Genomic DNA, 112,277 nt, shown 5'->3' with positions numbered 1-112,277 from the left:
TGACGAACAGGTTGTAGATCGATACATACAGGCTGATGGTCGCCATGATGTAGTTGCGCTCGCCGCCGTGGATGATGGCGCTGGTCTGGAACAGGATGCAAACCGAGGAGAACAGCACGAAACCTGCGCTGATAGCCAGTTGCAGGCCGCTGATCTGGAAGAACATGCTCGCCAGCGTCGCGCCCAGCAGGACGAAGAAACCGGCGGTGATGAAGCCACCGAGGAAGCTCATGTCCTTGCGGGTGATCAGCACGTAAGCCGACAGACCACCGAACACCAGTGCGGTCATCGCGAACGCGGAGCTGACCACTTCAGCGCCGCCCTGCATGCCCAGGTAACGGTTGAGGATCGGGCCGAGCAGGAAACCCATGAAACCGGTCAGGGCAAACGCCGACACCAGGCCCCAGGCGGAATCACGAAGCTTGTTGGTGAGGAAGAACAGCCCGTAGAAACCGATCAGCACCACGAAAATATTCGGGTAGCCGACCCGCATCTGCTGGGCCACGAACGCCATCACACCGCTGAATGCGAGGGTGAGCGCCAGTAGACCGTAAGTGTTGCGCAGGACGCGGCTAACCTCTAGCTGCTCAGCCTGCACGCTGTTGTGAACTGCGTAATCCTGTTCGCGCATGGCGACACTCCTGTTGGTTTGAAACGTTCAGTCGCAAAGATCATAACAGACGCTCTGTAACAAGCCATGCACAGAGTTTGACAGTGTGTTTCATTCAGGTATTATGGCGCCCGCAACGCAACGGAGGTGTGGCCGAGTGGTTTAAGGCAACGGTCTTGAAAACCGTCGACTGTAACAGGTCCATGAGTTCGAATCCCATCGCCTCCGCCATATTTGATACGACAAAGCCCTGATTATTCAGGGCTTTGTCGTTTCTGGCTTTCAGGAGTTTTGCTCTTCTCTTTATAGATCGTTTCCGCATCTTTTCGGCCATTTCCGCAACCCTACTTTTCAGACCGCCCTCCTCCCGTCAATTTCAATTGCCAAATTTAATGCGACAGACGAATTTTGAGTGGAGCAGTAGGCTGCTTTCGGCCAAAAGCGGACGCTAACTGCCATTCCTCATCCAGTGCTCCCAGACAGGAACCTGAACCAGTCATTTCAATGGGTCATAGCTGATCAACGTCTTTGGCTCCAAATACGCGCTCATCCCCCACCTGCCCATTTCGCGCCCAAGGCCTGAATGCTTGAATCCACCGAAGGGGGCACGCGGTTCGTGGGCCAGGGTGTTGATGAGCACGCGTCCCGAATCGATCTGACGGGCGACGTTCATACAACGTTCGGAGCTTTTTCCCAGCACCAGGGCGCTCAGCCCATAGTCCGTATCGTTGGCAATGCTGATCGCATCGGCATCATCCTCGTAGGGGATGATCGTCAGCACGGGGCCGAAAATTTCCTCACGCGCGATGCGCATCCGGTTGGTGGCATCAGTGAAGATCGTGGGCTTCACGAACCATCCGGCATGCAAACCTTCCGGGCGACCTTCGCCACCCGCCAGCAACCTCGCGCCTTCTTCGTGGCCGGTACGGATGTAGCGCTGCACCCGCTCCCATTGTTTCTGGCTCACCATCGGACCGATGTCGGTGTCGGCGTTGCGTGGATCGCCCGATTGAATCTGTGAGACACCCTCCTTCGCAATCCGCTCGAACTCTGCCAGCCGGCTGCGCGGCACGAGGATGCGAGTGCCCGCGATGCAAGCCTGGCCGCTGTTGAGAAATCCGGCTTGCAGCACCAACGGCATGACCGCTTGGAAATCAGCATCGTCAAGCACCACGGTGGGGGACTTGCCGCCCAATTCCAGCGTCACGCGCTTCATGGTGTCGGCACCGGTTCTTACCAGATGCTGACCGACAGCGGACGAACCCGTGAACGAGATCTTGGCAACGTCGGGATGACGGGCGATCTCCTCGCCAACCACATCGCCCCGTCCGTTGACGACATTGAATACACCCGGTGGCAGCCCCGCTTCGTGCAACGCTCTGACCACGACCTGCGTCTGCAACGCGCTCATCTCGCTGGGCTTGATGACAGCGGTGCAACCTGTCGCCAGCGCAGTGGCCAGCTTGTTGCAGATGAAGCCCGCATTGCTGTTCCAGGGCGTGATCAGACCGGTCACGCCCACAGGCGTCAGAATGACCCTGGCCACGCCGACCTGTTCCTCGAAATCGAACGCCTCCAGTGCATCGATTGCTTGCGCAATCACATCGGCCGGATAAGTCGCCATCCAGCGCCCGCGAACCGCAGGCGCGCCGTATTCCACGAGGATGGCTTCCAACAGTTCCTCCTCCCTTGCCGCCATGGCCCGGTGCATGCGTTGCAGTACCGCAATGCGCTCCCCCCGGCTAGTACGAGCCCACGCCGGGAACGCAACCTTGGCGGCTGCGATCGCACGCTGTGCGTCCAATGCATCGCCCAGCCGAACCTGACCGATGACTTCCTCGGTGCTCGGGTTATGAAGGTCGAACCATTCCTGACCGTGCGGAATGACGAACTCGCCGTCGATGTAGATATGTTCAATGAGTTGCATGGCGACTCCTCGCTCAAAAACGACTCGCCTGAATCGAGCCTCTGTGATGAAGTCTAAGAAGGGTTCATTATTCCGATAAGCCACCTTTTGGCTTATGAAGCATCCGCATATTCAGGACAATCCATGCACAGAACAGGAATGACCGAGCTGGAAGTGGTTCTGGCCGTGGCGCGCCGCAGCAGTTTTCGCGGCGCGGCACAGGAATTGGGCATGTCCACCACCGCCGTGAGCAGCGCGGTGGCCGGCCTGGAAGCACGCCTGAAAGTGCGCCTGTTCAATCGCTCCACGCGCAGCGTGGCCCTCACCGACATTGGGCAACGCTATGTGGCACGTATCGCCCCTGCGTTGGCGCAGATCAAAAGTGCCGGCGAAGAAGCCAGCCTCGGCCCTGATGAACCCAGCGGCACATTGCGCATCAATGCACCGCATGGCGCGGCCTACCTGCTGTTGGATCCGCTATTGAAGCAGTACGCTCAGCGCTATCCCGAAGTGCGCATCGACATCGTCAGCGAATCAAGCATGGTCGACATCATCGCCGGTGGCTTCGACGCCGGGATCCGCCTGGCGGAGTCTGTGCCGCAAGACATGATTGCCGTGCCACTGTCAGGTGACATCCGGATGCTCGTGGTAGCAACGCCCGAGTACCTCGAACGCCACGGCGTGCCCGAGCATCCGCGAGATCTGCTTACCCACCAGAGCATCTGCATGCGCATGGCCCACGGTGGCCTCTACCAGTGGGAATTGGAGCGCGATGGCCAAAAGCTGCAGATGGATCTGCCGGTGCGCTTCGCCTCCAACGAGTTGCTGGCCATCAAACAGGCCGTGGTGTTGGGCCTTGGCATTGGTTTCATTTCCGAGTGGTTCATCCAAGAAGAACTGGCGAGCGGCGTCCTGGTGCCGGTGTTGATGCCATGGTGCCCGTCGTTTGGCGGGTTGAGGCTCTACTACTCGGGCCATCGCTTCGTGCCGGCGCGATTGCGCGCACTGATTGAACTGGCGCAAGAGTTGCGGCCCACGGTGGTTTGATAATATTCCGCCGCCTTTTTATCGTCCCCCCTTCGGCCAAAAAAACACCCATCAGAAAGGACCGCTTTCGGCCAAAAGCGGACTCTCACGATAGCTGCTTTTTGGACGCCAGCGCACGACGCGGCGTCTGACCCAAAATGGATCTCAGTCGCGCGCTAGCTGTCGAGAAATTCAAACGACGAGTTTTAGCAGATTTTCCAACAGCTCTTTAAACTCAGCGCGATCTGTATAATTTTCCCGGTGCGTAGACCGGTGGAGGATCTGCTCAGCCGTCATCAGCGGCCAGAGTTTGTCGATCACATCGTCCGCTTTGATGTTCTTATCTCAGAACCCAATCTCAACGACGGCTATTTTCTCCTGCTCTCGCGATTGCTTGACTCGTAGAGTGTTGAAGGAAGAGATTTGCAAAAAAATATTCGTCATTTACATGTACCTTCCAGCAGCAAAGGACGCTTGATGAGAACCCCGCTACTCGCCCTTACCCTCGCAGCTCTATTGAGCGCATGCGCAATCCCTTACGAAACCCCGGAAGCCCGCGCCAATATTGAACGCGATCTGAAGCTCAGCGCAGACGAAATCGTCACTATCACCGAAACCAACTGGTGCTTATCTCCCTATGGTGATTTGCAAGTGTGCAGACCCAAGCAAGGCCTGGGTGTGCTGACCAAGAGCAAGCTAGTGCTGGCCTTCTATAAGGGCGGCATCTACCAGCAAGCTGAAGTCATCAACGCCAGCGATGTGCAGTGTGCCCACCTGCAAAGTGGCAGAGCCGCAGCCGATACCTTCTACCTATTCAGTGAACGTTGGGCCGCCATGCTGGCGCCAATTACCGTGGGAGGTGCTTTGGCCCTCGACAAGAAAGCCCAGTTCCTGAGCGTGCTAGTGCCGCCAAACACTGAGAGCTTCACGGCTGCGCAAGGAAATTTTATTCAGGTCACCGATCGCAAGAATTACTCGGCTGTGGCGGTACCAGGTACCAAAACCTATGTAGGAACCAGCGAGAGTATTCGCCAGATTTTTAATCCGTGTACGCAGGGAAAGAATCGCTCAGCCGCATCCTAAGTCCTGACCTGACCTTTCGAGTGAAACAGTCCCAGCAGCAATTGAAGCGCAAGTAGTTCAATGCAAGCCCGATGCGCCGGGCCTGTCGAGAGCCGACAGTCGGCTGCCGACAGTTACAGACACAACGAAAAAGAAGGGCTGCATTGGGTCGTTTTCTGCCTCTCGCGACGGGCAGAAAACGGCCAATAGCGGCCGTTCTGGAATGGCAGGAAACGACCGATAACTGCCTTCGATACGCGACTTTCGCCCGCCAGCGGCTCGATTGTAAGAATATGGCGGAGAGCTGCAAAACCGCCTACGCTTATAGAATGATTCCTCGAACGCCTTGCCCATCTGGTGGTATAGAGCCGAGAGATCTGACTTCCTTTGACCGTCCGGTTAACACCCACCCGGACCAACCCGCGCCTATCGCCAGCAACTGCCCCCTGAGTCCGGTCCACACGACCAGCAGTACGGCGCAACGGGTAAAAGCCAGACCCAGTCCCTTCACCTGCCGTTCAAAAGCGACCGATGCCGCAGCACCTCTGGAAACGGGGGCGCTGTTAACGTTCTGCCATGAGGTCAATCCGTATGTATCGGCCGAGCACGATTCCTTACCAGCAGCATCGAGGGTTCAGCCGAACCTTCACTCAGGGGCATTTGAGCCTTGGATTATTCTTTCCCATGGAGGCGTTCGACGGGGACACTCCGAGCATGCTCAACCAGGTCACACTGGCTAAAAAAGCCGAGGCGCTGGGCTTCTGCGCGCTCTGGTTTCGCGACGTGCCGCTTCGCGACCCTGGCTTCGGCGATGTCGGCCAAGTCTTCGACCCCTGGGTTTACCTGGGTTATATGGCCGCCCATACCTCGGAGATTGCACTTGGCACCGCCTCCATCGCCATCCCGCTGCACCATCCCCTGCACACGGCCAAGGCGTCAGCCAGCGTCGATCAGTTGAGCACTGGTCGCTTGATTCTGGGGGTTGCTTCGGGAGATCGGCCAGTGGAGTTTTCGGCGTTTGGCGTCGATCCCGAAAGGCGTGGAGAGATCTTTCGAGAACACTACGAAGTGATTCGCCGCGCCCACAGCACCAGTTTTGAGCCCATCCACTGGAGCACTGGTGAAATGCAAGGCGCAGACCTGATTCCGAAACCTACCACCCAATTCATTCCAATGCTCGTGACCGGCAACAGTCGCCAGTCACTGGATTGGATCGCGCGTGAGAGCAACGGATGGATCAACTATCCACGCATTCCGAACATGCAGCGGCTGGTCGTGGAAGATTGGCGACTGGAGGTCACGAAACAATGTGGCTCTGTGTACAAGCCCTTTACTCAGTCGCTGTACATCGATCTCGATGAAAATCCGTCCACGCCCCCCACACGTATCCATTTGGGTTTCAGACTGGGACGTTACCATCTACGGTTTTTGCTGGAGTCGCTTGAGGAAATCGGCGTGGACCACGTCATTCTCAATCTCAAATATGGCAAGCGCCCTGCGGCGGAGGTTATCGAGGAATTGGGTACGCACATCGTTGCGCAGTTCGGAGTGCAGCCGCGTCCGGCAGCGCATTGAACATCGGTCACTGCTACGCCGACGAATGCTCACTTGACGAAACCATAAGGTGTCACGGCGCGGATGACCTCCGGATCTACATCAATGATGGAGATCTTCGCGCCATGAGCGACCGGTGCCCGGCAAGCAATCTACCCTACCCAGCCTAAACCCGTGATGAGCACATTGCCTTGCAGATTCTGTGCGGCTTCCACGCCGTCCATGGACACGATTTGCGCGCGTATCCTTTCAGGGTAGCTTGGCCGCAAGGACGTCAACCTTCTCGATTGATGGCGGTTCGGCAAACAGCTCGGCAGCGTTTGTCATAAGCGCCGCCGCGACCTTGCCCGAAAGATGAGCCTGCCGGCCCGCTTCATCCGGAAATGCGTCAAAGATGCCAAAGGTAGACGGCCCCAAGCGGATTCCAAACCAGGCTGTAGTGGCTGGCTCCTCCTCCACTAAAGGAAGGCCGCTCAAGAGAAAGCGCTCCACCTCTTTCTCTTTCCCAGGTTTTGCTTCCAGACGAACGAACAACGCTACTTTGACCATGACGTGGCTCCTGTTGTTACGATGCGGCTGGTGCTATCTGGTCGCAATAGCTAAAAGGGGCATCCGGCAATTAACTATGGTCGACGACACCAGGATTACAAACCCAAAGAGACCAAGGGTAGCGTCGCATGTCGCTTGGACACTGAGAATGACGTAGTAGGCAGCGCGCAAACCGCAGACCAGCCGCTTGATCACTTTTCCCGAGCTGTGGCCTGATAATCAAGACTCAACGATATCTGAAATTCAGGAGAACATAACAGATCATGGTGACTGTCAAGCCGACCAATATGTACTCGACACGCGGTAGAAATATAACTAACCCACCTAAAGAAAACACGATCAAGGTGTTTTGCAGTATGTATTTCCTTATTCGACTCACAGCTATGAAATAGCCATATTGCTTCCCCAGGAAAAACAAGACCATGCCGGTGATCGACATAATCTGGAAATCGCGCATCGCAATGTCGTTCAGGATCGCATGCCTGATCAAATTTGCCAGAAGTGCCAGCCCCATAAAAAGAAAAAGGTGCGAGTAGATCAAGGCGTGCCCACTCATACTGCTTTGATGTTTGTTCAATAAGTAAAAACTATCAAAATAGATCCACCAGATACTGCAAATCATGATAAATCCGGTGATGGCCGCCATCACATTATAATAACCCCATTGAATGTTAGACAGGCCTCCGGAAAGGCTAATAATTGACTCCCCCAATAAGATTAGGGTGAGTAGACCTATGCGCTCAACCAAGTGTTCCGTGTGTGCTGGCAACGGTTTTAGTTTAGTCCAGAAAAATACAGGAAACAGAATATCAAGAATAATCCCAATATAAGCAACAAGGTAACGCAAGGGCGGGTCAAAAATAACGGATGAAAGGCTAATAACTGCGCTAACTAATAGGGCAAAACCAAGCCTTGAGGAAAGTTCGCCGCGAGAATCGAGTTTACTAATGGATGAAATATACATAACACTGATGATCGCTCGTATTCCAAAATAGCAGGCAATAATAAGCGGGTAGTTCACTTCCAGGTCTTCTCCGATCCGTGCCGATAGCACAATGAGCAGGAGCATTATGAATAATGTTGCCAAACGGTGAAGATTGCTGTCTGTATCGAACCTGTTGGAGTAAATCGTGTGACTGGACCAGATCCACCACAACGGTACAAAAAGCAGTAAGAATGTCCATAATTGCTTGTGTTCAAAGTGGCCGTCATGAACATGTCCGAGAGTGTGCGTAACCTGGCCTATCGTAACAACGAAAGTCAGGTCAAAAAACAACTCCAACCATGTGGCGTGTCGATTTTCTTCATAATACTTCAAAGATTTCATTAGTTGCCGGCTCCGTGTCCACCTCTTTAATGTAAAAGGAAGCTAACGTTGGTTTTTCCTCGGCTCCGATGTGGGTGATGCCAAGCCGATTTGGCTCTCTAGCGATTTCGTCCACGCACTAACAAAAGCTCAATCATCTGACTCATCCCGATGAACTCTGGAACTCCGTCATAGCGAAGCCCGTCAATGTAAAACGCTGGGGTGCCATTCACGCCGCTGCGTACACCGCCGTTGAAATCGGCTTGTATTTTGGGAATGTAAGTATCCTCTTGCATTGCAAGATCGAATTCCTCCTTGGGAAGGCCGTGTTTGAGAACGATGGCGCGATACAGCGGCAGGCCCAATCGATCCTGATTTTCGTACAATTCGTCGTGGGCCTCCCAGAAGAATCCTCGACTCCCGGCATACTCCGCGGTGACCGCTGCACCCAATGCATGGGGGTGAGCGGTGGTCAGAGGGAAGTTACGGAACACAAACAGCAAGTCATCGCGAAAATGCTGTTGCAGATTCTTGACCATCCAATACGCTTCACCGCAATAGGGACATTCATAGTCGCCAAATTCGACCAAGGTGACCTTGGCATGCGCACTTCCCTGGCGATGGTCGTTGGCACTTACCGGGACTTTGAGAGTGGCCATGTAATCACCTGTTAATTTTTGGTTGGCGTGCTTTGTGGCGAATTCACCAGAGCATCCAGCGCATCCAGAATGCCGTCCGCCCCAGGGTTGATTGCCATTGGTGAGACGTAGCTCCAGGCGACCACCCCCTCCTTGTCAATCACGAACAGTGCCCTCTTACAAACTCCGAGCTGGGACTCGTACGCTCCATACTGTCGTGCCACCGCCCCTTTGGGCTCGAAATCGGCCAGCAGGCTGAAGTGGAAATTTCGATCTTTGGCAAAGGCCTGATGACACCAGGCGCTGTCAACCGAGATACCCAATAGCACCGCACCGTATTCTCTGAAGGTGGGTAACAACTGGTTGTACAAGGTCAGTTGGTCACCACACACCGAAGTCCAGTCAGCGGGATAAAACGCCAGTATCACGGGATTTCCCTTTAGCTCACGCAGCGACAACTGTTGATCAGGGGTTGCGTGAAGAGTGAAGTCGGGCGCGACAGTGCCGGCCGGCAGCGGACCCTGAACCAGGTCGCCATTGGTTTTTTGTGCATCATCGAACTCTAAAGTATTCATTGCTTGAACCTTGATAGATGGGTGGTTGGGACGTGCTCAGTGGGATGCGACGTGCCCGACGGGATAACTCCATCCACCATCAAGGGGTTCAAAAAAAGACAACGCTGCCTCGATCTCAGCCTGAGCCTGAGTGATTTCGGCAGCGAAACATTCACGTTCCGCATCAAGGAACACAAGAAGATCCGCCGTGTAATCGCGGAATTGGATTAGGCCAGGTTGGCAGGGGAATGGTCAGATTCGCTCTGGCTCACCAATGACTATAGTCGTTGATGACGCTTGCCGTAGTCGCTGAACGAATTTTCGGTACCCTCAAGTGCCAACAACACTTACGCGCTTATCTTGCTGCCATTTCAGGCGGCGCTTTAACACGATGATTTTGGCAGCTATTTCGCCACTTCAGACAAATCTACATCTGCTTTCTGGACGACAACGGCTGCCCGTTACGACAAGCAGAAACCGACCAGAGGCAGACGACTCGGCCCCTTACCTCCAGCAGCCAGTCAAATCGTAAACATAAGTCTGTAACCAGCAGCTGGCTCGTCATGACCCGAGTCGGGCTGACGGAGTAGGTAAACCAGAGCTATTTATTCACCGGATGAGGGTTGGCCATCGCCAGCGAATATAGGGACTCGAGTCCGTCCCTTTTCGGTTCCACTGAGACAACAGCAGGGACTGCCAGCCAATTCGTCACGGTTTAACGAAATGATGACGGCAGAAAGCTATTATTGTTAAGTTTTCCAACCCCAAGCCGATAATCGCCAGGAGGCACAACTCGTACCCCGGAGTGGAGAAATCCGAATGTTGTCCAGCAGATCCAAGTCGTCAGAAGATTCCCGAGACGAGCGCTTCGACGGCCTGCTCCATATGGTCAGGCGGCAGTTCGGTGTCGTGGCCGTCCTGCTGACAACCGGCGCCCAGGATCTACAACGCTTTTGCGCTGGCGCCGGCCCGATTGTGCGCGACACACTGCCAGACCTCCGCATGCCGCTTCCCTCCGATGCCAATGCCCATACACTTCTGCTTGTACCCGATATCAGCCGCGACGAGCATCTGCGCAATCACCAACTGACAAAAACGTTTCCCTCGCTGCGCTTTCTCGCCGCCTGCCCACTGCAGGCGCCAGGTGGAGGGCAGCTCGGCCTTCTCTGTCTGCTTCACGACCAACCGCGCGAGCTCGATGCCGAGCAACAAAAAGGGTTGCAGGAGTTCGCTCAATTGGCAGTTGGGGCGCTGCTGCTGAAGGATTCGGATCGAGCGGAGTTTGAGCTTCCAAGCGAAAACGATCGACGTAAGGCGCTGGCCATCGCCACTAGCGGCACCGGTGTTTGGGACCGAAACATGCTCACCGGCAAAGTCAACTATTCCGATAGTTGGAAGGCCTTGCTGGGCTACACCAACAACGAGATCGGCAGCGACCCTGCCGAGGCCTACACCCGCATCCATCCTGCCGACTTCGCATACGTGCTGGCCGTCTACCAGGAGGCCATCGACGGGCGCACCGAGGTTTTCGAAGTCGAGCACCGATTACGTTGCCGGGACGGCAGTTACAAGTGGGTCTGCAGTCGCGGCAAGGTGGTCGAATTTGACGGTGCCGGCAAACCCTCGCGCATGGTCGGAACCACCACTGACGTCACTGCAATGTACGCCCTGTCGGAACAGATACAGCTGAACGCCGCTCTGCTGACCGACCTGACCAACGAAATCCCCGGCATGGTTTTCCAGAGTCTGCGGCAGTTGCATGGACAGTACAGCTTTTCCTTCGTCAGCATCGGGGCCCGCGACATTTATGGAGTGACGCCGGAGCAACTGATGCAGGATGCCGACATGCTGCACATGATCATCCATCCGGACGATCTGACTGCCTACCTCGGCTCCCTGGAAGCGTCTGCGACGGATCTCAATCCCTGGAACCTAGAATACCGGGTACTGCTGCCCGGTGGGGGCGCCGCTTGGCGTCATGGTGCTGCGCGTCCCAGGGCACTGGCGGACGGGAGTGTGCTCTGGCACGGCATCATCACCGATGTCACCGAGCGCAAGCTAATCGAAGCAGAACTGCAGGTGCTCGCCAGCACGGATTCCTTGACGCAACTGTCCAATCGTCGCCACTTCATGCAGCACCTCGAAAGCGAGTTGGCGCGTGTGCAGCGCTCTGCCGGCTATCCCGCGGTAATCCTGATGTTCGACCTTGACCACTTCAAAGCCATTAATGATCGCTGGGGACATTCGGTATGTGATCTCGCGCTTCAGCACTTCTCGGCCATTCTCTGCACACAGCTGCGCAGAACCGATGCTGCCGGTCGCATGGGCGGCGACGAGTTCGCAGTGGTGTTGAGCGATGCTTCCGTCGACGAGGCCAAAATCTTCGCCCAACGAGTCCAGGATGAGCTGGCCAGTGCGCCACTAGACCACGGAGACGAACGTCTGACACTGGCGGTCAGCGTAGGTATCGCCGCCCTCCATTCAGCCGATGTCAGGGCTGAGGCCAGCCTGTCGCGCAGCGACAAGGCGCTCTATTGCGCAAAGCGTGCCGGGCGCAACCGCATCGAATGTTATTGAAAGGTCGGGAGGGATTCAGACCTCAAAGCAGCGACATGCCAAGACGCAATGAGCCTCCAACGCCGCCTGAACAGCGACGATGATCATAATTTCAGCATGATTGGAAAAGCATCTAGTCTGTAGCGTTCCAGCGATCGTCTGCTTTTGGACGTGTCCTGCCTGTCACGACTGACCAGGTTGGCTGCGAAAATCCCAATTCAGATGAAAGTCGCTTTTCCATCAAGCGCAACCACTCGATTGCAGCTATGAAATTCAGGGCGATCATGAGCCTACCCAGAACGCCAGATAACCGGACAACTTCGTTTCCGCAAATAAGTATCCACCCCTTGATTTCAGAGGCTTCCAGAGCATTAATCAATACTGCCTAGCGGAAACGAATACAAGTTAAGGCATTGAAATATATGGATTAATCTTCGGACTTGAAAACCGTCGACTGTAACAGGTCCATGAGTTCGAATCCCATCGCCTCCGCCATATTTGATACGACAAAGCCCTGATTATTCAGGGCTTTGTCATTTCTGGCGTTCCAGAAATTCTGATGACATCAGGATGTTTTCCACAAACCGCAACTTTCACTCCCTTCTTCAGCGTTCTGCCGAACATAAAACACTCTTCATGTAATACGGGAATTAATCAAGATGACCCTGGCCGTGATGATGGCACCTCACTGATAGCTATCAGCCGAATGCTGCCTCCTGCGGACGACTGTCCTGGCCGAAACCATTTCATCTCTCACGACTGCCTTTGGACCGTAGCTCCCGCTCAATAATGGATAAGCGCGTCATCAAAGGAACTAGCCCAATATTGAAACGTCTGTTTGAATAACGGCATGATGCCAGCCAGCAAAAAGGCCGATGGCGCAGCTGATAACAACACAAGAATGGAGTGCGCGATGAGCCAAACCGACCAAATTTTTTCCTATTGGTGGAATACATCAGGCCCTTGGGTAGAAGAACCCAACGTACGCAGGAGTGGCACGAGCGGAGTGCAGCGAGTTCTGCATAACGGTGCGACTGTGTACGTTAAGCGTCAGACGGGTCATTTGTTTCGCAGCCTGAGATATCCTCTGGGGCGCCCCACTACCTTGCGCGAAGGCCGCGCGCTCACAAAGTTACTCCACCTTGGGGTCAACGCCCCTCAACCGGTTTACTACGGTGCGCAAAAAATCAAAGGGGTCTGGCACGGCATCTTGGTCACCAAGGACTTGAACGGTTTCCAGGATTTGGAATCCTGGTACAACGAAGGTGCAAAAAACCAATACACGCCCAAGCAACTGGACAATGTGCTCGAAATACTCGCGTCATTGATGGCACGAATGCATCTCGGCCGCTGGCAACATGGCTGCATGCGCTCAAAGCACATTTTTATCAAAGTTCGCAATTCGTCGAGCGATCCCGAGTTCGAGCTTGCGCTGCTCGATCTCGAGAAGTCCCATGGGCGAATTAGCTCATTGCGGGCAGCTCGGCACGACATTTTGCAACTCAGGCGCCATTCCTATTGGAGCGAACCGGAGTGGCAACACTTTCTTCGTCATTATGAAAAGCACCTGGGTCGACCAGTAATCACTCAGGGCCGTTCTTGAAAGCCCAACGAAGGCGGCAGGCGCTCACATCACATGAATGTCTGCATCGATCTGCCAGGTGAACCCAGGCCTCGATTTTCAGCACTGATGGCTACTCCGGTTTGACTGTTGCAGCCGGCGGCCTGGCGTCAGGACCGATTTTGAACCAGATCGAGTACATCGCGGGCAGGAACACCAGCGTCATGATGGTGCCGACGAGCGTGCCGCCAATCAGGGTATAGGCCAGCGTCCCCCAGAACACCGAGTGTGTCAGGGGAATAAACGCCAGGATCGCCGCCAGGGCCGTCAACAGTACCGGTCGCGCACGTTGCACCGTGGCTTCGACGACCGCGTGGAACGGATCCAGCCCTTCTTGCGCGTTGTGATGAATCTGGCCGATCAAAATCAGCGTATTGCGCATCAGGATCCCCGACAGTGCAATCAACCCGACCAGCGCATTGATGCCAAACGGCTGATTGAAGATGAGCAGTGTCGGCACCACGCCAATCAAGCCTAACGGCGAGGTCAGGAACACCATGATCATCGCCGAGATCGAACGGACCTGCACAATGAGGATGACCAGGGTCATGGCGATCATGATCGGCAACAACGGCAGGATCGCCTTGCCGGCCTTGCCGGACTCTTCAATCGCGCCCGCCTGCTCGATCCGGTAACCGGAAGGCAGCTTCTCGATGATCGGCTGCAGTTGCTTCAGCAGCGCACTGGAAACGTCCGGTGGCTGCAAGTCTTCGGCAATGTCGCCGCGCACGGTGATGGTCGGGGTGCGATCACGCCGGCGCAGGATCGGATCCTCCATGCGCACCTCAACCTCGCCGATCTGCGACAACGGGACCCGCTGCCCCGACGCACCGACCAAGGTGAAACCTTCGATTTGCTGTGGATCGAGCCGGACATCGCCCGCTGCCCGCCCCATGACCTGTACTGAACGAATATCCTCGCGCACCGCCGTGATCGGTACTCCGCTGAGCAGGAACTGCAATTGCTGTGCAACCGCAGTCGATGTCAGCCCCACTGCCTGCAGACGATCCTGATCCAGGTTGAAATGCAACGACGGAGTCAGCGGCCCCCAATCGGTATTCACGGTTCTCATCATCGGGCTGTCCTGCATCACACCCCGCACCTGCTCGGCGATCACGCGCAACTTTGCCGGATCAGGCCCCATCACCCGGTAGGCCACCGGAAACGGTGAATAAGGACCAAATACGATTTGCGATGCCCTGAGGCGCGCTTCCGGGGCGAGCCCTTGAGCCACCGCGTCACGAAAACGCAATTTGAGGGTTTCCCGTGCTTCCTGACTGTCGGTCAGTACAACGATCTTGGCGAACGACGGATCGGGCAGTTCCGGTGCCATCGCCAGGAAGAAACGCGGTGCACCCTGGCCGATATAGGCCGTGACGATTTTTGCCTCATCCTGCTGGCGCAGCCAGGCTTCGACCTTGGCGGCCGTGGCGCTGGTCTGCTCGATGGAAGTGCCGTAGGGCATTTGCACTTCGATCATGACTTCAGGACGGTCAGAGGTCGGGAAGAACTGTTTCTTCACCAGGCCCATACCCGCAGCGGCCACAAAGAACAGCACAATGACCATGCCCGCGACCAGCCATTTGCGGGCAATGACCCGGGTCAGAACCCGGCGGAAGCGGTTGTATCGCGGCGTGTTGTAGATCGCCGCATGTCCACCCTCCACCGCCTTGATATCCGGCAACAGTTTCACGCCCAGATAAGGGGTGAACGCCACTGCCACGACCCACGAAGCGATGAGAGCGATGCCCACGATCCAGAACATGTTGCTGGTGTATTCGCCGGCCGTGGACTGAGCGAAACCGTTCGGCAAAAAACCGATCGCCGTCACCAGGGTTCCGGACAGCATCGGCGCCGCCGTATGGCTCCAGGCATAGGCAGAGGCCTTGATGCGATCGTAGCCCTCCTCCATTTTCACCAACATCATTTCAATGGCAATGATCGCGTCATCGACCAGCAGCCCGAGCGCCAGAATCAACGACCCCAGGGTAATACGGTCAAAGTTTTTGCCGGTGGCCGCCATCACCACAAACACGATCGCCAGGGTCAACGGCACCGCAGCGGCGACCACCACGCCAACGCGCCAGCCCATGCTCAGAAAGCAGACGAGCATGACCACCAGCAGCGCGACAAAGAACTTGACCATGAACTCGCCAACGGCGGAGTCGATATTCACCGCCTGGTCGGTGACTTTCGAGAGGGTCATACCCAAGGGCATTTCCTCGTTGATCCTGACGGTCTCGGCATCCAGCGCCTTGCCCAGATCAAGACCGTTCCAGCCCTCACGCATCACCACACCGAGCAACAGCGCCTCTTCGCCGTTATTGCGCACCAGGAAGGTAGCCGGGTCTTCATAACCGCGTGCGACAGTCGCCACATCAGACAGCTTGAGTGTCCGCCCTTGCACGACTACAGGGGTGTCACGGATTTTCTGCAGCTTGTCGAACGCACCATCGAGGCGCAGAAAAACCTGTGGCCCGCTGGTGTCGATTGATCCGGCCGGGGTCAGTGCGTTCTGACTGTTCAGCGCGGCGAAAATGTCCTGCGGTGACAAGCCCAAGGTCGCCAACCGGTCATGCGAGAAAGAAACAAATATCCGTTCGGCTTGTTCGCCGATGATGTTGACCTTCTTCACCCCCGGCACATGCAACAGGCGCTGGCGCATGGACTCCGCATCGCGGACCAGCAGACGCTGCGGCTCGCCCTTGGCTTTCAGGGCGAACAGCGCAAAGGTCACGTCCGAATACTCGTCGTTGACCATCGGCCCGATGACGCCCGCTGGCAACTTGATCGCTTCATCGTCGAGTTTTTTACGCGCCTGATAGAACTCTTCCTGCACTTGCGAGGGCGGCGTGCTATCGAGCAACGAGACCATCGTGAAAGCGAGCCCTGGCCGCGTATAGGTTTCCGAGCGGTCGTACCATTTGAGTTCTTGCAGGCGTTTTTCCAGTGGCTCCGCGACCTGATCCTGCATCTCCTGTGCGGTCGCCCCCGGCCACGCCGTGATGACGGTCAACTGCTTGACCGTAAACGGAGGATCTTCAGCACGCCCCAGCTGGAAGAATGCCAGGGTGCCGGCAACGGCGATCAGGAAAATCAGAAAGACCGTGATCGAACGCTCGCGAACGGCGATGGCAGAAAGGTTGAATCGTCCCTCGCTCATGGACGACTCCCGGCAACGGTCGCCGCATCAGGCACGGGCATTCTTACTGCTTCGCCTTCGCGCAACAGGTGAGCGCCCAGCGCCACAATCTGTTCGCCGACCCGGAGATCGCCAGCCACTCGCGCCAGATCATCGCTCAAACCCAGCACTTTAACTGGACGCCAGGTCACGGTTGGCGGTGTCCCGGCGATGACCCACACGCCAGGACCTCGACCCGCGTCATAAAGCGCGGCGATGGGCACTTGTAACGACGCGCCAGGTGTCGAACCCTCGGCGATTCTGAGGGTGACAGTCGAACCTATCGGCGCATTGGCCAACGCGCCTTCCAGTACGTAGCGGGCCTCGAACGTACGCGTCGTGCGGTCCGCCGAATCCGAAAGCAACCTCAGTTTCGCGGTAACAGCACCCGAGGCGTCGCCATAGAGCGTGGCTTGCGCAGTGGATCCTGCTGCGGGGCGCAACGTCTCGGGCAAGTGCACGATGGCCTCGCGCTGCCCTGCCCGCGCCAGCCGAACCACCGGTTGTCCAGGGCTGACGACTTGTCCGGGTTCGGCGAGTGTTTCCACCACAACGCCGTCGGCATCGGCAACCAGCACCGCATAACCGGAAGCGTTGCGGGCAACGTCCGCCTGCGCTTCAGCGGCGCTGAGTTGCGCCTTGGCGGTATCTGCGGCGGCTTTGATCTGATCGTAGGCCGATGCGGAAATGGCGCCGGCGCTGACCAGAGTGCGATAGCGGGCTTCGTCATCGGCTGTCTGCCTGGCCCGGGCTCGTGCGGCGATGACCGACTCCTGCTGCGCGCGTGCCTGCAACCCCAGGTCGATGGGGTCGAGCCGCATCAGCGGCTGACCGCGTTTGACGCTCTGCCCCGTGTCAACCAGACGCTCGAGCACCTTGCCCGAAACGCGAAACCCCAGGTCGCCCTGAATGCGCGCCGTCACCACCCCCGTAAAAGATCGGGAACCGTCGCCCGCAGCCTGAACGGCGGTGAACCTGACCAGAGGCGCCTGTGTGCGCGGGTCTGCAACGGATGAGGAATCACCGCACGCCGCCAGGGCGAGTGGCAACAGGCATGCGGCAATGGGGGAAATTCGAAGCCGGCGCATAGGTTCACTTACTGAAATAGGATGACCATCATATTCTCATCTTTGTGACCAATATCGTCAACAGTCACATTCCATGAGATATTCGACGCTCCATTTTTTTCATTAATACCGTGATTGCCTTTTCAAGCCTTAATTGACACGTTGTGACCATTACGTAATATGGTCACGAAAATCTCGTTAAGGAACGCCGATGCCTCCCCTGCGCCCGATTGCTCTTTTGGTTACCGCCAGCCTCATGGCAGGTTGTGCGGTGGGTCCGGATTACCATCGTCCGGACGCCCCGCTTTCAGATCATTACCTCGGGCAGTCTGCTGTCGAACCGCGATCAGGATCGACACCGGACAGCCTTGCCGCCTGGTGGGAAAGCTTTAACGATCCGCTACTGAGCAACCTCATCGACCAGGCCTTGCAGCAGAATCTGGACCTTGCACAGGCATCAGCGCGCGTCACCCAGGCCAGGGCCGGCCTGGGCGCCGCCAATGCAGCACTGCTGCCCTCGGCAAATATCAGCGCACAGGCGGCACGCGCTTATCAGTCCGTCGAGACACCACTGGGCCAAGTCTTGAATTCAACACCCGGCTACGACCGTTACGGCAATGCCTACGAGGCCAATCTCGAGGCGGGCTGGGAAGTCGATGTCTTTGGCGGACTGCGCCGCGGGCGTGAGGCGGCACTGGCTGAGTATCAGGCCTCAGCAGCCGGTTTCACGGCGACGAGGCTGGCAATCGCTGCGCAAACAGCCGATATCTACATCACCCTGCGCGGATTACAGGCGCGGCTGGACATCGCCAACCGGCAAGTCGACACCCGGCGCGCATTGCTGGAGAAGGTTCAGTTGCTTTACGGCAAAGGGCTGGCCGCGGAGTATCAGGTGCGCCAGGCCGAGGGTGAGTTGTCGCAAGTCCAGGCGACCGTTCCGGTACTGCAAAGCGGTCTGGAGGCAGCCATGAATGCGATGGACGTGCTGCTCGGCACGCCTCCCGGCACTCACCGCACGCAACTGGCACGTGAGGGCGAGATTCCCGATGTGCCGTCGCTGACTGCGCTGGGTACACCGGCAGATCTGCTGCGGCGCAGACCGGACCTGATCGTCGCCGAACGCCGTCTCGCGGCCTCCAACGCGCGTATCGGTGAAGCGATTGCCGAGTACTACCCGAAATTTTCCCTCAGCGCCTTGCTCGGCAGCGCGACTGCCGTCTCCGGCGGCAATCTTTTCACCAGCGGCGCGAGCCAATCGAGCGCTGTCCTGGGTCTGCGCTGGAGGCTATTCGACTTCGGACGCATCAACGCCCGGATCGATCAGGCCAAAGGCCAGGAATCTGAAGCATTGGCCGCCTATCGCCAGTCGGTACTGCGCGCCACCGAAGATGTAGAGAACGCGCTGTCCTCACTGGTGAATCGGCAAACTCAGACCACCACCCTTACCGGCGGCGAAGCCGCGCTGACTCAAGCTCGCCAGTCCTCGTTCACCGCCTATGAAAAAGGCACCGCCAGCCTGATCGATGTCCTGCACGCCGACGAAACACTGTTGCAGGCCTCCGACGCCAGAGCGCAAGCGCGGACCGAATCGGCCCGTGCGGCGGTGGCGGTATTCAAGTCGCTGGGCGGGGGCTGGCAACCCACTGAATCACAACCTGTAGCGGCACGCTGAGCAGCACCACCAGATCGCTTTCAGGTCAGGGCATCAGGCTACGCAGAATGAGGTTGGAGGTCAGCGTGGGCGCTACCTCGATAAAATCCAGATTGTGCTGCAGCAGCAACGGGTTTACGAAGGGGCGCAAGGCCAGATGAATCGCTTCGACGGTCTCGTCCAGCGGGGTCTTGCGCTCGAACTCTCCGAGCTCTCGCCCTTCACGCACGATGTCGAAGATAAAGCGCTTGATCTGCTCCTCATACACCTGAGCACTTGGCCAACGCTCCGCTGCGGAGAATGCCGCGATGTCGTAAAGCTTGCGATCATTGAAGAACAGGTCCACACCCGTGGCAATCACGGTTTTCACCAGTCGACGGAAACGCTCGGTCGGCGAAATCCCCTCTGCGTTAACAGCCTGTTCGACCGCTGCAACCATTTGCCCCAGACAATTCGAGCAGATCGCTTCGCCGATCGCCTGCTTGGAATCAAAGAACTTATAGATGTACGCCTTGGAAAAACCGATGGCCCTGGCCAGATCGGAAACCGTGGTTTTGCCATAGCCGTTTTGGCTGAAGTGTTCATTGGCTGCCGCGACAATCTGATCACGAATCTCGTGATCGACTGGGCCACGTGGGCCGGGCGAAGATATGGATGGCTGATTCATGGGCGTAGCTTACTCACCCTGTCGAGGTCTTACAAATCGTGACCAATAGACTACATATTCACGAAAAACGGCTGTCTGAAACGGGCTGACGTTCAAGTCATCGAACAGGGTGGATCGGCCCTTCTACGGCGTTTCCACTTCATCGACCGGCAACACCGGCAATGAAGCAAACATTTCGGCGCGGCATACCTCAAGGATTTCATCCGCCAAGGCGGAATCATCCGGACAGGCGCGCGACAGGATGATTGCGCCGACCGCACGCGACAGCAAGTCGATCATTTTCCTTCTTCCCTCACCCTCCGCGGCATCCGGCCCTGTCGGATATTTTTCCCCCAGAGTTTGCAGGGTGCGTTCAATGCCTTCGGCAAACGTGGCTTTCACATCGTCCGACTGACGCGCCGCGTCGCCACACAGTGCGGCCATCGTGCAACCGCTGCCGCGTCCGTCGCGATGTTCTCGATTCACGTAGACGTTGATGAAACCGGGCACGTCGAGCGCCTGGGCGCCGGTCAACGATTTGCCAAGACTGCAGGCCGAGGCTTCGGCCATCAGGTCAGCCTTCGAGCCGAAGTGCTTGTAGAAGCCTCCATGGGTGAACCCGGCAGCCGCCATGAGATCGGCCACACCGACGCCATCAAAGCCACGCTCACGGAACAGCTCTGAGGCCGTCTCAACGATGTGTTCTCGATTGGCCTGCGCCTGGGCCTTGGTCACTCTCACGTGCAATACCTCGTGTTTAGCGGTAATTCCTGCGTCCGATGATACATAGATGTCGGCCATAATCAAAACCGTTGACAGTTTAGATTTCGATCATCATCCTAATTTCACACCCCACCGATCTCCATCAACGGGCACGGAAGATTCATCAGATGACCAAACAGACTCTGTTCACCCCTTACACCCTGGGCAGTCTCACGTTGTCGAACCGCGTTGTTCTCGCACCGCTGACACGCAACCGCGCAGGCCAGGGCTTTGTCCCCAGCGAATTCGCGGCCGCCTATTACAGCCAACGCGCCAGCGCCGGTTTGCTGATCAGCGAAGCGACGCAGATTTCCCGACAGGGCCAGGGTTATCAGGACACCCCCGGGATCTACACCCAGGCACAGATTGACGGTTGGCGCACAGTCACTGATGCCGTCCACGCCAAGGGCGGAAAAATCTTCCTGCAGCTGTGGCATGTCGGCCGCGTCTCACACGTTGACCTGCAAGAAAACGGCGCCGCACCGGTGGCCCCTTCTGCGCTGCGTGCCGCGACCAAAGTGTTCGTCAACAACCGCTTTGAAGACGTCTCCGAACCCCGCGCCCTGGAAACCAGCGAACTGTCGGGGATCGTTTCCGATTTCCGCCAGGCCGCGGCCAACGCGGTCGCTGCCGGGTTCGACGGCGTGGAGATTCACGGTGCAAACGGCTATTTGCTGGATCAATTCCTCAAGGACAACGCCAATCTGCGCACCGACGCTTACGGCGGTTCGATTGAAAACCGTGCGCGTCTGTTGCTCGAAGTGACAGCGGCTGTCATCAAGGAGATCGGCGCGGATCGCACCGGTGTGCGTCTGTCTCCCGTGTCGCCGGCCAACGGCGTGGCCAGCAGCGATCCGCAGGCGCAATTCAATTACGTCGTCGAGCAACTCGACGCCCTCGGCGTGGTTTACCTGCACGTGGTCGAAGGCGCGACCGGCGGCCCGCGTGACGTAGCCCCCTTCGATTTCGGCGCCCTGCGCCAGCGCTTCAAAAACACCTATATCGCCAACAACGGCTATGACCTCGACCTGGCGAACGCGCGGCTCGCCGAAGACCAGGCCGACCTGATCGCCTTCGGTCGCGCGTTCATTGGCAACCCGGATCTGGTGGAGCGCCTCAAGCAGGGCGCGCCGCTGTCCGCGTTCAATCCCGCCACCCTCTACGGCGGCGGCGCGGCGGGCTACATCGACTACCCGACGCTGGCTGAATCGAGCGTCAGCGCAAGCTGAGCGCGTTCTGTTTCTCACCTCCTGAAAGAGAGATACCCCATGAGCACTCGCCCTACTGTTCTCATCACCGGCGCCTCCACCGGCATTGGCGCCGTCTATGCCGAACGCTTCGCCAAACGTGGTCACGATCTGGTACTGGTCGCCCGCGATCAGGCTCGCCTGGACGCACTGGCAGCGCGCCTGCGCAGCGAGCACGACGTCGCCGTCGATGTTATCCCGGCGGACCTGACCCAACTCGCCGATCTGACCACCGTTGAAAGCCGCCTGCGCGACGACGCCCGCATCGGCATTCTCGTCAATAACGCCGGCGCCGCGCTGTCCGGCCACTTCGTCGACCAAAGCACCGACAGCGTCGCGCAACTGGTGGCCCTCAACACCACGGCGCTGGTGCGGCTCGCCAGCGCCATCGCCCCACGCCTGGCCAAGGCCGGCGACGGCGCAATCATCAACATCGGTTCGGTGGTGGGCCTGGCGCCGGAGTTCGGCATGAGCGTCTACGGTGCGACCAAGGCCTTCGTGCTGTTCCTGTCCCAGGGCCTGAGCCTGGAACTCTCGCCTCAGGGCGTCTACGTGCAGGCCGTGTTGCCCGCCGCCACCCGCACGGAAATCTGGGATCGCTCCGGCGTCGACATCAACACCCTGAGCGAAATCATGGAAGTGGGTGATCTGGTGGATGCCGCACTGGTCGGTTTCGATCGTCGCGAACCTGTGACCATCCCGCCGCTGCACGAAGCCGAGCGCTGGGATGACCTGCAGAGCGCACGCCAGGGCCTGCTGGGGCAAATCCGTCAGTCTGCGGTTGCCCAGCGCTATCAGACGCCACAGTGATTTTTTGCTAGCGAGCATTCGCGCCGGATTCGATGCAGGCACATGGCACTGCATCGAATCCTGCTGGCTTGCCGGAGTGACAATGAGTTCAATACAGACAAATTCCCGCTCGGGTTCGCCGACGTCATTCATCGACGCGGCGAACCAGTCGATCACGGTCAACGGCATTCCCTTCGCCTACCGCGACACCGGGCCCGCAACCGGCGTGCCGCTTGTACTGTTCAACCATTGGGGCGCGGTGCTGGACAACTTCGACCCCGCGATCATCGATGGCCTGGCGCAAACCAGACGCGTCATCACCACCGACTATCGCGGCATCGGCAACTCGGGTGGGACCGCGCCACTGGCGGTGGGTGAAATGGCCGACGATGCCATCCAGCTGATCAGGGCGCTTGGGTTGAAAACCGTGGATGTGCTCGGTTTTTCCCTCGGAGGTTTCGTCGCTCAGGACATTGCCCTCAAGGCGCCTGACTTGGTACGCCGGTTGATTCTGACCGGTACTGGACCGGCGGGCGGCACCGGCATCGACAAGGTCGGCACAGTGTCATGGCCATTGATCCTCAAAGGCTTGCTGACCCTGCGCGATCCCAAGTTCTACCTTTTCTTCACCTCGTCGGCCAATGGGCGACGGTCTGCCTCGCAGTATTTACGACGCCTCAAGGCACGCAAGAACAATCGCGACAAGGGCCCGACACCCCGCGCCTTCCTGCGGCAATTGAAAGCCATCACGGCGTGGGGCAAACAACCGCGGCAAGCGCTTGGGCGCTTGCGCACACCGACGCTGGTCGTCAACGGCGACAACGACATCATGGTGCCCAGCGTTAACTCGTTTGAACTGGCCAGGCTTATCCCCGACGCACAGTTGGTGATTTATGAGGATGCCGGGCACGGCGGGATTTTCCAGCATCACGCCGACTTTGTGGCCAAGGCGCAGGCGTTTCTCGATGCTTGATCACGTCACGCAGCAACACGGCAACCCACCGACTACCCTCCGTACAACCAGCAAGAGCCGCACCACGATGAAAGCATTTCTGATTGATGGCTATGGCAAGAACCCCGGACGCATTGGCGAAGCGCCCGCCCCCGCAGTCGGTGCCCACGACGTCTTGATCGAGGTCCATGCGAGCAGTGTCAACGTGCTGGATTCGAAGATCAGCAAAGGTGAGTTCAAGCTGATTCTGCCCTACGCCTTTCCGTTGATATTGGGCAATGACCTGGCGGGTGTCGTGGTTGAAGTCGGCCCGCAGGTGACACGCTTCAAACCGGGAGACGAGGTATACGCTCGCCCGCCCGAAGCGCGGATCGGGACGTTCGCCCAATTGATCGCCGTGAACGAAAACGCGGTCGCCCTGAAACCCGCCAATACCGACATGGCACAAGCCGCATCCCTGCCCTTGGTTGCACTGACCGCCTGGCAAGTACTGGTTGAAACCGCCCGGCTGCAAAAGGGCCAGAAAGTGCTGATTCACGCGGGTTCCGGCGGCGTCGGCACAGTTGCGATTCAGCTTGCCAAACACCTCGGTGCGTTTGTCGCCACAACCACCAGCACCGCCAATGTCGAATGGGTCAAGGCGCTGGGGGCCGATCTGGTGATCGACTATAAACAGCAGAACTTCGAAAATGTGCTGCGTGACTACGACGTGGTGCTGAACAGCCTTGGCGCCGACGTGCTGGAGAAGTCACTCAAGGTCCTGAAGCCCGGCGGTCAACTCATTTCCATCTCGGGCCCACCCACTGTGCAGTTCGCGAGGGAGCAAGGATTGTCCTGGCCATTGCAGCAAGTCATGCGCCTGCTGAGCCTTGGCATTCGTCGCAAAGCGCGCAAGCAGGATGTCAGCTACGCGTTCGTGTTCATGCGGGCCAATGGCGCTCAACTGCAACACATCACCGCGCTCGTGGAGGACGGGATCATCAAACCCGTGGTTGATCGCTCCTTCCCCTTTGAATCAACGGCCGAGGCATTGAAGTACGTCGAGCGGGGACGCGCCAAGGGCAAGGTCGTTGTTGCGCTCAAATGACCACGCCGCCTACTCATGAGTCGACCACAGAAACTGCACAGGTTTTACTGCTTGAGCGGTCATCAGCCGAGGTGATTTCGCCAGAGGAGCAGCAAGCGCTTCAACCGGATGATGTGCAGGTTCAACCACCCGTTATCGTTTGGCGCAGTTTGATGCTTGAGCCATGAGGAAGGTTGCAGGTGATCTCGTCAGGCTGTCGCGCTCGACTCGACAAGATGAATTTGCGTGGCATTGCGTCCGGCCAGCCAGGCCAGCACAGACGCGGCGACCAGGACAGCGGCGCTAAGCTCGAAGGTGGCTTTGTAGCCGCTCAAATCAAAGGCCAGACCGCCAATGATTGCGCCGCCGGCGATCGCCAGTTGGACGATGGCCACCAGCAAGCCGCCTCCCGCTTCAGCATCATCCGGGAGCGTTTGCGCCAGCCATGTCCACCAGCCGACCGGTGCGGCCGTGGCAACCAGCCCCCAGAGTCCGAGCAGCACGGCGGTCAGCACCGGCGATTTGCCGAAGCTGACCAACGCCAGCGCGATCACCGCCATGATCAGCGGAATGGCGGTCAGCGTGCGGTAGAGGCCGCGACCCATAAACCGTTCGATCAGAAAGGTGCCGATAAAGCCTGCCAGCCCCAGACCCAGCAGCATCAAAGACAATGTTGAAACACTGACACCGGTGACCCCTTCGAGAAACGGCCGCAGGTAAGTGAACAGCATGAACTGGCCCATGAAAAAGACGCTGACGGCGACCATGCCCAAGGCCACTGGCAATTGCTTCATCAACCGAAGAACGTTGCCGCTACCGACCTGGCGCTCGGCCTTGAAGGACGGCAGGCTGATCAGCAGCCACACGGCGGCAAGCACCGCGACCGGAACCACACAGAAGAATGCGCCGCGCCAGCCGATCAACGAGCCCAGAAAGCTCCCCGCCGGAGCGGCGATAACCGTGGCCAAGGCGTTGCCGCCATTGACGATGGCCAGCGCACGGGAAACCTGTTCAGGCTTCACCAGGCGCATGGCAGTCGCCGCCGACAGCGACCAGAAACCACCAATCGCAATCCCGATCAACGCACGTCCGAACATGAAGGACGGGTAGCCCGGGGCGAGTGCGACGACCGTTCCGGAGACGATCATCAGCAAGGTCAGGCCCAGCAGAAGCTGCTTGCGTTCGATGCGAGCGGCGACCGAGGCAATCAACAGACTGGTGATCAAGGCAAAGGCACCGGACACGGAAATCCCCTGCCCGGCCTGACCTTCGGTGATGTGCAGGTCCGCCGCAATCGGCGTCAGCAGGCTGACGGGCATGAACTCGGAAGCGACCAGAGCGAATGCGGCCAGCGACATCGCCAGCACGGCGCTCCAGCCGCCCGTTCTTTTAGAAGGTTTTGTAGAAGGTAACGTCATGAAAACTACCTGTGGTGCGAAAAAACGTAGGGGGGTGATGCGCAGGGACAAGCGGTTTGTCGCCCATCCGAGCACCGCCCCTGTAACAGATAGACACATTCTCCCGGTCAGTCCGGTGCTTCCCTAGTGCATTCCTCTTGAATGCTTGCCTGATCCTCTGGCGATGCAGGGTGATGGATAGGAAACGTCGCGCGCGCGCATTAGAGTTCGGTCAAAGGAGCGAGCCCACATGATCCCGACCCCTCAGCCCCAGGAATCACCTTTGGCACGGCACATCGACCCGCGTGTGAACGCACCGGGTGACTTCGCCACTTCGATACCCGGGCTGTCGCTGTTTCGTCGCGACCAGCCGGCGCCCCCCGTTGTGTGCATGATCGAACCCAGCCTGATTCTCGTGGGTCGCGGCGAAAAGCGCTTGTGGGTCGGCGGTGAGGGCTACAGCTATGACCCGTCGCGGTTTCTGGTCACGTCGCTGGACCTGCCCGCCAACTCCGAAGTAATGCTCGCCACTCCCGAATGGCCCTGTGTCGGCCTTGTGCTGAAACTGGATGTCAGCATGCTTGCCGAGGTCATTACCAAGAGCGGCTTGCCCGCGAAACGCCAGCCATCAACGGGTACGGGCGCTGCGATTGGCAGCCTGTCGTCAGCGTTGGAGGACGCGCTCGATCGCCTGCTGGCATTGCTCGATGAACCCGAGGCGATCCCGGTCCTGGCGCCGCTGATTCTGCGAGAAATCCACTATCGGCTGCTCCACACCGACCAAGGCCCGCGACTGCGGCAGATCACTGCCGTCGACGGTCAGGGTTATCGCATCGCCAAGGCCATCGACTGGCTCAAGGTCAACTACACCGATGCCCTGCGCATCGATGATCTGGCCGCGCGGGTGCAGATGAGCGCGCCGACCTTTCACCATCATTTCCGCCAGCTCACCGGCATGAGTCCGCTGCAGTACCAGAAATGGCTGCGGCTCAACGAAGCGCGCCGACTGATGCTGATCGAGCGCCTCGATGTGTCGCGGGCAGCGTTTGCGGTCGGCTATGAAAGCCCTTCGCAGTTCAGCCGCGAATACGGCCGTCTGTTCGGCACCGCGCCGAGTCGTGACATGGCCCTTTTGCGCGGGCAGCCCTTCGAGGCAGAAGCGCTCGGCACAGTCGCGAATTGAACGAAAACCGGTGATGCGCCTCGCCGCGTGTCACCGCTCATAACAATGCACGTCAACCGATGATCAAGCGGGTGAACCATGGAACTGCGAATCAACCAGAAGACCTATCAGGTCGATGCCGACGCCGATACGCCCCTGCTGTGGGTGATCCGCGATGATCTGGGCATGACCGGCACCAAGTACGGCTGCGGACTGGCGCAATGCGGCGCCTGCTCGGTGCTGGTGGACGGCAACGTCGTGCGCTCGTGCGTCACGCCGGTGGCGGGTGTGGTTGGTCGCGAGGTCACCACCATTGAAGCCATCGAAACCGACGACGTGGGCAAACGAGTCGTCTCGACCTGGGTCGATCTGCAGGTCGCCCAGTGCGGCTACTGCCAGTCCGGGCAGGTGATGGCTGCCACCGCGCTGCTCAAGCAGAACCCCAAACCGAGTGATGCGCAGATCGAGGCGGCGATGGTCAATCTGTGCCGCTGCGGTACTTACAACGCCATTCATGCCGCCGTGCATGAACTTGCCGGCAAGGGGGACGCGTGATGAACGTTCGTATCGACCCTTCACAACACGCTTCACTACTGGATCTGCACGAACCGATCAATGTGTCGCGCAGACGCTTCCTGACCGGTACCGCCGTCGGCGCGCTGGTGCTCGGCTTCGGTCTCCCACTCGGTTCGACACGCGTGCAAGCTGCAGCGGCGACGACGGCCGAGCGTGGCACGCAGGTCCCGGCGTTTCTCGAGATCCGTCCGGACAACCGCGTGCGTCTGCTCTGCCCGTTCATGGAAGGCGGACAAGGGACGTTCACCGCCATGGCGCAGATCGTCGGTGAAGAACTGGATGCCGATCCGGCGACCTTCCTGGTCGAAGCCGCCCCGCCCGGCGAGGCCTACGTAGTCATGGAGAACGGCATGCGCATCACCGGCGGCAGTATGTCGGTGCGCATGAGTTACCCGGTCATGCGTCGCCTCGGCGCCCTTGCCCGCGCCATGCTGTTGCAGGCCGGCGCGCAGCAACTGGGCGTGCCGGTAAGTGAATTGACCACCGAGCCTGGCAAAGTCGTGCACGCCAAGTCGGGCCGCTCGCTGGCCTACGGTGAACTGGCCGAGCGCGCGATGGATCTGCCGGTACCCGATCCGGCCTCGGTGAAGCTGCGCGATCCGAATCAGTTCCGCTGGATCGGCAAACCGGTGAAGCGTCTCGACGCTTACGACAAATCCACGGGCAAGGCGCCGTACAGCATCGATCTGAAAGTCGACGACATGCTGCATGCCGCCGTTCAACATGCCCCGCGCCTGGGGATGACCGTGGGCAACTTGCGCAACGAAGACCAGGTCAAGGCGATGAAAGGCGTGCATTCCGTGCACCGTCTGCCGGGTGCCGTGGCGGTGGTTGCCGAGCGCTGGTGGCACGCCAAACGTGCCGTCGAGGCGATCCAGGTGGACTGGCAAGAGCCGACGGCCGACAGCAAAGTACGGCCGATGCCCGCCGACTTTTCCAGCGATGCCTGGTTCAAGCGCCTCGCCGAAGACAAGGGCCCGGCCAAAGATGATGAAAACGAAGGCGACGTGGCTGCGATGCTCAAGGGAAGCAAAACCCTGATCGATGCCACTTACCACAACCAGTATTTGAACCACGGCCAACTGGAGCCTCCGTCGGCATTGGCCCGATTCAATCCGGACGGTTCGCTGGAAGTCTGGCTGCCGAATCAGGCGCCGGACATGTTCCGCACCGATATCGCCAAACGCACCGGGCTCGATCCGTCACGCATCACCTTGCATTCGCCGCTGCTGGGCGGGTTCTTCGGTCGGCATTTCCTCTACGACTCGGCCAGTCCCTACCCTCAGGCCATCGCGCTGGCCAAAGCGGTTGGGCGCCCGGTCAAACTGATCTGGAGTCGCGAAGAAGAGTTCCTGCGTGACGTGCTTCGACCGGTGGCGGCGGTGAATTTCCGCGCCGCGCTGGACAACGAAGGCTGGCCGCTGGCAATCGAAGCGGTCAGTGCCACCGAAGGGCCGACCGAAGCCCTCGCCGGCAAGCAAGGTGAAAAGCTCGATCCGACCGCGCTTGAAGGCTTGTCGGGCAAGTCCTACGCGATCCCCAACAAACGCATCGCACAGATCTACGTCAAAGGCCCGGCGATGCTCGGCTACTGGCGTTCGGTGGGTAATTCGCTCAACGACTTCTTCTACGAGTCGTTCCTCGATGAACTGGCCGACAAGGGCGGCAAGGACCCGTTCGACCTGCGCCTGCATTTGCTGCGCGACAACCAACGGTTGACCACCTTGCTGCAAGCGGTGGGTGAACTGTCGGGCGGCTGGAAGCGCGGCCCGTTTACTGCCGAGGACGGCAGCCGACGTGCGCGAGGGGTGGCCATGGCTTCGCCGTTCGGTACGGAGACGGCAGTGATCGCCGAGGTGTCCATCGAGAACGGCCAGGTCAAGGTGCATGACATCTGGCAAGCGATTGACCCGGGCAGCATCGTCAACCCGGCGATTGTCGAGGCTCAGGTCAATGGCGCCGTGGCGCTGGGACTGTCGCAGACGCTGGTGGAAGAAGCCGTGTGGATTGATGGCAAACCCCGGGCGCGCAACTACGACTTGTATCCGATCCTGCCGCCTGCGCGGATGGCACGGGTCCATGTGCGCGTGGTCGAGAGCGGGGAAAAAATGGGTGGCATCGGTGAGCCGCCGTTGCCTGCCGTCGCGCCTGCTGTCGCCAATGCGGTGGCAGCGCTGACCGGTCAGCGGGTGCGCAGCCTGCCCATGAGCCGACATACTTTCACTTGATCAGCGCCGGAGCGTTCATGAATAACAGCCGATTCGCAAGAACCGCTGGCTGGCTGGCGGTGCCGTGCCTGCTCGCGGCAGGCCTTCTGGCCTGGTACGTCACCCGCGAGCCAGTCTCGCGCCTGGAGAACCATCAGATCGCCGTGGCCGACATCGACCCGGCTTTGGTCGCCCGTGGCGAATACGTCGCCAGGCTCAGCGATTGCGTAGCCTGTCACAGCGTGCCGGGCGGCGCGCCATTCGCCGGTGGGCTGGAAATGGCCACGCCGCTGGGCGCGATCCATGCGACCAATATCACCCCGGACACGGAAACCGGCATCGGCCACTACAGCTTGGCGGACTTCGACCGTGCCGTTCGCCACGGCGTGGCCCCCGACAGTCGCCGTCTGTACCCGGCGATGCCCTACCCGTCCTACGCCAAGCTCAGTGATGAAGACGTACGAGCGCTGTATGCGTTTTTCATGAAAGGCGTAGCGCCGGTCAAACAGGCGAACATCCCCAGTGCGATTCCGTTTCCGCTGAACCTGCGTTGGCCGATTGCGCTGTGGAACGGTGTATTTGTTGACGCCGAACCTTATGTGACCAAACCGACGCAGGATGAACGATGGAACCGCGGTGCTTATCTCGTGCAGGGCGCCGGGCACTGCGGCAGTTGCCACACGCCGCGCAGCCTGGCGTTCAACGAGAAGGCACTGGATGAGTCCGGCAAGCCATACCTCGCCGGCGCCCTGCTCGATGGCTGGTACGCCCCGAGCCTGCGTGATGATCACAACACCGGACTGGGCCGCTGGAGCGAGCAAGAGATCGTGCAGTTCCTCAAGACCGGTCGCAACCAGCACGCGGTGGTCTACGGCTCGATGACCGAGGCGTTCAACAACTCCACGCAGTTCATGAGCGATGACGATCTGACGGCCATTGCCCACTACCTGAAGTCGCTTCCCGGTGATCGCGAACGCGATGGTGCACCTTGGCAGTATCAAGCGGTTTCGGCAGCGCAACGTCTGGACTCGCCCGGTGCGCAGACCTACGTGACGCGCTGTGCGTCGTGCCACGGTCTGGACGGCAAGGGTCAATCGCAATGGATGCCGCCGCTGGCGGGCGCCACCTCGGCATTGGCCAAGGAAAGTGCCTCGGCAATCAACATCACTCTGAATGGTTCGCAACGAGTGGTGGCGGCCGGCGTACCGGATGCCTATCGCATGCCGGCCTTCCGTGAGCAGCTGTCGGATCAGCAGATCGCCGAGGTGCTGACTTTTATGCGCAGCACCTGGGGCAATCACGGCAACGCTGTGGATGCGAACACGGTTGGCAAACTGCGTGAGCACACCGATCCGGCCAGCAGCAGTCCGATCATCCTGCAGATGCGTTAAGACGAAATGGACGCGGTCGGGTTCGAAGCCAAGGGCAGTACGACAGAGACGATCCTCGCCACGCTGAAGCTTATTTGGGCTTACCGGGCAATACCGCCCCCAATACCTGTTTAGCCGTTTGCACGATGACACCCGCTTCGTCCGGGTCGCCCTTGAGCAGGGTAGTGGCGAATTTCTTCGCCTGTTCCAGCTTGATATGCGGAGGCAGCGGCGGCACGTTCGGGTCGGTCTTGAATTCGATGACGACCGGCACCTCCGAGGCGAACGCCTTTTCCCAGGCAGCGGCGACGTCTTCTTCCCGATCGACAAAAATGCCTTTGAGACCGATGGAGATGGCGAACAAGTGGTAAGGCACATCCGGAATACTTTGCGACGCTGTGAATTTCGGGTCGCCCTCCATCACGCGCTGCTCCCAGGTGACCTGATTCAAATCCTCGTTGTTGAACACGGCGCAGATCCACTTCGGGCTGTCCCACTGCCGCCAGTATTTGGCGACCGTTATCAGTTCGGCCATGTTGTTCATCTGCATGGCGCCATCGCCGACCAAGGCGATCACCGGCCGTTGCGGGAAAGCGAACTTCGCCGCGATCGCGTAGGGCACGGCGGCTCCCATCGAGGCCAGGCCACCGGAAAGCGAGCACTTCATGCCCTTGCGGATTTTCAGGTCACGGGCGAACCAGTTGGCGCAAGAACCGGAGTCGCTGGTGATGATGGCCTGCTCGGGTAACCGCGGGGACAACTCGTACACCACCCGTTGTGGGTTAACCGGATCGGCCTTGGCCATGGCGCGCTTCTCAAGGGTTTTATCCCAGCTCGCCCGCCAGCCTTCGATCTTTTTACGCCACTTGCGCAGCGGCTTGTGTTCGAGCAACGGTGCCAGTGCCGCGAGGGTCTCGGCTGCATCGCCAACCAGATTGACTTCCATCGGGTAGCGCAGACTTAGCATGTCGGGCTGCAAATCGATCTGGACCCCGCGCGCCTGCCCCTCCTTCGGCAGGAATTCGGCATAGGGAAACCCCGATCCGATCATCAGCAGGGTGTCGCACTCCGTCATCAGTTTGTAGCTCGGTTCTGTACCGAGCAGACCGATGCAGCCCGTGACCCAGGGCAACTCGTCCGGCAACACCGCTTTACCGAGCAGCGCCTTTGCCACTCCGGCGCCCAGTTTCTCGGCAATCGCAAACACTTGCTCGCTGGCTTGCAGCGCTCCGGCACCCACCAGAATCGCCACCTTCTCCCCTGCATTCAGCACGTCGGCGGCACGTTGCAGATCCGCGTCGTAAGGCAGCACCTTCGGCTTGCTGTAACCGATCCCGGAATGCGCGGAGCCATGGGCCCGCGCGGGGGCCTTGTACTCGATGTCCTGCAAGTCGTTCGGCAATATCAGCGCCGTCACCCGGCGTTCGCCGACCGCCGTGCGTACCGCGCGATCCAGTAGGTGCCGGACCTGCGAAGGTGCCGAAGCCTGCTGCACGAATGCTCCGGCCACGTCCTTGAACATCGAGACCAGATCCAGCTCCTGCTGATAATGGCTGCCCAGTGCCGTGCGCGCCTGCTGCCCGACAATCGCCAGCACCGGCATGTGGTCCAGCCGAGCGTCGTAAAGTCCGGTGATCAGGTGCGAGGCGCCGGGGCCGGATGTCGCGATGCACACACCCAGTTCACCAGTGAATTTGGCATGGGCGGACGCCATGAACGCCGCCATTTCCTCGTGACGCGCCTGGACGAACTCGATCTTGCCACCTGCCCGGCTCAACGCACCGAAGACGCCGTTGATACCGTCGCCGGGATAACCAAAAATTCGTGTCACACCCCATTGGCTCAGGCGCTCGACCAGAAAATCACCCACTGTCACCGTCATGTCCGACCTCATCTTTTCATTGCGTATGACATCCCGGTGCGCCGACATCCACGACACGCTCGGGAGATGTAAAGGTCTGGACAGCCTGGCGGACGGCGAAGTTTCGATTAGTTGCGCCCTTGATCCCTCCCACGCCGATACAGGCTACAGAGCGATACAAAAACTCCGCTGCACGACACATCTCGGGTACATGCCAATGCAAAAGTGTGAGCCATCGGAACCTCCGCTGTCCGACATCCCCCATCACTCAGGCAGGTATTTCCATGATCAATCAACTCGACACCGTGCTGTACACCGGCAAGACCCGCACCACCGGCGGGCGCGATGGCGCATCGCGCAGTTCGGACGGCAACCTGGACATCAAGCTCTCGCCACCCGGTTCAAATGGTAGCGGCACCAATCCGGAACAACTGTTGGCAGCCGGTTGGTCGGCCTGCTTCATCGGCGCCATGGGCAAGGCAGCCGCGGCACAGAAGATCAGGCTTCCGGCGGAGGTGGCGGTCGAAACCGAAATCGATCTGGGCAAGGCCGGCGATGCATTCTTTCTTCAGGCGCGCTTGAGTGTCAGCCTGCCGGGGCTGGAGCCTTCGGTCGCTCAGGCGCTGGTGGACGCTGCGCATCAGACCTGCCCTTACTCAAAGGCCACTCGTGGCAACATCGACGTCACCCTGCGGCTGATCTGAATCAGCCCTGTTTGATCCGAAAAACCGCCCGATGCACGGCTTCGGGCGGTTCTTTTTACAGGGTTGGAGCGATGCCGCTCCTCCGGTTCAAACAACCAGAGGAGCGAAACGGTCATTCAACGATTTACGCAAACGACGTCTCGTGCTCGCTTTCGTGGACGTAAATCCACGAGATTCCCGATGGCGAATCCGGGTCGAGGCGCATCAGCGCCGAGTCGACTTTCTTCTTGGTAATCCCGTTCTTGACCAGGTCGAAAACCGTCAGGAAGCAGTCACCGGGAAGTGGCGTGATCGAGAGATTGATGATGTGTGATTCAGGGCTTCCGGCACGTTTGCCGTGCAGCCCCCAAAGGCGTTCCCAGTAGTTCTCCCGGTCCATGATCTGACCATCCGTGAGCACCACCCGGAAATCATTCGCCAGGGCATCGTACAAAGGCTTGATCGCCTCTTCCGACTGGGAAGCCACGCCGCGCGACCACGGGAAAAAGAGGTTGTACCAGCGGTACACCTCGGCTTGCACCAGCGCTGTTTTATCGGTTGTTTCGGTGACTCGGCTGATTGCCATCTGCGTTCTCCTTAACGAGTTCAAAGGCGCGGGTTTCCGTTACGCATCGCCGGAGCGACGCTCCGCGCCTCATTCAAGATCCATCCTGAAATCAACGTCACGGGGCCAGTTCGAATTCGCTTCAATGACTTCAGAATTTCGCCTGTCATTTGGCTGACCCGGCCACAAAAGTAGACGCCAACCTGCTGGATTGCATAGGAAGCTGACAAACGGCTTTTCGGTTGGCTGTGCTGCAACGTCCGTACTTGAGCGGTTCGGTAATGACTCAAGCCCACCGCCCTCTCCCGTTGCGCAATTTCACATTTTTTTCACGAAGCGCTTTGTTGCGGTAAAAAACCCTGACACAATTATTGGCAATGATTCTCAACTGCTCTTTGTTTGCTATTTAAAATCAGGAAGCCTCAATGTCGCGTCCCATCTCGCAGAGTCGTTTCACCCCGTCACGCAACCTCCTGTCCATGGCCATCTGCATGGCCGTCATGGCCACGGCGCTGGCCGATGAAACCCGCGAGGTGCAAGACGCTGCCCCACCCGCCACCCTCGAACTCGGCGCGACTGCAATCACATCCACCCAACTGGGCAGTACCACCGAAGGCTCGGAGTCGTACACCACCGGCACCATGGCCACCGCCACCAAACTGCCGTTGACCCTGCGCGAAACACCGCAAGCCGTGACCGTCATCACGCGTCAGCGCATGGACGATCAGGCGATGACCAGCATCAACGACGTGGTCAACGCCACGCCTGGGCTGTTCCTCGACTACTCCAACGGCCCAGGCCGACAGGCCTATAAAGCCCGGGGTTTCAACATCGACAACCTGATGTACGACGGCATTCCAAGCGGCTACAACGGCGTGAACGTCGGCTCCCAGCCGAATCTGGCGATGTTCGATCGGGTCGAGGTGGTCCGCGGTGCGACCGGTCTGGTCACCGGTGCCGGCAACCCTTCGGCGGCGATCAACCTGGTGCGCAAACGGCCATTGGCCGAGCAGCGCGTCACCCTGACCGGCGCCGCCGGAACCTGGGACAACTATCGCGGCGAGCTCGATGCTTCCAGCCCGCTCAACGACAGCGGCACCCTGCGCGGCCGGGTGGTCACGTCCTACCACGACGCCAACAGCTTCATCGATGACGTCGACGAGCAACACAACCTGTTCTACGCCGTCACCGAAGCCGATCTGAGCGACGACACCACCCTGACCCTCGGTTTCTCGCACCAAAAGGACAGGACCAACTACTTTTGGGGTTCATCAATGATCGGCCTCGACGGCCATCACCTCGACCTGCCGCGCTCGTATAACCCCGGCACCTCCTGGGAAGACAAGGATCAGGAGATCAACACGGTCTTCGCCGAGATCCGTCAGCAACTGGCCAACGACTGGAAGCTGCAGGTCAACGCCAACTATTCCGAGCAGAACGCGCTGTTCTCCGGCTCGTACCAGTCGCGCTGGGTCAACGACACCCTGGCCCGCACGGTTTACCAGTCCAAGGCCGATGAAAACCAGGCAGGTCTCGACGCCTTCTTCAGCGGCCCGTTCGAAGCCTTCGGACGCAGCCATGAACTGGTGGTCGGCGCCAGCAAACGCATCTACGACCTGACCACCCACAACTACTCGCCGTACGACACCAACTGGCCGATCAACGCCGGCAAGCCGGACTTCGTCCACACCAACAACACACGTGAAGTCACCACTCAGGACGGCGTGTACCTGACCACCCGCCTGAGCCTGGCCGACCCGCTGAAGCTGATCCTCGGCGGGCGTCTGGACTGGTACGACTACGACAACCGCGATGGCGACGGCGATTACAAAGTCACCCGCAACGTCACCCGCTATGCCGGCCTGATCTACGAGCTGGACGACCATCATTCGGTGTACGCCAGCTACAGCGACATCTTCACCCCGCAGAGCAACAAGGGCACCTCCGGTAACCCGGTCAAGCCGATCGTGGGCAAGAACTACGAGGTCGGCATCAAGGGCGAATACCTGGGCGGCGCGCTGAACGCCAGCCTCGCCGTGTTCCGTGTCGATCAGGAAAACCGCGCGGTGCAGGTGTTCGTGCCGAACTGCCCGCAGTCTTCCTGCTATGACGCCTCCGGCGAGATCCGCAGCCAGGGTATCGACCTCGAGCTGCAAGGCGCGCTCACCGACAACTGGCAGATCGGCGGCGGCTACACCTACGCCCGCACGCACACCATCAAAGACGAGGCGAACCCGCAGAACGTCAACAAGCAGTTCGACACCGACACCCCGGAGCACCTGTTCAAGCTCACCACCCGCTATAACTTCCAGGGACCGCTGGAAAAACTGCGTGTGGGCGGCAACATCTCTTGGCAGAGCCGCATGTACAACGACATCGAACTGCTCGATGGCGGCAACTACCGCCTCAAGCAAGGCGCGTACGCCGTGACCGACCTGATGGCCGGCTACCGGGTCAATGACAACCTCGACCTGCAACTCAACGCCAACAACATCTTCGACCGCAAGTACTACTCCACCATCGCCAACTCCGTCAGCTACGGCGGCGACAGTTATGGCACGCCGCGCAACATGATGCTGACGGCCAAGTACACCTTCTAGGTCTTCTGAGCGCAGGGACGCGCCAGAATGTCTTCCAGAAAGTCGATGAACACATTGATACGACTGGAGCCCCGGTGATTGGGCAGATACAACGCATTGATGCAGCAGCTCGCATTACCGGGATTGACTTCATACCCCTCCAGCAGCCGCGTCAAACGACCGGCCTCGACATCGGCGCGCACCAGCCAGTCCGCCAGCAGGGCCACCCCGCGCCCCGCCACCGCCGCTTCGCGCAGGATATCGGCGTTGTTGCTTTGCAGGCGGCCATGGACATTGAGCTGGATGGTTTCCTCGTCGCCCTGGAACGTCCAGTGCTGGTGCGAACCACCGTAGTCGAAGCGCAGGCATTGATGCTCAAGCAAGTCACGTGGATGCGCCGGCACAGCGTGACCGCTCAGGTAATCCGGACTCGCCACCACCCAGCGCTGGAAGCCGCCCACGCGTTTGCTGACGATATCGTCACTGACCACCGACGATCCCAGGCGCACCGAGACATCGATCTGCTCGCTCAGCAGATCGCTGACCTGATCGCTCAACGACACACTGATTTCAAGCCCCGGATGGCGGTCGAGCAATACTCCCAGTTGCGGCGCAATGATCTGTCGGCCGAACTCCACCGGCACGCTGATGCGCAGGCGTCCCTGCGCCTCGCTGCCCCGGTCGGCGACAACCGCGTCGGCCTCATCGATGGCATCGAGAATGGCCACCGCTTTCTCGAAATAGGTTTGGCCGGCGACCGTCACGCTGGTGTTGCGTGTGGTGCGGTTGAGCAGGCTCGCGCCCAACTCGTGTTCCAGCCCCGCCACCTGGCGCGTCACCGAAGAGGTGGAGATGCCGAGTTTGCGCGCCGCCGAGGAGTAACCACCGCAACGTACGGTTTCAACGAACATCTTCAGTGCCAGCAACTTGTCCATAAGTGGAGCCCGATCGAAAGGAAACGGTGATGATTGTGCATCACCATTCGCCAATCGTCTTGTAGGACCGTGCTTCATCGGACTCAGCGGTGCCTGAGGTTCAGGCATCGGCCTTGCGGCTCAGGAACAGCGCCAGAGCCAGGGCCGGCAGCAACGCCACGGTCACGGCGGACAGGTTCCAGCCGAAATGCTCGTAGAGCGGACTGGCGACCAGCGATCCCAGAGCACCGCCGACGAAGATGCTGGTCATGTACACGGCATTCAGGCGGGCCCGGCTGTGCGGATCAATGGCGTACACCTCGCGCTGGCCCAGCACCATGTTCAGCTGCACGGCGAAGTCCAGCAGCACCGCGCAAACCACCAGCCAGATATAGCTGCTGCCCGGCAGCGCGGCGATCAGCAACGAGGCCGGCGCCAGCAACAGTGCCACGAGCGTCCCGCGCCGACCGTGCCCGGCATCGGCCAGCCGCCCGGCAATCGGCGCTGCGACCGCGCCGACGGCGCCGACCAGGGCAAATATCGCCACCTGTGCCTGACTGAAACCGTGGTGCCGCATCAACTCGATCGGTGCGAGGGTCCAGAACAGGCTGAAGCTGGCGAACAGCAAGCCCTGATACAGCGAACGCTGACGCAGAACCGCGTGCCGACGGGCCAGCGCAAACACCGAGCCGATCAGCGCAGCGTACGTCGCCTGATGGCTCGGGACGCGGCGCGGCAAGGCAATTGCCATGATCAGGGCGATGACAGCCATCAGCGCCGCTGCGCTGAAAAACACCCCGCGCCAGCCGAACACTTCCACCAGCAGACTCGACAGTGGCCGCGACAGCAGAATGCCCAGCAACAGGCCACTCATGATGTTGCCTACCACCCGGCCACGTGTTGCCTCGGGCGCCAGATGCGCGGCCAACGGCACCAGGATCTGCACCGCCACCGAAGTCAGGCCGATCAGCAAAGACAGGACAAGGAACATCGACGGCGAATGCGTCAGACCAGCGCACAACAGGGTCACGCTCGCCGCCAGGGTAAAGCCCACCACCAGCCGACGGTTTTCCATCAGGTCGGCCAGCGGCACCAGCAACAGCAGCCCCAGTGCATAACCGAACTGCGTGAGTGAAACGATCAGACTGGCATTGGCACTGGACAGGCCGATCTGCGGCGCGATCAGTTCGACGATCGGCTGAGCGTAATAAAGGTTGGCCACGACCGCGCCGCAGCAGAATGCCAGGAACGCGACCATCAGGCCGGAAAGAGAAGCGGATGGTTCGGCCTTGGCCGCCGCTGCCGGATTGCCCGTAAGCATGATGACACCTCAATGAGTTGGGAAAGTGACGCCAAGGCTAGGGGCTGTGCGGGCGTTCGAGTATCCATCCCTCGGGCAATTGAGTGATGCGCCAAATGCAACGACCCTCGGCGTTGCACTTGGCGCAACGTGCTATTGCGCGGTCCAGCAATACTCGGACGTTTGCACCTTCTCTACCCTTGGGCACCAGGCGCAGGGCTTTGCATCGGCGCCCTTCCCCGGTCGTTCAAGGAGTTGTCGAAGATGCCGAATCCGTCCCTCACGCCCACCGCGTGCCGCTTGGGCCAACGCTCATGAACGGCCAATTCATGAAATCCAGAGCACTGTGGGTCAGCGCGGCAGCCCTCGCGTCGATAGGTGCAATCGCGGCCCTGGCGCTGATGTGGCGGCCGGCAATTGCGCCGGTCGAGCGCCCGCAAACCTTCGATTCCGCACAACTGCAACGCGGCGCGCGCGTCGTCGAGGCGGGCGACTGTGCGGTGTGTCACACGCGGCCCGGCGGCCAATACCTGGCCGGCGGACTGCCTTTGGTGACGCCGTTCGGCACCCTCTACAGCACCAACATCACCCCGGATCCACAGACTGGCATCGGCCACTGGTCGCTGCCGGCCTTCGAGCGGGCGATGCGTGAAGGGATCTCCCGCGACGGCCACTTCCTGTACCCGGCCTTCCCTTATGTTCATTACCGGCGCATGAGCGGAGACGATATCGCCGACGCCTATGCGTACCTGATGAGCGGCCCCGCGGTGGACTCGCCGCCACAACAGAACCGCATGAACTTCCCGATGAACATCCGGCCACTGGTGTCGTTCTGGAACCTGCTGTTCCTGCATGGAAAACCGCTGACGCCGCTGGCGGAGCAATCGCAGACGTGGAATCGCGGACGTTACCTGGTCGAAGGTCCCGGTCACTGCGCGGGCTGTCATTCGCCGTTGAACCTGATCGGCGCCGAGAAATCCGGCGAAAACCTGGCCGGCGGCAGCGTGGATGGCTGGGACGCGCCGTCACTGCTGGGCATGGCGCACCGGGCAAACCCGTGGAGCAGCGAACAACTGGTGAGTTACCTGCGGGCTGAAGTAGTGGACGGACACGGCACGGCGGCGGGCCCGATGCGCCCGGTCAGTCTCGGTCTGTCGCGCTTGCCCGCAGAAGACGCCCAGGCGATTGCCGAATACCTGCTGAGTCTGCCGGCGAAAACCGCGATCAACGAAATTCCGAGCGCCAGCGCTGAACCTGCGGATCGATCCTCTGGCGCGCTGCTGTTCGCCAGTGCCTGCGCCGGCTGCCATGCCCAAGGCGCGCCGATGCGTGAAATCGACGGCCGCCCGGCACTGGATCGCACCTCGGCGCTGCAGTCCGCCAGCCCGCGCAACTTTGTGAAAACCGTACTCGAAGGCATCCCGGCAGAACCCGGCCAGCCGGGGCCGGTGATGCCCTCGTTCGCCGCCAGTCTCGACAACGCTCAACTCAACGCCCTGGCCGTCTACCTGCGCCATCAGGCCAGCCCCGACCAACCGTGGACCGACCTTCCTGCCACCCTCCAAGCGCTACGTCAGGAGACGAAATGACTCAGATCACCCTCAACGTCAACGGATCTTCCCGGGCTCTCGAGCTGGAACCCGACATGCCGCTGCTCTATGCGCTGCGCAATCACCTGGGCCTGAACGGCGCCAAGTACGGGTGTGGTCTGGGCCAATGCGGTGCCTGCACCGTCATCGTCGATGACCAACCGGTGTTTTCCTGCCTGACACCCTGCGCCGGCCTTGAAGGCAAAAAGGTTCGGACGGTCGAGAGTCTGGGAACCGCCGAACGCCCCGGCTCCCTGCAGCAAGCGTTCATCGACAAACAGGCCGCTCAATGCGGTTACTGCATCGCCGGCATGTTGATGCGTGCGCAGGCATTGCTGGAAAGCAATCCGCATCCCGATGAGCAGACCATTCGCGAACACATGTCCGTCAACCTGTGCCGCTGCGGCACGCACTTGCGCATCATCGAGGCGATCAACCTTGTCGCCCGGCAAAACGGGAGTGCGCAATGACAACGATCAATGAGGTCGATCAGAGTCGCCGTGCGTTCCTGCGCGGGGGCGCCCTGCTGGTAGCGTTTGCTTTGGTGCCGGTCTCACGCCGCGCCCTGGCCGACACCGAAGTCGATACCTTGGGCACTGTGGTGCTGGCACCGGACCTGCCCGGCAGCCTGCGCACCAACCCCTGGCTCGATGCCTGGATCCGCGTCGGCCCCGACGGCATCACCGTCTACACCGGAAAGGTCGAACTGGGCACCGGGGTCAAAACCGCGCTGCTGCAAATTGCCGCTGAACGCCTGGAGGTAGATCCGACCGCGATCAACCTGCTCACCGCCGACACCGCACTGACGCCGAACGAAGGCTACACCGCCGGCAGCCACACGATTTTCGACAGCGGCACGGCGCTGTTCAACGCGGCGGCGCAAGTGCGCGAGATGCTGCTGGAGTCGGCCGGGCGCAGCTGGAACGTTGCGCCGGCGCTGCTGACGACTCGCGACGGCAGCATTCTCGGCCCGACCGGGCAACGCATGTCCTACGCCGACGCCGTGCAGCATGTCGATCTGCACCACTATGCAAAATCCGAGTCGCCCTCGATGCCGCCGGCGTCGTTCAAGCTCATCGGCCATTCGCTGCCACGCCTGGATATCCCGGGCAAAGTCAGCGGCGGCGCGGCGTTCGTGCAGGACATTCGCCTGCCGGGCATGCTCCACGCCCGGGTCATCCGCCCGCCGCGTCCCGGCTGCACGCTGGAAGCCATCGATATTGAATCGATCAAGACGCTGTCGGGGGTGGTGCAGGTGATTCGCGACGGCAATTATCTGGCCGTGGTAGCGCGGGATGAATGGCAAGCGATCAAAGCCATGCGCCATGGATACGCCTCGGCGCGCTGGAGCGGCGGACAGGCGATTCCCGAATCGCGCGACATCCACACCTTGCTCAAACGCCTGCCTTCACGGCGTTATCCGATCAGCCATGAAGGCACGCCCCAAGGCAAAACCGACAACGAATATCGCGCCCGGGTGACCAAGCAGTACCTGATGCATGGTTCGATCGGCCCGTCCTGCGCCGTGGCCTGGTTCAAGGACGGCACCCTCACCGTCTGGACCCACACCCAGGGCGTGTATCCGCTGCGCGCCGGAATCGCCGAAATGCTGCGGTTGCCGCCCGAGCGCGTGCGCTGCATCCACACCGAAGGTTCCGGCTGCTACGGCCACAACGGCGCAGACGATGCCGCGGCTGACGCAGCGCTGGTTGCTATGCGCGTACCGGGCTCGCCGGTGCGGGTGCAGTGGATGCGCGAGCAGGAAAACCTTTGGGAGCCGTACAGCTCGGCGATGGTCAGCGAGGTGCAAGCCAACCTTGATGCGCAAGGTCGGCTGCAGGACTGGAACTATGAGCTGTGGACCACGCCGCACAACGAACGCATCGTCAACGCCGGGCGCTTGCTGCCCGCACGCCTGCTGGCCCGGCCGTTCGCTTCGGCACCCTCGGTGCCGATCGCCCAGCCTGAGGGCGATGGCGATCGTAACGCGGTGCCGCTGTACACCGTGGCCTCTTCGCGGATCGACATGAACTTCGTCACCGAAATGCCGTTCCGCACCTCGGCCATGCGCTCGCTGGGCGCCCACATCAACGTCTTCGCCATCGAAGCCTGTATCGACGAACTCGCCGCCAAGGCCGCAGTCGATCCGGTTGCCCTGCGCCTGGCGCACCTGACAGACCCTCGGGCACGGGCTGTTGTGGAACGGGTGCGCGATGCCGTCGGCTGGCCGCAAAAAAGCAGTGAACCCGGCGCAGGCCTTGGCTTCGCCTTCGCGCGTTACAAAAACATCATGGGTTACTGCGCCATTGCCGTGCGTCTGCGGGTGCATCCGCAGACCGGCGAAGTGCAGATCGATCACGTCGTCACCGCAGTGGACGTGGGACAGATCGTCAGTCCCGATGGCCTGCGCAACCAGGTCGAGGGCGGGATCGTGCAGTCCACCAGCTGGACGCTGTATGAAAAGGTCGCCTATGACGCCGGCGGCATCCGCAGCTACGACTGGAGCGGCTACCCGATCCTGCGCTTCTCGCAAGTGCCCAAAAAGGTCGACGTTCACCTGCTCGACCAGCCGGGGCAACCGTTTCTCGGGGCCGCCGAAATCGTCCAGGGCCCCATGGCCGCCGCCATCGGCAATGCCGTGGCGAATGCCACCGGACGGCGCTGGCTGAACCTGCCCCTGACCCGCTCGCAACAGCCTGCCTGAACCGCGCCACGTTGCATTTCACGCAATGCAGCGTGGCGTCGCGTGTGGATTATCAAGCGCCGGACAGCCGCTTAACGTAGGGCCATCCGGTGTCGGGCCAAATGTCCCGACACCGCCCTGCCGACCCTTTTCGAAGACTGGAGAACCCCCATGACACAACAACTGTTCCGTCCCATCGCCCTCGGCCCCTACACACTTCCCCACCGGGTGGCGATGGCGCCGTTGACCCGCTCCCGTGCCGGGCAACCGGGCGACATCCCGACATCCATGAACGCCGAGTACTACCGCCAGCGGGCGAGCGCCGCGCTGATCATCACCGAGGCAACGCAGATTTCCCGTCAGGGACAGGGTTATGCGTGGACGCCTGGCATCTACAACGACGAACAGGTGCAAGCCTGGCGCGAAGTCAGCAGCCAGGTACACGAGGCCGGCGGGTTGATCTTCATGCAGCTGTGGCATGTGGGCCGCGTATCGCACCCAAGCTTTCAACCGGACAACGCACTGCCGGTGGCGCCGAGCGCATTGCCGGTGCCGGGCAAGACCTTCATCGTCGATGCCGAGGGCAACGGTGTCTGGGGCGACGTGCCAGTGCCACGCGCACTGCAGGTTTCGGAAATCGCCGACATCATCAACGACTACCGCCGCGCCGCCCGCAATGCGCTGAACGCCGGGATGGATGGCGTGGAAATTCACGCCGGCAACGGCTATCTGCTGGACCAGTTCATCAACAGCAACAGCAACCAGCGCACCGACGGTTATGGCGGCCCCCTGGAAAACCGTGCGCGCCTGTTACTGGAAGTGGTGGCCGCCGTGGTCGACGAAGTCGGTGCCGACCGGGTCGGCGTGCGCCTGACGCCCATGGGCCGCTTCATGGGCATGGGTGATGAATCGCCGGAAGCCACGTTCGGCTACATCGTGAGTTCGTTGAACCGCTGGAAACTGGCCTACCTGCATCTGGTCGAGCCCGCCGTGGTCGGCACCGTCAAGGATGAAAACTTCGATCCGCGCTGGGACGCGATCATCGCTCAGTTGCGTGATGCCTGGGCTGGCGTGTTGATGATCGCCGGCGGCTACGACCCCGAGTCGGCGGAACAGGCCCTGGCCGACGGTCGCGCCGACATTATCGCGTTCGGCCGACCGTTCCTGGCCAACCCCGATCTGCCTCGGCGAATCCGCGAAGGCCTGGCGCTCAACACGCCGGACCCGAGCACGTTCTTCGGCGGCGATCAGCGTGGCTATACCGACTACCCGGTTTACGCCCACTGACCCGCTGAACAGCGGACGCAAAAAGGCCTGCCAGATCGGCAGGCCTTTTTTTCAGCGACCTTACTGCTTGAGAATCAGCAGCGGCTCGCCCTTCTTGACGATGTAAGTCGCCAGTTCCGAGCCTTTCTCGTTGCCGACGTTCCGGGCGATATGCGCCACACCCGCCGGGATGAACAGTGAATCACCCGCCTTGAGCGTCACCGGTGCCTGGCCTTCGAGCCGGTATTCGAACGTGCCGCTGATCACGTAAGCCACTTCCACGCCCGGATGCGCATGGTTGGGCGAGGTGACGCCCGGTTCGAAATCGACGCGAGCCTGGATCACCTCGCGATCCGCAGCACCCAGATCCTGACGGACCAGATCGGTACGGCTCAGGCCCTGCTGCCAGCTTTTTGCCGGGGCGGCGGTTTGGGTGTCAGCCGCCTGTGCGAGGCCGGTCAGCGAAACGAGTACGGCGGCAGCGGTCATCAGAAGTGTGCGGCGCATGGTGTTGTCCTCTTGGAAGTCGTGGTGTGTTGGCACCTACTTTGGGCGAGGCCTGTATGCGGGATGTGTCCTGATGACGGGGTTTGTTACCCGTTTGTGTACGGCGGCGCGATGGATACACGCTTATACAAAGGGTTTGGCCAGCACCTGCGATAGCCAGCCTCTGAACGCCACGATCTTTTTCGATTCGGCCTGATCGTGGGGCGTGACGAGGTAGAAGCCGGAAGCGGATTTCAAGCGCAAATCAAACGGCGCCACCAGCCTGCCCGCCCGCAGATCGTCATCGACATAGGTCGAGCGACCGATGCACACGCCCTGCCCGTCAATCGCCGCCTGCACCGCCATCATCGCCAGGTCGAAGGTCAATCGCGGACCCTTGGCCGTCAGCGGTGGCTGGCCTGCCGCGTGCAGCCAATCGTTCCAGTCATTGGCGGTCACGCCGCTGACTTGCAGCAAAGGGTGATGGGCCAGGTCCACCGGTGTATTCAACGGCTTGTCGCCGTTCAGCAGTCGCGGACTGCACACCGGAAAGATCTCGTCGGCCATCAACCAGTCGGCCCGCAGCCCCGGCCAGTTCCCGTCGCCGTAGCGGATCGCCGCATCGATGCCGCCCTTGCGAAAGTCCACCCACTCGGTGGAGGCGCTGATCCGCACATCAATCTCGGGATGCGCCTCGCGAAATGACGGCAGACGCGGCAACAACCATTTGGACGCCACCGACACCAAAGTGCTGATGGTCAGGACACTGTTGTTGCTCGATTCCAGCAGCTTTTCAGTCGAGTAGCGCAATTCAAGAAACGCTGAGCGGATGCCGGGCAAGTAAGCATTGCCCTCCTCGGTCAATGCCAAACCGTCCTTCAAGCGCATGAACAGACGCACGCCAAGCTCATCCTCGAGGCGACGGATCTGATGGCTGATCGCAGTTTGCGTGACGTTCAGTTCTTCAGCGGCGCGGGTGAAGCTCATATGCCGGGCGGCGCATTCGAAGGCGCGCAATCCATTGAGCGATGGCAGTCGGGGGAGCATATGACCTCTTAGAGTCCATGAGATTTTGTCATACGCTAGCACTGCATTTGTCCTTTGCGAAGCGGCGCGGCGATAGCGGATTCTGAGGCTCTACCTGCAAGGAGATCCCATGAAACTGTACTTCGCCCCCATGACCTGTTCGCTGTCGCCGCACATTGTGCTGCGCGAGCTGGAGCTGCCGTTCGAGCTGATCCGCGTCAACAACCAGACCAAGCAAACCGCCGACGGCCGGGACTTTCGCCAGATCAATCCGAAGGGCTACGTGGCCGCGCTGATGCTCGACAACGGTGAAGTGCTGACCGAAGGGCCGGCGATTCTGCAATACCTCGCCGACCTCGTACCCGGTCATTCGATGGCCCCGGCCAATGGCACCTGGGAACGCTCGCGCCTGCAGGAATACCTGAATTTCATCAGTTCGGAAATTCATGGAGGCAGCGCGCCGTTGTTCAGCAGCGAAATCCCGGAAACTACCAAAACGCTCTTCAAACACAAACTGTTCAAGCGCCTGGATTACCTGAACCGCATCCTCGCGACACAGCCCTTTATGATGCAAGTGTTCGGCGTAGCGGATGCCTATCTGTTTACGGTGCTGAAGTGGTTGCCGACATTCAGTATCGCCATCGAAGACTGGCCAGCGCTGGCGAGTTACATGTCGCGCATCGCCGAGCGGCCCAGTGTGCGGGCGGCCATCGCGTCAGAGGAAGCCACGCAACCGGTCGTCTGACATGACCGGTTGCGCCAAGCGCCCTTAATGGGCCGTCGCGCAGTCAGGCGCCCGACTCAGGATCGCTCGCCGGCAGGCCACGCGCCTCTCTGTCTTCATCATCCTTGGCGGTGCTCTGCGGGTTGGCGTCGGCGCTTCCTGAGCGGTTGCCGTCCTGCGGATGCTCGGATCCCACCGAATCGTTGGCCGCCACATCGCTCATGTCTTCTTCCAGTGGCGCTTCATCGTCCGGCGGCAAGGGGACTGGCGACTCATCCTTGCGGGGATCATGGCCGGTTTCATTGTCGGTGGTGCGCGTCACGGCCTGTTGTGACAGGTTGCCGGGTGCATTTTCATCAATGTCCATGGGGTTCTCCGTTCTGCTGCGGGATAGGGGTACCTGAACGTGTGAAACAAGCGCGTGCGGGTAAGTGCCCGTTGTTGGACGAATGGCACCCCGGTTGCCGAATGCCCCAGCGCTTCTATAGTGAAGGGGTTCAAGCCTTCCTTCCGTCGAGCGCCCCATGGCCAGCACCGATCAACTGATCATCTGCGAGCATTGCGACTGCGTGTACGAAAAAGTCGTGCTGGCCAAACACCAGAAGACCCTCTGCGTGCGTTGCGGCGCCGTGCTCCAGCGCTACAACAACCTGAGCGTGGAGCAACGGCTGGCCCTGAGTTTCACCGCGGCGATGCTGTGGCTGTTCGCCAATTTCTACCCGGTGATGAGCATCAGCATGAAGGGCCTGAAAAACAGCGCGACCCTGTGGGATTCGGTGCTGGCCCTGAGTCAGGGGCCGATCACCTTCATGGCGATGGTCGCGGCGATCTCGATCATCATCGCCCCGGCCTTTCAGTTGGTGCTGTTGATCTGGGTCTTGAGCTTCGCCCTCGCCTCGCGCCGTTCACCGGGGTTCAAGCTGTGCATGCGCTGGCTGGAAACACTGCGGCCGTGGAGCATGCTCGAAGTGTGTTTGCTTGGCGCGATGGTCGCGGTGTTCAAACTGGCGGGCATGCTCGACGTCATTCCCGGCATCGGCCTGTTTGCCCTGGCCGTGCTTAGCCTGTTGCTAATCCGCATCGCCGGGCGCGACGTGCGCGAACTGTGGGACATCCTATGAAACGACCACCGACGGCAACCGAACTCAACCTCTGCCTGTGCCACAGTTGCGGGCTGGCCTGCGACATGACTGGCGAACCGCACCAATGCCCGCGCTGCGACGCGCCACTGCACCGGCGCAAAACCAATTCGCTGACCCGCACCTGGGCCTACATGTTCGCCGCGCTGGCGTTTTACGTGCCGGCCAATCTGCTGCCGGTGATGAACACCACCCTGCTCGGCAGCGGCGCCGACAGCACCATCATGAGCGGCGTGCTGGAGTTCTGGGAACACGGCGCGTGGGACATCGCCCTGATCATCTTCATCGCCAGCATCGCTGTGCCGGGGGTGAAATTCGTTGCGCTGACCCTGCTGCTGGTCACCGTGCAACGGGACAGCCATTGGGCACGCAAGGAGCGTTCGAAGCTGTACCGCTTCGTCGAGCTGATCGGCTATTGGTCGATGCTCGATGTGCTGGTGGTTGCGCTGGTGGCGGCGCTGGTGAAATTCCAGGCGCTGGGGGATATCGAGCCTCGCGTAGGGATTCTGTTCTTCGGCCTTGTGGTGGTCTTTACGATGCTTTCGGCGATGAGCTTCGACCCGCGCCTGATCTGGGATAACGCGCCGGACGAAGAAACGGAAAAACCCCGGCACTCGACTGAACAAGTGCCGGGGCATCAAGCAACTTAAATCAGATCTGCGCAGTACCGCCGTCAACGAACAACTCGATGCCGTTGACGAAGCTGCTGTCATCCGAGGCCAGGAACAACGCAGCCTTGGCAATCTCGCTCGGCTCGCCCAGACGGCCGATCGGCACGATAGACGCCAGTTGATCGAACAGCCCCTGGGTGTGTTCCGCCGGCACCAGCCCTGCCAGACCTGGCGTGCGCACCGGGCCAGGGCTGATGGCGTTGACGCGGATGCGCCGTGGTTTCAAGTCCAGCAACCATGAGCGGGCGAAGTTGCGCACCGCCGCTTTACTCGCGCTGTAGACGCTGAAGTTCTCCGTGCCCTGCACCGACGTGGTCGACGAGGTCAGCAGAATCGAGGCGCCATCGCGCAGCAGCGGCAAGGCCTTCTGCACGGTGAACAGCGTGCCCTTCACGTTGGCGTCGAAAATCCGGTCGAAGTGCTCTTCGGTGATCGAGCCCAGCGGCAGCATGTCCCCGCCGCCGGCGTTGGCGAACAGGATGTCGAGGTGCCCGGCCTTGGCGGAAATCTCGCTGTAGATGCGATCCAGATCCTCCAGCTTCGCCACATCGCCCTGAATGCCGATGGCTCGCGGGCCGATGGCGGCGACCGCTTTGTCTAGCTCGGCCTGACGACGGCCAGTGATAAATACGGTGGCGCCCTGGGCGACGAATTCCTGCGCCGAAGCCAGGCCGATGCCGGTGGTGCCGCCAGTGATCAGTGCGATTTTGCCTTCAAGTCTGTTGCTCATGATGAATCTCCAGTAACCGTTTCGAGGTAGGTGACGGGTCGTAGGTGAGCCGTTGGAAGCGACTTTAGGCCGATCGATTGAATTGAAAAATCCGCAAAATCGGTTTTGTTTGTGCACAGACATGCACAATACTCAGCCGTGTCCAATCCACTGAGCCCGAACCGATGAATCAGTTAATGGCGATCCGCACCTTCGCCCGCGTCGTGGAAAGCGGTTCATTCACCAAAGCCGCCGACTCGCTGAACCTGCCGAAAACCACCGTCAGCAAACTGATCGGCCAACTGGAAAACCACCTCGGCGTACGCCTGCTGCAACGCACCACCCGCCGCCTCACCGTCACCGCCGACGGCGCTTCCTATTACCAATTGACCCAACAACTGCTGCATCAACTGGACGACATCGACCAAGGCTTCAGCCAGGCCCAGGGCCTGCCGCGCGGCAAGATCCGCGTAGACATCGGCGGCTCGACCGCGACGATGCTGGTGATCCCCGAACTGCCGAAGTTCTTCGAACGCTATCCGGACATCCAAATTGATTTGGGCGTCAGCGACCGCCCGGTGGACCTGATCAGTGAGCGGGTGGACTGCGTGATTCGCGGTGGTCCGCTGACCGAACAAACCCTGGCGGTACGGCGCCTCGGCGAAGTGTCCTGGACCACCTGCGCCACCCCCGATTATCTGCAACGCCACGGCACTCCGAGCCACCCGCTCGACCTGGCCAGCCATCAGCTGATCGCCTACCGCTCGGCCTCCACCGGGCGCATCCTGCCGTCGAACTTCCAGCGCAACGGCGAACGCCATCAGATCGAAGGCAAAGGCCTGATCAGCGTCAACGAGAGCAACGCGCACCTGGCGGCCGGCCTCGCCGGGCTGGGGATCATCCACACCTTCAGCTACACGGTCAGGACCGCCATCGAGCGCGGCGAACTGGTGCCGATCCTCGAGGACTGGCGTCCGCCGGCCTATCCGTTTCATGTGCTGTATCCGCCGAACCGGCATTTGAGCAATCGGGTGCGGGTGTTCATTGATTGGCTGGTGGAGCGGTTTGCGCAGGTCGATTGAGGTGCTGCGCGAGCATTGCTGACTTTTACGCAAAACACCTTTGACCCAGGGCCGGTTCTTCTCATGCCCGTTGCCACCGATACTGGCGGCCATTGACAGTCATGGGAAACCGCACAATGCAAACCGATTACGCTGCCTGGGCCTGGACGTCCGGCCAAGGGCTGGATGGCCTGACACTGACCCGCAAACCCCTCGTGCAACCCGGCCCCGGCCAAGTGCTGGTGGCCAACCGCGCCATCGCCTTGAACCCGGTGGACTGGAAGATCATCGAGTGGGGCCATCCCGCCTGGAGCACCGGCCGTGTGCCGGGTGTCGACGGCATGGGCGTGGTGGTCGCAGCCGGCGCCGGCGTGACACTGCAACCCGGCAGTCGCGTGGCGTATCACCAATCACTGGCGAGCGATGGCAGCTTCGCCGAGTACTGCCTGCTCGACGCCGCCACCGTGCTGTCGGTGCCCGCCGCGCTCGATGATGCCGCGGCGGCGTCACTGCCCTGCCCCGGTTTGACCGCGTGGCAAGCCGTGGAAAAAGTCCCCGCAAATGGCGCAGCCGATGTGCTGGTGATCGGCGCCGGCGGCGCGGTCGGCCTGCTGCTGGTGCAACTGGCAGTACAACGCGGATGGCGGGTCTGGGCGACCGCGTCCGGCGCGCATCATGCAAAGCTCAAGGCCCTGGGCGCAGTCGGCGTATTCGATTACCGCGAACCGGACTGGCAAACCGCACTCGCAACCAGCCTCGGCGAACGTCGTTTGCATGCCGTATTCGACACGGTCAGCGGCGCTCACGCGGCGAAAATGGCCGACCTGCTGGGCTACAACGGCCATCTGGTGTGCATTCAGGATCGTCAGGAAAGCGCGCCGCTGCCGGCGTTCACCACGGCGATTTCGCTGCATGAAGTGGCATTGAACAGCTTCCACGTCCACGCCAGCCTGCACGATCGCCAGACCTTGCGCCGCAACGGCGAGCAGTTGCTGCAAGCTCTGCTCGACGGCAGCCTGATCGGCCCGGCGCTGCAGATGTTCAACTTCGATGAATTGCCCCAGGCCTTGCGCGCCCTGAAGGACGGCGCGGGTGGCGGGAAATGGGTGACGCGATTGCCCAGCGCCTGACAAGCAACCACGGCCCGACTCCCTCGCAATCGTGCCGTTTCGTCTAACCTGACGTTGCACCCGACGATGATTGCCCATCGACGGGTGCATCGACCTTGATGCCCACGAAACGGAGAATTCCATGCTCAAGCGAACCCTGGCACTGACCGCTGGTCTGGCCCTGTCCCTGTCCGCCGTGCTGGCGCAAGCCGCGGAGGTGTTGAAGGTCAGCGCGATTCCCGATGAAGCCCCGACCGAGCTGCTGCGCAAGTTCGAGCCGCTGGGGTCTTATCTGGAGAAGCAACTGAACATGAAAGTCGAGTTTGTGCCGGTGGCCGACTACCCGGCGGTGGTCGAAGCGTTGGCCACCAACCGTCTCGATCTGGCCTGGCTCGGTGGCTTCACCTTCGTCCAGGCGCAGTTGAAAAGTGATCCAAAGGTCATTCCGCTGGTGCAGCGTGAGCAAGACGCCCAGTTCACCAGCAAATTCATCACCGCCGACCCGAATGTGAAAAGCCTCGCCGACCTCAAGGGCAAGACCTTCGCCTTCGGCTCCGTGTCGTCCACCTCCGGCAGCCTGATGCCGCGCTATTTCATGCTCAAGGACGGCATCAAACCGGAAAGCTATTTCAGCCGCGTCGGCTACTCCGGCGCCCACGACGCCACCGTCGCCTGGGTGCAGGCCGGCAAGGTCGACGCCGGTGTGCTGAACGCCAGCGTCTGGCAGAAACTGGTGGACGCCGGCAAGGTCGACACCCACAAGGTCAAGGTTTTCGCCACCACCCCGGCCTACTTCGATTACAACTGGACCGTGCGCGGCACCCTCGATCCGGCGCTGGCGGCGAAGATCAAAAAAGCCTTCCTCGACCTCGACCCGGCCAACCCCGAGCACAAGAAAATCCTCGACCTGCAAGCCGCCAGCCGCTTTATCGAAACCAGCCCGGACAATTACAAAGGCATCGAGGAAGCCGCCCGCGCCGCCGACTTGCTGAAATGACGCTGCGCCTCAAACAAGCTTTTCTGCACCACACCAATGGCGTGGAGGCCCTGCGTGGCGTCGATTTGCAGATCGAGGCCGGCGAACAGGTGGCGATCATCGGCCCGTCCGGCGCCGGTAAATCCAGCCTGCTGAACCTGCTGGCCACTGCGATTCGGCCCAGCAGCGGCGACATCGAAGTGCTGGGCAAGCGCGCCTGGCATTTGTCCGCGCGCCAACGGCAACGCCTGCGTGCCCGCATCGGCCTGGTGCATCAGGCGCCGCCGCTACCGCCCCGGCAACGGGTGGTGACGGCGGTGCTGGCCGGCAAACTCGGGCAATGGAGCCTGGGCAAAAGCCTGATCAACCTGCTGCACCCACTCGACGTGCCCGGCGCCCGCGCTGCACTGGCGCGACTGGATCTGGCCGACAAACTCTTCAGCCAATGCCAGCAACTGTCCGGCGGGCAGTTGCAGCGGGTCGGTATTGCCCGCGTGCTGTATCAGGCGCCGGAGGTGTTGCTGGCCGACGAACCGGTCTCGGCGATGGACCCGGTGCTGGCCGGGCACACGCTGTCGATCCTGTCGCGCCATGCTCGCGAGCACAACGTGACGCTGGTGGCGAGCCTGCACGCGGTGGAACTGGCGCTGTCGCACTTCCCGCGCATCGTCGGTCTGCGCGAGGGGCAGATCCTGTTCGACTGCCCGTCCGCGCAGGTCAGCCGCGACATGCTCGACACCCTCTACGCCAACGAACAACTGCAATCCCCGGCGCCCGCCGTCACCCCACTGATTGTGCAGATTCCGCGATGCTGAGCGCCGATACCCGCGACCCCGCCGCGCTGCCACGGTTGCTGCTGACCGGGCTGGCGATTGCCTTGCTGTGGCCCGGCATTCAGCTCAGCGAACTGGATCTGGGCGTGCTGTTTCACGCCGACAGCCAGAGTGAAATGGGCCGCTTCGTGTCGATGTTCTGGCCGCCGGCCCATGACCGCGAGTTTCTGCAATTACTGCTCAAAGCCACCCTGCAAACCCTGGCCATCGCCACCGCTGGCATGGCCCTGGCCCTGCTGCTGGCCGTGCCGGCCAGCCTGCTCGCCAGCCGCGCCCTGTCGCTGACCGCCGCCTCCCGCAGCGGCCGCCCGAGCCTGTTGGGCCGCCTGCTGCGCTGGCCGGTGCGCGGGCTGCTGATCTTCCTGCGCAGCGTGCCGGAAATCGTCTGGGCGCTGCTGTTCGTGCGCGCCGTCGGCCTCGGCCCGGCGGCGGGCGTGCTGGCCATCGCCATCACCTACAGCGGCATGCTCGGCAAGGTCTACGCCGAAATCTACGAATCCACCGACCAACGCCCGGCCCACGCCCTGCTCCAGGCCGGCAGCGGCCGCCTCGCCAGCTTCGCCTACGGCGTACTGCCCAACGTCGCGGCGGAACTGCTCTCCTACACCGTCTACCGCTGGGAATGCGCCATCCGCGCCTCGGTGGTCATGGGTTTCGTCGGCGCCGGCGGCCTCGGCCAACAGATCGACCTGTCGATCCGCATGTTCGCCGGCGGCGAAGTCGCCAGCATGCTCCTCACATTCCTCCTCCTCGTCCTCGGCGCCGACCAACTCAGCCGCCTGCTGCGCTGGAGGCTGGCATGAAACGCCTGATCAATTCGGTGCTGATTCTTGCCATTGTCGTGGCCGTCATTGCCTCGTTTACCTACCTGGGTCTCGACCTTGAAGAACTCGGCAGCGCTACCAGCCTGAAACAGATGGGCTTGTATGTGGCACGTTTCCTCAGCCCCGACCTGAGCGCTGACTACCTAAGCGCCATCTTGCGCGGATCGATGGAAACCCTCGCAATGTCCGCCCTCGGCACCCTCCTCGCCGCTGTACTGGGCTTGTTTTTGGCGCTCCCCGCCGCTGGCCGGTTTGGCTGGTTTTTTCAGAGTGCCGCGCGCCTGCTGCTCAATGCCCTGCGCGCGATTCCCGAACTGGTGTGGGCTGCGTTGATGGTGCTGGCGGCTGGGCTTGGGCCGAATGCCGGGACACTTGCGTTGGCCCTGCACACCACGGGCGTGTTGGGGCGGTTGTTTGCTGAAGCACTGGAGAACACACCGCCGGAACCGGCGGATGCGATTCGGTTGCAGGGGGGGAATCCGGTTTTGGCGTTCTGCTACGGCACCCTGCCGAACCTGGCGCCGCAGTTGCTGGCGTACTGTTTGTATCGGTGGGAGAACAATATCCGGATGGCCAGTGTGCTGGGGTTTGTCGGGGCTGGGGGGTTGGGACAGATGTTGTATGTGAGCTTGAGTTTGTTTCAGGAGGCGCAGGCGGGGACGGTGATATTGGCGATGTTGGTGCTTGTGTGGGGGGTGGATTCGTTGAGTGCTTGGAGTCGGGGGCGGTGGGTTAAGGCTTAGGTTGGATGGTCTTTGAAGTGGCTTAAAACAAATATTCGTCGAGGTCCGCGTCCGGCCAATAGCAGCCTTCAAATGACGTCAATCAAACCAAGCCAATTAATTACTATGTTTCAACGCGGGTGCAGACATGCACCCGCTTCAGCCGAAGATGTATACGCAGTCGTCAATGTTTTCTAATTCTTGCTGCGTGTATCGGGCGTTGCCATATTTTCGAATATCCTCTAATACTCCCCTGACAGGAACTGGCTGCGATGCGTCGTCAATCAACTCAATTAAGAACTGATAATCAGGGGCTTTCCCTTTGAGATACTTCTCTACTAGCTCTTTGAGTGCTATTCGAGCTTGCTGATCGGTTAGCATTGTTTCTCCGGAAAAACAGCCCCATTGGTCGCAATCGACAATAGTCGCCAGATGCCCTTCAGAGAAATCTTCGGTTGACAGAGACGACTTACGATTACCTTTGTTTGCACTTTTCAAGCTCGCTTTGACTTTCTAATGTCGTATCCAATCCAAGCCGATACTTGCAATAATCAATAACCAGACTTCGCTCCACCTCGCTTAGCTCACTCAATTTTTTATCATCGGATTCGTACGCGAAAATATTTTCAAACTCCATCTGAAATGTGGGACTTTTCTTAATAAAGAATACTTTTTCCGGATAAGCGTCCTCCATCTTTTCGTAAAAACCTATATAAAGCATGGCGACAATCGTGGTTGATAATATGATTAGCAGCGTTTTCATGATGAAGGCGGTCGCAAAAGTTTGGTTTTAATCCGAAGGTTTCTAACAAGCTCCATGCCGATATTACCAGGGCAAATTTTTCCTTCGCCGGCTTGCATGGGAAATTCACGGTGCCCACCTAACGTCGTCACCCTGAAAACGCTGGTCAGGGCCTGAATCAAGGTCAGAAGGGTATCAATTTGTATGGCAGGAATTTTCTGGTCCATGTTGCCGTTGATGCTTTCGAGGGCTTGGCGAGCAAAAGCGACCATATCGCCACCCTCTTCGGCGGTTGTCAGGTTTTCCAGTAAAACAATACCAATCACACCCGTGTTGTAGTTATGTACGCTTGATCCCTTGAACCGTATGTCACGTCCTTCAAAGACTTTACCCGTACAATCGATACCGTAGTGATAGCCGATATCATCAAACTTAGCCTGATGTTCACTCTGAATCGCGCGCATTTGTCCTGCACCAGCACCGCAGCCTACACTTCGTCCTGCGTGGTGAAGGGCGATCATCGAGTAGTCCCAGTCATCCACCATTTCACCTTTTGCTTTATGTGCTCCCCATGATGATCGTTCTACAAACTCGCACTTGTTTTTGCTGAGTAGTCTGATGATCGCTTCTCTAGTGGCAGCTCTATCATTGACGGTGATAATCGTGGGAGCAACTGGCACAGCGGGTTTGACTTCAGTCGCTTTTGCTTCAGTAGTAAATTGTTCAGCCATTCTGGGTCAGTCCGTTAGTTCGTTAAGCGTCCGAGCTGGAGAAGTGAAATCAATGCTAATGGAAATATTGGCATCTTTGGCTGGGGTTTTGATCTTTGCTATCCCGGCGCTGTCGGTAACACCTGTAATCTTTTGACCATTTACAGTGGCAGTGAAACTTCTTCCGACTAGAGGTTGACCAGTCTCGCTATCAACGATGCTGAAAGTATGCCCATAGGTTTTCTGCAGTAAAAGCGGGAGTGGAGGCGTGAACGGTGCAGGATTATGGGAGTCGCCGATGATCACCGTACCCGAACCACCAATAACTACGTCGCCGTGTGTGCCGACGGTTCCCACCAGCGCGGCATTCTTGCCATTGATGAACACCGTCGCAGACACTGCCGAGTCCAAAGCGCTGCCGCAGGTGCAAGTGTCGCCTTTCCTTGCAGCTGCGAGGCCGTCAAAAAACACATCGGGAGATCCGGACGCAATGGCTTTGGGCCCGTGCCCAGGCATAGGGCAACTGGTGGGGTCAGTTATGCGTGCAGCTGGCTTTGCCATGTATGACTTCCTGTCTACGATTTTTCCAAGGGCGACTGTATCAGAGTTGCGTAGAGCAGTGGCTCAAGGCATCGCTCTGGTGGGCATATCGGCGATAGCTTTGAATCGCCTATGGTTAGGCAGAGGTCGTTGAGCGGCAGCATTCGGCCAATAGCTGCCGCTAGTAAAAGAAAAGCGAGCACCCCGTTTTCTATCTGAGGGAGCGAATAATCATTAGAATTTTATTGTAATCGTTGTAACGAGTCCTAATTTAAAAAAGCGACTTCACTTCGTGAAAATCGTAGCACTCTAGAACAGGCTGACTGATCAGCATGAAAGGTGCTTCTGTATGATTGACAGATTTCAGTCATCGAACGGCTCATATGCTCGACCTTGTTCGGTTAGCTCATAAACACCATCACCAACATCTACGATTAGTTTCATTTTCATGAGTTCATCTATTGCATCAGTAAGATGATGCTCGTCAGGTAGTGTTTGGCCCAGAGTCACGTTTTTCATTGTCAAAGTGAAAAAATTGCCTTGGACCTTTGAGATTATTTGGGATGATTTTCTAATCGCAATTTCCAGTATGGAGTCGGCCATTCTTGATGGGGGTTTTCTGGAGTTTAAATCCATATCAGCCTCTACCGATTCTAAACGATCTGAAACCGCACCTAGAATGTTAAGCGCATCACTCACAGATTTTACGATTGTCAGGCTTTTCCCACAATTAACACTAGCGAATTCATCCCTAAGAATCTTCTTGTTTTCTGTGAACGTCTTATCGTTTGATACGATTATCAAATCCTCATCACAGAATTCAAGCAACTCCTCCCACAGTAGCTCGTCGCAAACCGAGTGTCTATCAGGTGATATTGGCGGATTTCCTAGTATCTTCCGCGTTTTAGCCTTGGTGATAAGCTTCTCTTCCGTTTCTATAAAAGTGCAAATTTTAGTAAGGTTTTCGTATGCATCAAGCACAGGATCGTCTCCCGGCTTAGGTTCAAGCATTGCGTTAATCTTCCTCTCCAACTCTTTTCCAAGCTTGTGAACCTCGGATTGTAGACGCGTTGCTTTTTGATGCTCAACCATGTCTCGCACCACCGCCGTGGTGAAGATCGAGATGGATGAGGTTTTCTTAATCTCTTTAGCAAGATTAATTAATTGCGCCGTTCGATTTCGCTGAAACTCTCTATACCCTTGCTCTGAAATTATGAGTTTGTCTTTTAGTTTTTTTAGCTCTTCAAATAAAGACAACCTATCACGCGCACCTCGATAAAAATCAAGATATATATTCGTATCAACAAATAGCTTTGTCACTTTCATTCCTCGCCAGCAATTAAATTACAGTTCCTTCCAAAAAAAGGAGCATATATCCCACACCAGTAAAAACTTTCTAAAAGGGTGAGCTAGGCCTCCGTCGGGCAGAGTATTGCAGTATCCATACTCCTCGCGACTTATACGTGTATTACAGGGGGTTGAGGGCATGGAAGCGGGATCTGGACTCCCAACAGACGTTTCCAGCAAGGGCATTAAGACTGTTATCACCTGATTACAGCATCTCTAAAGGTATGAACAGTATCAATCGCTGCACAACGCAAAAAGATTAGGAGACATTGACGGTAGCAATGGTACGTAAATGTCTACTCACGGACGTAGGCTTTTGGCCGGAAGACGTCAACCACAAACGACCGCTTCCGGCCGAAAGCAGTCGCTGATGCATGATTATTAATACCTAAACTAACAGCGCCATGTACTGGAAAAACTGGTGCTTTACTGACCATTAACGATTACGTATGTAGAAGCGAACCATATAGAGTCTTTTCCATTAATTTTATTCGCCCCTGATATATTAATATTCGAACTGAAGCTGCATTGTTGAATATCAGCTCCTTGCGCAGCATCTTTTGAGGACAAGGCTGAAAAAGTCACATAGTAAACACCGGGCTCCTTAACCGCAGCGAAGAAATTTAGATTTCGTTCGGATGCAATTGGAATCCTCAAATCGAAAAGAGGGCTATTTTTCACTTGTGGGTTGTTGGATATTTTCTCATAGAGCAGAGGGAAAATCGTTTTATCAGCCCGCGCTTGCCCCTCAAAATTGTATGAGATCCTGCTTACTGATAGAGAGTCCGGACAAAGTTTAAAGTAGATAGCTTCGTTACTGCTATTTTTAATAGTTACTGTAGGGGTTAGATAATACCCATCACTAGCTTTAACCACTGAAACTTTTACAGATAAAAATGTAGACTCTGTATCTTTAATTCGCTTTTGGATATCCGCAAGCTCTGCCAAAGCCCGATCTTTCTGCTGTAGTGCGTCAAAGGTATATGCCCCCCAGAGAAGTGTTGCAAGCGCGCAAGAGGCTATAACAAAATTATTATAAGCTTGATGATGTCGTAAAAAATCGTACACGCGTGCGTGCAGGACGACTCTAAAATTATATATGGCAAACGCTAGGGCGATTAATGCCCCAAAACAGATAATCCATACCCACATGGTCGACATAATCCCTACCTGCTTGAGTATCGCGGAGTGCCATCTTGAGGGAACAGTTCCGGAGAAGGTTCTTGGTCTACGAAGGATCGATTCTGACCAGCAGGCTTCACCCAAAGCGCCTGCTTAACAGCTTCCAGATCCACATTGTCCTTAACAACTGGAAGGTTTTGCGTAATCACCGGAGTTACATCTTCCTTGATTCTCTCCAGCTCCGCATCTGCGAAAGCAATGGATTGATTAAAAAGCAGCGCCAGCCCAACAAGAAAAGCAACACCTGAGCGTAGTGAATTTGATTTAAAACCGTACCATATATCTCCAGGCGACATCATCACCTGTTGCGAAGTAAGGACTAACAAACTTTCTCGATCAAAACGCTTCATCACATCGAGAAGAGTTTCTAGAGTTACTTGATCACTTGAAAGATCAAAGCCCTCTTTATCCCCAATCATCAGAGACAAAACCTGAAGCCTATCCATAACTTCTGACAAGTTTTTTAATGAATGATGACTAAGGTCGCCAGCCTGATTGACGCGAAGACTACTATAATATGTTCCATCACTTACAAAAAAAGCACTCAACCAATGATGGATTTCTTTTGAGTTATCCCCCAGAGAAAATATTGCTTGGTAAGCGTGAAAGCTTTTAGCCAAAGTTACGGGAATTTTACTGCGCTCAATTGGATCGCCCCACGTTACAGATCTTCTAACGATGAATCGTTCAGAGTCAGAAAACGCTTGACTAGCAACGTAAGGATCTCCGCTAATTATTCCAGGATAGATATTAGATCCCGACAAAGTAAATACTACATCGCCAATAGCCATCTCTTTTAAAAAAGAAAGGACTTGTCCCCGCACATTGATCGTTAGATTTGGCTCTATTGCATCACAAATTGTGAAGACATCTTCACCCTTAGCTTCACGAAGAACCTCAAAGACATCTTCGTCAGGGGTAGAGTTATCAAGATGCGCCATTGCAATGCAGCCCATCTCGAGGAAATTGTTGATAAATCTATACCTGGATCCAGGTCTCACTACCCAGCACTTTGACTTCAGATTTGCGTGTCTAACAACAATATCGGAATCTTGTAGATCGTCCATGGTGTGATTTAACCCGTCTATTTTTTGCGTACAAATTGGCGATGATAACAAAACTATAACGCCCATAAGATAATGTCAATATGCCTGCTCTAAAAATCGATGTCTTGTATGCTATAGAGGGCCAGATTCTGTTGTCGCACAATGCCGAACTACGAGCATAATTAATCCGTTGATTTTAAATAAATATCAACCCAGCATATTGGTGACTCAACGGTGGCGACGGGCGCGCCGCAAAACATTGCAAATAATTTTACTTTATTCTTTTTCCTCTTTGCCTAAGCAAGTCCGAAATGATTTTCCCTGTATATTTCCCCCTCATTTTTGCGACAAACAGAGGTTCAATATCTTGAGCAAACCCCATCAACCCTTGAAGATGGAGTATTGACTCCTCATCTAATTTATTTTGCACATAATGGTGAATCATCGAGCTAATTAATCGCTTCTTATCTCGACCTAAAGAAACATTGTTATCATTGGTTATAATTAGCCCAGTAATTCGGCGCTGCCTTTTCTTAGAGGCATACACTGTTTTTTCCGAATTTATTTTAAGTCTTGGATAGGGAATATTTTCAAGCACCTCCAAAATGAAGGCTTCCACGTCAAACATTACACCCTTATCATTCGTTGAGAACGTCAAATCATCGGCATACCGGGAATAGACTATACTTCGATCCCTGCACCAACCTTCCATTGCCAGATCAAAATAATACATTATTGAATTCGACAAAATTGGCGAGCTTGGAGCTCCAATACTTAGAGCAAGCCGCGAAGTAGATCGCTCTCTAACGCAACTGACTCGCGCGATATCCTTTATGCTTTGCGCTGTTAATTTCCCACATAGCACGTAAGACAAATGCTTTATCAAATCCAATTCAGTTATGGATCCGAAAAAGTTTGAAAAATCAAACTTAGCAATATAACTATTTTGCCTATGCCGCTCTGCGTTGTCCTTTATGCTTGAACCCTGTTTATATGCTGCAGCGCATTCGTGAACCGGAAGCTGAGCAAACAAACTTTCGATAAGAATACCTTGTATTACTTTGGTTTCTTTAGCGGGCTGTGCAATAGGCCTCATGCCACCAGATTTTTTGGGTATAAAATAACGTTTGTATGCATATGGTGCTCTTACTATCAGTCGAGCTACATCATGCTCAGACAAGGATAACACTTCTGACATATGCTTGCGAAAGTCATACAGGATCATTTATGGCCTCCCAGTTTCGCACGATCAATCGCTCTGTTTCGGTTCCTTTCTGCCGCTGTTATTTTATAATAATCAACACATTCAACACGCAATCGCAAAGGGTCAACAGCCATACCTGACTTTAAGACGAAGCGAAGGCTATGGAAAGTATCATCATCACATGCATAAAACGTTGAATCACTATACTCAATCTTTCTTACAAGTCTGAATTCCTGAAGAAGAAAAAGCTTTCGCCTTAGGTCGTCCCTATGCACCTCACGACCTAAGCTTCTTATTGAATCAATCAGCTCTTTTTCCTTAAGGGCGACAAACAATCTGAGCAATTCATAAATCAGCACAATAAGATGAATATTATTATGAACATTGAACGCCTGGGTTTTTTGAAGCTCTAATATTTCCGCAGCAATATCCTCAAGAACATCGCTTACTACATCATCAGATATGTCATTTGGAAATTTTGGACTCCAAGGATAAATTTTTACTCCTGTGCCATGCTTTTCTTTAATATGGCGAAGAATACCAAGATTGATAAATGAGCTAGCACCCGCATATTCTTCAGGAACAAAAACAATCAATTTTTTATTGAAGTCTGGCAACTGTGAAAATGCTCCCAGCTCAGCAATCGCACCTTCGCTTTCAACTGCGATAGCCACCAATGAGCACACACTACCGAGATCGGCTTCGAAATCCATCAGGTTTCTGAAGACACCATCTTCGTGCCAAGACTTTATTTCTTCGGGGCGGAATATATGCGGTGACACAGCCATTTGAAGCGCTTTGCGCTTCACTGCATCGCGAAGAGAACGGACTGGAGGCTCGTCAGCGTCCGCATGTTCCTTTTCCGGAACATGTCCCCCGCAAAGTAAAACGATTGGATTTTTTGAGAAATGAACCTTGCTCTGCTCAAGATCAACGTCTGCAAGAATTCTTTGTCGCGGATCCATGCGATGTGGGCTCTTTACCAAGAATCAGCCGCAGACAAGATCTGTGGACCGGAGTGAGCGAAGCGAGCGTAGGGCCGCAGATCTTGTCTGCGGAATAAAACAACGCAATGTAATTGAGTCTGGCGAAGCGCCTGACTAAGCAATGATGGAAACCATCAAGCTATGAACGCGTAAAGAGATGTCGAATCTAGATCAGAGTGCCATCACTGTCAACGGCTCGGTATTCTCCCCCAATCTTCATAAGACCAGACTGCTTTAGCGCAGGAGGTAGCCCTGCGGTCGCGTGCGAAGGTCCTCTTATGGCCGGTAGCGGTCGCTTGCCGACGTCCGCTTCTGGCCGATAGCAGACACTCCCAACGAAAAGAGGAGACGGATGTATTTTCCGATGAAGAGCTCACTTCTCTTGGCCAGTGAAGGCATTGTGATAGCATGCGTCCGCCCCCCGGAGAGGGGGAAATTTTCTACATCCTGCAAGGAATATGCCCCGTGAAAGACTTCGTCATCAGCGTCAACAACACCGTCCTCTATCTCTCTCTCGCATTCATCTGGCTGGTCGCTATCGTCGCGATTTTCACCAGTGGGTTCCTCCCGGCGCTGGGTATCTTCGTGGCCGGCACCCTGTGCTGGTGCATCATTTCCGGCTTCTGGTTCGTCCAGTCGGCGACCTACGAAGAACTGCGCAAGCTGAACGCCAGCAAAAACTGAAACATCAGGGTGGAGCCGTAGCGCCCCGCCCTACCCCGAGCGCTTGGTTCCGTGCCAAGCGCTTCTCTCTGCTGTGAACTACTCGCACGACCCCGCCTTCTCCGACCTCCACATCACTTCGCCCCCCTTTCCCTTTCAGCCGACGAGGGACCGGACTGTTTTCAGGAAATAAGCTCCCACCTTTGAGCGCTTAAACAGCTCCGTTTAAAGCAACCCGCCGTAACTTCCCCAAGGCTACAACGCCTTGCGTCATTGCCTACGACTACGCCAGAATCCGCCGGCTTGTGCGTCTACGACGCGGGTCTTATCGTTTCCCGGTCACTGAAAAACAGTGATGGGGTTTGGTAGCCCGAGACAAACACAAGATGCAGAGCACACCATCGCGGCGGTCAATCGCCCCGGTTTTATGGTGGCCATGCACAGGGCGTCTTCGGGCGCGCCGGTCTCCTTGTGTCCCGGTCTACCAACCTGCGTATGGCCACCACCCAACGTTTGGTAGCGAGTGGGTGATGGCTCCTGATGACGACACAAGGAGTTTCACCATGATAAAACCAACACCCAACCCACCCAAAACCGACCCCACCTCCCCCTACGAATCTCCCAACTCCAAAAAACTCCACGACGCCGCCGAGCGCGCGCTGGATCACTACCTCTTCCCCGCCGCCGGGATCATGTCGTCCTTGAACGAGCCCGAGCGGATGTACCTGGCCAATCCGAAATTCAACACCGAATGCCTGCTGGCCAACGCCAGCGAAAACCTCGGAGCGGCCAGTGAGATACTGAGCAATTTCGCCGCCACGCTCGATCCGTCGCATCGCAAGACGGCGATTGGTATTGCGCAGGTGGTGATGATTGCCGAGCTGGCGGTGAATCAGGCGCTGGATCACGTCGAAGTGGCGTAATCGGTCGGCTCCTGTAGGAGCAGTCAGTGGCTGCTTCTACAGCGAAATTTGTGTGGGATGCCTGGGTGCCCGTTCAGCTTTCACAATGCTGGATATGGTGAAATTTGGAGATTCAAGAATCAGACGTACCTCATGGCCCTCGAATCGCTGAGCCCTCTCCAGTTGATGATCTGCTGATAAGAGCCACCCAGAAATCCCATGCTTATTTACCCTCGCTATACTGCCGCGCAGCAGACGAAGGTTTAGCTGTTCAGTACCGATCTTTGTTTCTGGCGGTGCGAGGGTGTCTTGGGGGAAATGAGGTCGTGGAAAAATAGATGAAAAAGTTATTCCTTGGACTCTTGTTCGGAGTGCTATCTGTCTTGGCCGGTTGCGCAAAGGCTGAACCGCACTGTGAAGACTTCCTGGCAAAAATCAGCGACAAACCTGAATTTGTTGAGCTTCTGACGTGCACCCAGGACAGCGACATACAAGGGAAACCTTTGATTGCTCGCTACCGAGTAAAAGGCCTTGATGCGCTTGAAGCTGAACGATACATGCATCAGAGCTTCGGTCTGCCACAGCTTCAGCATATGTGTTGCGGATGGGATTCAGCACCGTTCTTCTATCGCGATAAAAAAACACATGTGGGGTACATGCTGGGTATGGGGTCCGAAGAAACGCCAATAGACAAAAGGGATTCGTGGTCAGAAATTAAGTATTTCTACATTAACGTTTCCCTCTTTACTGAAGACACCTAAACACAACGTCGCCCAACTCGGATTAACCAAAAAAGCGTCGCTAGTCGACGGCTGAATCTGGAAAGAGATTTCCTCCAGGCGGCTTCTGTAGCGCGTCCACCGCTGCTGCAGGAAAAAGCGCGGCTCAAGAGGTTATGGAATGCAAAACAGCCCGGGCCGACACCCTCGTTAACTACGAAGGGCGTCGGCCCGGGCTGTTTGCGTTTCAGTAAAGGGCGTTGAATTCGAACCACGCGGGGCCTTGATCCAATTACTGCATCGAATGCACTTATGAACTGCATTCAACCCAACTAGTGCTCACCACGCAGATCTTTAGACTTTCCCCACGATCAACGTAAGGGAGCGTTCAACATGGTCACCACCGCCGTCATCCATCAAACCGGTGAGCCTCAGGTCATTCAGCTTGAGCAATCCACCGCGCAAACACCCGGCCCCGGCGAGGTCTGGCTGGAGCAGTTGGCCATTGGCGTCAACCCGCTCGACTTGAGCCAACGTTCCGGTGCCGCGCCGTTGGCGTTGCCTTCCGGGTTGGGGCTTGAGGGCGCCGGACGTGTTGTGGCGGTAGGTGCCGATGTGACGAACGTGGCCGTCGGCGACCGGGTCGCCTATGCCACGGGCCCTGTCGGCGCCTATGCCAGCGCCCGCCTCTACCCGGCCAATCGGCTGGTGAAGATCCCCGACAGCCTGAGTTTCGAGGACGCGGCGGCGGTGCTGTTCAAGGGCATTACCGCGCAGTATTTGCTCAAGTCCACTTACCCGGTCGGGCCGGGTTCGACGGTGCTGATCTACGGCGCGGCCGGTGCGCTGGGGCAGATCATGGTGCCGTGGGCGAAGCATTTGGGGGCGTTTGTTATTGGCGTTGTGTCCAGCGCCGAGAGTGTCGAGCGGGCCCGGTTGGCGGGTTGTGATGAGGTGTTGGTGTTCGAGGCGGCGACGCTGGCCGACGCGGTGGTCGACCTCACCCAGGGCAAGAAAGTGGATGTGGTGTACGACCCGATTGGCCGAGTGTCTTTCGAGGCGTCGTTGAATTGCCTGCGTCCGCGCGGGTTGCTGGTGTCGTTCGGCATGGCGTCGGGGGCGCCGGCGCCGGTCGAGATCAGCACCTTGAATGCCAAGGGTTCGTTGTTCCTGACCCGACCGTCCCTCGCCGCCCACACCGCCACGCCGGAGGAATACCAGCAGCGTGCAAAGGACGTGTTGCAAGCGATTGACGCCGGTATTATCCAGCCCACTGTCGGGCGTCGCTATCCGCTGGCGGACGCCGCCCGGGCCCATGCCGATCTGCACCGGGGCGGTTTGCCGGGGGCGGTTGTGCTGGTGCCTTGAGTCTTTTTCGGGTCATCCACGAGGGTTGTCGTTGCATGGATCTGTTCGATAGCCGTCAGGCCGATGAAGTCGCCACCCTGCTTGCCCTGGCCGAGCACGGCTCGTTTGCGGCGGCGGGCCGGGCGTTGCAGCGCCATCCCTCGGTGCTGTCGAAACGGCTCAGCGCGCTGGAGTCGCGGCTGGGGGTGCGGCTGATCGAGCGCACCACCCGGCAATTGCGTTTCACCGATGAGGGGCAACGGCTGGTGGCGCGGTTCGGGCATGCGGTCAGTCTGATCGCCGAAGCGGAGCAAGATGCGCGCGAAGGTGCCGCCGAAGTTCGCGGGCGTTTGCGCATCGCCCTGCCGGCCGCCATGGGTCGGCTGTGGCTGGGCGATATCGTTTCGGCGTTTGCCCTGGCCCACCAGAACGTGGCGCTGGAGGTGGAATATGCCGAGCGCTTTGTCGATATCGTCGCCGAGGGTTTCGACGCGGCGATCCGCATCGGCGAGCTGGCGGACAATCGGCTGGTGGCGAAGAAGCTCTGCGATCACCGCCGAATCCTGTGTGCCGCGCCCAGCTACCTTCAACAGCACGGCGAACCGAAAACGCCGGCGGATCTTGCCGATCATCATTGCCTGGGATTTACCGGGTTGCATTCTTATCCCGAATGGCGGCTGACCCGAGGCGATGAGAAACACACTCTGAAAATTCGCAGCCGACTGGTCAGCAACGACAACGAAGCGCAGCTGTGTGCCGCGCGCATGGGCGTGGGAATTTTGGCCGGCGGCGACTGGCTGATGACCAACGACCTGCGCGAGGGGCGTCTGGCGCGGGTGCTTCCCGAGTGGCAACTGGATGCGGACACGGGAGTTTATCTGGTGCGGCCTTCGGCGCGGTTCAACACGGCGACGACCACGGCGTTCAAGGACTGGATCGAGGGCGCTTTTGCTGAAGGTGCGCCTTGGGTGACGCTGCCTCGCTGATTTGCAAACGGTGATGGGAAATCGTGTCGGCCTTTTTGCCCATTCCTGATGGGAATGCCCCCATAAAAAACATGAATTTTATTTAAAGCGTCGAATCTTTTAGCGTCGTCCACTCTGCATATGGAGATGACGCTATGAATGACTCAAGCCTGCGCCTTTACGTCGATGCTCAATTCACCAGTCCCTACGCAATGTCGTGCTTTGTGGCCCTTCGGGAAAAGGGAATCGAGTTCGAAATGAGTACCTTGGACTTGGACAAACTGGAAAACCAGGCCAGCGATTACGCCCGTCTTTCGCTGACTCAGAGAGTGCCTACCCTCGTGCATGGCGACTTTGCGTTGTCGGAATCATCGGCGATCACGGAATACCTGGAAGATGTATTCCCCCAGACAGCTGTTTACCCCCGGCACCCACAGAAGCGCGCGGTAGCGAGGCAAGTTCAGGCGTGGCTGCGCAGTGATTTGCTCCCGATCCGACAGGAACGCTCTACCCTTGTGGTCTTCTATGGTCAGAAATACGGACCGTTGTCAGCGTCGGCTGAGGCTGCCAAGCAAAAGTTGATTGATGTCGCTCAATGGCTGCTTACCGACAATCCGGACTACCTTTTTGGTGAATGGTCGATCGCCGACGTTGATCTCGCCTTGATGCTGAACCGATTGATACTCAACGGGGACACGGTGCCGGCTCAACTTGAGGATTACGCTCAACGCCAATGGCAGCGCAAGACAGTACAAGAGTGGATCAAGCTGGAACGACCTCGAGTTTAGGAAAAATGGGGACCGATCTACTAATCCCAAACGTGAAAATAGATCTGTCCCCATCAAGTAGGCCTCGTGCCTCTCTGCACTCTGGGGCGCTACAGCTCCAATGCCTTCGCCATGATGACCGTGCGCTCCGCCCCGTGAAACTCGTCTCGTACCTTTTCAAACCCAAGCGAAGCATAGAAGCCTTCTGCAGTGATTGAAGAAGGCACACGCAGCTGGTTCAGACCTGCATTGATGGCAAGTGATTGAATCCTCTCCATCAGGCGTCTTCCGACGCCCTTTCCTTGATGGCACGGATCGACAAACACACTTCGGACAATGTCGTTATCCAGACTCGCGGTTGCAACGATATGGCTGCCGGTTGTAGCTACGAAGACTTGACGCTCAGCCAACAGATGAAGGATCGCCGGGGGAGAAAAACTTCGCGCCACCTGCTCGATGATTTCGGCGGAGTAGTCCTGAACGTTGGATTCGCGCAAAGCACTGATGATCGTTCGACTGATCGCTGGCGCATCTGCATTCGTAGCGTTTCGAATCAGGTAATCCATTAAGGGCCGCTCCTTGCGCGTCATCAAAAAATGGGGAATACGAGCTGCTTTATATAAAACCCATCCTGGACCGGGAGTCGATCATCGTTTCGCGTATTGCCAGGTAAAGCTGACGATACGCCGTCACCAGTTGCGCCTGATTGAACGCCAGATTGCGCCCGCTGGGATTGGGCAGAATCCAGACGTCAGCGCCGCCGAACGTGTCCTCTTGCAGCCCCACTTGATCGACTTCTTGCCGGATACCCGCTGCCGCCAATAAGCCCGAATTGATTCCGCAGAACACCACGTAAAGGTCTTCGGTCAGGATGTCTTCAAGCCGCATATGCCCCTATCTCCCCAAACCGAACTTTGCCCGAGGCCCACATTCGATCCAGTTGGCAACTGGTCCGTGAATCGGCCTCGAAACTGTAACTGTTCATCTTGCAGACCGTGAGCGAAATTAAGGCCACTCCCCGCCCGAAATGAAGTGAGCACACGCCGTGGATCTGACCTTCACCACCCTCCTCGTCACCTTCGCCGGCGTGTTCCTGATCTGCTTCATGAAGGGCGCGTTCGGCGGCGGCTTTGCGATTGTCGGGATTCCGCTGTTGTCGCTGGTGATGGACCCGATCACGGCTGGCGGGCTGCTGGCGCCATTGTTCGTCGCCATGGATCTGTTCAGCCTGCGCTACTGGAAGCCTTCCACCTGGTCAAAACCCGACCTGAAGTTGTTGGTACCAGGTTTGATCGTCGGCATCGGCGCCGGCTATTTGCTTTTCCGGGTACTGGACCACCGCGCCATCGCCATCGTCATGGCGGCGATCACGCTGTTGTTTGTCGGTTTGTGGTTCAAAGCGGGCGGAGAAGTCCGAGTGCGGCCGCGCTCCTCACCCAAAGCCGTGGCTGCCGGCATTACTTCGGGTATCACGACGATGGTGGCGCATTCCGGCGGGCCGCCACTGGCGATCTATCTGCTGCCGCTGGGGCTGAGCAAACAGATGTATGCCGGAACGACCAGCCTGTTTTTCACCGTGGGCAATCTTCTCAAGGCAGTGCCATGGCTGCTGCTGGCCAAACCTACCGGCAATGTGCTGACGCTGATGCTCGTCAGCTTGCTCGCTGTACCCTGCGGCGTCTGGCTGGGTTGGCGGTTGCACGCCCGACTGGATCAACGCCAGATGTACCGCGCCTGCTACGGCTTGCTGGTGGTCACGGCATTGAAGCTGTTGTGGGATGGGGTCAGCGGATACCTTTCCTGAAGCGTTGCCAAAATCCAGTCCACAAACCGATCTGTGCCCATTATTCGCACTTCAGCGACCACAAATCCGTCTACGCTCCAGCCACCCCCTCTGGAGTGACCGCCATGATCCGCGCCCTGCTCACCGCTTCCCTGCTGCTGGCCATGAGTGTTCCGGCCCATGCGGACGTGACGCCCTTCCCCGCCTCGTTCCGCACTCAGGACATCGCCGTCGACGGTGCGAAAATCCACACGCGCATCGGCGGCAAAGGCCCGGCGGTGGTGCTGTTGCACGGTTTCGGCGACACCGGTGATATGTGGGCGCCGCTGGCGGCGGATCTGGCGAAGGATCACACCGTGGTGGTGCCGGATTTGCGGGGCATGGGCCTGTCGTCGATCCCTGCCGATGGCTACGATAAGAAGACTCAGGCCGGCGATATTCGCGCGGTGCTGGCTTCGCTGGGCATCGAGCATTCGGTGGTGGTCGGCCACGACATCGGCACCATGGTCGCCTTCGCCTACGCCTCGCGGTATCCCCAGCAGACCGATCGCCTGGTAGTGATGGATGCGCCCGTTCCAGGGATCCCGCCGTGGAACGAGATTGTTCGCTCGCCGATGCTCTGGCATTTCGACTTCGGCGGCCCGGACGCAGAGAGACTGGTGGCCGGGCGTGAGCGTATCTACCTCGACCGCTTCTGGAACGAGTTCGCCGGCGACCCGAAAAAAGTCGACGAAGCCACCCGCCAACACTACGCCAAACTCTACGCCCGCCCCGGCACCATGCACGCGGCGTTCGCCCAGTTCCGCGCGATCCGCCAGGACGCGGTGGACAACGAGGCGTCGATGAAGACCAAACTGAAAATGCCGGTGCTGGCGGTCGGCGGTGAGAAGTCCTTCGGCAACAATGAAGCCATCGTGATGCGTAATGCCGCCGACAACGTCACCGAATTGGTGATCGCCGGTGCGGGTCATTGGCTGATGGAAGAAGCGCCCGTCGAAACCATTCAAGCGATTCGCAGGTTTATTACGCAGTGACTGGCAAGCGAATTGGTGTCATCGGTACCGTTCAGCGCATCTCAGGCCACCGAGCCCAATCATTGACCGCATCAATAACAACCATTAATTCAATGAAGTTCTCATATCAAATCGAAAGCGTAGGATCTGCTCCATACCAACCCACTGCACACGGAGTACAGAACCATGAAACGCCAAACCCTCATCGGCATCGCCTTCTCGCTCTTCGCCCTGAATGCTTTTGCGGCGACTGAAACCGATCCATTGTTCAGTGATGCGGTTGCTGCTGCGACCCAGACTGATCCGCTGTTCAGTGATGCGGTTGCCTCTGCGACTCAAACCGATCCATTGTTCAGTGATGCGGTTGCTGCTGCGACCCAGACTGATCCGCTGTTCAGTGATTCGGTTGCCGCGACTGAAACCGATCCGCTGTTCAGTGATGCAGTTGCCGAAGGTGGTTCTGACCGTCTGATCGAAAGTCGTAACGCCTGAATGCCGGGTTTTACCGCAGTACCCGACGAAAGCCCGGCCTTATCCGCCGGGCTTTTTCATATGGGGACAGATCTATTTTTCAATCGAAGGCGCCATTCAGCACTTCATAAATCAGCCCGGTGGCCAGCGCGACCAGGATCAGATCGGTGCCGACCTGCTGCCATTCGTAGCCGTCGTAGTGCGGCAGTCTGCCGACCAGTCGACCATCGAGTTTCTTAGCTATCCCGGGCGGCAGTGGCTTGCCCCGCGCCAGGTTTTTCTGGATGCCGGGCGGCAACGCCGGGCCTGGGGTCCAGTAGCCACGATAGCCGTCCACAATCCCGATCACCCCGCCGCGATCGATACTCGGGCCGTGCCCCTGATAACCGCCCCCGCCTTTTTTCCCCTGATTGCCATGATCCTGGCTGTTATGCGGGTTGCCTTTGCCCTGCCCCTTTCCGTTGCCAGGATCGGCCAGCGCGGACACCGAAGTGCTCAACAGCGCAATACAGGTCGTGGTCGCAATCAACGTGCGTAAACCGGACATGGGTCGTTCCTTGAATGAATGGGTGTGTTTGGATTCTAGTCAGTTTTTTTTACAGGCATGGAGAGATGGCCCTGTCATCGCGGTCACGCGGCGACGCATCTGGAAACCGTGAGCCTCAGAAACATACGAATGGACACGACTGAGCGGTTTGTTCCGGCTGACTTTGCGTCCGGAATCGTGAAATCATTCATTTGACTTGCTTGCCTAAGGCAACTATATAGTTGCCTAAAGCAAACATATGAGCATCACGCCATGTCCACAATCACCGACCGCGCCGACATCGTCCGGCAGTTCAACCGTTTCTACACCCATCAGATCGGCGTGTTGCAGGAACACTTGCTGCAAAGCGACTACTCGCTGACCGAGCTGCGCATCCTCTACGAGCTCGCGTCCCAGGGCGATCTGACCAGCACCGACCTGCGCCAGATGCTGGGCCTCGACGCGGGATACATGAGCCGGCTCATCAGCGGTTTCGACAAAAAAGGCCTGATCCAGAAAGTCCCCTCCACCACCGACGCCCGCGCCAGTCAATTGCACATCACCGACCTCGGCCGCGAAATCCTCGCGCCGCTGGAGCAAGCCTCGCGGCAAGAAGTCATCACCCTGCTCGAACGCCTGTCCGAACCGCAGCAACAGCAACTGATCGCGTCGATGAAGCAGATCCAGACGCTGCTCGAGGGTGGTCAGCCAACGACCTATCTCCTGCGTGATCCGCAGCCCGGTGACATGGGTCTGGTGGTGCATCAGCAAACCGCGATCTACAGCCGTGAATACGGCTGGAATTCAGAGTTCGAAGCGCTGGTGTCAGAGGTCGTCGCCAAATACCTGCGCGAATTCGACCCAGCCGGCGAGCGCTGCTGGATCGCGGAGAAGGACGGCAAGGTGGTGGGTTCGGTGTTCGTCATCCGCCACGACGAAACCACCGCGAAACTGCGCATGCTCTACGTGGATGCCAGTGCGCGGGGATTGGGGATCGGCAATCGGCTGATCGAGGAATGCCTGCGTTTTGCCCGGGATGTCGGCTACAAAAAGATGATTCTCTGGACCACCAGCAATCTGGTGGATGCCCGCCGGTTATACCAGCGGGCGGGGTTTGAGTTGGTCGAGGAAGAGCCGATTCACAGCTTCGGCAAGGATTTGGTCAGTCAGACGTGGGCGATTGCTTTGTGAGGTCTATGCCCAGTCTTTATAGCCAGGCAGAACGGGGCACAAACCACGGGTGATTGCGCCCGGAACGGCTCAGTGCGGACTGGCGGTCGGACGAACCACAATCTCACTCACATCGACATCGTCGGGCTGTTCGATGGCATAGGCGAGCGCTCGCGCAATGGCGTCTGCATTGAGCGCCACACGGCGGAAGGCTTTCATTTCCTCGCGGGCCACATCATCGGAAATCGTATCGGCCAGTTCGGACTCGACCACACCCGGGCACACCACGGTGACGCGGATCTTGTCCGTTTCCTGACGCAGACCATCCGAGATAGCCCTGACTGCGAATTTGGTCGCGCAGTACACCGCGGCGGTAGGAGAAACCGCGAGGCCACCGATCGACGAGATATTGATGACCTGACCGAAACCCTGCGCCTGCATGTCCGGCAGGACAGCGGCAATACCGTGCAATACGCCACGCACGTTGACATCGAGCATCTGGTTCCATTCGTTGACCTTCAACGAGGCCAGCGGAGACAACGGCATCACGCCCGCGTTGTTGATGATCACATCGACCTTGCCATGTTGGGTCTTGGCGAACGCCACGAAGGCGTGCATCGATTGCAGATCCGTAACGTCCAGTGCGCAGGCACTTGCTGAACCACCTTCGGCCTGGATCTCGCTGACCAGTCTGTCCAGACGCTCGGTACGGCGGGCACCGAGGACCACATGCGCGCCTTTGGCGGCGATCAACCTGGCCGCTGCTTCGCCAATACCGCTGCTTGCACCGGTAATCAGGACGACTTTGTTTTGAATGTTCGACATATCCGTAGCTCCTGCTGTCTGCATTGAGGTTCAGCACCGACCGCTGAAGACGCGTTCGTTGCTGCGGGGTACGTCGAAAAGATTAAGGGCGCAGACCTGTTCGACGCGTGCCGAAACCTGCGCAACTTTTGCCTATTCGTGTCTGTGTGCATCGCCTGCAAATTTGTAATGAAGCGCCGCTCACGCTCCACGGAACTCGCTGGGCGTTACGCCCACTTCACGACGAAAGACCTGCGAGAAGTGACTGGGGCTTGAGTAACCGACCTCCAGCCCGACGTCGATGATGCTAAGGCGGGTTTCCAGTAGCAGGTGCCGCGCACGAACCATACGCATGCGAATGAAGTACTGCGATGGCGACAGCCCCGTCGCCCGCTTGAACAGGCGGCTGAAGTGGTACTCGCTCAGCTCGGCAAGGCTGGCCAGTGTTGCCAGGCTGAATTCAGCGCTCAGTTGCGCGCGCATGGCGTCGGTGACTTTGCGCAGTTTGTAGGCTTGCAAGGCGTTGACCCGACGCCCGGGCTGGCTTTCAGCGAGATAGCTGCGCACCAGATGCACGGCCAGCGCCTGCGCCAGAGAGCGGGCGAAAAGCGCGCTGGGCGAGCGTTCCAATAGCAGCTCGGTGCGCAACTGCTCCATGACAAACGCGACGCGCCCGTCCCGTGCCCCTGAAACATCGCGCAAACGCACAGACCCGGCGTGCTGGCCCGACAGCTCTCGAGACGCTTGCTCGATCAAGGGCAGCCCCAGATAAAGATGCATGACTTCGAAGGTATCGCCTCCGTGCGTCTGCCAGCGCATTTCATACGGCTCATCGGAACTGGTGAGGAAAAAATCGCCGGCACTGACCTGCGCAGCTTCCCACTCGCCCCCCAATGCACGCTCCTCTACCGTCGCCGCCCCGGCCAGAACCAGAACGAGCAGCGGTTCCACCACTGCAGGCACGAGAATGGGCTCAGTAACGCTGCGATGGGTAAACAGCTGAATCACCACGTCCGTGATTTCCGGACGCGAGGGTAACGCCTGCGGTTCGCCTGGCAGGAACTCACCCATCGACTCGCCGTTGATGCGCAAGTCTCGAGAGGATGTCGACAACCCGTCCTGGGAGGTACGCCCGGTATTTGCCATGAACTCGTCCTTTTCAGATTCGGCTGTGCGAAGCCAGACAGGTCTCGGATGCTTGCCCGCACGCCGTGTCACGCAGACCGGCTCGATGATATCGGGCTTTTCCCGTGGGTTGAATCGAGCACCGAACCTCCCTCACTGACATTCAGCGCAAAACCCCGACAGCGTGGGCAATCTCACGAAAGCCGACTTTGCCTCGCTGCGAGACAGTAGGCCCGTCGCCGATGAAAGCGCCTCGCCGGCGCCAACACGGCTTATCCCTACTCGATCAAAAACGCTGGAGAACATCATGACCGACTTCAAGAACAGCACCCCAAACGAAGTGGCCGGTAAAGTCGCACTGGTCACTGGCGCGGCCAGTGGCATCGGCAAGGCCATCGCACTGCTGCTGCATGCCCGCGGCGCCCAGGTCATTGCTGAAGATATAAACCCTGAGGTCGAAGCACTGGCACGCCCCGGCCTGGTCCCCCTGGTGGCCGACATCACTCAGGACGGGGCAGCCGAGCGCGCGGTCGCCCTGGCCGTCGAGCAATTCGGGCGGCTGGACATTCTGGTCAACAACGCCGGCATTATCATCAATAAACTGGTCATCGACATGACCCGCGAAGACTGGGAACGCATTCAGGCGGTCAACGCCACGGCGGCCTTTTTGCATAGCCGGGAGGCGGTCAAAGCGATGATGCCCAACAAGTCCGGATCGATCGTCAACATCGCGTCCTACGCCTCCTATTTCGCCTTCCCCACCATTGCGGCCTACACCGCCTCCAAAGGCGCGCTGGCCCAACTGACGCGCACCCTGGCGCTTGAGGTCATTGGCCACGGCATCCGGGTCAATGCTGTCGGTGTCGGCGATGTGGTGACCAACATCCTCAACAATGTGGTCGACGACGGCCCTGCCTTTCTCGCCCAACATGGTGAAGCCGCACCGATCGGCCGCGCCGCCCAACCGGAAGAAATCGCCGAAGTGGTCGCGTTCATCGCCTCGGACCGGGCCAGCTTCATGGTCGGTTCGGTGGTCATGGCCGACGGCGGCATGACGGTCACGGCCGGCTGAGCCGCAGCACAAACGCGCCGCAGGACATGCCCGACCAACCCGAGAGGATCAGGCAAATCTGCGGCAGTTTCGTCCTAACACCGCTGCGCTCGGCTACGTAATCTGAAAGCACGCAACGGATGCAGACACAGGCCACGGCAGGCCGCTCAGATGAACAACGTCAATGAGGACTGAACAATGAAAAACGCAAAACGGCTTTCCCTTTCACTGGTGATCGGCGCGATGGTGGCCTGCGCGATCAACCTTTCCTCGACCAGCCTGTACCTGGCCGCTGACGGTGCTGATCGAACTCCCGGCATGCGCGTGAGTGAAGGTGGCAGTGACCGCACTCCGGGGTTCCGCGTTGCCGCTGATGGTTCGGACCGCACGCCAGGCATGCGCGTCACTGAAGGCGGCAGTGACTGCACTCCAGGGTTCCGCGTTGCCGCTGATGGTTCGGACCGCACCCCCGGCATGCGCGTAACTGAAGGTGGCAGTGATCGCACTCCGGGTTTTCGCGTTGCCGAAAACGGCTCTGATCGCACGGCTTTGGGCCGTATCGGCTCAGTCTGAACATCCGAGGAGAAAAGTGATGAAAGATGCCAAAAAAACCACTCAGGACCATCGTTACGCAGGCATGTGGGTTACCGCGGATGGATTCATCCGTCATGAGCTTCTGACGACTGGTCGTTACGACGAGGCCCGTGGTAAAAACAAGAGCGCCTATCAGGGCCGCTATGAACTGGTCGGTGATTACATCCAGTACTGGGACGACACCGGCTTCACCGCTGACGGCCACTTTCATGACGACGTGCTGTATCACGCCGGAATGATCCTGTATCGGCAATGAGTACTTTGATGATGTCGGGCGAATATCGTCTGCCTGAAAAGCTTCAGGCAGACGTTCATCAACACTTGTGAGAGCCTTGAAATGGAACAGAGCGATGCTTTCATCCTTCAAAACACAGCCGTCTACCGTGACGAACTGGTTCGCCTGCTGACGCAACGCTTTACCACACCCGGGATCTATGAGACCGCCATAGCGCCCCTGCATGTCATCCGTTTCGATGCACCTTCGGAGCTGATCCATACCGTGCACAAACCGGCACTTTGCCTGATCGTGCAAGGACAAAAGGAAATCGGCCTGGGTGACGACCAGTACCTTTACGACCCCCTCAGCTACCTGGTGGTTTCGGTCACCCTTCCGGTGTCCGGTCGCGTGCTGATGGCCAGCCCGGAGGCGCCCTACCTGTGTATCCGGTTTGATTTCGAGCCCACGGAAATCGCTCAGGTCATCGCCGACGCTCCACCGGCGGGCGTCCCGGACGAGCCGGAGCTTGGCCTTTTTCTTGAGAAAGTCGATGTGCCGCTGCTGGAAACCATGCTGCGGCTGGTCCGGCTGCTGGAAACACCGAAAGACATCGGCATGCTGGCACCGCTCGCCCTTCGCGAGTTGTATTACCGCCTCCTGCGGGGTGTGCATGGACGTCGTCTGTATGAGCTTGCCCTCGGCGACTCGCAAACGCGACGGGTAACCCGGGCAATCGATTGGTTGAACAACCACTACACCCAACCCTTGCGCATCGAAGAACTCGCCCGGGTCGCCAACTTGGGCAACTCCACATTGCATCATCGCTTCAAGGCGGTGACAGCCATGAGTCCGCTGCAGTATCAGAAACAACTGCGCCTGCAGGAAGCCCGCCGGCTGTTGCTCGGCGAAGGGCTGGATGTGGCGAGCGCCTGTTATCGAGTGGGCTACGAAAGCCCGTCGCAATTCAGCCGGGAATACAGTCGCCAGTTCGGGTGCCCGCCCTCCAGAGATGCCAGCCGGGTCCGGCATCCTGCGTGAACGCCTGGCCGGAGCCAGTTCAGGGCAGCAGAACGCCAGGGAAAGATCCAATACGACGGTTATTGAAGGAACCATCGGAGGTTGTTTAAGGGTTTCGGCCTTCGCTGTTTGAAGACACTCTGCGTTACTTCCTCAAGGCTACAACGCCTTGCGTCATTGCCTACGACTACGCCAGAGTCCGCCGGCTGCGGAATGAGTGTTGACCGAAGCTGCCATGGTGGATGGCAGCTATCGGCCAGAGCAAACGTTGCCGATTGTGACCAGGTCCAATCTCCAGTGTCCGCCCTCTTTTTATGTCGTGGAACAGGCCGTTCGCAGCGACAGAGACTTCAGATTTGCGACAAACCACCGTCGACCATCAGCTCCACGCCGTTCACATATCTGGCGTCGACCGAGGCCAAAAACAGTGCCGCGCTGGCGATTTCTTCAGGTTGTGCCATGTAGCCCAATGGCGTGATTTGCTCGACGTATTGGCGTAGTGCAGCGATGTCGCTCTCGCTCATTTTCAGCCCGTTGTCCATCAGCGGCGTGCGTGTGAAGCCAGGGCTCAACACATTTGCGCGGATTTTGCGGTCCTTGAGTTCGTTGGCCCACGTGCGTGCAAATGATCGCACCGCGGCCTTCGACGCGTTGTACAGACTCAATCCCTCCATACCATTGCTGGAGCAGATTGAGGCGGTCAAGACGATGGACGAATTGTCTTTCATCAAGGGAAGAAGTGTTTGAACGCTGAAAAAAACGCCTTTCACGTTCACGTCGAACATGGCGTAGTAAGCAGCCTCGCTGGTCTCTCCGAGGGGATTTTTCTCACAGATCCCGGCATTCGCGAAGACCGCGTCAAGCCGGTCGTCCCGCGCCTGGATTGTCGCTTTGAGCGCGTCGAGATCGGCTTGGCGCGAGACGTCGGAAACCACCGCGACAGCTTTGTCGCCGAGTCTGGCAACCGCCGCCTCCAGCATTACCGCTGCCCGTCCAGTGATGTAAACGCGTTTGGCGCCCTCGGCGATCAAGGCTTGCGCAATGGAAAATCCGATCCCCGTGGAACCGCCGGTCACTACGGCAACCTGATCGCTGAATTTTCCTGACATGTCTGACTCCTCGGTCGTTGATAAAGAGGTCGTCTGAAACGACCTTGCTCATGGTGAGCGTCATCGGAGTAGAGCGGCACTGACAGGAATGAACATTGATCGTGCAGTTTTGTAAGGCGAAAACGCAGGAGTGACTCCCTAAATTGGGACCCATGACTTGGTCCGAGCGGGCGCGAAGCCTTGCCTTTCACTTGTCGTCAAACCTGAGTTTCCCTACAGGATGCCTGTCATGTCTCGAATCGAAATCGAAGTGTCCGAACCCCGGCGCTGGTTGATGTTTGCCATCTTGCTCGTCGGTGCGTTTCTACCGCCCCTGGATTTTTTTATCGTCAACGTCGCGCTGCCCTCGATACAGGACGACTTGGGGACAGGTTCCTCTGCCGAGCAGTTGGTGATTTCTTCCTACGCGACGCTCTATGCCGTGACGCTGATTACCGGCGGGCGACTCGGCGACCTGTACGGTCGCGGGCGGATGTTCTTCCTTGGCCTGCTGGGTTTTGCCGCCGCGTCACTGATGTGTGGCGTGGCAGGTTCGCCGTGGATCCTCATCCTCGGACGAGCCTTGCAGGGGGTGACCGCCGCCGTAATGGCTCCTCAGGCGCTCGCATCGGTGCAGGCGATTTTTCCGGCGTCGGAAAGACCATTGGCATTGAGCCTGTACGGAGCCGTGTTTGGGCTGGCATCCGTGATCGGTCAGGCACTGGGCGGCTTTTTGATTGAAATCGACGTTTTGGGCATGGGGTGGCGGGCGATTTTTCTCGTTAATCTACCGATTGCGTTGCTGGTGATTGCGTTCGGCATCCCTGTGCTGAAAGAAACCCGTGCGCAGAATGCCAACAAGCTGGATCTGGTGGGCACAGCATTTTCGATGCTGACCCTGACCGCTCTGGTCGTGCCTTTGATTGAAGGTCGCGAGGCGGGATGGCCGTTGTGGGCATGGCTTTCACTGGCCGCCAGCCCTGTGCTGGCGGTATTGTTCTGGCGCTACGAGAACCGCTTGCACCGAACTGGTGGGACCCCCATCCTCGCACCGGCCGTACTGAAAGCGCCGGGCCTGGGGCGAGCGCTACTGGTCGCGCTTTGCTTCTATTCAATCGGTGTGTTTTTTCTGATGTTTTCGATTTACCTGCAAGGCGCGCTGCATATGACCGCGCTGCATGCCGGGCTGATTTTCCTGCCGTTCGGCGCTGGGTTTCTGCTCGGCCCCCTGTCGGTCCCTCTACTCAGACGCATCCTCGGGGGCTACGTGAATCCCATAGGCATGGGACTGGAGGTTTTCGGACTGCTATGGCTGGGCTGGCTCGTGTCAGTGACACCGACCACCCTCGCCCCGCCCTTCACATCACTCACGATCATCCTGTTCCTGATCGGTCTGGGACAAGGCTTGGGCCTGCCGACGTTGATGCGCATGGTCACGGGGCGGGTCGCGCCGGCGTATGCCGGAATGATCGCAGGCATCACCAGTGCAACGCTGCAAATCAGCACATCACTGAGCGTCGCGCTGATTGGCGGTGTCTTTTATACCTTGCTGGGAGAACCGGCTACGGCAGTCAGCATCGCTTACGCGTTCACTATCGCTGTACTGTGCATCGCCGTCTGTCTGGCCGTGGGAGCAGCTATAAGCCTGACGTTAGCGCGCCAGCCAGTGCATGTACCGGAGGTATCGGCTGTCCGTTTGACCTGAGGGGGCTACCCCGCGCCGATCATGCTGGAAGCGAGGTCGGCCAGCGCACGCAACCGGGACATCTGGCGCATGTCCTGGTGATAACCCATCCAGATGTCCCGCCCTGGTGGCGGCTCATCCTCATCCAGCAGGCGCAGTCCTGATATGGAGTCGCCGAGGACGCGGGGCAATACGGCAACGCCAAGCCCCTTCGCGCACATTTGCGCCTGAACTGTACGGCTGCTGCTGGTGAACACTGTGCGGGCCCGCGGATACCGCTGCTGCAACCAATGCACGTCGGGGTAATGAGCCTGGGCAACGTTCATGAGGATCAGCCCCAGGCCTTCACCGTCCGGCTGCGGCGCCTGAGCATGCAAAGCGGCGTAGAGTCCGTAAGTCAGGGTTGTCAGCTTGCGGTGGACGATGTCGGGTTCGGTGAAAGGCACGATCCGGAAGGCGATGTCGGCATCCCGGCGAGCGAGGTCGAACAGACGATGCCCGGCGATGACTTCAGGAACGATCAACGGATACCGTTGCACCAGTTCGCTCAGGACCGGCGCCAACACATGGCAGGCGAACCAGTCGGCCGAGGATATGCGCAACAGGCCTTCCGGCTGATCGCCATGTCCTGCCAAACGACGCTCGATGGCCAAGGCGCTGTGTTCCATGTCCTGCGCCAGACTGAGAATCCTCTCACCAACATCCGTGAGCACCAGCCCTTGAGCCGTCCGCAGGAAAAAGGTTTGCCCGCTGGTTTGTTCAAGCACCTGCAGGCGCCGCCCGACGGTCGGGTGACTGACCCCCAACTGCCTGGCGGCACCACCGAGCGAGCCACTGCGGGCAATCGCCAGGAAGACCCGCATGTCACTCCAGTCCATGCCCTCGTCCCATACTGAAAATGAACAATGAGGTTGCAACAATGGCCGTCCCGCAGCAATACCCTGAACCACGTGCTTCGAAGCCGTTATCAAGAGCAGTGGCTTTGAAATGAACGTTGGCTCAGTCGGAGCGGATCACCCTACTCGCCTTGGGCATCCACCACTTCGATTCGAGTGATTCCGACCAGACTCGCCTGCTCGATAATCTCCTCAGGTGTCGAGTCTGCGTCAGGCATGATCAGGCTGTTCTCGCCATCCCCGAAATGTAACTGCAACAAGTGCATGGCCGCGTCCTGAATGGGCAATCCAGGCTGCTTCAGTTCGAGCTGATGGGTACGGGGCTGGTCGTTGAACAGGTACGTGATCGTGTAATTGCGCATGGATGACACCCTCAGAATGGTAATCGGCACCTATCCTGACTGAGTGGTCAGCTTATAGTTCAAGCAGATGACTGTTCATGAATTTCGATCCAGTCACGTGATCTGATCAGCCTCGCGACAAGGACTTCAGACGCTCGACCAGTGCGGCTTCAAAAATGATGTACAGCCGTTCGGCATCGCCGGTACGCAAAGCTCCGCCGGTTTCCAGTCCCAGCACGAATCCATCCGCCCGCGCCCCTGCCTTGACAGCAATGATCATCGAATCTGCCCGGACAATCTGCGCCAGCAGTCGATCTGCTTCACGCTGAATCTTCTCGCCCAACACTACGCCTTCCACATCGCCACCCAATACCTTCAATTCGACATCCAATACACGACAGCGATAACCGCTGAAACCCAAATGATGGGTCAGGATCGTCCAGCCCGCAACAACAGCTCACATCGCCCTTGGGTCCACAGTTGGCGCGATCATCTACGACTTGTAATAGAACCCCCTCCAGAAAGGACGGTCTGCTCTTTTATGACCTCTCGGAAGTAAATCCAATGTCCGCGCAGCGCAACCTGGTAATACTCGCTCGGGGTGGATACGCCTCCCGCGGGATGCTCTATTTGATCATCGGTATATTTGCCTTGATGGCAGCCCATGACTCGACAAAACCGAAGGACAGTCACAAAAGCCTGGAGGCCTTGCTGAGCCAACCGTTCGGCTATTTTCTGGTGGGACTTGTGGTGGCGGGTCTGCTTGCATTTTCGGCATGGCGTGTCCTGCAAGCCGTACGCGATGTCGATCATCACGGCACGCAATTCAAGGGTCTGGTGATTCGTGCAGGCCTGTTTGCAGGAGGTTTGGTCAACGGTGCTCTCGCGTTCTTCGCATTGGGCCTGCTCGTGAGCGGCACCCGAAACTCGAGCCATTCAGGAGAGCAAACCAAGGATTGGCTGGCGCATCTTCTGTCGTGGGAGCACTCGAATTTATTGTTGTATCTGATCGCGCTCATACCACTGGGCGTTGGAGTGGCTCACATCATCAAGGGATGGAAGGCTTCGTTCGAAAAGTATTTTGAGGCCGACGACGAGGTCATGCGTTACGTCCGTCCGGTGTCACAATTCGGCCTGATCGCCCGCGGAGTCGTGTTTATAGAAACTGCTTTGCTGCTGGCAGTGAGCGGTTCCGCTTATCAAGCAATGGACCCACCCGGCATGAAGGAAGCGCTGGACGCACTCCAGAATCTACCCGCTGGATGGCTTGTCTTGATGGTGATGGCTCTGGGGCTGATTGCCTTCTCGGTTTACAGTTTCTCTGAAGCGTGTTGGCGCAAGATAAACATGGATGTGCCAGGCGTAACCAAATGAAAAGCCCGGCATTAAGCCGGGCTTTTGATCGCGCCGCAGGTCCGTCTATCTATTCGTTCAGGCCGCCATATTCGACCCGCTGAGGCTTTTCTTCAGTGAAGCTTTCATCACTTCCATTTCCTTGCCCAACTCCTCGAGCTTGGTATTGCCCAGCAGCTTTTTGGCTTGGGGAAACATCTCGGTTTCCTCTTCCTCGATATGGTGTTCCAGAAGCTCCTTGACCACCTTCACGCGGCCGGCAAACTCGGGCGTAGAAGGATCGGTAGACTTCAGGTCTGGCAATACCAGTGAATCTACCGTGCGATGTTCTTCCTTCGCCTCGTAATACATTTCATCCTGTTCCTTACCGCCTGCTTCCTTGAAAGCCGGATACAGAATCTGCTCCTCGAGCTGAGTATGAATGGAAATTTCCAGTTCAAGCTTGTCCAGCAACTCCGCCCGTTTTTTTAATGCGCGATCGGTGGATTCACTGAGTTGATTCAGAATGCCTTTAACTTTTTCGTGGTCAGTTTTCAGAAGGTCGATGGCGTTCATTTGAGGCCTCTATCACGGATTATTGTTAGCCGATCCAGCTCGGCAATTCTTGCGTTATTCCAGATAGATCTCGCATATTTTGTGCCAGCACCTCAGCTTTTAAATGGCATTAAACATCAACGGCTTGCGCAATATGATGGCCAAATATAAGCATGCACTCTGCATGAGCAGGGGTTGAGGTTCTTGCAAATAGCGGAAGTGAACCAATACACGGCAACGGCTGCGAGAGGTAATAATGATTGGAAATACAGGTGGAGGACGCTAGGGCCAGTAGCCCTAGCTGATATCACTTTTTCTTGTTCGCCGGTTTTTCTGCTTTGTCTGATTTCTTAGCTTTGGTTGATTTACCATCAGCTTTCTTGTGAGATTTTTTTGGTTCGGCATCTTTCTTCTTGTCTTTCTTTTCGGACGATTTGGCAAGCGCCGAGGCTGCCGCTGACTTTTTCGTCGGGGACGATTTTTTGTCTTTCAATTCCTTGGCATTTATCGAGGACTCACCTTTATTTTTCTTCTCTTCTTTAGCCACGTCGACCACCTCTCGAAGTGCCGGTATTGGCACATTGCCTATGAATTTTTCCACAAGCTGATCATTAGGCGAGAGCGTCCTGAAGCGGTTCAAATTATTTGATACCGTTAAATGGCTTCATATATAACCGAACCAGCAATTCGTCTTTCAAAACGTCAACGGAGATATCCATGAAAACCGCCCTGATCTCCGACACCCACAACCTCCTCCGCCCCGAAGCCCTCACCGCGCTCCAGGGTTGTGACCAGATCATCCACGCCGGCGACATCGGCAACCCGGAAATCCTCGCCCAACTGGCCAAAATCGCCCCCGTTCACGCCGTGCGCGGCAACAACGACCTCGACAGCCCGTGGGCCGAAAACCTTCCCGACCTCCTGACCTTCACCCTCAACGGCTGGCCAACCCTCCTCGTCCACGACATCGCCGACGTTCCCGCCGATCTCGATCCGGGCATCAGGCTCATCATCACCGGCCACTCCCACAAACCCCGCATCGAATGGCGCGGTGAGCGTCTCTACGTCAACCCCGGCAGCGCCGGCCCTCGGCGTTTCAAATTGCCGGTCACGCTGGCGATCCTCGAGATACAACCCGACCGCATCGAACCGCGCCTGATTTCCCTGCTGGATCCCCCTGCCTGAAACCGCTACCGTTACCGAAAATCCAACGGAAGCCCGTGCCGAAATTAGGCGACTATTCATTTTCAAGAATTGATGCGTCCGAATTCGCATTGAATTCGGCTATATCCACTTAAAAAAAAAGATCGGTTTGGTAGCCTGCTTACCTGTCGCACCGCTGCCTTCGTATGTAATTCTTTTGGCCTCCTTGACCATGCGTAAAGCGTCCTCGACGCGCCGCGTATCCTAGAGACCTAGAATGGCCACCTCCATATGGCCATCAACTCACCACTCTTTTATTGGGTCTAAGCTAATGGACCATTTGCCATTCTTCCTGGCTTATGCATTGACTGGAATATCCACAAAGACACCACCGGATCCAGCAAGCCGCTTATAAATACGGAGTCCCACGTATTTCGACCACCTCGAGCATCATCGATGGTATCTCGCTCCTTAATCAACGCCGCTTCCAATTCAATCAAAGTGCCTGGATTTTCCTCAAGGGACCTTATAACCAAACTTGGCTTTCGTATTAAGCTGCCCCACTGCGTGCTCAAATACCCAACAATTCCTGTTTTTAATACCACCTCTCGGACGTGAAACGAAACTGCTGAGTAATTGTGGTGCGCTGCATCAACAGAAAGCGCTACCGTTACTCTAGGAACAGGACCAAGATCTTCAAAGCGCGCGGTAATCAAACGTTCGGACAAACACCCATCAAAGTACGGGTGCAGAATTCTTTCATTCCCTACACCCATCAACGTTTCTTTTCGTAGAGAATTACACTGACATGCTTGAACAAGATTCTGGGAAAACACCGAAAACTCAGGGTAAATCTCTTTGGGCAACACGTGATCTAAAGTACCACTTAGCAAGGATCCACACATAGGGCAGCCCAAATACCTGCTTTTATCCCTCATTTCTTTTATATACTTCAACTCTTTAGGAGGCGAAGCATAGTGACCTTTCAAAAAGGCACCCGTTGCCGCAGAAATCCTTACAGGAGAAACGACAAAAGCATTACCTTCCGCAAAAATATACTGATTATAGTTATACCGAATAACCGAAAGTGAAGACCTGATCGCTGCGTGACTTTTTGTACGCAAATTTCCTGAAAGAGCGACGATAGCCGAAACATCATCATAGGAAGGCCGAGACAATTTATTCATTGGTTTTCGTCTCCAAGGCACGGCGCAACGAACTCAAAACCTCTAAAGAAAGCTTGTCTTTGTAATCGTCATACAACTCCTCCCACTGGTCATAAATCTCCAACAGTCGCCTTTCGACCTTCAACGCCAAATTTGATGGTTTATCTTCATTAAACACAAAATACGATATAGCCCCAACATCCGCCCCAAATGTCTGCAACGCAGTAACCGGCGTCTCGACACGCCCTTCACTGTTAACTCTAAGCACGGAAACCTGCTCGGGAAACACCTCTCTTACAAAATATACAGAGTGCGTTGCAATAACAGCTGCCGAACCCGTCAACTCAAGCAAGCGATCAAGCAAATCAACAAACTTGCTTATAAAACTAGGGTGCAAATGTGTTTCTGGCTCATCAAGCAATAATAGCGAACCGTTTTCCACATACAGACTGGCTTGAGCAGCAAACCTTAAAAATGAAATTTCACCACTGCTTAATGGATACCCCACACCATCAATAACTCTAACGGGGTCTTTGCGAGAATCAATAGACGCATAAATATTCAGCGCCCGCTCATCACCGTTGACGCTCAATTCCTCCAGCGCCACAAAACCTCCAACCTCGTCCTTATATTGAAGACAGATCTCTTGTCGCCTGTTAATGGCTTCCAAGGATTCCAAAAACAAATTCCACCTTGAAAAATCACCTAGGTATTCTTCCGAACGTAAAACCTGAATGATTGAATCTGAAACACGACCTCTAGCTCTTTGCGACGCGCCGGCCCGGTTAAGAGCGAATCTTTTGTACCAGACTCGCGAACGTTTTCGTCGATCGCTCGGGAACACCGACCCGGTTTCATTGGTAGGTGCAAACGCTAATATTCTATTAAATGTTGGACGCTGATGGGTATCAGCGTCCTTCAGATCCAGACTCCCCGTTATAGCTGAGTAAACTATTCTCCCCAGCGTCTGACTTTTTCCAACACCATTTTCGCCAATGACCACCGCAATGCGCTTGGGCAGTTCCTCATCGTGTCCAAACCTGAATAACATCTCATGCGGGTTTAACTTACCCGCTAACTGAAAGGTAATACTCAAGCTATTTGACATATTACGGAATCTCTCATATGCCTGACCGCGAAGGATCGAACCGGCATTATTGAACGCAAAAAAAGACTCCGTATTCCTCATGAAAGACTTTAGAAAAACATCAGACCCGCATGCCAAAGCCAACCAATTTGCTTGCGTTTTAAACTCGCCCAAAACCACCAGGTCATTTATCGATCTTAATATCAGAACCGCATTATCAACCCCAAATTCTCTAGACAATCTTCGGTAGGATTCCATATCGGGCAACATTGTAAAAAAATCATGCCCCATTGCAGCGGGCGAAACAACAGCGCTCCCGCCTTCCAGCAACTCATTCAACCTATCCACCCCATTCAAGTCCTTTGGGGAGTTTGTAATAAAACCGATATACCCATCAACCCTTACATCGCCCTGACCCTTCAAATAAATTAGAATTTTAACTTTCGTTCTATAACCGAAATCGTTCCACTTGTCTAACCCCGGCGAAATATAAATCACACTATCCCGCAGCAATTCCGACTCGGGCAACTCTTTATAAAAAACTACTTTTATATTCCTTGACTCATCAACCACTTGCTTCATCGTGAACTTCCTTTATTCACCTAACATTTTGGATGTTCTTCTGCGCCCCTGAAAAGTGAATGCCCTTCTCATTCAAAACACCCTTAGGCCCTCAAGCAAAAACTCAGCAGCGTGTTTTTTATTTTGTACTGCGACGCCGCATACAATTGAAAACGCAGAACTCCGACAGTTCAGTTTTTTCCGAACGACCCACTAACAGCCAGCGCATCCATATTTAAAACCGGGTAATAAAAAACAAAAATGGGTGTACTTATTCTGCGAACAATAAATACACCCCCATTAACATTAATTAAATTATTTAAACAGCGCCCAAACCTACATCTTCTTCGTGGACCCTCTTAAACATGAATTTCGATTTATTTTGATCAAACACATAAATTGCAGCGAGCGGAACCGCCGTTACCAACACACCAGAGAGCACATCAGCAACCGAGTGATTGAACAAATTCAACAGAGGCACACTCATCAGCGCCTTGGAAAGGGTGGTGGCAACGTAGAGTCCGATCACGGTGGTCGCAGCGCCAAACAGAATCACACCAATTTTTTCGTACTTGTCCTCAAGATTGCTCAGCATCACCCGAACACAGCGAACCGTTGAAAGCGTGCATTCCCGAATGATCGACAGGACAAGCGCTGGAAGCTTCACCAACATCGAAATCAATATCTGAGGAATTGAACTCAATACCCCAGCGATACCACCCTCGATACCCGCCTCCTTGGCACGCTGCATGATCTGACGCTCCTCGAATCGAGCATTCAGTTTGTTCGCCAATGCCATTCTCCGTTCGTCGAGCGAAGCCATGATTCCCTTTTTATCGGTGATCAGACCGCTCTGGGTGACGTCCTTGATCTCATCGACAAAAATATCCACCGTTTCAGTCACAATCAGACCGACGACTTGCTGAGCAGCCATTCGCGCGCCAGCGCTGGCCACGCTCAGCCCTATTTCCTTCATGGCCTCGCGGCGAAGGGCTGCGAGTTCCTCTTGCGCCTTTTCATACTTGGCCAGGGTTTCTTTCTCGCTAATCCAGACTTCTTTCTTATCAACGCCGACAATGAACATGATGCGGTCCGAATCATCTGGATCACGCGTACCTCGATTCTTGATGTACTGGACCAGATCCAAATCACTTTTCGAGCGATTCAGCGATTGATCGGCAAATATCAGATTCTCGCTGAAATTCATCGCCTCAATAATTTCCCCGTCGTCAGTCGCCAGACGCAGGATCATGTCCTGATAAATTTCTTTCTTTGGAATGATGTGTTCGATGTCTGTCGAAAACGGATCCAGAGTTTTTCCCTGTGCAGGGTCATAGCCATTTTCGAGTCTGTTGGCCTCTACTGCACCCGGCACCCCGGCAAATTTCTTGAGTCTCTCCTGGGTCTCGAAACGCTCATCCGCCAACTTCGAGAAATTCTTGTTTCCATGAAGCCAGTTGTCACCAGCAAACTCACCGTAACTCTGAGACAAGTTTGCATACTTCAACTCATTTGACCTGTCCAGTCCCGCTACCACCGGCGCCAGGCAAAATGCAGAGACAGCCCTGCGCAGGGCTTCCTGTTTGGTTTGCTCGAATATGTGATCAACATCCTTTGGCCTTACTGGCAGCTTGTCCTTGATCTCGGCAACGACTTGATCGGTATCTTTATCGATTTCCATCGTCTTTGAAAAATAGGCTGAGACTTTCTCGGAGCTGAAACTGGCGTATGATTTCGCGCGTTCGCTGGAGCTGGAGTAGGCCGAGCTGATACTGACGCTTACTTTCTCGTACGCTACTTTCGTACCATCACCGATCGCAATTGCCTTTTCTTTGGCCACCGTCACTACGGTGCTGTTCGCGGTGCTTTCGGCGACATCAGTGAGCGTGCTCCTGGTTGTTGAGTACATATCAACAGCACTGTCGGAGACCCTTTGCGAATACTCGATACTTTTATCCTTTGCATCGCTCAGCACGTCCTTGCTACTTGCCACCGCATCCGAAACCAAGTTGCTCAGCGAGTCGAATTTTCCCTTAAAAAAGCTCACGTCCTGCTCCTGTGTCGCGTTCAAGTCGACGCAGTATGCCATCAAATTAACATCATTCCAGCGGCACTGCTGGATCCCCCCGCCTGAAACCGCTACCGTTCCCCCATCCAGAACAGGGAACCCACGCACCATGTCCATAGCCGACAACCTTCTCGCCTTCACCCTCGCCGCCACGTTGCTGACCCTGACACCCGGCCTCGACACCGCGCTGGTGCTGCGCACCGCCACCGTCGAAGGCAAGCGGCAGGCGTTGCGTGCGGCGCTGGGGATCAATGCCGGTTGTCTGTTGTGGGGCGCGGCGGTGGCGTTTGGGTTGGGGGCGTTGATTGCAGTGTCGGAGCTGGCCTACAACCTGTTGAAGTATTGCGGCGCGGCATATCTGGCGTGGCTGGGGTTGAACATGCTGCTGCGCCCTCGCCGTTCGCTGGCACCGGCCGAGGCCGACGGCAAGCCGGGGGCGAACTGGTTTTTCAAGGGCATGCTGGGGAATGTGCTGAATCCGAAGATCGGGATTTTCTACGTGTCGTTTCTGCCGCAGTTCATTCCGCAAGGTCAGCCGCTGGTGCCGTGGACGTTCGGCCTGGTGAGCATTCACGTGGTGCTCGGGCTGATCTGGTCGCTGGTGTTGATTGGCGCGACGCAGCCGTTGTCCGGTTTTCTGCGGCGGGAAAAGGTGATTCGCTGGATGGATCGCACCACCGGGATGATTTTCGTGCTGTTCGCCGCGCGGCTGGCGTTCGGCAAGCGTTGAGGCGCCTGCGCTAAACACACCTTCGGTCGAGAGCTGCCACTTCATCAAACTCAAGACTTGCCCATCACATATGGATATCCGTATATTCGGACAACCATATGTTCTGAAGGCATCGTCATGCTCAACCCCGCCTCCGTTTTCAAATGCCTCGCCGACGAAACCCGCGCCCGGGCCACGCTGCTGATCACCCGTGAAGGTGAGTTGTGTGTCTGCGAACTGGTCTGCGCGCTGGACGACAGTCAGCCGAAAATCTCCCGCCATCTCGCGCAACTGCGCACCTGCGGTCTGTTGCTGGATCGTCGTCAGGGACAGTGGGTTTATTACCGGCTCAACCCTGATCTGCCGGCATGGATTCGCACGCTGCTTGAAACCACGCTCGCCGCCAACACCGCCTGGCTGGAAGAAAACAGCGCGCGGCTGGCGGCCATGGGCGATCGCCCGCTCAACACCTCCGCTTGCTGCTAAGCCTCAGGCTTTCGGGATTCCCATGTTTTTTGCTTTCGCCATTTTTCTGTTCACGATTGTGCTGGTCATCTGGCAGCCGAAGGGGCTGGGTGTCGGCTGGAGTGCGACGCTCGGCGCAGTGCTGGCGCTGCTGAGCGGGGTTGTGACTCTGGGCGATATTCCCACGGTGTGGGGCATTGTCTGGAACGCGACCGCGACGTTCATTGCCGTCATCATCATTAGCCTGTTGCTCGATGAAGCCGGTTTTTTCCAGTGGTCCGCGTTGCACGTCGCCCGTTGGGCAAAGGGCGATGGCCGGCGTCTGTTCGCCTTTACGGTGTTGCTGGGCGCGGCCGTTTCTGCGCTGTTTGCCAACGATGGCGCGGCGCTGATCCTGACGCCAATTGTGATTTCGATACTGCTCGCCCTGCGCTTCTCGGCGGCTTCCACTTTAGCGTTCGTCATGGCGGCCGGTTTCATCGCCGATACCGCGAGCCTGCCGTTGGTGGTGTCCAATCTGGTCAACATCGTTTCCGCCGATTATTTCGGCCTGGGCTTCAGCGAATACGCCTCGGTGATGGTGCCGGTCAACGTGGTTGCCGTGGCCTCCACACTGGCGGTGCTGTACTGGTTTTTCCGGCGTGACATACCCACACATTACTCACTGGATGACTTGCAGGATCCGCGACTGGCCATCCGCGATCAGCTGACTTTCCGGGTCGGCTGGATCGTCTTGGGGCTGCTCCTGATCGGTCTGTTCGCCCTGGAACCGCTGGGCATTCCGATCAGTGCGATTGCCGCAGTCTGCGCGGCGCTGCTGTTCGCGGTGGCGGCGCGGGGTCATGTGATTTCGACCCGGCGTGTACTGCGCGAAGCCCCTTGGCAGATCGTGATTTTTTCGCTCGGCATGTACCTGGTGGTGTACGGGCTGAAGAACGCCGGGCTGACGGATTATCTGGCGGCGGCACTGAATTATCTGGCCGGCACCGGGCTCTGGGGCGCGGCGCTGGGTACGGGATTTCTGACCGCCCTGCTGTCGTCCGCGATGAATAACATGCCAACGGTGTTGGTGGGCGCGTTGTCGATCCAGGCCAGTGATGCCGTCGGCGTGATACGCGAGGCGATGATCTACGCCAACGTCATCGGCTCCGACCTGGGCCCGAAAATCACCCCCATCGGCAGTCTGGCGACGCTGCTCTGGCTGCACGTGCTGGAGCGCAAAGGAATCCGCATCACCTGGGGTTATTACTTCAAGACCGGCGTGATGCTGACCCTGCCGATTCTGTTCATCACCTTGTCTGCCCTGGCCCTGCGCCTGAGCGTTTAACGCCTGTCTGGAAAGAGGATTCATCATGCGCGTTCTATTCATGTGCACCGCCAACAGCTGCCGAAGCATTCTCTCGGAGGCGATGTTCAACCATCTGGCGCCGGCCGGTTTCGAAGCAGTCAGCGCCGGCAGCTTCCCCAAGGGCCAGGTACTGCCGCGCAGCCTGACCACGTTGCAGGCGGCCGGCATTTCCATCGCCGGGTTGAGGAGCAAGGGCAACGAGGCCTTCGAAGACAACCCGCCGGACATCGTCATCACCGTGTGCGACAAGGCCGCCGGTGAAGCCTGCTCGGTGTATTTCGGCCCGGCACTGAAAGCCCATTGGGGGCTGGAAGACCCGTCGGATGTGCGCGGCGATGAACGCACCATCGACGCCGCCTTCCGCGCCACCCTCGCCCGAATCGAAACCCGCTGCCGAGCCTTCCTCGCCCTGCCCTTCGCCGAACTTGACCGTGATGCCCTCAAGCGCGAGCTCGACCGCGTCAGCACGCTGTAACCGGAGCCGACATGACCGACCTGCCCAACCTCGATCCTTCACTGGTTCAAACAACCACGCATGACGAAGGCGCCCACAAGCCGCGCATCCTTTTGCTGTACGGTTCGACCCGCCCGCGCTCCTTCAGCCGCTTGCTGGTAGAAGAAGCTGCCCGCCTGCTGGAGCACTTCGGAGCCGAGACGCGGATCTTCAACCCTTCAGGCCTGCCACTGCCGGATGATGCCCCCGGCGATCACCCGAAAGTCCAGGAACTGCTCGAACTGATGCAATGGTCCGAAGGCCAGGTCTGGTGCTCGCCCGAACGCCACGGCGCGATGTCGGCGGTGTTCAAGGCGCAGATCGACTGGGTGCCGCTGGCCCTCGGCGCGGTCCGCCCGACCCAGGGTAAAACCCTCGCGGTAATGCAGGTCTGCGGCGGTTCGCAATCGTTCAACGTGGTCAATCAACTGCGCGTGCTGGGCCGCTGGATGCGCATGTTCACCATCCCCAATCAGTCGTCGGTGCCCAAGGCCTATCTGGAATTCGACGAAGGCAACCGCATGAAACCCTCGGCGCTGTACGACCGGGTGGTGGACGTGATGGAAGAACTGGTGAAATTCACGCTGTTGCTGCGTGACCGACCGGACCTGGTGGATCGTTATTCCGAGCGCAAGGAGTCGGCAGAAGAGTTGATGCAGCGGGTCAATCAGCGCTCGATCTGAAGACCAGACCTCACAATAAAAAACCGGTGCGAACGTTCGCACCGGTTTTTTTCGTCGCCGGGTTACGGCTGGATGGAAGCATCGGCGCTTTGAGGTGACTTGTTTTCAGCGGGCAACCGTCGACGGCGCATCAGGCGATACGCCGCCGGTATGACAAACAGGGACAACAGCGGCGCCGTGACCATGCCGCCGACCATGGGCGCGGCAATGCGGCTCATGACTTCGCTGCCGGTGCCGCTGCCCAGCAGAATCGGCAACAGGCCGGCGATGATCACGGCCACGGTCATCGCCTTGGGGCGCACGCGTTGCACAGCGCCTTCGCGAATCGCCGCGACCAGTCCACGTTCAGAGTGGTCGCCGAGGCCTTCGCGCTCGGCCCAGGCGTTTTTCAGGTAGAGCAGCATGATCACGCCGAACTCGGCCGAAACCCCGGCCAGCGCAATGAAGCCCACACCGGTGGCGACCGACAAGTTGTAGCCCAGCAAATACAGGAACCACGCACCGCCGCTCAATGCGAACGGCAATGTGGCCATGATCAGTAGCGCCTCATCGAAGCGAGCAAACGTCAGGTAGAGCAGCACGAAGATGATCAGCAGCGTGGCAGGCACTACCAGTTTCAGCCGCGCATTGGCCCGCTCCAGAAACTCGAACTGCCCCGAATAGCTCAGGCTCATGCCGGGCTGCAATTTCACCTGTTCGCTGACGGCGTGACGCAGATCAGCCACCACCGAAGCGATGTCCCGCCCCCGCACGTCGATGTACACCCAACCGGACGGCCGGGCATTCTCGCTCTTGAGCATCGGTGGGCCGTCCGTGACCTTGATCTTCGCCAGCATGCCGAGGGTGATCTGGCTGCCCGAAGGTGTGTAGATCGGCAATTGCTCCAGCGCGCCGGGCGAATCACGCCACTCTCGCGGGTAGCGGATGTTGATCGGAAACCGCGCCAGCCCCTCGATGGTTTCCCCGACGTTTTCCCCGCCAATGGCACCCGCGACGATGGATTGCACATCGCTGATGTTCAGCCCGTAGCGGCCAGCGGCGTTGCGGTCGATATCCACGTCGATGTAGCGGCCACCGGTCAGGCGCTCGGCCAGTGCCGAACTGACGCCGGGCACACCTTTGGCCACCCGCTCGACAGCCTGGGTCGCGGCGTCGATCTGGGCCAGATCGTTGCCGGCGACCTTCACGCCGATGGGGCTTTTGATCCCGGTGGCGAGCATGTCGATGCGATTGCGGATCGGCGGAATCCAGATGTTGGTCAGGCCCGGCACGCGCACCACTCGATCCAGTTCTTCCACGAGTTTTTCCGGAGTCATACCCGGACGCCATTGATCGTGGGGCTTGAACTGGATCGTGGTTTCGAACATTTCCAGAGGTGCCGGGTCGGTCGCAGTTTCCGCGCGGCCGGCCTTGCCGAACACATGCTCGACTTCGGGCACGGTCTTTATCAGCCGATCGGTCTGCTGCAACAGCTGCGCGGCTTTTTGCGCCGACAAACCCGGCAAGGCCGAAGGCATGTACAACAGATCACCCTCGTCCAGCGGCGGGAGGAACTCGCCACCGAGCCGCGAAATCGGCCAGGCCGCGCTGACGAATACCAACAGCGCCACCAGCAAAGTGAATTTCGGCCGGCGCAGTACCACGTCCAGCGCCGGCTGATAGATCCGGATCAGCCAGCGGTTGAGCGGGTTGTGGCGTTCATCCGGAATCCGCCCGCGAATCCAGTAGCCCATCAGCACCGGCACCAGCGTCACCGACAATCCCGCAGCTGCTGCCATGGCGTAGGTCTTGGTGAACGCCAGCGGACCGAACAGCCGCCCTTCCTGGGCCTGCAAGGTAAACACCGGAATGAACGACAGCGTGATGATCAGCAAACAGAAAAACAGCGCCGGCCCCACCTCCGCCGCCGCGTCGGTCATCACTTGCCAATGACGCTCGCCCTTGAGCGCCTGCCCCGGATTGGCCGCGTGCCACGCTTCGATTTTCTTGTGGGCGTTCTCGATCATCACCACCGCCGCATCGACCATCGCACCAATGGCGATGGCGATCCCGCCCAACGACATGATGTTGGCGTTCAAGCCCTGATAACGCATCACGATGAAGGCGATCAGCACGCCCACCGGCAACGAAATGATCGCCACCAGCGAAGAGCGCAAATGCCAGAGGAAGATCCCGCACACCAGCGCGACGACGATGAACTCTTCGAGCAGTTTGTGGCTGAGGTTTTCCACGGCGCGATCGATCAGCTTGCTGCGATCGTAGGTGGTGACGATCTCCACGCCGGGCGGCAGGCTGCTTTTCATGTCATCGAGTTTGGCCTTGACCGCCGCGATGGTCTCGCGGGCGTTCTTGCCGCTGCGCAGGATTACCACGCCGCCGACGGTTTCGCCCTGGCCGTCCAGCTCGGTGATGCCCCGGCGCATATCCGGCCCGGTCTGAACCGTTGCGACATCGCCGAGAGTTACCGGCACCCCGCCAGCACCGAGTTTTAACGGGATCGCCCGAAAGTCATCAAGGGTTCTCAGGTAGCCCGATGCCCGTACGATGAACTCGGTTTCGGCCATTTCCAGCACCGCGCCACCGGTTTCCTGATTGGCCTTGCCGATGGCTTCGCGCACCTGCGCCAGGGTGATGCCGAGGCTGGCCAGCCGCACCGGATCGGGCTGCACCTGATACTGCTTGACCATGCCGCCGACGGTGGCGACCTCGGCGACGTTAGGCAGGGTCTTGAGCTCGAACTTGAGAAACCAGTCCTGCAACGCCCGAAGCTGCGCCAGATCATGCCCGCCGCTGCGATCCACCAGAGCGTACTGATAGATCCAGCCAACGCCGGTCGCATCCGGACCCAGCGCCGGTTTGGCGCTGACCGGCAATCGACTCTGGATCTGGCTCAGGTACTCCAGCACCCGCGAGCGCGCCCAGTATTGATCGGTACCGTCCTCGAACAGCACGTACACGAAGCTGTCACCGAAGAACGAATAGCCGCGCACGGTTTTCGCCCCCGGCACCGAGAGCATGGTGGTGGTCAGCGGATAGGTCACCTGATTTTCGACAATCTGCGGCGCCTGTCCGGGATACGGCGTGCGAATGATCACCTGCACATCGGACAGATCCGGCAGCGCATCGATCGGCGTGCTCTGCACCGACCACACGCCCCAGCCCGTGACGAACAGCGTTGCCAGCAGCACCAGAAAACGATTGGCGACGGACCAGCGAATCAGCGCGGCGATCATGGCTGACTCCCCGAAACGTTCCCGCTCGTTTCAAGCGGCTCGGCGACGATGCCCTTGAGGCTGGCCTCGGAATCGAGCAGGAACTGGCCGGACGTCACGACGTTCTGCCCTTCTGCCAAGCCGTCGAGGATCACCGTTCTGCCGGCGCTTTCCTGGCCGAGCCGAACCTCCACCGGGCGATAGTGCCCCGCGTCTTCGGCGAGCATGACCAAAGCCCGCTTGCCGGTGCGGATGACGGCTTCACTCGGCACCCACAATTGACTCTGCCCGGTTGATCGAATCAGCCGCACTTGCGCCGTCATCCCCGGCCGCAAGTGGCCATCGGCATTGGCCAGCTCGACCCGGACGCGCAGGGTTCGGCTGTCCGGGTTGGTGTCCGGCAGAATCGCGCTGACCGTTCCGTTGAATACTCTGCCGGGAAAGGCCGGCAGGCGCACTTCGACGGCCTGCCCCACGGCAACCGAACCGGTCTGCGATTCCGGCACCGCCACAGCGAGCCAGACACTGTTCAGCCCGTTGACCCGCGCCAGGGTTTCACCGCTCGCCACGGTCATGCCCGCCCGCACATCGAGTGCTTGCAGCACACCGCCCAAAGGGCTGGTGACCGTCAGTTCGGACTGCACCTTGCCGCTGCGCTCCACTTGAGCAATCAGGCTCGACGGCATCCCGGTCAGCCGCAAGCGCTGGCGCGCCGCCGCGATCAGGTCGGCATCGCCGCTGCGTCTGAGCGCCAGAAACTCGCTCTGGGCCGCCGTCCATTCCGGCACGAGGATATCGGCCAACGCCGCGCCAGCCGTCAGCACATCCCCCGGCGCTCGGGCGTAGACCCGCTCGACAAACCCATTGGTGCGCGCCTGGATCACCGCGACATCGCGCTCGTTGAACCCCAGCACACCGCTCACATCGAGGCTTGAGGTGAAGGCGCCGCGACTGACCGGCGCCACACGCAGACCGAGGTTCTGACTCAGCCCCGGATCAATGCTGACGGTCGCACTGCCCTCCCCGCCGCTGGCGTATCGGGGCACCAGTTGCATGTCCATGAAGGGTGACTTGCCCGGTTTGTCGAACTTTTGCTGCGGGTACATCGGGTCGTACCAATACAAGGCCTTGGGCTCGGTGCTCGGCGCTGGGGCTGAAGCCGGCACGCCCTTCATTCGCTGATAAGTCAATCCGTAACCGCCACCCACGCCCACCGCCAGCGCGAGGCCGGCCAGCCACACGCCGTTCCATTGTTTACGGTTCACAGGCTGGTCTCCCCATAAGCGAAATGCAGACGCGCAGCGGTCAGCGCGCGTTGTTCTTCCATGTCGATCTGTTTGAGGCGGGCCTCGATGAGTTCGCGGCGGGCGCTGACCACCGCATTCAAATCGCCCTGGCCGGCGCGATAACTGGCCAGGCTCAGATCGACTTTCTCTCTGGCCAGCGGCACCAGGCTTTCTTCGGTGCGGCGTACGGCCCGATCGAGGCGCTGGTAATCGGCCAACTGGTTTTCCAGTTGTTCGGTGTGCTCGCGGGACAGGGCCTCGCGCTCGGCTTGCAGTTGGCTGACCTCGGCCTGTCTGGCGGCGATTTTCGGGTTCTGCCGCGTCTCGGGAAACAGCGGCAGATCCCAGGAAAACTGCACGCTGACCATGTCGCCAAACTCGCGGCCCCGATGCTGGTAATCCACCTCCCAGCTCCAGTCGGACTTTTTCTCGGACACCGCCTCTTGCACCCTGGCCTGGGCTTCGCGGGTCATGGGGGCGAAAGCAGCCAGTTCGGGATGGTGTTGCAGTTGATGATTGAAGGTCGAGGCATCGACCGGCCACACGGGCAAACCGCCCTCGGGCTTGTCGTTGGCGGCGGTGCCGATCCAGCGTTTGAGCGCGGCTCGGGCCTGGGTGCGCTCGAGGGTCAGGTTGTCCTGTTGCTCGGCGAGTCGGGCCGCTTCCTGCTTAGGCGTTACCGCGTCGGCAGGTTGCGCGCGGCCACCGGCGATCTGCGCCCGGACGGTCTCGCTCAGCAGACGGTTTTCCTTGAACAAGTCTTGGAACAACGCTTCTTTGCGCTCGACCGAATAGCCGCTGATCCACGCCAGCGCCGTCGCCTGACGCACCTTCAAACGCTCGACACGGCGCTCGGCCGCCGCGCGCTCAATAGCGGCGTCGGCAACTTCGATGCGCGCCTTGCGTTTGTCTGCGTTGGGCATCTCCTGCCGGTAACCGACCATCTGCATGGTCATGAAGTCCTGATCGACGCTCCAGCGATCCGGGCCGCCCACGGGGTAGTTCTGCAAACCGAGCAACAACTTGGGATCGGGCAACTCACCCGCCGGAATGGCCGCGCTGCTGGCGGCCTGGATTTTCTGATCTTGTGCGGTCAGCGACGGCGCATTGTTTTCGGCCAGCCGCAGCGCTTGATCGAGTGTCAGCGCGGCGGCGAAACCCGGCCACGCGAGCACGCTTGCCGCAAGGCCGGCCACCAGAGGCCAACCCGTGCAATTGCACTTGAATGTCATGGTTACGATTCCTGTGATCGTCCACTGCGCGCGGCGAAAAACACGCGCACAGCCAAATCACTCCGCCTGGGCGGAATGAGCTTCGAGGGGGGACAGGAATCAGGTGCGGGGCGGTCGCCAGACCCCGGACGGGGCCGCTAGCGGCAGGGAATCACTGAAGAACGAATGCGTGACAGGGCTGAAAACGGTAACGGGCGGCTTGAGGATCGCGACTTGCAGCAGGCCGCCGGTCTTGCACTCCTGGCCGGGTTTGCAGGGGGAGCCATGGTCGGCAGGACTCTTCATGTCCTTGCAGCAATCCATGTTCATGCCGTCCATCATCGCCATGCCCATGGTTTGCATCGGGCACGGTTCTGTCGGTGCCTGCACGCCCGCCATCCCGCTGAGGGGAAGCGCCAGGCTGATCAGGAAAACGAGACAAAACCGCAGATAGCGTTTCATGGCCGGGAGTCTAGTCGTGAAAACGGGCGCCTACAATCGGCTGCCCAGCGATCCCACCGGACACGCATTAAGCCAGGATTAGCAGCAAAAAATGATGCAGCAGGCGCCCCATCACCTAACCTCAATGTTTGTGTGATCAACCGGAATCTCCCAGTCCCATGCGTAATGCATTGAAGTCATTGATGTTCATCGCTCTGATCCTGCTTGGTTCGGGGTTGGTGGCGGTGTCGGCCGCCGACGTGTCCGGCACACCGGATGTCAGCACCGGCGCCCCGCTCCCCGGCGTCACGCAAAGCGATCTGCAGGCCTTGCAACAGCGCCTCGACGGCCTCAAGCAGCAGATCTCGTCCGCCAACAATTACAACCAGCTCGAAGGCCCGCAGGATCGGGTGCAGACGTTCATTCTGGACATCGATCGGCTATCGGCCTCGCTGTTGCCGCAGCAGGCGCAATTGACTGTGCAACTGGGCGTACTCGGTGCCGCGCCGGCCGAAGCGGTCGCTGCCGAACAAGCCGATATCGCGGCGCAACGGGCGACGCTGATCGAGCAGAAAACCAAAGTCGATACGGCGCTGAAGAACCTCGCCACCCTCAAGCAAAACGCCACGGAGCTGATCACCCAGATCGCCGGTATCCGCCGCACCTTGCTCGAAAGCGAACTGACGCTCAGCACCCACAGCATTCTGAATCCCGGCTTCTGGGCTCCCCTTGTCAATCCGTCGGCGGATGACCGCCAGCGTCTGCGCTCTTTCGTCGATCAGGTGCAACAGACCGGCGCCGAAGCCTGGCAACCGGGTCAGCGACTTTACACCGCCCTGCTGGTGGTACTGGCCTTCGTCGTCTGGACGCTGGGTCGGCGACTGGCCGACCGCTGGCTGGCGTGGGTGTGCATTCACCGCATGCCGGAGGGTCGACTGCGCCGCAGTTCGCTGGCGTTCGCTTCGGCGCTGGCGACACTAGCGACCACCGCCATCGCCCTGCAACTGCTCTATTACGCCTGCACCCGCCATGTGCCGTTGCCGCCGATGCTGGCGACATTTTCCGATGAGTTCGGGAAAGTGGTTTATGCCTGCGTGCTGATCACAGGGCTCAGCCGCGCGTTGCTCTCGACCGAGCACCCGTCCTGGCGACTGCCGGCGGTGGCTGACCCGGTGGCGCTCGCGCTGCATCCCTACGCGCGGATCCTCGCCGCGACGCTGCTGGTGCTGGTGACGGCGGTGCAAGTCAGCAATGCCGCCGGCATGAGCAGTCAGATCGTGCTCGCAGGCAGAGGCATCATTGCGCTGGCGGTGCTCGGTATCGTCACCACGCTGCTGATGCGCGTCGGCAGGGTGCGCAAAACACTGGCCGCAGCCGGTGACACCCAAGTGGCGGGCAACACCTTTGCCGGGGTGGTTTACACCATCGCCACCCTGGCGATGGTGCTGTCGTTCGGCGCCCTGCTCACGGGTTACGTATCGCTGGCGCGGTTCATCACCTATGAACTGGTGTGGGCGTTTATCGTGTTTTCCGGGTTTTACCTGCTGATGCAGTTGCTCAAGGACAGCTGCGAATACTTCTTCTCGCCCCGCCACTCCAGCGGCAAGGCGCTGAAACAGCTGCTGGGGGTCGGCGACCGGCGCCTCGAACAGGCCTCGACCCTGCTGGCCGGTTTCGGTCGGGCTGCGCTGTTGCTGCTGGCGGTGATCACCCTGTTCGTCGGCGGGATCGGCACCACCCTCGGCCAACTGGCCAACAACATCGGCACGATCCTCGGCGGTGCCGGCCTGCGCAAACTGAACATCGTCCCCGGCCATTTGCTCAATGCGATGCTGGCGCTGCTGATCGGCATCTACCTGATCCGCGCCCTGCGCCGCTGGCTCGATAACGAATTCCTGCCCAAGACCGACATGGACCCGGGCATGTGCGCCTCGCTCAGCACGCTGTTTTCCAACATCGGTTATGCGGTGGTTATCCTGCTGACCCTGTCATCACTGGGCGTGCAATGGACCAACCTGGCGTGGATCGTCAGCGCCCTGTCGGTGGGCATCGGCTTCGGTTTGCAGGAGATCGTGAAGAACTTCGTCTCCGGCCTGATCCTGCTCACCGAACGCCCGGTCAAGGTCGGCGACCTGATCAGCATCAGCGGCGTCGAGGGCGACATCCGCCGGATCAACGTGCGCGCCACCGAGATCCAGCTCAGCGACCGCTCGATCGTGATCGTGCCCAACTCGCAACTGATCTCGCAGAACCTGCGCAACGTCACCCTCGGCGGCAGCGCCCAAGGCGTGGCGACGCTGGAACTGATGTTCCCGCTGGATATCGATCCCGAACAGGTGCAGAACCTGCTGTTCGACACCTACAAGGAACACGAAACCATCCTCGAAAAACCGGCACCGTTCGTGCGCTTCAGCAAGCTGACGCCGGACGGGATCACGTTGACGGTGACCGGTTATGTCGCCAGCCCGAGGATTGTCGGGACGACCAAGAGTGATTTGTTGTTCGAGATTCTCAAGCGGCTGGGGGCGGCGGGGATTGAACTGGCGAAGCCGCCGAGTACCTGAGGAAAAACCTGATGGGGGCGCTACGCGTGCTTGATCAGGCCTCAGGGGTTTCAATCGACTCTGGAGCCGCTTCCGCCGCCAGCTTCAAACGATCCGCCTTGCTGATGTACTTCGGTTTGTTGCTCTTGGGTGCCAGTTTGGCGTTGGCCTTTCTGGATTTTTCCTTGAAGAGCTGCTGCAGTTTTTTCTGACGGTTCATGGTGATTTGGCCTGCTTGAAAGTTGTTGAATGATATCAGCGTTGGGCCTGCTTCACCCCAGCACGTCAGTGATCCAGCGCACCTGCTGCTTCAGATCCTGCACCTTTTGCTCGCATACCCCATGCCGCGCCCGAGCGAAGTGGCTCAAGGTCTGCTGCTTATGCCGCAACCGATGCTGCCACTTGCTGACAAACGCCGGACTGCGCAACTGCAATTGCAGCGGCCCGAAGTACAGTTCCTCGGCGGTATACCTCACCGGCTCGCCCCACTCGGCCACGATGACTTCGTAGTCGAAGCGGTTCTCCCGCAGGACTTCCTCAACGAGGATGCGGTACCCGTTGTCCATCAGCCATTGGCGCAGCGGTTGTTCGCCACCGTTGGGTTGCAGGATCAGGCGCTCGCGACCGCTCAGGCGCGCCTTGCCGGCCTCAAGAATGTCGCGGATGGTCTCACCGCCCATGCCGCACACGGTAATTGCCGTGATCCCGTCCGCCGGCTCGACGGCCATCAAGCCATTGGCCAAGCGCACGGTGATCTGTTGCTCAAGATCGCTTTCGCGCACGGTGCGTTGCGCCGAACGGAACGGCGTCTCGGCCATCTCGCCCGCAACCGCCGCCGCGATCGCGCCACGGCGCATCAGTGCCACCGGCAGGTAGCCGTGATCCGACCCGATATCGGCCAGCCGCGCACCGGCGGGCACGTGCGCCGCCACCCGCTCCAGGCGCATGGACAATGTCTGTTCGTTCAACCGCAACCCCTTTCACTCTGAACGCCCGGCACTGGTGGCCGGATCGGGGCGCGATTCTGGGGGGCAACGGCTGGCAATTCAAATTTATGTGACCAATCGCGACGGCTACACCAACACCGCCAACCAAGCCGACAGCAACAACAAAACCGCCAGCACGGCATTCATGCGCCGCAATGCCCGTGGCGAGCCAAAGAACCGCGCACTGCCCATGCCCAGCAGCGCCCACGCCGTCATGCACGGCAGGCAGACCATTAGAAAAACCGCCGACAACAGCAGCATCCGCGCGCTGTCGTCGCCGTTGCCGCCAAACACACTTACCACCGCCACGGCCATCATCCACACTTTGGGATTGATCAATTGCAGGCCGGCGGCGCCGAATACACTGAAGCCGTCATCGGCCGCTGTCGCCGAGTCCAGCGACGGCGGCGTGCTGCGAAAGATCTGCCACGCCAGCCAGCTCAGCCACAACACCCCGGCCCAGGCCATCGCCTGTTGCACAAGGGGATAGCGCAACAAGGTTTCCCCCACGCCGAGGCCGACCACCAACACCACCAGCGCCGCCGACACACAGGCACCGAAGATGATCGGCACGGTGGCCGTCAGACCGCGCCGCGAGCTGTGGCTCATCACCAGAATATTGGTCGGCCCCGGAGTGATCGAGGCAACGAAGGAAAACAGCAGAAAAGGCAGCAACGATTCCATGACAGGACTCCCGAATCAAAACAGGAGACCATGGTCGCGGTTGCGCGGGGTTCAGTCTGGAAGGTTTGAGCAGCGCTTGCGGTAATCCGCCGGCGTCAGGTGATAGGCACGGCGGAACCAGCGCCCGAGATGGCTTTGATCGGCGAAACCGAGGGCGCTGGCGACGGTGGCGGGTGTTTCGCCACGCGCCAGCAACTGCCGGGCGCGGGCCAGGCGCAACTGAATCAGGTAGGCGTGTGGCGCCAGCCCGAAAGCGGCCTTGAATGCACGGGTCAGACGAAAGCGATCGACCCCGCAGGCCTGAGCCACGTCGTCCAGCCCGATGTCCTCGAAGGCGTGCGCATGCAGATAGTCCCGCGCCACTTGCGCTACCCGTGGCAGGCGCGGATCGAACGGTTGGCGCTTGCGCCAGTCGAGATGCGATGTCAGCGAACCGAGCAAGGTGTCGATGGCGGTCTGGCGCACGATGCGCAAGTCGCCTTGATGCAGGGCGTTGAAGGCCTGATTTATGGCCGTGGACAAGCGCGAATCCTGACTCAGGGTATCGGTGAACCCGAGCTGGCTGTTGTCCGGCGCATGCTCGAACAGCACCCGTAATTCGCGCTCCAGCCAGTGCGGGTCGAGGTAGAGCATGGAATAGGTGAAGCCCTCCTCCGTCGGCGCGTGCCCGTCGTGGATCTCTCCCGGTTCCAGCATGAAAATCTTGCCCGGCGTACTCAGATGGCGCACGCGCCGGCAATGAAACTGCTGCACGCCCTGCTCGGTGACGCCCACCAGAAAACTGTCGTGCCAGTGCGGATCGTAGGCATGGCCCTGGAAATGGGCACGAATCGACTCGATCCCGGTGTCGGCATCCTGAGACAAGTCGATCCAGTTGCGTTTGTCCACGCAAGGCTCCGAAGGCAGTGGTTGTTCGTCAAGGACGTCTACGTTACCGCGACTTTGCCGATGGGTTTAGAACATTTGTGCACGTGAGCCAGGCAGGCCATCCAGCAAATTTAATGAACCCTGAGTGTCACGGCCCGCCTAAGCCAAAGACCATCAGGAGGTAGCTCATGCAAATTGAAACCACGTGGATCGTACTGGCCGTCGTTCTTTTGCTCATTGAATTGTGGGCGATCAACCGGGTGCGCAAGAGTGAGGGGAAAGCCAGTAACAAAGGCGTCTGGATCGTATTGATCGTGTTTGTGCCGCTGTTCGGGCTGATCGCCTGGGCGCTGGCCGGGCCCAAGCACGTCACGCAGGCCTGAAGCCCAAGGCAAGCAGGAGCCCCGAACATTCGGGGCTTTTTGTTGGCCGCTGGTTTGTATCGCAGTGTGTACGAACGCCTCCCGGATACATGCCCGCGCATCAGCCAACGAAAACGGAAACAGCGCAGATACGTGGCCAGTCTTTAATGGGCTCCAGATTCGAAGGGTTCAGCCAACGCCCTGCCCTCACCGATTACCAAGGAGACTTGCCATGAAGCCTGCACTGCACACCGCCGTCCACACTGGAAAAAACCGTCGCCGCCTGCTGGGCCTGTCGATTCTAGCCACCGCGCTGCTGCAATTCGGCGCCTTCGCCCAAGCACAAACCGCAACGCCCGATCCGGTCAAGACCGAAGCCGCCAGCGTCAAGGCCGATCTACCCTTCGGCCCGCTGAAACACGTGAAGGCTGGCCTGCTGGACGTGGCCTACGCCGAAACCGGCCCGGCCAATGGCCCGGTGGTGATTCTGCTGCACGGCTGGCCGTACGACATTCACAGCTACGACGACGTCGCGCCGCTGCTGGCGGCCAAGGGTTATCGGGTGCTGATGCCGTATGCCCGGGGTTATGGCGACACGCACTTCCTGTCCGACAAGACCGTGCGCAACGGTCAACCGGCGGCGCTGGCCAGTGACGTGATCGATTTCATGGATGCGCTGAAGATCAAACAAGCCGTGCTCGGCGGCTACGACTGGGGCGCGCGTTCGGCGGACATCGTGTCGGCGCTGTGGCCGGAGCGGGTCAAGGCGCTGGTCTCGGTCAGCGGTTACCTGATCGGCAATCAGGCCGCCGGCAAGAACCCGCTGCCGCCCAAGGCCGAACTGCAATGGTGGTATCAGTTCTACTTCGCCACCGACCGTGGTGAGGCGGGCTACACCAAGAACACCCATGACTTCGCCAAGCTGATCTGGCAACTGGCGTCACCGAAATGGGCCTTCGACGATGCCACCTTCGACCGCAGCGCCAAGGCGTTGCAGAACCCGGATCACGTCGCGATCACCGTGTTCAACTACCGCTGGCGTCTGGGCCTGGTGCAAGGTGAAAGCCAGTACGAGGCACTGGAACAGAAACTCGCCACCGCACCGTCGATCAGCGTGCCGACCATCACCCTGGAAGGCGATGCCAACGGCGCGCCGCACCCGGCGCCCGAGGACTACGCCAAACGTTTTACCGGCAAGTACCAGTTCCGCCTGATCAACGGCGGCATCGGGCACAACCTGCCGCAGGAAGATCCAAAAGCCTTCGCTCAGGCGATCATCGACGCCGATCACCTCTGAAGCGGCACGCCAAACGGCTCGTCATTTGACGAGCCGTTTTTCTTTGGATGGGCGATAACCGAAATAGGCGCTGTAGCACTTGCTGAAATGGCTCGGCGACACAAACCCGCAGGCCACCAGCACGTCCACCTGAGACAGCTCGGTGTGTTGCAGCAGACGCCGGGCCTCGGTGATGCGCAGTTCCATGTAATAACGCTGCGGCGTGGTGCCCAGTTGTTCCTTGAACAGCCGTTCCAGCTGACGCCGGGAACGCCCGGCATAGACCGCCAGTTGTTCCAGCTCCAGTGGTTCTTCGAGGTTGGCGTCCATCAGCTTCACCACCTCACGCAACGGCGCGCTGACGCAGAGGTTCTCGGTCGGTTTGATCCGCCGGTAACGCGATTCCTCGAACGCCAGAATGTCTTCGATGCCTTCGACCAGCGCCTTGTCATGCAGGCCCTTGATCCAGTCCAGGGCCATGTGGAACGCGCCGGACGGACTGGATGCGGTCAACCGGTCGCGGTCGATCACGTAGGGTTCGCTGCTGACCTGAGTCGCCTTGGAAATTTCCGCCAGCGCCGGCCGATGCTCCGGGTGAATCGCACAGCGATAGCCTTCCAGCACCCCTGCCCGACCCAGGAACCACGCGCCGTTCCACAACCCGGCCAGGATCACGCCGGCCTCGGCGGCCATTTTCAGCAGGTTGATAAACTCGTCGCTTGCCTTCAATTCCGTGCGGTAACCGCCGCAGATCACCAGCAGATCCAGCTCCTGCAACACGTTCGTTTCCAGGCGCGCGTCCGGGCGGATCACCAGCCCCAGATCGCTGATCACTTCGCCGTCGCTGAGGCCGAAAGTTCGCGTGGAAAACAGTCCGGGGCGCAGCAGATTGGCGGTGACAAGGGTGTCCAGCGCCTGGGTGAAGGCCGGCAGGGAAAAATGCTCCAGCAGCACGAACCCGGTGCGGGTCATGCGTCCCGGCCCGCTGGCGGGCTCGTTCAGGTAGCGAAGGTTCTTGCCCTTCATGCCACCGCTGAATTGGCGTCGTTCGATCAAGGTGGGGTCCATCGTTTCGTTGTTATGGCGCCATGCTAACTGGCGCCGCAGCAAATTACTCGCAAACGACGCATGTACCCATCCAGAGATCGCTCCCACGCCGTTGACCTTGATCGTTCCCACGCTCTGCGTGGGAATGCCTCCATGGACGCTCTGCGTCCGGCGTTGGGAGGGACGCGGAGCGTCCCGGGCTGCATTCCCACGCGGAGCGTGGGAACGATCAGCGCGATCAGTGCTGAAACGAGCGAGCCTGCGTCCCAACGTCGCAGGCCCGGCACCTTGGCAAACGCTGCACAAGGCTTAAAATCGCGCCTCCTCTTGCAGTCGCCCGAACGGCGCCTGCCCGCAGCCATGACAACCCTCAGGTTTGAACAGCCGGCCACTTCCACGAAGTGCGCCTGGCTCAATCGTCCTGCCCGTTCGGCGGTCGTTTGTCTTCAACACACTTCGGCTTGGCACTCGCATGCGCAGAGGCGCACGTTCCGCTGTTCGATCACTTGAGGTTTTTATGACACCGCGTTTGCTGGCCATGGCGCTGGCGCCCCTGCTCGGGCTATTCATTGTTGCCCTGGGCAACGGCTTTCTGTCTTCTTTGACCACCCTGCGCCTGGGCGCTGCCGGCGAATCGGCAACGATGATCGGCATCGTGTCCTCGGCCTATTTCATCGGCCTGACCCTGGGCGCGATCTTCAACGACCGGCTGATCCTGCGCATCGGCCACATCCGCGCCTACAGCAGCTTCGCCTCGCTGATCGCCGCGACCATCCTGCTGCAAGGACTGTTTTATGACACCTGGGGCTGGGTCGTGCTGCGCCTGATCAACGGCTGGGCCACGGTCGGCGTGTTTCTGGTGATCGAGAGCTGGCTGCTGCTGGCCGGTGACGCGAAAATTCGCGGCCGTCTGCTGGCGCTGTACATGATCGTCCTCTACGGCGCCGGCGTGCTGGGTCAGGCGTTTTTGGGGAAAATCACCGGGCTGGGCGACACCGCGCCGTTCATGGTCGCCGGCATGCTCGCGACCTTGTCGGTGCTACCGATCGTGATCCTGCCGCGTGTGTCGCCATTGCTGGAACAGGTCGAACCGCTCAAACCACGGGCCTTGCTGGGCGTATCGCCCACCGGACTGGTCGGCTGCTTCGGCTCCGGCGTGACCATCGCGGCGATCTACACCCTGCTGCCGCTGTACCTGCAACGCATCGGCCTGAACGTCGGCGAAGTCGGCAGCATGATGGCCTGGACGATCCTCGGCGCGATGCTGCTGCAATACCCGGTCGGGCGCTGGTCCGACCGCAAGGATCGCCTGCAAGTGCTGACGGTGCTGTGCGCCGCATGCACCGTGCTGTCGCTGGTGATCGTGCTGGTGCCGCTGTCCTCGGCCATGCTCGCGGCGATGCTGTTCCTGTTGGGTGGCGGCGTGTTCGCGCTGTACCCGGTTGCGGTCAGCCATGCGGCCGACCGTGCGCCGGTCGAAACGTTGGTGCCGATGATTCAGGGCATGCTGCTGATCAATTCGCTGGGCTCGGCGATGAGCCCGCTGCTGATCTCCCCGGCGATGAACGCCCATGGCGAAACCGGCCTGTTCTGGGCCTTCGCGCTGGTCAACCTGGCCATGGTGACGTTCTTCTTCTGGCGTCGCGGCAAGCGTCCGGTGCCGGCCAACCCGGCCCCGTTTGCGGCGGCAGCGACGTTCTCGCCCACCGGCGCCGAGCTGCGGGTGACCGAGGATTTGCGTCAGGCAGCACAGGACCATCCGCCGATGGTCGATGCGTTGAGCGGCGAAGCGGCGCCGCAAACAGGATCGCGCTACGAAGCCAGCTGAGTTTCTGGCGGGCATAAAAAAACCGGTGACTTTCGTCACCGGTTTTTTATTGCCTGCTAATCAGTGCGGCGCGCGCGGGATCGTCTTCATCAGATCCTCAGGGCTGATATGCCCCACCACACTGCCCGGCTGCGGCAGATTCAGGATGTGGCCCTTCATCTTGCCGATCACGTGCATCTCGCACGGTTTGCAGTCGAACTTCAGGGTCAGCACTTCATCGCCGTGAATCAGCTGCATCGGCGCGACTTTGGTTTTCACGCCGGTCACGCCTTTGGCCTGTTTCGGGCACAGGTTGAAGGAGAACCGCAGGCAGTGCTTGGTGATCATCACCGGCACTTCGCCCGCCTCTTCGTGGGCCTCGTACGCGGCGTCGATCAGCTTCACGCCGTGACGGTGGTAGAAGTCGCGAGCTTTCTGGTTGTAGACGTTGGCCAGGAACGACAGATGCGCTTCCGGGTAAACCGGCGGTGGCGTGGTCTCGGCCTTGCGCGAACCGCGCGGGTGGGCGGCAACACGGGCGGCGGTCAGCGCTTCGATCACTTCACGGCGCAACGACTTGAGCTGCGAGTTCGGGATGAAGAACGCTTGCGGCGCATCCAGTTTGATCGAGGTCGCGTGGTACTCGGTGGTGCCGAGTTGGCCGAGCAGGTCGTGCAAGGTGTCCAGCGCCTGTTCCGGTTTGTTGGCGACGCCGAACGGGCCTTCCAGCGCAACGCTGGCGCTGATGCCCTCTTCGCTGGTCACGGTCAGCTCCAGACGCTCCTCACGCAGCTTCGCCAGCCAGCTCACGCCGATACGACGCTCGGCGGAAGTCTTGAGCAATGCCTGTTGCCAGTTGTGGTCGAGGTTGCGGTTCAGCGGATGGTTCGGGCGCAGCTTGTACAGGCCTTCCGGCATTTCGTTCGGCTCGACGCGGTAGCGATAGCGCTTCTCGCCCTCTTCCTCGAACTCGCCCTTGGCTTCGGCGATGTTGGCGCGGAACCCCACCACTTCGCGCTTGACCAGCACGTTGAGGCCGTCGCCGTTCGACAGCGGCTCGTGGGTGATGACCTGCATGTCACGCTTGCCGACTTTCTCGACCGTGCCCACCGCCAGACCGGTGAAGGTCGGCGAATCGAACGCACCGATGTCGATCTTGCGCTCGCTGACGAAGTAGTCGGTGCTGCCACGGTGGAAGGTCTTTTCCGGGTCCGGCATGAAGAAATGCGCGGTGCGGCCGCTGGAGGCGCGGGCCAGGTCCGGACGGTCGTTGAGCACGTCGTCGAGACGCTGGCGGTAATAGGCGGTGATGTTCTTCACATAGCCCATGTCCTTGTAGCGACCTTCGATCTTGAACGAACGCACACCGGCCTCGACCAACGCGCGGATGTTGGCGCTCTGGTTGTTGTCCTTCATCGACAGCAGGTGTTTTTCGTAGGCGATCACGCCACCCTTTTCATCTTTCAGGGTGTACGGCAGACGGCAGGCCTGGGAGCAGTCGCCCCGGTTGGCGCTGCGCCCGGTCTGCGCGTGGGAAATGTTGCACTGACCGGAAAACGCCACGCACAACGCGCCGTGAATGAAGAACTCGATGGCGGCATCGGTTTCATCGGCGATTGCGCGGATTTCCTTGAGGTTCAGTTCACGGGCCAGTACCAGTTGCGAGAAACCGGCCTGATCGAGGAACTTGGCCCGCTCAAGGGTGCGGATGTCGGTCTGGGTGCTGGCGTGCAGCTCGATGGGTGGAATGTCCAGCTCCATCACGCCCAGGTCCTGGACGATCAGCGCATCGACGCCGGCATCGTACAACTGATGGATCAGCTTACGCGCCGGCTCCAGTTCGTTGTCGTGCAGGATGGTGTTGATGGTGGTGAAGATGCGCGCGTGATAGCGACGGGCAAATTCCACCAATTCGGCGATTTCGCTCACCTCGTTGCACGCGTTGTGGCGCGCACCGAAGCTCGGGCCGCCGATGTACACCGCGTCGGCGCCATGCAGGATGGCCTCGCGGGCGATGGCCACGTCACGGGCGGGGCTGAGCAGTTCCAGGTGATGTTTGGGCAAGGACATATGTTTTTTTAGTCAGGCTGTCACGGTCGAGGCGCGCATTGTAGCCGCGAAACGCGTGGGCGGCACGCCTGTGCTGCCGGGTGGCAGCCCTGCTCAGTGCAGAGCTGCCCTACCGAACCGCAAACTTAGGCCTTCGCGGCCATTGCAGTCACTTCCACCTTCATCCCTTCAACCGCCAGCGCCGCCACGCCAACCGCCGCACGCACCGGCCAAGGCTTGGCGAAGAAGCGCTTGTACACCTCGTTGAACGCAGCGCGATCAGCCATGTCGGTCAGATAAATGGTCAGGTGCAACACGCGGTCCATCGAACTGCCGGCCTTTTCCAACGCCACTTTCAGCGCCTGCAGCGTGCATTCGCTTTGCGCGGTGACGTCGCCCAGTTCCAGGCTGCCGTCGGCACGGGTCGGAATCTGGGTCGACATCAGGATGCCGTTGAATTCGGTCACGTCCGAAGAGATCGAGTCTGCATCCGGATCCGGGGTGTAGGTGATGTCTTGGTTGGCCATGGGAAAGTCCTTCGCTGGCAGTGAGGACGGCGCCATAGGGCGCCGTTTCGGGCGGCCAGTTTACAGACACGCTCGCCGGTTGGAAGACCAGACATCGAGTGTCAGCCTTGCGCCAGTATCCGCCGCAGCTCCAGCGCATTGCCGATTGCCGCGCCGCTGGCGGTGTTGTCGAAGATGCACCAGGTGTCGACGCCATCGACAGCCGCCACCCGCAAATCACCGGCGAGCGTTTTCAGATACGCCGAGTCATAGGGGCTGTAATAAATGCGCGGCGAACCGTGCAGGCGCCAATAA

The 112,277-nt window shown here is 58.7% G+C and carries 107 protein-coding genes, 1 tRNA gene and 4 pseudogenes (2 of these 112 running past the window's edge); 57 read left to right on the top strand and 55 right to left on the bottom strand.

Annotated features, from left to right (window positions below; all coding sequences use genetic code 11):
- Window positions 1-631, bottom strand: the 5' portion of a protein-coding gene (locus tag ABFB52_RS13900; RefSeq protein ID WP_007955123.1) for a Bax inhibitor-1/YccA family protein. Its footprint begins 41 nt before the window's first position; 631 of the gene's 672 nt are visible here — the first part of the coding sequence; its start codon is at window positions 629-631; the stop codon falls past the left edge of the window.
- 122 nt (window positions 632-753) lie between these two features.
- Between ABFB52_RS13900 and ABFB52_RS13895 the strand changes: the two genes are divergently transcribed.
- Window positions 754-841, top strand: a tRNA-Ser gene (locus ABFB52_RS13895).
- A 265-nt stretch (window positions 842-1,106) separates the two neighbouring features.
- On the opposite strand, the gene ABFB52_RS13890 is transcribed toward ABFB52_RS13895, so the two are convergent.
- On the bottom strand, window positions 1,107-2,537 hold the full coding sequence (locus ABFB52_RS13890; RefSeq protein WP_129973653.1) for an aldehyde dehydrogenase family protein: 1,431 nt from the start codon (window positions 2,535-2,537) through the stop codon (window positions 1,107-1,109).
- A gap of 123 nt (window positions 2,538-2,660) precedes the next feature.
- Between ABFB52_RS13890 and ABFB52_RS13885 the strand changes: the two genes are divergently transcribed.
- The 3 genes from ABFB52_RS13885 to ABFB52_RS13875 all read left to right on the top strand — a co-directional run bounded on the left by ABFB52_RS13885 (window position 2,661) and on the right by ABFB52_RS13875 (window position 6,179).
- A complete protein-coding gene (locus ABFB52_RS13885; protein WP_165369558.1) occupies window positions 2,661-3,563 on the top strand; it encodes a LysR family transcriptional regulator in 903 nt (300 codons plus the stop codon).
- Window positions 3,564-3,965: 402 nt separating this feature from the next.
- Window positions 3,966-4,625 (top strand): hypothetical protein, encoded by a 660-nt coding sequence (locus ABFB52_RS13880; protein WP_240865325.1) that lies wholly within the window; start codon window positions 3,966-3,968, stop codon window positions 4,623-4,625.
- A 570-nt stretch (window positions 4,626-5,195) separates the two neighbouring features.
- The gene (locus ABFB52_RS13875; RefSeq protein WP_102687722.1) at window positions 5,196-6,179 is read left to right on the top strand and encodes an LLM class oxidoreductase; all 984 of its coding nucleotides are present in this window, start codon (window positions 5,196-5,198) and stop codon (window positions 6,177-6,179) included.
- A 38-nt stretch (window positions 6,180-6,217) separates the two neighbouring features.
- On the opposite strand, the pseudogene ABFB52_RS13870 reads toward ABFB52_RS13875, so the two are convergent.
- From ABFB52_RS13870 to ABFB52_RS13845, 6 genes and pseudogenes are all read right to left on the bottom strand, one after another.
- A pseudogene (locus tag ABFB52_RS13870) lies at window positions 6,218-6,400 on the bottom strand (potassium transporter); the annotation flags it as partial.
- Between the two features lie 7 nt (window positions 6,401-6,407).
- A complete protein-coding gene (locus ABFB52_RS13865; RefSeq protein ID WP_085747357.1) occupies window positions 6,408-6,707 on the bottom strand; it encodes an antibiotic biosynthesis monooxygenase in 300 nt (99 codons plus the stop codon).
- 226 nt (window positions 6,708-6,933) lie between these two features.
- On the bottom strand, window positions 6,934-8,034 hold the full coding sequence (locus ABFB52_RS13860; RefSeq protein ID WP_102718341.1) for a low temperature requirement protein A: 1,101 nt from the start codon (window positions 8,032-8,034) through the stop codon (window positions 6,934-6,936).
- 98 nt (window positions 8,035-8,132) lie between these two features.
- Entirely contained in the window at window positions 8,133-8,672 is a 540-nt protein-coding gene (locus ABFB52_RS13855) for a DsbA family protein (protein WP_078047886.1), read from the bottom strand.
- Between the two features lie 11 nt (window positions 8,673-8,683).
- Window positions 8,684-9,226 (bottom strand): redoxin domain-containing protein, encoded by a 543-nt coding sequence (locus ABFB52_RS13850; RefSeq protein ID WP_102687725.1) that lies wholly within the window; start codon window positions 9,224-9,226, stop codon window positions 8,684-8,686.
- A gap of 36 nt (window positions 9,227-9,262) precedes the next feature.
- Window positions 9,263-9,552 (bottom strand): annotated as a pseudogene (locus ABFB52_RS13845) (TolC family protein); the annotation flags it as partial.
- A gap of 472 nt (window positions 9,553-10,024) precedes the next feature.
- On the opposite strand from ABFB52_RS13845, the gene ABFB52_RS13840 reads away from it, so the two are divergent.
- Window positions 10,025-11,782 carry a sensor domain-containing diguanylate cyclase gene (locus ABFB52_RS13840; protein WP_178082630.1) on the top strand — a complete coding sequence of 586 codons (1,758 nt, stop codon included), beginning with the start codon at window positions 10,025-10,027 and terminating at the stop codon, window positions 11,780-11,782.
- A gap of 892 nt (window positions 11,783-12,674) precedes the next feature.
- Window positions 12,675-13,364, top strand: coding sequence for a lipopolysaccharide kinase InaA family protein (locus tag ABFB52_RS13835; RefSeq protein WP_085747360.1), 690 nt, complete (start codon window positions 12,675-12,677; stop codon window positions 13,362-13,364).
- 91 nt (window positions 13,365-13,455) lie between these two features.
- On the opposite strand, the gene ABFB52_RS13830 is transcribed toward ABFB52_RS13835, so the two are convergent.
- On the bottom strand, window positions 13,456-16,545 hold the full coding sequence (locus ABFB52_RS13830; RefSeq protein WP_129973652.1) for an efflux RND transporter permease subunit: 3,090 nt from the start codon (window positions 16,543-16,545) through the stop codon (window positions 13,456-13,458).
- Window positions 16,542-17,651: an efflux RND transporter periplasmic adaptor subunit gene (locus ABFB52_RS13825; protein WP_129973651.1), complete on the bottom strand. Its 1,110-nt coding sequence runs from the start codon at window positions 17,649-17,651 to the stop codon at window positions 16,542-16,544. Before ABFB52_RS13825 ends, ABFB52_RS13830 begins: the two co-directional genes overlap by 4 nt.
- Before the next feature lie 190 nt (window positions 17,652-17,841).
- On the opposite strand from ABFB52_RS13825, the gene ABFB52_RS13820 reads away from it, so the two are divergent.
- A complete protein-coding gene (locus ABFB52_RS13820) occupies window positions 17,842-19,302 on the top strand; it encodes an efflux transporter outer membrane subunit (RefSeq protein WP_129973650.1) in 1,461 nt (486 codons plus the stop codon).
- Window positions 19,303-19,327: 25 nt separating this feature from the next.
- Here ABFB52_RS13820 and ABFB52_RS13815 read toward each other — a convergent pair whose 3' ends face one another.
- Window positions 19,328-19,948, bottom strand: a complete 621-nt coding sequence (locus ABFB52_RS13815) for a TetR/AcrR family transcriptional regulator (protein WP_129973649.1) — start codon at window positions 19,946-19,948, stop codon at window positions 19,328-19,330.
- A gap of 123 nt (window positions 19,949-20,071) precedes the next feature.
- Entirely contained in the window at window positions 20,072-20,668 is a 597-nt protein-coding gene (locus tag ABFB52_RS13810; protein ID WP_178082631.1) for a TetR family transcriptional regulator, read from the bottom strand.
- A gap of 149 nt (window positions 20,669-20,817) precedes the next feature.
- On the opposite strand from ABFB52_RS13810, the gene ABFB52_RS13805 reads away from it, so the two are divergent.
- The 4 genes from ABFB52_RS13805 to ABFB52_RS13790 all read left to right on the top strand — a co-directional run bounded on the left by ABFB52_RS13805 (window position 20,818) and on the right by ABFB52_RS13790 (window position 24,764).
- The gene (locus tag ABFB52_RS13805; protein ID WP_129973648.1) at window positions 20,818-21,918 is read left to right on the top strand and encodes an alkene reductase; all 1,101 of its coding nucleotides are present in this window, start codon (window positions 20,818-20,820) and stop codon (window positions 21,916-21,918) included.
- A gap of 39 nt (window positions 21,919-21,957) precedes the next feature.
- The gene (locus ABFB52_RS13800; RefSeq protein ID WP_129973647.1) at window positions 21,958-22,746 is read left to right on the top strand and encodes an SDR family oxidoreductase; all 789 of its coding nucleotides are present in this window, start codon (window positions 21,958-21,960) and stop codon (window positions 22,744-22,746) included.
- Between the two features lie 82 nt (window positions 22,747-22,828).
- On the top strand, window positions 22,829-23,698 hold the full coding sequence (locus ABFB52_RS13795; protein WP_129973646.1) for an alpha/beta hydrolase: 870 nt from the start codon (window positions 22,829-22,831) through the stop codon (window positions 23,696-23,698).
- A gap of 67 nt (window positions 23,699-23,765) precedes the next feature.
- The gene (locus ABFB52_RS13790) at window positions 23,766-24,764 is read left to right on the top strand and encodes an NADP-dependent oxidoreductase (protein WP_129973660.1); all 999 of its coding nucleotides are present in this window, start codon (window positions 23,766-23,768) and stop codon (window positions 24,762-24,764) included.
- A gap of 188 nt (window positions 24,765-24,952) precedes the next feature.
- Here ABFB52_RS13790 and ABFB52_RS13785 read toward each other — a convergent pair whose 3' ends face one another.
- Window positions 24,953-26,161 carry an MFS transporter gene (locus tag ABFB52_RS13785; RefSeq protein ID WP_129973645.1) on the bottom strand — a complete coding sequence of 403 codons (1,209 nt, stop codon included), beginning with the start codon at window positions 26,159-26,161 and terminating at the stop codon, window positions 24,953-24,955.
- Window positions 26,162-26,390: 229 nt separating this feature from the next.
- On the opposite strand from ABFB52_RS13785, the gene ABFB52_RS13780 reads away from it, so the two are divergent.
- The 4 genes from ABFB52_RS13780 (at window position 26,391) to ABFB52_RS13765 (ending at window position 31,476) form a co-directional block, all read left to right on the top strand.
- Window positions 26,391-27,323 carry an AraC family transcriptional regulator gene (locus ABFB52_RS13780; RefSeq protein ID WP_129973644.1) on the top strand — a complete coding sequence of 311 codons (933 nt, stop codon included), beginning with the start codon at window positions 26,391-26,393 and terminating at the stop codon, window positions 27,321-27,323.
- 78 nt (window positions 27,324-27,401) lie between these two features.
- Window positions 27,402-27,857, top strand: coding sequence for a (2Fe-2S)-binding protein (locus ABFB52_RS13775; protein ID WP_085611777.1), 456 nt, complete (start codon window positions 27,402-27,404; stop codon window positions 27,855-27,857).
- On the top strand, window positions 27,857-30,106 hold the full coding sequence (locus tag ABFB52_RS13770) for a molybdopterin cofactor-binding domain-containing protein (RefSeq protein ID WP_129973643.1): 2,250 nt from the start codon (window positions 27,857-27,859) through the stop codon (window positions 30,104-30,106). Before ABFB52_RS13775 ends, ABFB52_RS13770 begins: the two co-directional genes overlap by 1 nt.
- A gap of 17 nt (window positions 30,107-30,123) precedes the next feature.
- Window positions 30,124-31,476 (top strand): cytochrome c, encoded by a 1,353-nt coding sequence (locus ABFB52_RS13765; protein WP_085747373.1) that lies wholly within the window; start codon window positions 30,124-30,126, stop codon window positions 31,474-31,476.
- Between the two features lie 70 nt (window positions 31,477-31,546).
- Here ABFB52_RS13765 and ABFB52_RS13760 read toward each other — a convergent pair whose 3' ends face one another.
- Window positions 31,547-33,337, bottom strand: coding sequence for a thiamine pyrophosphate-requiring protein (locus ABFB52_RS13760; RefSeq protein WP_129973642.1), 1,791 nt, complete (start codon window positions 33,335-33,337; stop codon window positions 31,547-31,549).
- Window positions 33,338-33,600: 263 nt separating this feature from the next.
- Here ABFB52_RS13760 and ABFB52_RS13755 point away from each other — a divergent pair, with 263 nt between their 5' ends.
- Complete coding sequence (locus ABFB52_RS13755; protein ID WP_085747375.1) at window positions 33,601-34,020, top strand: organic hydroperoxide resistance protein; 420 nt, start codon at window positions 33,601-33,603, stop codon at window positions 34,018-34,020.
- A 124-nt stretch (window positions 34,021-34,144) separates the two neighbouring features.
- On the opposite strand, the gene ABFB52_RS13750 is transcribed toward ABFB52_RS13755, so the two are convergent.
- The gene (locus ABFB52_RS13750) at window positions 34,145-34,585 is read right to left on the bottom strand and encodes a hypothetical protein (RefSeq protein WP_085747376.1); all 441 of its coding nucleotides are present in this window, start codon (window positions 34,583-34,585) and stop codon (window positions 34,145-34,147) included.
- A 404-nt stretch (window positions 34,586-34,989) separates the two neighbouring features.
- On the opposite strand from ABFB52_RS13750, the gene ABFB52_RS13745 reads away from it, so the two are divergent.
- On the top strand, window positions 34,990-37,164 hold the full coding sequence (locus ABFB52_RS13745; RefSeq protein WP_129973641.1) for a TonB-dependent siderophore receptor: 2,175 nt from the start codon (window positions 34,990-34,992) through the stop codon (window positions 37,162-37,164).
- Here the strand turns inward: ABFB52_RS13745 and ABFB52_RS13740 are convergent.
- Both ABFB52_RS13740 and ABFB52_RS13735 read right to left on the bottom strand, forming a co-directional pair.
- Entirely contained in the window at window positions 37,161-38,078 is a 918-nt protein-coding gene (locus ABFB52_RS13740; protein ID WP_129973640.1) for a LysR family transcriptional regulator, read from the bottom strand. The genes ABFB52_RS13745 and ABFB52_RS13740 overlap by 4 nt on opposite strands.
- Before the next feature lie 100 nt (window positions 38,079-38,178).
- Complete coding sequence (locus tag ABFB52_RS13735; RefSeq protein ID WP_129973639.1) at window positions 38,179-39,378, bottom strand: MFS transporter; 1,200 nt, start codon at window positions 39,376-39,378, stop codon at window positions 38,179-38,181.
- A gap of 308 nt (window positions 39,379-39,686) precedes the next feature.
- Here ABFB52_RS13735 and ABFB52_RS13730 point away from each other — a divergent pair, with 308 nt between their 5' ends.
- The 4 genes from ABFB52_RS13730 to ABFB52_RS13715 all read left to right on the top strand — a co-directional run bounded on the left by ABFB52_RS13730 (window position 39,687) and on the right by ABFB52_RS13715 (window position 44,916).
- The gene (locus ABFB52_RS13730) at window positions 39,687-40,946 is read left to right on the top strand and encodes a c-type cytochrome (RefSeq protein WP_129973638.1); all 1,260 of its coding nucleotides are present in this window, start codon (window positions 39,687-39,689) and stop codon (window positions 40,944-40,946) included.
- Window positions 40,943-41,416: a (2Fe-2S)-binding protein gene (locus ABFB52_RS13725; RefSeq protein ID WP_102718328.1), complete on the top strand. Its 474-nt coding sequence runs from the start codon at window positions 40,943-40,945 to the stop codon at window positions 41,414-41,416. The genes ABFB52_RS13730 and ABFB52_RS13725 overlap by 4 nt, the downstream gene beginning before the upstream one ends.
- The gene (locus ABFB52_RS13720) at window positions 41,413-43,650 is read left to right on the top strand and encodes a molybdopterin cofactor-binding domain-containing protein (protein ID WP_129973637.1); all 2,238 of its coding nucleotides are present in this window, start codon (window positions 41,413-41,415) and stop codon (window positions 43,648-43,650) included. The genes ABFB52_RS13725 and ABFB52_RS13720 overlap by 4 nt, the downstream gene beginning before the upstream one ends.
- Before the next feature lie 150 nt (window positions 43,651-43,800).
- Complete coding sequence (locus tag ABFB52_RS13715; protein ID WP_129973636.1) at window positions 43,801-44,916, top strand: alkene reductase; 1,116 nt, start codon at window positions 43,801-43,803, stop codon at window positions 44,914-44,916.
- 60 nt (window positions 44,917-44,976) lie between these two features.
- Here ABFB52_RS13715 and ABFB52_RS13710 read toward each other — a convergent pair whose 3' ends face one another.
- Both ABFB52_RS13710 and ABFB52_RS13705 read right to left on the bottom strand, forming a co-directional pair.
- On the bottom strand, window positions 44,977-45,402 hold the full coding sequence (locus ABFB52_RS13710) for a cupin domain-containing protein (RefSeq protein ID WP_129973635.1): 426 nt from the start codon (window positions 45,400-45,402) through the stop codon (window positions 44,977-44,979).
- Between the two features lie 123 nt (window positions 45,403-45,525).
- Window positions 45,526-46,428 (bottom strand): transcriptional regulator GcvA, encoded by a 903-nt coding sequence (locus tag ABFB52_RS13705; protein ID WP_085747394.1) that lies wholly within the window; start codon window positions 46,426-46,428, stop codon window positions 45,526-45,528.
- A gap of 109 nt (window positions 46,429-46,537) precedes the next feature.
- Between ABFB52_RS13705 and gstA the strand changes: the two genes are divergently transcribed.
- Window positions 46,538-47,152, top strand: coding sequence for a glutathione transferase GstA (gene gstA / locus ABFB52_RS13700; protein ID WP_129973634.1), 615 nt, complete (start codon window positions 46,538-46,540; stop codon window positions 47,150-47,152).
- 151 nt (window positions 47,153-47,303) lie between these two features.
- Here the strand turns inward: gstA and ABFB52_RS13695 are convergent.
- A pseudogene (locus tag ABFB52_RS13695) lies at window positions 47,304-47,498 on the bottom strand (hypothetical protein); the annotation flags it as partial.
- A gap of 157 nt (window positions 47,499-47,655) precedes the next feature.
- Between ABFB52_RS13695 and ABFB52_RS13690 the strand changes: the two are divergent.
- Both ABFB52_RS13690 and ABFB52_RS13685 read left to right on the top strand, forming a co-directional pair.
- The gene (locus tag ABFB52_RS13690; protein ID WP_011333863.1) at window positions 47,656-48,252 is read left to right on the top strand and encodes a paraquat-inducible protein A; all 597 of its coding nucleotides are present in this window, start codon (window positions 47,656-47,658) and stop codon (window positions 48,250-48,252) included.
- The gene (locus ABFB52_RS13685; protein WP_129973632.1) at window positions 48,249-48,920 is read left to right on the top strand and encodes a paraquat-inducible protein A; all 672 of its coding nucleotides are present in this window, start codon (window positions 48,249-48,251) and stop codon (window positions 48,918-48,920) included. Before ABFB52_RS13690 ends, ABFB52_RS13685 begins: the two co-directional genes overlap by 4 nt.
- A gap of 1 nt (window position 48,921) precedes the next feature.
- Here the strand turns inward: ABFB52_RS13685 and ABFB52_RS13680 are convergent, their stop codons facing one another.
- Entirely contained in the window at window positions 48,922-49,671 is a 750-nt protein-coding gene (locus tag ABFB52_RS13680) for a glucose 1-dehydrogenase (RefSeq protein WP_011333861.1), read from the bottom strand.
- 164 nt (window positions 49,672-49,835) lie between these two features.
- On the opposite strand from ABFB52_RS13680, the gene ABFB52_RS13675 reads away from it, so the two are divergent.
- The 6 genes from ABFB52_RS13675 to phnE all read left to right on the top strand — a co-directional run bounded on the left by ABFB52_RS13675 (window position 49,836) and on the right by phnE (window position 55,196).
- Window positions 49,836-50,732, top strand: coding sequence for a LysR family transcriptional regulator (locus ABFB52_RS13675; protein WP_085747398.1), 897 nt, complete (start codon window positions 49,836-49,838; stop codon window positions 50,730-50,732).
- A gap of 116 nt (window positions 50,733-50,848) precedes the next feature.
- Complete coding sequence (locus ABFB52_RS13670) at window positions 50,849-51,841, top strand: zinc-binding dehydrogenase (protein WP_085747399.1); 993 nt, start codon at window positions 50,849-50,851, stop codon at window positions 51,839-51,841.
- Window positions 51,842-51,962: 121 nt separating this feature from the next.
- On the top strand, window positions 51,963-52,817 hold the full coding sequence (locus ABFB52_RS13665; RefSeq protein WP_085747400.1) for a putative selenate ABC transporter substrate-binding protein: 855 nt from the start codon (window positions 51,963-51,965) through the stop codon (window positions 52,815-52,817).
- Window positions 52,814-53,611, top strand: coding sequence for an ATP-binding cassette domain-containing protein (locus tag ABFB52_RS13660; RefSeq protein ID WP_129973631.1), 798 nt, complete (start codon window positions 52,814-52,816; stop codon window positions 53,609-53,611). The genes ABFB52_RS13665 and ABFB52_RS13660 overlap by 4 nt, the downstream gene beginning before the upstream one ends.
- The gene (locus ABFB52_RS13655) at window positions 53,605-54,432 is read left to right on the top strand and encodes an ABC transporter permease (protein WP_085747402.1); all 828 of its coding nucleotides are present in this window, start codon (window positions 53,605-53,607) and stop codon (window positions 54,430-54,432) included. Before ABFB52_RS13660 ends, ABFB52_RS13655 begins: the two co-directional genes overlap by 7 nt.
- A complete protein-coding gene (phnE, locus tag ABFB52_RS13650) occupies window positions 54,429-55,196 on the top strand; it encodes a phosphonate ABC transporter, permease protein PhnE (RefSeq protein ID WP_085747403.1) in 768 nt (255 codons plus the stop codon). Before ABFB52_RS13655 ends, phnE begins: the two co-directional genes overlap by 4 nt.
- A 138-nt stretch (window positions 55,197-55,334) precedes the next feature.
- Here the strand turns inward: phnE and ABFB52_RS13645 are convergent, their stop codons facing one another.
- The 8 genes from ABFB52_RS13645 to ABFB52_RS13610 all read right to left on the bottom strand — a co-directional run bounded on the left by ABFB52_RS13645 (window position 55,335) and on the right by ABFB52_RS13610 (window position 62,911).
- The gene (locus ABFB52_RS13645; RefSeq protein ID WP_346836134.1) at window positions 55,335-55,673 is read right to left on the bottom strand and encodes a hypothetical protein; all 339 of its coding nucleotides are present in this window, start codon (window positions 55,671-55,673) and stop codon (window positions 55,335-55,337) included.
- Between the two features lie 261 nt (window positions 55,674-55,934).
- The gene (locus ABFB52_RS13640) at window positions 55,935-56,648 is read right to left on the bottom strand and encodes a peptidoglycan recognition family protein (protein WP_085611814.1); all 714 of its coding nucleotides are present in this window, start codon (window positions 56,646-56,648) and stop codon (window positions 55,935-55,937) included.
- A 6-nt stretch (window positions 56,649-56,654) separates the two neighbouring features.
- Entirely contained in the window at window positions 56,655-57,188 is a 534-nt protein-coding gene (locus tag ABFB52_RS13635; protein WP_085747405.1) for a PAAR domain-containing protein, read from the bottom strand.
- Window positions 57,189-57,530: 342 nt separating this feature from the next.
- Complete coding sequence (locus ABFB52_RS13630) at window positions 57,531-58,487, bottom strand: PIN domain-containing protein (protein WP_129972574.1); 957 nt, start codon at window positions 58,485-58,487, stop codon at window positions 57,531-57,533.
- Window positions 58,488-58,940: 453 nt separating this feature from the next.
- On the bottom strand, window positions 58,941-59,675 hold the full coding sequence (locus ABFB52_RS13625) for a hypothetical protein (RefSeq protein WP_129972575.1): 735 nt from the start codon (window positions 59,673-59,675) through the stop codon (window positions 58,941-58,943).
- Window positions 59,676-59,680: 5 nt separating this feature from the next.
- On the bottom strand, window positions 59,681-60,763 hold the full coding sequence (locus ABFB52_RS13620; protein WP_129972576.1) for a hypothetical protein: 1,083 nt from the start codon (window positions 60,761-60,763) through the stop codon (window positions 59,681-59,683).
- 250 nt (window positions 60,764-61,013) lie between these two features.
- Complete coding sequence (locus ABFB52_RS13615; RefSeq protein ID WP_085654107.1) at window positions 61,014-61,967, bottom strand: retron St85 family RNA-directed DNA polymerase; 954 nt, start codon at window positions 61,965-61,967, stop codon at window positions 61,014-61,016.
- Window positions 61,964-62,911 (bottom strand): retron St85 family effector protein, encoded by a 948-nt coding sequence (locus ABFB52_RS13610; protein ID WP_129972577.1) that lies wholly within the window; start codon window positions 62,909-62,911, stop codon window positions 61,964-61,966. The genes ABFB52_RS13615 and ABFB52_RS13610 overlap by 4 nt, the downstream gene beginning before the upstream one ends.
- A gap of 486 nt (window positions 62,912-63,397) precedes the next feature.
- Between ABFB52_RS13610 and ABFB52_RS13605 the strand changes: the two genes are divergently transcribed.
- From ABFB52_RS13605 to yfcF, 6 genes are all read left to right on the top strand, one after another.
- Complete coding sequence (locus ABFB52_RS13605) at window positions 63,398-63,616, top strand: hypothetical protein (protein ID WP_011333849.1); 219 nt, start codon at window positions 63,398-63,400, stop codon at window positions 63,614-63,616.
- Window positions 63,617-64,158: 542 nt separating this feature from the next.
- Complete coding sequence (locus tag ABFB52_RS13600) at window positions 64,159-64,518, top strand: hypothetical protein (RefSeq protein ID WP_085747406.1); 360 nt, start codon at window positions 64,159-64,161, stop codon at window positions 64,516-64,518.
- Window positions 64,519-64,835: 317 nt separating this feature from the next.
- Window positions 64,836-65,258 carry a DUF4952 domain-containing protein gene (locus ABFB52_RS13595; protein ID WP_129972578.1) on the top strand — a complete coding sequence of 141 codons (423 nt, stop codon included), beginning with the start codon at window positions 64,836-64,838 and terminating at the stop codon, window positions 65,256-65,258.
- A gap of 351 nt (window positions 65,259-65,609) precedes the next feature.
- Window positions 65,610-66,584, top strand: a complete 975-nt coding sequence (locus ABFB52_RS13590) for a quinone oxidoreductase (protein WP_129972579.1) — start codon at window positions 65,610-65,612, stop codon at window positions 66,582-66,584.
- 35 nt (window positions 66,585-66,619) lie between these two features.
- A complete protein-coding gene (locus ABFB52_RS13585) occupies window positions 66,620-67,549 on the top strand; it encodes a LysR family transcriptional regulator (protein WP_129972580.1) in 930 nt (309 codons plus the stop codon).
- A 134-nt stretch (window positions 67,550-67,683) separates the two neighbouring features.
- A complete protein-coding gene (gene yfcF / locus ABFB52_RS13580) occupies window positions 67,684-68,316 on the top strand; it encodes a glutathione transferase (RefSeq protein ID WP_129972581.1) in 633 nt (210 codons plus the stop codon).
- Window positions 68,317-68,405: 89 nt separating this feature from the next.
- On the opposite strand, the gene ABFB52_RS13575 is transcribed toward yfcF, so the two are convergent.
- Together ABFB52_RS13575 and ABFB52_RS13570 are read right to left on the bottom strand one after the other, a co-directional pair.
- The gene (locus ABFB52_RS13575) at window positions 68,406-68,861 is read right to left on the bottom strand and encodes a GNAT family N-acetyltransferase (RefSeq protein WP_129972582.1); all 456 of its coding nucleotides are present in this window, start codon (window positions 68,859-68,861) and stop codon (window positions 68,406-68,408) included.
- A 49-nt stretch (window positions 68,862-68,910) separates the two neighbouring features.
- Window positions 68,911-69,183: a hypothetical protein gene (locus ABFB52_RS13570; protein ID WP_129972583.1), complete on the bottom strand. Its 273-nt coding sequence runs from the start codon at window positions 69,181-69,183 to the stop codon at window positions 68,911-68,913.
- Between the two features lie 157 nt (window positions 69,184-69,340).
- On the opposite strand from ABFB52_RS13570, the gene ABFB52_RS13565 reads away from it, so the two are divergent.
- The 3 genes from ABFB52_RS13565 (at window position 69,341) to ABFB52_RS13555 (ending at window position 71,583) form a co-directional block, all read left to right on the top strand.
- On the top strand, window positions 69,341-70,099 hold the full coding sequence (locus ABFB52_RS13565) for a sulfite exporter TauE/SafE family protein (protein ID WP_129972584.1): 759 nt from the start codon (window positions 69,341-69,343) through the stop codon (window positions 70,097-70,099).
- A gap of 104 nt (window positions 70,100-70,203) precedes the next feature.
- Window positions 70,204-71,112 carry an alpha/beta hydrolase gene (locus tag ABFB52_RS13560; protein ID WP_129972585.1) on the top strand — a complete coding sequence of 303 codons (909 nt, stop codon included), beginning with the start codon at window positions 70,204-70,206 and terminating at the stop codon, window positions 71,110-71,112.
- 165 nt (window positions 71,113-71,277) lie between these two features.
- Window positions 71,278-71,583, top strand: a complete 306-nt coding sequence (locus ABFB52_RS13555; protein ID WP_240865174.1) for a hypothetical protein — start codon at window positions 71,278-71,280, stop codon at window positions 71,581-71,583.
- Window positions 71,584-71,662: 79 nt separating this feature from the next.
- Here ABFB52_RS13555 and ABFB52_RS13550 read toward each other — a convergent pair whose 3' ends face one another.
- Window positions 71,663-72,109 (bottom strand): anti-virulence regulator CigR family protein, encoded by a 447-nt coding sequence (locus ABFB52_RS13550; protein WP_011333836.1) that lies wholly within the window; start codon window positions 72,107-72,109, stop codon window positions 71,663-71,665.
- 90 nt (window positions 72,110-72,199) lie between these two features.
- On the opposite strand from ABFB52_RS13550, the pseudogene ABFB52_RS13545 reads away from it, so the two are divergent.
- Window positions 72,200-72,304 (top strand): annotated as a pseudogene (locus ABFB52_RS13545) (phytanoyl-CoA dioxygenase); the annotation flags it as partial.
- 57 nt (window positions 72,305-72,361) lie between these two features.
- Complete coding sequence (locus ABFB52_RS13540; RefSeq protein ID WP_129972587.1) at window positions 72,362-73,279, top strand: helix-turn-helix domain-containing GNAT family N-acetyltransferase; 918 nt, start codon at window positions 72,362-72,364, stop codon at window positions 73,277-73,279.
- 69 nt (window positions 73,280-73,348) lie between these two features.
- Here ABFB52_RS13540 and ABFB52_RS13535 read toward each other — a convergent pair whose 3' ends face one another.
- Window positions 73,349-74,083 carry an SDR family oxidoreductase gene (locus ABFB52_RS13535; RefSeq protein ID WP_129972588.1) on the bottom strand — a complete coding sequence of 245 codons (735 nt, stop codon included), beginning with the start codon at window positions 74,081-74,083 and terminating at the stop codon, window positions 73,349-73,351.
- A gap of 180 nt (window positions 74,084-74,263) precedes the next feature.
- Window positions 74,264-75,208 carry an AraC family transcriptional regulator gene (locus tag ABFB52_RS13530; protein ID WP_129972589.1) on the bottom strand — a complete coding sequence of 315 codons (945 nt, stop codon included), beginning with the start codon at window positions 75,206-75,208 and terminating at the stop codon, window positions 74,264-74,266.
- 286 nt (window positions 75,209-75,494) lie between these two features.
- Between ABFB52_RS13530 and ABFB52_RS13525 the strand changes: the two genes are divergently transcribed.
- The 4 genes from ABFB52_RS13525 to ABFB52_RS13510 all read left to right on the top strand — a co-directional run bounded on the left by ABFB52_RS13525 (window position 75,495) and on the right by ABFB52_RS13510 (window position 78,087).
- Window positions 75,495-76,259 (top strand): SDR family oxidoreductase, encoded by a 765-nt coding sequence (locus ABFB52_RS13525; RefSeq protein ID WP_011333890.1) that lies wholly within the window; start codon window positions 75,495-75,497, stop codon window positions 76,257-76,259.
- Between the two features lie 177 nt (window positions 76,260-76,436).
- Complete coding sequence (locus ABFB52_RS13520; RefSeq protein WP_129972590.1) at window positions 76,437-76,811, top strand: hypothetical protein; 375 nt, start codon at window positions 76,437-76,439, stop codon at window positions 76,809-76,811.
- Window positions 76,812-76,830: 19 nt separating this feature from the next.
- Entirely contained in the window at window positions 76,831-77,088 is a 258-nt protein-coding gene (locus ABFB52_RS13515; protein ID WP_039773158.1) for an Atu4866 domain-containing protein, read from the top strand.
- Between the two features lie 81 nt (window positions 77,089-77,169).
- Window positions 77,170-78,087 (top strand): AraC family transcriptional regulator, encoded by a 918-nt coding sequence (locus tag ABFB52_RS13510; protein WP_102718781.1) that lies wholly within the window; start codon window positions 77,170-77,172, stop codon window positions 78,085-78,087.
- A gap of 329 nt (window positions 78,088-78,416) precedes the next feature.
- On the opposite strand, the gene ABFB52_RS13505 is transcribed toward ABFB52_RS13510, so the two are convergent.
- On the bottom strand, window positions 78,417-79,175 hold the full coding sequence (locus ABFB52_RS13505; protein WP_129972591.1) for an SDR family oxidoreductase: 759 nt from the start codon (window positions 79,173-79,175) through the stop codon (window positions 78,417-78,419).
- 229 nt (window positions 79,176-79,404) lie between these two features.
- On the opposite strand from ABFB52_RS13505, the gene ABFB52_RS13500 reads away from it, so the two are divergent.
- Window positions 79,405-80,859, top strand: a complete 1,455-nt coding sequence (locus tag ABFB52_RS13500; protein WP_129972592.1) for an MFS transporter — start codon at window positions 79,405-79,407, stop codon at window positions 80,857-80,859.
- A gap of 5 nt (window positions 80,860-80,864) precedes the next feature.
- On the opposite strand, the gene ABFB52_RS13495 is transcribed toward ABFB52_RS13500, so the two are convergent.
- From ABFB52_RS13495 to ABFB52_RS13485, 3 genes are all read right to left on the bottom strand, one after another.
- Window positions 80,865-81,716, bottom strand: a complete 852-nt coding sequence (locus tag ABFB52_RS13495) for a LysR family transcriptional regulator (RefSeq protein ID WP_129972593.1) — start codon at window positions 81,714-81,716, stop codon at window positions 80,865-80,867.
- Between the two features lie 140 nt (window positions 81,717-81,856).
- Window positions 81,857-82,096, bottom strand: a complete 240-nt coding sequence (locus tag ABFB52_RS13490; protein ID WP_102686744.1) for a hypothetical protein — start codon at window positions 82,094-82,096, stop codon at window positions 81,857-81,859.
- 106 nt (window positions 82,097-82,202) lie between these two features.
- Entirely contained in the window at window positions 82,203-82,433 is a 231-nt protein-coding gene (locus ABFB52_RS13485; protein ID WP_129972668.1) for a hypothetical protein, read from the bottom strand.
- Between the two features lie 206 nt (window positions 82,434-82,639).
- On the opposite strand from ABFB52_RS13485, the gene ABFB52_RS13480 reads away from it, so the two are divergent.
- The gene (locus ABFB52_RS13480; RefSeq protein WP_129972594.1) at window positions 82,640-83,449 is read left to right on the top strand and encodes a DUF1206 domain-containing protein; all 810 of its coding nucleotides are present in this window, start codon (window positions 82,640-82,642) and stop codon (window positions 83,447-83,449) included.
- A 57-nt stretch (window positions 83,450-83,506) separates the two neighbouring features.
- Here the strand turns inward: ABFB52_RS13480 and ABFB52_RS13475 are convergent, their stop codons facing one another.
- Window positions 83,507-83,983, bottom strand: a complete 477-nt coding sequence (locus ABFB52_RS13475; RefSeq protein WP_129972595.1) for a hemerythrin domain-containing protein — start codon at window positions 83,981-83,983, stop codon at window positions 83,507-83,509.
- Between the two features lie 286 nt (window positions 83,984-84,269).
- Window positions 84,270-84,509, bottom strand: coding sequence for a hypothetical protein (locus ABFB52_RS13470; protein ID WP_129972596.1), 240 nt, complete (start codon window positions 84,507-84,509; stop codon window positions 84,270-84,272).
- Between the two features lie 170 nt (window positions 84,510-84,679).
- Between ABFB52_RS13470 and ABFB52_RS13465 the strand changes: the two genes are divergently transcribed.
- Window positions 84,680-85,147: a metallophosphoesterase family protein gene (locus tag ABFB52_RS13465; RefSeq protein WP_129972597.1), complete on the top strand. Its 468-nt coding sequence runs from the start codon at window positions 84,680-84,682 to the stop codon at window positions 85,145-85,147.
- 281 nt (window positions 85,148-85,428) lie between these two features.
- On the opposite strand, the gene ABFB52_RS13460 is transcribed toward ABFB52_RS13465, so the two are convergent.
- From ABFB52_RS13460 to ABFB52_RS13450, 3 genes are all read right to left on the bottom strand, one after another.
- Window positions 85,429-86,292 carry a hypothetical protein gene (locus ABFB52_RS13460; RefSeq protein WP_129972598.1) on the bottom strand — a complete coding sequence of 288 codons (864 nt, stop codon included), beginning with the start codon at window positions 86,290-86,292 and terminating at the stop codon, window positions 85,429-85,431.
- Window positions 86,285-87,940: an AAA family ATPase gene (locus ABFB52_RS13455; protein ID WP_129972599.1), complete on the bottom strand. Its 1,656-nt coding sequence runs from the start codon at window positions 87,938-87,940 to the stop codon at window positions 86,285-86,287. Before ABFB52_RS13455 ends, ABFB52_RS13460 begins: the two co-directional genes overlap by 8 nt.
- 298 nt (window positions 87,941-88,238) lie before the next feature.
- Window positions 88,239-90,104 (bottom strand): hypothetical protein, encoded by a 1,866-nt coding sequence (locus tag ABFB52_RS13450; protein WP_129972600.1) that lies wholly within the window; start codon window positions 90,102-90,104, stop codon window positions 88,239-88,241.
- Between ABFB52_RS13450 and ABFB52_RS13445 the strand changes: the two genes are divergently transcribed.
- The 5 genes from ABFB52_RS13445 (at window position 90,097) to arsH (ending at window position 93,685) form a co-directional block, all read left to right on the top strand.
- The gene (locus ABFB52_RS13445) at window positions 90,097-90,717 is read left to right on the top strand and encodes a LysE family translocator (RefSeq protein WP_129972601.1); all 621 of its coding nucleotides are present in this window, start codon (window positions 90,097-90,099) and stop codon (window positions 90,715-90,717) included. The genes ABFB52_RS13450 and ABFB52_RS13445 overlap by 8 nt on opposite strands.
- A 117-nt stretch (window positions 90,718-90,834) precedes the next feature.
- Window positions 90,835-91,182: a metalloregulator ArsR/SmtB family transcription factor gene (locus tag ABFB52_RS13440; protein ID WP_064381911.1), complete on the top strand. Its 348-nt coding sequence runs from the start codon at window positions 90,835-90,837 to the stop codon at window positions 91,180-91,182.
- Window positions 91,183-91,204: 22 nt separating this feature from the next.
- Window positions 91,205-92,488 (top strand): arsenic transporter, encoded by a 1,284-nt coding sequence (locus tag ABFB52_RS13435; protein ID WP_129972602.1) that lies wholly within the window; start codon window positions 91,205-91,207, stop codon window positions 92,486-92,488.
- Between the two features lie 25 nt (window positions 92,489-92,513).
- Window positions 92,514-92,984: an arsenate reductase ArsC gene (locus ABFB52_RS13430; protein WP_129972603.1), complete on the top strand. Its 471-nt coding sequence runs from the start codon at window positions 92,514-92,516 to the stop codon at window positions 92,982-92,984.
- Between the two features lie 11 nt (window positions 92,985-92,995).
- Window positions 92,996-93,685, top strand: a complete 690-nt coding sequence (arsH, locus tag ABFB52_RS13425; protein ID WP_085604534.1) for an arsenical resistance protein ArsH — start codon at window positions 92,996-92,998, stop codon at window positions 93,683-93,685.
- A 62-nt stretch (window positions 93,686-93,747) separates the two neighbouring features.
- Here the strand turns inward: arsH and ABFB52_RS13420 are convergent, their stop codons facing one another.
- From ABFB52_RS13420 to ABFB52_RS13405, 4 genes are all read right to left on the bottom strand, one after another.
- Window positions 93,748-96,918 carry an efflux RND transporter permease subunit gene (locus ABFB52_RS13420; protein ID WP_129972604.1) on the bottom strand — a complete coding sequence of 1,057 codons (3,171 nt, stop codon included), beginning with the start codon at window positions 96,916-96,918 and terminating at the stop codon, window positions 93,748-93,750.
- On the bottom strand, window positions 96,915-98,162 hold the full coding sequence (locus tag ABFB52_RS13415; RefSeq protein WP_129972605.1) for an efflux RND transporter periplasmic adaptor subunit: 1,248 nt from the start codon (window positions 98,160-98,162) through the stop codon (window positions 96,915-96,917). Before ABFB52_RS13415 ends, ABFB52_RS13420 begins: the two co-directional genes overlap by 4 nt.
- Complete coding sequence (locus ABFB52_RS13410) at window positions 98,159-99,415, bottom strand: TolC family protein (RefSeq protein ID WP_129972606.1); 1,257 nt, start codon at window positions 99,413-99,415, stop codon at window positions 98,159-98,161. Before ABFB52_RS13410 ends, ABFB52_RS13415 begins: the two co-directional genes overlap by 4 nt.
- Window positions 99,416-99,514: 99 nt before the next feature.
- On the bottom strand, window positions 99,515-99,856 hold the full coding sequence (locus ABFB52_RS13405) for a hypothetical protein (protein ID WP_085703749.1): 342 nt from the start codon (window positions 99,854-99,856) through the stop codon (window positions 99,515-99,517).
- Window positions 99,857-100,014: 158 nt separating this feature from the next.
- Here ABFB52_RS13405 and ABFB52_RS13400 point away from each other — a divergent pair, with 158 nt between their 5' ends.
- Window positions 100,015-102,399 (top strand): DUF3772 domain-containing protein, encoded by a 2,385-nt coding sequence (locus ABFB52_RS13400; protein ID WP_129972607.1) that lies wholly within the window; start codon window positions 100,015-100,017, stop codon window positions 102,397-102,399.
- 34 nt (window positions 102,400-102,433) lie between these two features.
- Here the strand turns inward: ABFB52_RS13400 and ABFB52_RS13395 are convergent, their stop codons facing one another.
- The 4 genes from ABFB52_RS13395 to ABFB52_RS13380 form a co-directional block, all read right to left on the bottom strand.
- Entirely contained in the window at window positions 102,434-102,598 is a 165-nt protein-coding gene (locus tag ABFB52_RS13395; RefSeq protein ID WP_115077591.1) for a DUF2986 domain-containing protein, read from the bottom strand.
- Between the two features lie 52 nt (window positions 102,599-102,650).
- Window positions 102,651-103,346, bottom strand: coding sequence for a tRNA (adenine(22)-N(1))-methyltransferase TrmK (locus ABFB52_RS13390; protein WP_129972608.1), 696 nt, complete (start codon window positions 103,344-103,346; stop codon window positions 102,651-102,653).
- A gap of 105 nt (window positions 103,347-103,451) precedes the next feature.
- A complete protein-coding gene (locus ABFB52_RS13385) occupies window positions 103,452-104,048 on the bottom strand; it encodes a LysE family translocator (RefSeq protein ID WP_129972609.1) in 597 nt (198 codons plus the stop codon).
- A gap of 51 nt (window positions 104,049-104,099) precedes the next feature.
- Window positions 104,100-104,936 carry an AraC family transcriptional regulator gene (locus ABFB52_RS13380; protein WP_102718801.1) on the bottom strand — a complete coding sequence of 279 codons (837 nt, stop codon included), beginning with the start codon at window positions 104,934-104,936 and terminating at the stop codon, window positions 104,100-104,102.
- 167 nt (window positions 104,937-105,103) lie between these two features.
- On the opposite strand from ABFB52_RS13380, the gene ABFB52_RS13375 reads away from it, so the two are divergent.
- Both ABFB52_RS13375 and ABFB52_RS13370 read left to right on the top strand, forming a co-directional pair.
- Window positions 105,104-105,298, top strand: coding sequence for a PLDc N-terminal domain-containing protein (locus ABFB52_RS13375; protein ID WP_041475233.1), 195 nt, complete (start codon window positions 105,104-105,106; stop codon window positions 105,296-105,298).
- Between the two features lie 211 nt (window positions 105,299-105,509).
- Window positions 105,510-106,574, top strand: a complete 1,065-nt coding sequence (locus tag ABFB52_RS13370) for an alpha/beta hydrolase (protein ID WP_129972610.1) — start codon at window positions 105,510-105,512, stop codon at window positions 106,572-106,574.
- Between the two features lie 21 nt (window positions 106,575-106,595).
- Here ABFB52_RS13370 and ABFB52_RS13365 read toward each other — a convergent pair whose 3' ends face one another.
- Window positions 106,596-107,621: a GlxA family transcriptional regulator gene (locus ABFB52_RS13365; RefSeq protein WP_129972611.1), complete on the bottom strand. Its 1,026-nt coding sequence runs from the start codon at window positions 107,619-107,621 to the stop codon at window positions 106,596-106,598.
- Window positions 107,622-108,117: 496 nt separating this feature from the next.
- On the opposite strand from ABFB52_RS13365, the gene ABFB52_RS13360 reads away from it, so the two are divergent.
- Entirely contained in the window at window positions 108,118-109,428 is a 1,311-nt protein-coding gene (locus tag ABFB52_RS13360; protein WP_129972612.1) for an MFS transporter, read from the top strand.
- 60 nt (window positions 109,429-109,488) lie between these two features.
- On the opposite strand, the gene ABFB52_RS13355 is transcribed toward ABFB52_RS13360, so the two are convergent.
- From ABFB52_RS13355 to ABFB52_RS13345, 3 genes are all read right to left on the bottom strand, one after another.
- Entirely contained in the window at window positions 109,489-111,477 is a 1,989-nt protein-coding gene (locus ABFB52_RS13355; protein WP_007955412.1) for a U32 family peptidase, read from the bottom strand.
- A 125-nt stretch (window positions 111,478-111,602) separates the two neighbouring features.
- A complete protein-coding gene (locus ABFB52_RS13350) occupies window positions 111,603-111,983 on the bottom strand; it encodes a RidA family protein (protein ID WP_065261325.1) in 381 nt (126 codons plus the stop codon).
- Window positions 111,984-112,084: 101 nt separating this feature from the next.
- Window positions 112,085-112,277 carry the 3' portion of a DUF72 domain-containing protein gene (locus ABFB52_RS13345; protein ID WP_129972613.1) on the bottom strand. The gene runs 539 nt beyond the window's last position, so only the last 193 of its 732 coding nucleotides appear in the window; the start codon falls outside the window, past its right edge; its stop codon occupies window positions 112,085-112,087.

Source organism: Pseudomonas sp. 9.2(2024) (assembly GCF_039695385.1).
GTDB classification, from domain to species: Bacteria; Pseudomonadota; Gammaproteobacteria; order Pseudomonadales; family Pseudomonadaceae; genus Aquipseudomonas; species Aquipseudomonas paraglycinae.
The sequence above is the reverse complement of the archived record's forward strand: the minus strand, read 5'-3'. Positions and strand labels throughout refer to the sequence as shown.

What these genes read in the sequence shown, in the direction of transcription:
- ABFB52_RS13890 (WP_129973653.1), bottom strand. Translation starts at nt 2,537, where the DNA reads ATGCAACTCATTGAACATATCTACATCGACGGCGAGTTCGTCATTCCG.
- ABFB52_RS13885 (WP_165369558.1), top strand. Translation starts at nt 2,661, where the DNA reads ATGCACAGAACAGGAATGACCGAGCTGGAAGTGGTTCTGGCCGTGGCG.
- ABFB52_RS13875 (WP_102687722.1), top strand. Translation starts at nt 5,196, where the DNA reads ATGTATCGGCCGAGCACGATTCCTTACCAGCAGCATCGAGGGTTCAGC.
- ABFB52_RS13865 (WP_085747357.1), bottom strand. Translation starts at nt 6,707, where the DNA reads ATGGTCAAAGTAGCGTTGTTCGTTCGTCTGGAAGCAAAACCTGGGAAA.
- ABFB52_RS13860 (WP_102718341.1), bottom strand. Translation starts at nt 8,034, where the DNA reads ATGAAATCTTTGAAGTATTATGAAGAAAATCGACACGCCACATGGTTG.
- ABFB52_RS13855 (WP_078047886.1), bottom strand. Translation starts at nt 8,672, where the DNA reads ATGGCCACTCTCAAAGTCCCGGTAAGTGCCAACGACCATCGCCAGGGA.
- ABFB52_RS13850 (WP_102687725.1), bottom strand. Translation starts at nt 9,226, where the DNA reads ATGAATACTTTAGAGTTCGATGATGCACAAAAAACCAATGGCGACCTG.
- ABFB52_RS13840 (WP_178082630.1), top strand. Translation starts at nt 10,025, where the DNA reads ATGTTGTCCAGCAGATCCAAGTCGTCAGAAGATTCCCGAGACGAGCGC.
- ABFB52_RS13835 (WP_085747360.1), top strand. Translation starts at nt 12,675, where the DNA reads ATGAGCCAAACCGACCAAATTTTTTCCTATTGGTGGAATACATCAGGC.
- ABFB52_RS13830 (WP_129973652.1), bottom strand. Translation starts at nt 16,545, where the DNA reads ATGAGCGAGGGACGATTCAACCTTTCTGCCATCGCCGTTCGCGAGCGT.
- ABFB52_RS13825 (WP_129973651.1), bottom strand. Translation starts at nt 17,651, where the DNA reads ATGCGCCGGCTTCGAATTTCCCCCATTGCCGCATGCCTGTTGCCACTC.
- ABFB52_RS13820 (WP_129973650.1), top strand. Translation starts at nt 17,842, where the DNA reads ATGCCTCCCCTGCGCCCGATTGCTCTTTTGGTTACCGCCAGCCTCATG.
- ABFB52_RS13815 (WP_129973649.1), bottom strand. Translation starts at nt 19,948, where the DNA reads ATGAATCAGCCATCCATATCTTCGCCCGGCCCACGTGGCCCAGTCGAT.
- ABFB52_RS13805 (WP_129973648.1), top strand. Translation starts at nt 20,818, where the DNA reads ATGACCAAACAGACTCTGTTCACCCCTTACACCCTGGGCAGTCTCACG.
- ABFB52_RS13800 (WP_129973647.1), top strand. Translation starts at nt 21,958, where the DNA reads ATGAGCACTCGCCCTACTGTTCTCATCACCGGCGCCTCCACCGGCATT.
- ABFB52_RS13795 (WP_129973646.1), top strand. Translation starts at nt 22,829, where the DNA reads ATGAGTTCAATACAGACAAATTCCCGCTCGGGTTCGCCGACGTCATTC.
- ABFB52_RS13790 (WP_129973660.1), top strand. Translation starts at nt 23,766, where the DNA reads ATGAAAGCATTTCTGATTGATGGCTATGGCAAGAACCCCGGACGCATT.
- ABFB52_RS13785 (WP_129973645.1), bottom strand. Translation starts at nt 26,161, where the DNA reads ATGACGTTACCTTCTACAAAACCTTCTAAAAGAACGGGCGGCTGGAGC.
- ABFB52_RS13780 (WP_129973644.1), top strand. Translation starts at nt 26,391, where the DNA reads ATGATCCCGACCCCTCAGCCCCAGGAATCACCTTTGGCACGGCACATC.
- ABFB52_RS13775 (WP_085611777.1), top strand. Translation starts at nt 27,402, where the DNA reads ATGGAACTGCGAATCAACCAGAAGACCTATCAGGTCGATGCCGACGCC.
- ABFB52_RS13770 (WP_129973643.1), top strand. Translation starts at nt 27,857, where the DNA reads ATGAACGTTCGTATCGACCCTTCACAACACGCTTCACTACTGGATCTG.
- ABFB52_RS13765 (WP_085747373.1), top strand. Translation starts at nt 30,124, where the DNA reads ATGAATAACAGCCGATTCGCAAGAACCGCTGGCTGGCTGGCGGTGCCG.
- ABFB52_RS13760 (WP_129973642.1), bottom strand. Translation starts at nt 33,337, where the DNA reads ATGACGGTGACAGTGGGTGATTTTCTGGTCGAGCGCCTGAGCCAATGG.
- ABFB52_RS13755 (WP_085747375.1), top strand. Translation starts at nt 33,601, where the DNA reads ATGATCAATCAACTCGACACCGTGCTGTACACCGGCAAGACCCGCACC.
- ABFB52_RS13750 (WP_085747376.1), bottom strand. Translation starts at nt 34,585, where the DNA reads ATGGCAATCAGCCGAGTCACCGAAACAACCGATAAAACAGCGCTGGTG.
- ABFB52_RS13745 (WP_129973641.1), top strand. Translation starts at nt 34,990, where the DNA reads ATGTCGCGTCCCATCTCGCAGAGTCGTTTCACCCCGTCACGCAACCTC.
- ABFB52_RS13740 (WP_129973640.1), bottom strand. Translation starts at nt 38,078, where the DNA reads ATGGACAAGTTGCTGGCACTGAAGATGTTCGTTGAAACCGTACGTTGC.
- ABFB52_RS13735 (WP_129973639.1), bottom strand. Translation starts at nt 39,378, where the DNA reads ATGCTTACGGGCAATCCGGCAGCGGCGGCCAAGGCCGAACCATCCGCT.
- ABFB52_RS13730 (WP_129973638.1), top strand. Translation starts at nt 39,687, where the DNA reads ATGAAATCCAGAGCACTGTGGGTCAGCGCGGCAGCCCTCGCGTCGATA.
- ABFB52_RS13725 (WP_102718328.1), top strand. Translation starts at nt 40,943, where the DNA reads ATGACTCAGATCACCCTCAACGTCAACGGATCTTCCCGGGCTCTCGAG.
- ABFB52_RS13720 (WP_129973637.1), top strand. Translation starts at nt 41,413, where the DNA reads ATGACAACGATCAATGAGGTCGATCAGAGTCGCCGTGCGTTCCTGCGC.
- ABFB52_RS13715 (WP_129973636.1), top strand. Translation starts at nt 43,801, where the DNA reads ATGACACAACAACTGTTCCGTCCCATCGCCCTCGGCCCCTACACACTT.
- ABFB52_RS13710 (WP_129973635.1), bottom strand. Translation starts at nt 45,402, where the DNA reads ATGCGCCGCACACTTCTGATGACCGCTGCCGCCGTACTCGTTTCGCTG.
- ABFB52_RS13705 (WP_085747394.1), bottom strand. Translation starts at nt 46,428, where the DNA reads ATGCTCCCCCGACTGCCATCGCTCAATGGATTGCGCGCCTTCGAATGC.
- gstA (WP_129973634.1), top strand. Translation starts at nt 46,538, where the DNA reads ATGAAACTGTACTTCGCCCCCATGACCTGTTCGCTGTCGCCGCACATT.
- ABFB52_RS13690 (WP_011333863.1), top strand. Translation starts at nt 47,656, where the DNA reads ATGGCCAGCACCGATCAACTGATCATCTGCGAGCATTGCGACTGCGTG.
- ABFB52_RS13685 (WP_129973632.1), top strand. Translation starts at nt 48,249, where the DNA reads ATGAAACGACCACCGACGGCAACCGAACTCAACCTCTGCCTGTGCCAC.
- ABFB52_RS13680 (WP_011333861.1), bottom strand. Translation starts at nt 49,671, where the DNA reads ATGAGCAACAGACTTGAAGGCAAAATCGCACTGATCACTGGCGGCACC.
- ABFB52_RS13675 (WP_085747398.1), top strand. Translation starts at nt 49,836, where the DNA reads ATGAATCAGTTAATGGCGATCCGCACCTTCGCCCGCGTCGTGGAAAGC.
- ABFB52_RS13670 (WP_085747399.1), top strand. Translation starts at nt 50,849, where the DNA reads ATGCAAACCGATTACGCTGCCTGGGCCTGGACGTCCGGCCAAGGGCTG.
- ABFB52_RS13665 (WP_085747400.1), top strand. Translation starts at nt 51,963, where the DNA reads ATGCTCAAGCGAACCCTGGCACTGACCGCTGGTCTGGCCCTGTCCCTG.
- ABFB52_RS13660 (WP_129973631.1), top strand. Translation starts at nt 52,814, where the DNA reads ATGACGCTGCGCCTCAAACAAGCTTTTCTGCACCACACCAATGGCGTG.
- ABFB52_RS13655 (WP_085747402.1), top strand. Translation starts at nt 53,605, where the DNA reads ATGCTGAGCGCCGATACCCGCGACCCCGCCGCGCTGCCACGGTTGCTG.
- phnE (WP_085747403.1), top strand. Translation starts at nt 54,429, where the DNA reads ATGAAACGCCTGATCAATTCGGTGCTGATTCTTGCCATTGTCGTGGCC.
- ABFB52_RS13640 (WP_085611814.1), bottom strand. Translation starts at nt 56,648, where the DNA reads ATGGCTGAACAATTTACTACTGAAGCAAAAGCGACTGAAGTCAAACCC.
- ABFB52_RS13635 (WP_085747405.1), bottom strand. Translation starts at nt 57,188, where the DNA reads ATGGCAAAGCCAGCTGCACGCATAACTGACCCCACCAGTTGCCCTATG.
- ABFB52_RS13625 (WP_129972575.1), bottom strand. Translation starts at nt 59,675, where the DNA reads ATGTCGACCATGTGGGTATGGATTATCTGTTTTGGGGCATTAATCGCC.
- ABFB52_RS13620 (WP_129972576.1), bottom strand. Translation starts at nt 60,763, where the DNA reads ATGGACGATCTACAAGATTCCGATATTGTTGTTAGACACGCAAATCTG.
- ABFB52_RS13615 (WP_085654107.1), bottom strand. Translation starts at nt 61,967, where the DNA reads ATGATCCTGTATGACTTTCGCAAGCATATGTCAGAAGTGTTATCCTTG.
- ABFB52_RS13610 (WP_129972577.1), bottom strand. Translation starts at nt 62,911, where the DNA reads ATGGATCCGCGACAAAGAATTCTTGCAGACGTTGATCTTGAGCAGAGC.
- ABFB52_RS13600 (WP_085747406.1), top strand. Translation starts at nt 64,159, where the DNA reads ATGATAAAACCAACACCCAACCCACCCAAAACCGACCCCACCTCCCCC.
- ABFB52_RS13595 (WP_129972578.1), top strand. Translation starts at nt 64,836, where the DNA reads ATGAAAAAGTTATTCCTTGGACTCTTGTTCGGAGTGCTATCTGTCTTG.
- ABFB52_RS13590 (WP_129972579.1), top strand. Translation starts at nt 65,610, where the DNA reads ATGGTCACCACCGCCGTCATCCATCAAACCGGTGAGCCTCAGGTCATT.
- ABFB52_RS13585 (WP_129972580.1), top strand. Translation starts at nt 66,620, where the DNA reads ATGGATCTGTTCGATAGCCGTCAGGCCGATGAAGTCGCCACCCTGCTT.
- yfcF (WP_129972581.1), top strand. Translation starts at nt 67,684, where the DNA reads ATGAATGACTCAAGCCTGCGCCTTTACGTCGATGCTCAATTCACCAGT.
- ABFB52_RS13575 (WP_129972582.1), bottom strand. Translation starts at nt 68,861, where the DNA reads ATGGATTACCTGATTCGAAACGCTACGAATGCAGATGCGCCAGCGATC.
- ABFB52_RS13570 (WP_129972583.1), bottom strand. Translation starts at nt 69,183, where the DNA reads ATGCGGCTTGAAGACATCCTGACCGAAGACCTTTACGTGGTGTTCTGC.
- ABFB52_RS13560 (WP_129972585.1), top strand. Translation starts at nt 70,204, where the DNA reads ATGATCCGCGCCCTGCTCACCGCTTCCCTGCTGCTGGCCATGAGTGTT.
- ABFB52_RS13555 (WP_240865174.1), top strand. Translation starts at nt 71,278, where the DNA reads ATGAAACGCCAAACCCTCATCGGCATCGCCTTCTCGCTCTTCGCCCTG.
- ABFB52_RS13550 (WP_011333836.1), bottom strand. Translation starts at nt 72,109, where the DNA reads ATGTCCGGTTTACGCACGTTGATTGCGACCACGACCTGTATTGCGCTG.
- ABFB52_RS13540 (WP_129972587.1), top strand. Translation starts at nt 72,362, where the DNA reads ATGTCCACAATCACCGACCGCGCCGACATCGTCCGGCAGTTCAACCGT.
- ABFB52_RS13535 (WP_129972588.1), bottom strand. Translation starts at nt 74,083, where the DNA reads ATGTCGAACATTCAAAACAAAGTCGTCCTGATTACCGGTGCAAGCAGC.
- ABFB52_RS13530 (WP_129972589.1), bottom strand. Translation starts at nt 75,208, where the DNA reads ATGGCAAATACCGGGCGTACCTCCCAGGACGGGTTGTCGACATCCTCT.
- ABFB52_RS13525 (WP_011333890.1), top strand. Translation starts at nt 75,495, where the DNA reads ATGACCGACTTCAAGAACAGCACCCCAAACGAAGTGGCCGGTAAAGTC.
- ABFB52_RS13520 (WP_129972590.1), top strand. Translation starts at nt 76,437, where the DNA reads ATGAAAAACGCAAAACGGCTTTCCCTTTCACTGGTGATCGGCGCGATG.
- ABFB52_RS13515 (WP_039773158.1), top strand. Translation starts at nt 76,831, where the DNA reads ATGAAAGATGCCAAAAAAACCACTCAGGACCATCGTTACGCAGGCATG.
- ABFB52_RS13510 (WP_102718781.1), top strand. Translation starts at nt 77,170, where the DNA reads ATGGAACAGAGCGATGCTTTCATCCTTCAAAACACAGCCGTCTACCGT.
- ABFB52_RS13505 (WP_129972591.1), bottom strand. Translation starts at nt 79,175, where the DNA reads ATGTCAGGAAAATTCAGCGATCAGGTTGCCGTAGTGACCGGCGGTTCC.
- ABFB52_RS13500 (WP_129972592.1), top strand. Translation starts at nt 79,405, where the DNA reads ATGTCTCGAATCGAAATCGAAGTGTCCGAACCCCGGCGCTGGTTGATG.
- ABFB52_RS13495 (WP_129972593.1), bottom strand. Translation starts at nt 81,716, where the DNA reads ATGGACTGGAGTGACATGCGGGTCTTCCTGGCGATTGCCCGCAGTGGC.
- ABFB52_RS13490 (WP_102686744.1), bottom strand. Translation starts at nt 82,096, where the DNA reads ATGCGCAATTACACGATCACGTACCTGTTCAACGACCAGCCCCGTACC.
- ABFB52_RS13480 (WP_129972594.1), top strand. Translation starts at nt 82,640, where the DNA reads ATGTCCGCGCAGCGCAACCTGGTAATACTCGCTCGGGGTGGATACGCC.
- ABFB52_RS13475 (WP_129972595.1), bottom strand. Translation starts at nt 83,983, where the DNA reads ATGAACGCCATCGACCTTCTGAAAACTGACCACGAAAAAGTTAAAGGC.
- ABFB52_RS13465 (WP_129972597.1), top strand. Translation starts at nt 84,680, where the DNA reads ATGAAAACCGCCCTGATCTCCGACACCCACAACCTCCTCCGCCCCGAA.
- ABFB52_RS13460 (WP_129972598.1), bottom strand. Translation starts at nt 86,292, where the DNA reads ATGAATAAATTGTCTCGGCCTTCCTATGATGATGTTTCGGCTATCGTC.
- ABFB52_RS13455 (WP_129972599.1), bottom strand. Translation starts at nt 87,940, where the DNA reads ATGAAGCAAGTGGTTGATGAGTCAAGGAATATAAAAGTAGTTTTTTAT.
- ABFB52_RS13445 (WP_129972601.1), top strand. Translation starts at nt 90,097, where the DNA reads ATGTCCATAGCCGACAACCTTCTCGCCTTCACCCTCGCCGCCACGTTG.
- ABFB52_RS13450 (WP_129972600.1), bottom strand. Translation starts at nt 90,104, where the DNA reads ATGGACATGGTGCGTGGGTTCCCTGTTCTGGATGGGGGAACGGTAGCG.
- ABFB52_RS13440 (WP_064381911.1), top strand. Translation starts at nt 90,835, where the DNA reads ATGCTCAACCCCGCCTCCGTTTTCAAATGCCTCGCCGACGAAACCCGC.
- ABFB52_RS13435 (WP_129972602.1), top strand. Translation starts at nt 91,205, where the DNA reads ATGTTTTTTGCTTTCGCCATTTTTCTGTTCACGATTGTGCTGGTCATC.
- ABFB52_RS13430 (WP_129972603.1), top strand. Translation starts at nt 92,514, where the DNA reads ATGCGCGTTCTATTCATGTGCACCGCCAACAGCTGCCGAAGCATTCTC.
- arsH (WP_085604534.1), top strand. Translation starts at nt 92,996, where the DNA reads ATGACCGACCTGCCCAACCTCGATCCTTCACTGGTTCAAACAACCACG.
- ABFB52_RS13420 (WP_129972604.1), bottom strand. Translation starts at nt 96,918, where the DNA reads ATGATCGCCGCGCTGATTCGCTGGTCCGTCGCCAATCGTTTTCTGGTG.
- ABFB52_RS13410 (WP_129972606.1), bottom strand. Translation starts at nt 99,415, where the DNA reads ATGACATTCAAGTGCAATTGCACGGGTTGGCCTCTGGTGGCCGGCCTT.
- ABFB52_RS13405 (WP_085703749.1), bottom strand. Translation starts at nt 99,856, where the DNA reads ATGAAACGCTATCTGCGGTTTTGTCTCGTTTTCCTGATCAGCCTGGCG.
- ABFB52_RS13400 (WP_129972607.1), top strand. Translation starts at nt 100,015, where the DNA reads ATGCGTAATGCATTGAAGTCATTGATGTTCATCGCTCTGATCCTGCTT.
- ABFB52_RS13395 (WP_115077591.1), bottom strand. Translation starts at nt 102,598, where the DNA reads ATGAACCGTCAGAAAAAACTGCAGCAGCTCTTCAAGGAAAAATCCAGA.
- ABFB52_RS13385 (WP_129972609.1), bottom strand. Translation starts at nt 104,048, where the DNA reads ATGGAATCGTTGCTGCCTTTTCTGCTGTTTTCCTTCGTTGCCTCGATC.
- ABFB52_RS13375 (WP_041475233.1), top strand. Translation starts at nt 105,104, where the DNA reads ATGCAAATTGAAACCACGTGGATCGTACTGGCCGTCGTTCTTTTGCTC.
- ABFB52_RS13370 (WP_129972610.1), top strand. Translation starts at nt 105,510, where the DNA reads ATGAAGCCTGCACTGCACACCGCCGTCCACACTGGAAAAAACCGTCGC.
- ABFB52_RS13365 (WP_129972611.1), bottom strand. Translation starts at nt 107,621, where the DNA reads ATGGACCCCACCTTGATCGAACGACGCCAATTCAGCGGTGGCATGAAG.
- ABFB52_RS13360 (WP_129972612.1), top strand. Translation starts at nt 108,118, where the DNA reads ATGACACCGCGTTTGCTGGCCATGGCGCTGGCGCCCCTGCTCGGGCTA.
- ABFB52_RS13355 (WP_007955412.1), bottom strand. Translation starts at nt 111,477, where the DNA reads ATGTCCTTGCCCAAACATCACCTGGAACTGCTCAGCCCCGCCCGTGAC.
- ABFB52_RS13350 (WP_065261325.1), bottom strand. Translation starts at nt 111,983, where the DNA reads ATGGCCAACCAAGACATCACCTACACCCCGGATCCGGATGCAGACTCG.